The sequence below is a fragment of the Treponema bryantii genome (genome assembly GCF_036492245.1).
Classification (GTDB): Bacteria; Spirochaetota; Spirochaetia; order Treponematales; family Treponemataceae; genus Treponema_D; species Treponema_D bryantii_C.
The window spans coordinates 742,980-858,322 of record NZ_AP025286.1; the positions used below are offsets into that span (position 1 = coordinate 742,980).

Genomic DNA, 115,343 nt, shown 5'->3' on the forward strand with positions numbered 1-115,343 from the left:
TAGTAAAGCACCTAATGTTTTATATGTTACAGAAAAATTTTTACAGAGACGATACCCAAATAAGAATAATACGTTAGCATGTTCAGATGTTGTTCTTAAAAAAAATAGTGAAGAAGTATTGATTAATCGAAAAGAAATAATTGAGAAAAGTAAACCAATTATAAATTTGGGTACATTGGCTGCTATTGATGTTAAGTATAAAGGGCAAGATAGAGTTATAAAAGCAATGGGAGTGTTAGCCAAAAAGGGAATTTACAATTATAAATATTATCTTGCGGGAAATGGAGATAAAACTTATTTATTGAAACTTGCCCGAAAGTTACATATTGATAATAATATTATTTTTGATGGCGGTATTCCTCATGAACAAATTGATGATTGGTTTAAAAAAATAGATATATATATTCAGCCTAGTTTACAGGAAGGGTTACCTCGTTCTCTGGTAGAGGCAATGAGCAACGCCTTACCGTGTATTGGCTCAACTACAGGAGGAATCCCTGAATTATTAGATAATCAATTTATTTTTAGTAATCGAAATTCTGTAAAACAAATTAAAAAATTACTCTTAAAAATGACAAAAGGACAAATGTTAAGTCAAGCTGAACTTAATTTCCAGAATTCTAAAAAATATCAAATTGATATATTGGAACAAAAACGTAATAATTTTTATAATGAGTTCAAGAATCAATCTAAAGAATTGAGGTCTCACAAAAAATGAAAATAGCTTTTATATGCAATAAACTAACAGGTGGTGGAGCTGAAAGATTCACTGCGAACATTGCAAACAGATTTTCTCAGGATTCATCGAATTCCGTTTATGTAATTACAGGAACAAGAACGGAAGAAGACTATTCTTTGAATGACAATATCATAAGATTTGAGATTATTATTAAAAGACTGTATGAAGATTCAAAAAGCTTACTAAAACTCATACGAGAATATGGTATTAAAGTTGTAGTTGGAATTGATATATATCCTAATTTTGTTGTTTGTTTGATTAGCAAATTTACAAAGGCAAAATGTGTAATTAGTGAACGAAATGCCCCTAAACAAGTGAATATTTCAAAGAAAAGTAGATTTCTGAGATGGATCCTTTACAGATTTGCTGATGGTTATGTGTTCCAGACAAACGGAGCAAAAGAATTTTATTCAAAAAGCATTCAAAAAAGAAGTGTTGTTATTCACAATCCAATAAGAGAAAATCTTCCTTCAAAGACTAATGTAAATAATAAAGAAATTGTGGCGATTGGAAGATTAAATGTTCAAAAAAATTATCCAATGCTAATTAATGCATTTAATATAGTGCATAATAAGTATCCCAATTATAAACTTAGAATTTTTGGTGATGGAGAATTAAAAGAATCTCTTTTAAAACAAGTGAATAATTTACACTTAAATGAAAGTGTTGTCTTTGAAAATTTTACGTTAAATGTACATGAAGCAATCAAAGATTCTTCAATTTATGTTATGACAAGCGATTTTGAAGGAATGCCAAATTCTTTGATGGAAGCAATGGCAATGGGATTTCCTGTTGTTTCAACAGATTGTCCGAGCGGGGGACCTGGAGAACTTATTACTGATGGTGTTAATGGTATGCTTTGTAAGGTCGGAGATTATAAAGATTGTGCTGAAAAGATATGCTCAATTATAGAGAATTATGAAATTTCCGTAAATCTTGCGGAGAATGCTAAATCTATAATGCAAAGTCATAATACAAATATTATTATGACAGAATGGGAAAATTATTTGGAGTGATTTCTTGGAAATATTAATTCTTAATTCGATTGTTTTTTTTACTGGAATAAAACTCTTACAAAAATCAATAAAAAAGATTTTGAATGGTAACAGAAGTATATGTTTGATTACATTAATTCTTTTTGTAGTCGAGTATATCGTTCCACTTATTGTAGAAACTATATGGTATGTATTAAGAATTAAAGTAGATATGTTTCCACCATTAAGCTTAGCATTATGTGATAGAACAACAAGTTATATATATTTTTGTTTTGCAATGTGTATACAGCTCTATTTATATATATTTGGTACTAAAAGTAATATTAGTATTAATTTATTACAAACTCCTAAAATTTCTCGTGAATTGTTTTTTATTTTAAAATGCTTAAGATTTCTTCCTATCCTAGTTATTCTTTTGTCACCTTCGCCTTTGCTATATTTTAAATATTATGCACCTTTTACTCTCCATAAAGACATCGTAACAGAGAGTGCTGCTCAATTTCACAGCAGTTGGGTTTCTAGTTCTTGTACTATAGCTTTTTTATCAACAATGGCTATTCAATTTTTTAGACTAAAAAGTAATAAAAAACAGCTTATGGTACAATATTTTTCTGTTTTTCTATATTCTTTTATTAATGGAAAAAGAACAATATTAGCATTTTCTGTTCTAGGATTAATTGTTATTTCCGTATTACGAACAAAAAAAATCCAGTTGAAAAAGATTATTCTACCTCTAATTATGGTAATTGTTTTTTTTGCATTATATTCAATCTTAAGTGGTAAAGGTGAATATTATGGTAGCGCGGGAATGAATCTGTTAATGACATATATAATGTATTTTGATAGAGCTTTCGTTACTAAGATTGCAATTTTTGAGAAATTAAATCCAAATTTAGTACATATTTTAGATTATCCATTTCAAACAATTTTATTTAATCTTTTCTTCTGGATTCCTAGAAGTTTTTGGCCTGAAAAACCTTATCCATATGCTCTATATTTCACTTCAGGAGCTATTGGAAATAAAACTTTTTATATGGTACCCTGGAGATTTCAAACAGCTGTTTATGCGGAATGGATTTCCAATATAGGGATTGTTTTAGGTGTATTTCTTTATATTATTATTTATACTTGGTTTGTTAGAAAAACTGAGAAGAAAAAAAATTTATTAATATATTTTATAGGTTTGATATATTCCTGTTTCTTACAAATGTTTGAATATACAGGGACCCCGCAGTATTTTATAATATTGTGGTGTATTTTGATATTTTTAAGTTTATTTAAAAAGAAATATTTGGTTTATAACTCTATGGTAAAAATGAATGATTTATGAATTATTCAAATAAAATATATAATGCAACTAAATGGTCTGCAATAACAAACATTCTTAGTAAAATTACTCCACCAATAACAAATATGATACTTGCAAGACTTCTAACACCAGAAGCCTTTGGAGTCGTTGCAACAATTAATATGGTTATAACATTTGCAGATATTTTTGCAGATGCAGGGTTTCAGAAATATTTAGTACAACATAATTTTGATGATGAAGAATCGTTATATAAATCTGCAAATGTTGCATTCTGGACAAATTTTTCTATATCAATATTTTTGTGGTTAATTATATTTTTACTAAAAGATAATATTTCTGCTATGGTAGGTTCTGAAGGTTATGGCATTCATTTATCTGTTGCTGCTTTTTCAATTCCTCTAATTGCATTTTCAAGTATACAGCAAGCGATTTATAAGCGAAATTTTGATTTTAAAGGAATGTTTTTGCCAAAATTAATACGTTCTTTTGTACCTCTTGTAGTAACAGTTCCAATAGCATATTTTTATAGAAATTGTTGGGCTTTGATTATTGGTACATTGGCTGCAAACTTTTCTGATGCATTATTACTCACTATCCGTTCAAAATGGAAACCTAAGTTTTTTTATAAACTCAAATTGCTAAAAGAAATGTTCTCATTTAGTGCCTGGACTCTTCTTGAAACTCTTGCTATTTGGCTTACAACTAGTATTGATGTATTTATTATTGGAAGAGTTTTATCTCAATACTACCTTGGTTTATATAAAACATCTTTGACTACTGTTGAGCAAATAACCACATTAATAACAACTACAATCGTTCCAGTCCTTTTTGCAACATTATCAAGATTTCAAGATGATGATGAACAATTCAAAAAGATGTTTTATTCCTTTCAGCAAAAATGTGCGATTTTATTAGTGCCATTAAGTATTGGCATTTTTGTCTTTAAAGATCTGGTTACAGCGATTCTTCTAGGTCGTCAATGGGTGGAAGCCGCAACTTTTATAAGCCTTTTAGGAATTATCCAATTTGTAAGAATTCTGATTTGTTACTTTGCAAGTGAAGTTTATAGGTCAAAAGGACAGCCAAAAGTTTCTTTCTTAATTCAAGTTATTTATATTGTAATTTTAATTCCAGTTGTGTATTTCTCATCGCGAAAAGGATTTGAATGTCTATATCAAGTAAGAATTCTTACCTATATTTTGTTTGCAGGTATGCATTTACTTGTATTGAAATTTAGATTTAATTTTAAGATTTTTTCTATGGTGAAAACTATAATGTTCCCTTTGTTTGCAAGTTTAATTATGGGGGCTGTCGGCTATATCTTGTTATTGTGTAAAGATTCAATACTATTTCAGTTCTTATTTGTATTTATATGTATTCTTGTTTATTTTCTTTTGTGTTTATGTTTTAAGGATACAAGAGCCACATTAAAATCTTTTATTCCAAAACATAAATCCTTATTGAATGAGACTCAATCAATGGATAAAATGGATTAAACATAGGATTATGGTAATAAAAAATTATGAAAAACTATCATTACATTTCATTTTTAAGAATATTTTCAATGTTTGCAATTATTGCTGCTCATACAATAGCTACTCCTGTTATATATAATTCGGCTGATTATTCAGTTTTCTGGTTGAATATATCTGTTGTACTGGCAGAAATATGTAGGGGAGGGGTGTATATATTTATAGCTATTAGTGGTGCTTTATTTTTACAACCTGAAAAAGAACTTACGCTTTCTAAACTTTTTAAAAAGTATATATTACGTATTATTCTGGCTCTTTGTATTTTTGGAACACTTTTTGCACTTATGGAAATTGTGTTTACAGAGAAAAAAATTGCATTTCGTCAGATTCCAGAAGCCCTTTTGCGAATGATTCAAAATAAAAGCTGGGGACATTTGTGGTATCTGTATATGCTTGCAGGTCTTTATCTTATTACTCCTTTATTAAAGCGTTTTATTCAAACAGCAACAGATTTAGAAATAAGATATTCCATTGCTGTTATATTTGTATTCAACCTGATTTTTCCTTTGATTGAAAAGTACATAGGTTTAAAAATTGGATTTTATATTCCTTTTGTTGGTACTCCTATTTTATTTTATTTACTGGGATATGCACTACATTCAAAGATTATAAGAATTCCTAATTGGCTATCTATGGTCATGATTGGTTTTACAATTTTTATCTTCATTCTTGAATGTATACTCAATACTGAGATTAACATAACGGGAGTTTATTTTGAAGGTTTCTCAACTACAGCATTTTGCGGTTCATTGATACCAATCGCTTTTTATTCACTTGCTTTAAATTATTGTAAAGATGAAAGCAGACGTTTTGATAAATTTCTTTCTGAACTTTCTTTTGGCGTTTATATATTCCATGCTGTATTTATAAATTTCATATATAAAGTTTTGCATTTAACACCAACAACAATGTCTGTTCCTCTGATGTGGTTGATTGTATTTATTATAACAAGCGTATTATCGCTAATCACAACATATGTTTTGAGACTTATTCCTATTGTCAAAAAATATATATTATAAAAATATGCTTTGTAATGAGTAGTAAAAATGAAAAAACTTTTTTTAATAATTAATAACGATAAATTCTTCCTCTCTCATCGTAAACCAATTGCACTCGCTGCAAAAGAAGCTGGCTATGATGTCACCATAGTAGCCTCTTCAACTGGACTGGAATCACAAATTACAGAATTAGGCATAAAATATATCAATCTTCCGATGAATACAACAGGTATGAACCCAAAAGAAGAATTCAAAACCTATAAATTCTTGAAAAAGTTATATAAAAAAGAAAAGCCGGACATTATCCATCAGGTTGGCTTAAAACCAATTTTATGGGGAACAATTGCTGCTCGTCAATGTGGTATAAAAAATGTAGTAAATGCTGTAAGCGGAACCGGCTTTTTATTTTCCCCGGCCAAAAGAAACAGTATTGTTTCAAAAGGGATTTGTAAGGTTCTATCATTATATTCATCAAAAAAGAATTACAAGTATATTTTTCAGAATACTGATGATGAAAAAGAGTTTTTTAATACCGGAATTATTAAGCATGAACAGGTAACTTTTATCAAAGGTTCTGGTGTTGATTTAAATGATTTTAAATATGTCCCTGAATCAGAAAAAGATAATTTCAAAATAAAATGTGTGTTCACTGGGCGCATGGTAGAAGATAAAGGTGTTCTTGTAATCTTTGAAGCTGCAAAAATACTTAAAGAAAAGTATTCAGAAAAAATTGAATTTTGGCTTTGTGGTGATTTAGACACAAATCCAAAAGCTTTGAAAAAAGAACAGATTGAATCTGAATGTGATGGAACTTATGTAAAATGGCTCGGTTTCCAGAAGAATATTAAAGATATTTTAAGCCAGTGTCACATTATGATTTTCCCTTCTTTCTATATGGAAGGTTTGCCAAAGTCAGTAATTGATGCAGAAGCAGTTGGACTACCTTTAATTACAACTGATTGGGTTGGCTGTCGGGATACTGTCATTGACGGTGAAAATGGATTCTTGATTCCAATAAAAGATGCAAATTCTTTGGCTGAAAAGATAGGAGTTCTTGTTGATGATTCAGATCTTCGTCAGCGAATGGGAAAATCAGCTCGAGAATACGCTGAAAAGTATTTTAGCATAGAAAATGTTGTAAATAAACATCTTGAAATATATAACGAGTTGATTAATAGAGGTTAATTATGTCAAAGGTTTTATTAAATAACAAAACTGTACTTGTAACAGGTGCTGCTGGTTTTATAGGTAGTTACTTGTGTAAAAAACTTCTTGAATCTGTAAATGATGTAAAAATTATAGGTCTCGATTCTATTACAGATTACTATGATGTTTCTCTAAAAGAAGAACGCCTTAAGATGTTAAAAAGTCTTAATAAAGATTTTACTTTTATCAAAGGCGATATCTCAGACAGAAAAACTGTTGATTCAGTTTTTGCAGAATATAAACCTTCTGTTGTTGTAAACCTTGCAGCTCAGGCGGGTGTTCGCTATTCAATTACAAATCCAGAAGCTTACATTCAGTCTAACATGATTGGTTTCTTCAATATTCTTGAAGCTTGTCGTGCTAATCCTGTTGAGCATCTTGTTTATGCGTCTAGTTCAAGTGTTTATGGTTCAAACAAAAAAGTTCCATATTCTACAGAAGACAAAGTTGATAATCCTGTTTCTTTGTATGCTGCAACAAAAAAATCAAACGAACTTTTTGCACATGCATATTCAAAACTTTATAAGATTCCTTCAACTGGCCTTCGTTTCTTTACTGTTTACGGACCAATGGGCCGTCCTGATATGGCATATTTTAAGTTCACAAATAAACTTGTAAAAGGCGAGCCAATCCAGATTTACAACATGGGTGATATGTACCGTGACTTTACTTATGTTGATGATATTGTTACAGGTATTGTAAACGTAATGCAAAAAACTCCAGAAGAAACTGAAGATGGAGCTCCATACAAAGTTTATAATATTGGAAATAACAAACCATCAAGTTTGATGAACTTTGTAGAAATCCTCGAAAACTGCTTAACAAAGGAAGGAATCATTTCTGAGCCAGGTAAAAAAGAACTGTTGCCAATGCAGTCTGGCGATGTGTATCAGACATATGCCGACGTAACTGAACTCGAGCGGGATTTCGGTTTTAAGCCAAGTACTTCTTTGGAAGATGGTTTAAGTAAGTTTGCGGCTTGGTATAAAACTTATTACAAAAAATAATTAGTTATTTTGGATTTACCCGGTTGTAAATTTGATTTTTCTGACTTTTAATATAAAAAATATTGATCTGTAAAAAAGAGTATATGTAAATGATATTTAAAAAGGACAATGATGTATGGAAAATGTGAAGTTAATTCATAATGATGAATATTATCTTAAAGGTATAGCATATTCTTTTTTCTTTCATAGTAGTGATTTGGAAAAAGTAAATAATTATTTTGAAGAACTTTCGCATGACTATAATCAAGCATTTTTTGTAAGAAATGAATCTGCATATACATTAATTGATTACAGAATTCCATTGAATGCAGAAACAAGAATATTTAGATATGGATATGTTTGTGATGTAAGTGAAAATATTTATTCAATTGAAATGAATATTATACAGATAAGTGAAGAATACTTTATAGCTTTAATGATTTTTTATACAAGTGAACAATTTCAAAAAAAAATTAAAGCATTAACAAATTCAAATATATTTGAAGAGGTAAATAAAAAAAATTTAAAATACTTAAAATCTTATTTGCAGCATATAGAAATAAATTTTATAAAGGAAAAGGGAGCAATTTCTTTTAACAGGTTGAGAAAGTTTGAAAAAGATTTAAAGAATGAAGTATTAGGGATACTAAGCAGGTTTTCACTTTATTCTATTGAAAATAGCATATTTACAGATATTTATACTCTCAAAATGAAAAGTATAAAAGCTGAAAAAGAATTCTTAAAAGGTGTAGAGGCTTATTCTGATTATCAGTGTAAGAATAGAATTAATAAAGAAGATTGCTGTATTGTAACTTCGCTGTATGATTTAAGTCTTAATAAAATCTTAGTACCTCAAAGAATTGAGCAGTCCGAAAAGTATAAGTTTTGTAAATCATATTTTTCAATTATACAGAATAGTCTTTTATTTATATCATTTTTATCTTTTATTGTGAAATCAAGACAATACATAGATTCTGTTTCTATAAATCATAAAAAGGATATTGATTATAAAGATACAATTATACAACTTGATAAATACAAATCTTTATTCATGCATTTAAAAAATTTACGAATCATAAAGGAAAACGAATATTTTAAACTTAATAATACCAATATTTCATTTATAGAAGATTTGAACGACCTTCTGACAAAGATTTCAAATAAACAACAATCTCTTGAGTTATATTTTTCAAGAAGTAATTTAAAAACGGTTGAAAAAGTGAACAAACGGCTTTTGGTATTTTCAGCATTATCACTTTTAGTTGCTGTTGCAGGAGTTCTTGTTTCCTATTTTAATTTACATTACAAAAATGCAAATGAAGAAAAAGAAAGAATTATAATTATTAAAGAATAAAATAATAAAACTTATAAAATTCCCCGTTGAGGGGGTAGCGAAAGACACCGCAGGCGGAGCCGAGGAGGCTGGAGCGAGGGGGAGGCTTCCCCCGCTTTTCTGATATTTGATGACAATTCTGGTGAAGTGATTTATAATTAAGGAAAACTATAGAAGAAAGGAAGTGTTTATATGAAACGATGGTATCTTTTTTCTGGGATTCTGGCGGCGCTGCTGGGGCTTCTGGTGATTATTTTTCCTGCTTTCTGGATTAAGCTCGTTGTTGTGATTATTGGGCTTGCGGCGATTGGGTATGGAATTTACAGTCTGAAGTTTACCAAGGTTATTTCTGATGATGCGGGCTACCGTAAAACTATTCTGATTAAGAGTATTGTAAGTATTGTTGCTGGTGCGATGGCTGTGCTTTTTCCGCTTGCGATTGGCGGCGCGGCCTGGTCTGCTATGATCTGGGTGCTGATTTTTTACCTGCTGCTTTCTGGTGCTGCGGGCTTTTATGCTGCGGCTCTGCTGAAGGATTCCGGGGTTGAACGTAAGCGCTATATCATCGAAAATCTTCTGCTTCTGGCTGTTGCTGTTGTTCTGATTCTGATATCCCCACGTTCTCTGGGCAACGCTATTATCCGCCTGATTGGTATTATTGTTCTGGTTGGCGGCCTGTGTCTGATTCTTTTTGACGTTTTTTCAAACCGCAACGTTGTAGAAGGCGAAGTGGTTGAGGTGAAGGATGAGGAAGTAAAGCCTGCTGATGAAGAGAAGCCGGCTGACGGCGAGTAATTGAAAGTAACGTAATTTTCAGTTATTATATAAGAACTGTTCGCATTCCGGGCAGTTCTTAATTTTTTAACAAAGAGGGTAAATATGGCACATTGCGTAGTTCCTGCTGCTGAAGAAATTTTGGACAAGGAGTATCCTGTTCTCGACAAAGGTTTTGTTCGTCTTGTAGATTATTTTGGTGGAGACCAGCGTATTGTTCAGTCTGCCCGTGTTTCATATGGTGAAGGAACTAAATCTGTGAGCCAGGACGGCGCCCTCATTGATTATCTTTTGCGTCATCAGCATACTTCTCCGTTTGAGCAGGTTGTAATGACTTTCCATGTTAAGATGCCTATTTTTGTTGCCCGTCAGTGGGTTCGCCATCGTACTGGCCGCATGAATGAGGTGTCTGGCCGTTACTCTATTATGAAAGAAGAATTCTATGTTCCTGCTGAAGACAAGGTTGCTCCTCAGAGTAAGGACAATAAGCAGGGCCGCTGCAACGAAGCTTTTGATAAGGAAACTGCTGATAAGATTATTGCTCAGCTTGTGGCTGGTCAGAAGGAATCTTACGAAAACTACAGCGAGCTTTTAGACAGTGGTCTTGCCCGCGAAATTGCACGTATAAATCTTCCTCTTTCTTTATACACTGAATTTTACTGGGAGATGGATCTTCACAATCTGTTCCACTTCCTTAAGCTCCGTCTGGATTCTCATGCTCAGTATGAAATCCGCGTATATGCTGAAGTAATCCTTGAGATGTGCCGCAAGGTTGCACCTATGGCTACTGAAAGCTTCATCAACCATATGAATGAGGGTGTAAACTTCAGTGGTGAAGAAATGGATGCTTTGCGTAAGGTACTTGCCGGTGAGCCGAACCCTCTCGAAGGCAAGAAACTTGACCGCTTTAACGAAAAAATTAAGACTGGGGTTCAGTTGTAGAAAACTCCACGTCATTGCGAGTGCAGCGAAGCAATCTAAAAATGGATTGCTTCGCTGCGCTCGCAATGACGAAATATAAATACTATGAAGAAACTATTTTTACCTTTAATCATTCTTTTTACCCTCTTCTTTACTGCCTGCAGTGACAAGGTGATGGGCTACTCTGTTGTGCTCTGGACTATTCCTGACCAGCAGATTAAAAGTGGTGACACTGTTCCTGTTTACATCAAATCTAATATTTCGCATGTATATGTAATTGGAAATAAAAACGGCGAGAAGCTTGAGGTGGCTTTGTGGCAGCTTACTGAACCTGTGAGAAAAAGTAAGGTTAAGGCTGTTGCTGCTAAGTATGCTGAAAATGCGGCTACTTATGCTTCTGTAAAACTGGACGGGCTTCCTTGCCGTGCTGAACCTGTAAATACTGCTAAGCAGGTTTATCGTCTCCGAAAGGGTGAGGTTATTAAGATTCTCTACAAGGGTAATGGTCAGGCTCCTATGGCTGGCAAAACTGCTCTTGAGGGTGACTGGTACCGCATTCTCACTGGCGACGGTACTATGGGCTGGTGCTTTTCTTACAATCTGAATCTTTATGAAACGGATGCAACCGGTCAGCGTGTTGGCGGTGGTGAAATTGTTGAAGCTCAGGAAGAAGATGCTCACTGGGATACTATTGTGGCTAATACCTGGTATCCGGATTATTTCCGCACTATGATTGACAGCCATAATATTGACCTTGGTCTTATTCATCCGCTTTATAAATTTACTATTGATTTAGAAGGCAAGAAGGTTTCTCTGAATACTAATGAGATTCATGAGAGCTGGGATTATGATGGCTTTACTAAGACAGATGACAATGAATATTCGTTGAACGGCATCTCTATGAAGATTATATATCGCCGTGCAAACTACATTGTTCTTCGCTATACTGATGCAAGCGGTAAGCCTCAGGACCTCAACTTTGTTACTTTGTCTGAAAGTGTTGCTGATATTGTTAATGCAGAAAAGGAACGCCGTTCTCAGGCTTATATGCAAATCTGGTCTCACGGCCCGATTTTCTCAAGTTCTAGCTATGGTAAGATTTCATTCAATGAAGACGGTTCTTTCCGCTGGAATGGCTTTAAGCTGCTTGTTCCTTCTGTAATTGATGCAGGAACCAAGAGTACCGGTTCTGCTTTGGTTAAGTATTCGCTTTCTAAAGATCTGGCTGCTTCTTACGATGGTGTTCTCACTATGAAATTTGATGGAATGAGTCGCGAAGTAAACTTCCTTTACAAACTGGAAAATGGAGCTTTGCGTCTCGAAGATACTACGGGTGCAACTTTAAGCGGAAGTCAGTTGAAGAGCCGCGGTGTGAGCCCGGTTATTGTTTACATGAAGAAATAATATGGCATTTGTACAATTTTCCCAGGTCTCACTGGCATTCGGTGACCGGGATATCTTAAAAAATGTAACTATCAATTTACAGACTGGCTCTAAGGTTGCGCTCACTGGTGCAAACGGAGCCGGCAAATCTACTCTCATAAAGGTTCTGGCTGGTCTTGTTCCGCCGGATAGCGGAAGCCGCGCTGTTCAGAAGGATTGTCGCATTGCATATCTGCCTCAGAGCGGACTTACTCATCACGGCTGTACTTTGCGCGAAGAAGCTGATAAGGCTTTTGAGTTCGGCTATGAGATGCAGAGAAAAATCGATGAGATCGGTTCTCAGCTGGAAGCAGGGCAGGGTAATACTGATGCTCTTGTAATTCAGCAGTCGGAGTTGATTCAGGCTCTTGATGATTCGGGCTGGCACCGGCGAGATGCTATGGCGGAGAGCGTTCTGCTTGGTCTTGGTTTTAGCCGCTCTGATTTTGACCGCGACACTGCCGAGTTCTCCGGCGGATGGCAGATGCGTATTGCTCTGGCGAAGGCTCTTATGCAGGGGCCGGACATCCTGCTTCTCGACGAACCTACAAACTATCTTGATATTGAAGCAAGAAGCTGGCTTGAGCAGTTCCTGCAGAATTTCCGCGGCGGCTTTTTACTTGTCAGCCATGACCGTTATTTTCTTGATGTTACTATAAACGAAGTTTATGAACTTTTTAACGGCGACCTTAAGCGCTATCCCGGAAACTTTTCGCACTATGAAAAAGTGCGCGAGGTTGAACTTAAAACTCTGATTGCCGCTTACGAGCAGCAGCAGGAAGAAATCAATAAACTTGAAGATTTTATCCGCCGCTTCGGCTATAAGGCTACTAAGGCTGCCCAGGCTCAGGAATACATGAAAAAGCTTGAGAAGATGGAACGCATTGAGATTCCTGAATCTCTGAAAAAAATCCATTTCAGTTTTCCGCCGGCTCCGCATAGTGGCAGACTTGTAATGAGGCTTCATGATATTACGAAGTCTTACGACGGCAAAACGAATGTTCTCGATAAACTTGAACTGACTCTTGAAAACGGCGAGCGGCTTGTTGTTGCCGGACGCAACGGTGCGGGTAAGTCTACTTTGCTGCGAATTATTGCAGGTGAAGACAGTGCATTTACCGGTGAGGTTGTACCGGGTGCCGGCGTAAAGGTAGGCTACTTCTCGCAGGATAACGCCGAGACTATTAAAGGAAAAGAAACAATTTTAGACTACCTCGAAGCAAGGGCTCCTCTTGAGCTGATTCCAAAGCTCCGTGATATGCTTGGTGCTTTCCTGTTCCGCGGTGACGATGTATATAAATCTCTGGACGTTTTGAGCGGTGGAGAAAAGAGCCGTATTGCATTGCTGCAGCTGCTGCTTAGCCCTGTAAATCTTCTCGTTCTTGATGAACCTACAAACCACCTCGACATCCATTCTAAGGACGTTCTGCTTCAGGCTCTCCGCGGTTTCGGCGGCACTGTAATTTTCGTAAGCCATGACCGCGGATTTATCGAGCAGCTTGCCACAAAGGTTCTGCACCTCGAGCACGGCCAGTACAAATATTTTGTCGGCGGTTACGAGTTCTACATGGAGCAGATGGAAAAGCAGGAAAATACAGAAGGAGGGGAAGGTTTACCCCGCTCTAATGGGGAAGCCGTTAAAAAACAAGCTGCGGCAGCGGGTTGTTTTAGGCTTGACCTTCAAAATGCGCACAATCAGGCTATGCCTGATTGTCCTTCGTTGGAGAACTCGGCGAAGCCTGCTCAGCTTTCCTGGGAAGAACAGAAACGTCTCGAATCCGAGCGCCGCAAGATTGAAAAAGAAGTAGCCCGCCTCGAAGCCAAAATCTCCGAACTGGAAGCAAAAAAATCCGAGCTCGAAAACAAAATGGCCGACCCTGCGGTATATTCAAATGGAGAAAAAGCAAAAGCTGTTCAGCGCGAGATAGAAGCCGTGACCACCCAAATCGACGAGACCACCGCCGCCTGGGAAGCCGCTGCCGAAAAACTGGGATAAGGAGATAGTAAAATGGAAGCAGCACTTTATTTAATTCCCGTAACCTTGGGCGAGACTGAAATCTCTCAGGTTCTGCCACCTTATAATCATGACATCATTGTGGGCATTAAGCATTTTATCGTAGAAAATATCCGCTCGGCACGGCGCTTTTTGAAGAAGACTGAAAAGGCGATTGATATAGATGAGCTTACTTTTTACGAGCTCAACCGTCATACAGACCGCAAGTTTATCGGCGAGTTTCTGGAGCCGCTCAAAAAAGGCCTTCCTGTTGGAATCATCTCTGAGGCGGGCTGCCCTGCCATTGCCGACCCGGGAGCCGATGTGGTTGCCATAGCTCAGAGCCGCGGCTACAAAGTTGTTCCTCTTGTTGGTCCTTCTTCTATTATTATGTCTGTTATGGGAAGTGGCTTTAATGGCCAGAGTTTTGCCTTCAACGGCTACCTTCCAGTGGAAGTTCCTCTGCGAATTAAAGCTCTCAAAAAACTGGAGCAGAAAGTTCAGAACGAAAATCAGACTCAGCTTTTTATTGAAACACCATATCGCAATGCCAAGATGATTGAAACAATTCTTGGCGCCCTGAATCCAAAAACAAAACTGTGTATTGCGGCAGGCATCACCTGCGCCGAAGAATACATTAAGACCCGTACCGTTGCCGAATGGAAAAAAGAAAAACTTCCAGACCTCGGTAAAATCCCCGCCATCTTCGTAATTGGCAAATAGAAAATTAATCGTCATGCAGAACAACTACCCGTCATGCTGAACTTGTTTCAGCATCTATAAAAATAGACCCCGAAACAAGTTCGGGGTGACGGTATATGCCGGGATGCCGGTGAGTCTTTACGTCAATCTTGTATTCCATTATATTGTAACAATGGATTTTGCCTTTATTCAAAAAGTCTTGCCGATGTACAGGGAAGCGGCGGTTCTTACGCTGCGGCTTGCACTCATTGGAATTCTTTTATCCCTGGTGCTTGGACTTGTCTGCGCTCTTGTAAAATATTTTAAGGTGCCGGTGCTGCGCCGAATTGTTGGCGCCTACATTGAGCTCTCTCGCAACACACCTCTTTTGATTCAACTCTTTTTTCTTTACTTTGCTTTTCCGAGAATGGGAATCAAACTGAGTTCTGTTCAGTGTGCAATCATCGGACTTACATTTCTGGGCGGTTCTTACATGGAAGAGACCTTCCGTTCCGCCCTCGAATCAGTTTCCAAAATTCAGATAGAAAGTGCCCAGTGTATCGGCCTTACACCTCGTCAGGTTACCCAGTACGTAATTTTACCCCAGGCTGTTTCTGTTTCAATCCCAGGCTTCTGTGCAAACGTTATGTTTATGATTAAGGAGACTTCGGTATTTTCTGCCGTTGCCCTTGCTGACCTAATGTACGTTGCAAAAGATTTAATTGGACTTTATTACAAAACAGAAGAGTCTCTGCTTCTGCTCTGTCTTGCATATTTTATCCTGCTCTTGCCGATTTCCCTGATTGCGGCATTTGCCGAAAGGAGGCTGCGTTATGCCCAGTTCGGACGTTAATATGATTGAAGCAATCAGACAGGCCTTTGGCGTTCTCACAATGGGAACAAACTTTATACGTCTTATGGGCGGCCTCTGGGTAACCGTCTGGATTGCTCTTGTTTCAGTTGCTTTTTCTATTGTTCTTGGTTTTTTGTTCGGCATGCTGATGACTATGAAGAACCGTGGTGTACGTGCCCTTTGCCGCATCTATCTTGAGTTTATGAGAATCATGCCTCAGATGGTTCTTCTCTTCCTTGCTTATTACGGACTTACCCGCATGTTCAATATTTCTTTGAGCGGCGAGGCTGCAAGTATTCTGGTTTTTACCCTCTGGGGAACTGCTGAAATGGGCGACCTGGTCCGTGGTGCCCTCGAAAGCGTGCCGAAACATCAGTACGAAAGCGGGCGAGCAATCGGGCTCACAGAACGCCAGATTTTCTTCTACATAATAATTCCACAGACCCTGCGCCCGCTCCTGCCATTGAGTATGAACCTCATCACCCGTATGATAAAAACCACCTCGCTGGTAGTTTTTGTCGGTGTAATAGAAGTTGTAAAAATCGGTCAGCAGATTATTGAGGCCAACCGCCTTACTGTGCCAACCGCCAGCATCGCAGTCTACTTCGTAATTTTCATGATGTATTTTTTCGTCTGCTGGATTTTAAGCCTGGCAGCCCGTGCAGTGGAGAAGAGACAGAAGAAATAGGAGATCTAAAATGGCATTACTTGAACTTAAAAATATAAGGAAATCTTTCGACCAGAACGTAATTCTTAAAGACCTTTCACTCACCGTAGAGAAGGGCGAGGTCATTGTAATTCTCGGACCGTCGGGCTGCGGTAAATCGACACTGCTTCGTTGCATCAACGGCCTGGAAACAATTCAGGGTGGCGAAATCCTCCTGGACGGCGAAGTAATTTCTAACCGCAAAAAAGACATGCACCTTATCCGCCAGAAAATCGGTATGGTTTTCCAGAGCTACGATTTGTTTCCCCACCTCACTGTAATGAAAAATCTTTTGCTTGGTCCAAAGCACGCCCACGAAATGAATTTCAACATGGACGAGGTCCAGAAAGAAGCCGAGGCCTGGCTTGAACGCGTAGGCCTTGCCGACAAGAAAAACTCATATCCACGGCAGCTGTCGGGCGGCCAAAAGCAGCGAGTTGCAATCGTCCGCATGCTCTGTATGCACCCCGAAGTTATGCTCTTCGACGAAGTTACCGCCGCCCTCGACCCCGAAATGGTCCGCGAAGTCCTCGATGTTATGATGGATCTTGCCAACGACAAAAAGACCATGCTCATAGTTACCCACCAGATGCAGTTTGCCCGTGCCGTTGCCGACAAAATCGTCTTCATGGACGCAGGCGAAATTGTCGAAGTCTCCACCCCAGAAGAGTTCTGGACAAATCCAAAGACAGAGCGTGCAAAGAAATTCCTGAGCAACTTCGAGTTTGAGAGTCGCAGAAAATAATTTATTCTAGTAAATCATTTTTCATTTTTTGCAAAAGAGAGTATTTGTTATCGTTATGAAATATGTCGTTTTCGATTTGCTCTTCTGTAGCTGGAATTATTGAATTTGAAGTTGTAGTTTTCTGATTATTTAATAATTTACATATTTTTTCTATATGTGAACGGGGATATCGTTTTCTTAAGTCAATAAGATAGAGTCCGTTCATTTTTATTGCCTGGGAGTTATACCGTTCTTCAAGTTGAAATAGATTAATGATTTGCTTGTTATGTGAGTTATTATCAGTATCAAAACTGAGTTTATATATTTCGGCAGTTTTCTGAGATAAGGGGGAATAATGCCAGATTTCATATTTATTTTCAGATTTTGAAATCTTAGGAAGAAAACGTATTGTTACCATTTCCTTGAAATTGTATTTTTGACTTACGGGAGAACATTTTAATAAATTGCTTTTGTTATTCTTATTGATTTGTATTACTTCTGCCTTTTTTACTCTTTCATTACAATATTGACATGAAGGGACAAAGTTATACAACGAAAGTGCAAAAAAAGGATACAAAGATTTTGGAAAGAAATGATCTAAATCATAAATACTCTTCTTTTTTTCATTATATTCATAAAAACCTGTGAAAGCGGAATCACAGTATGGACATCGCCAAAGTTCTAGGTCATTTGTATATTTATTAAAAAAATCTTGGATTTTATGATATTTCCCTTCATAGTTAAATATTTTTTTATTTTCAATTTCTTTTATAAGAGAATTATTAATCGCAAAATTACAGTCTGCAAGAATTTCAACTAATTCTTCGTAAGGAGCAATAAATAAGTCTTTTAATTCATATTGCTTTAGTTTAGAAAATCCAGAATATTTTGAAATCAGATTTTCCCAAGAAGTTTTTAGTTTTTTATATTTTTTTGAATCTTTTATGTCTTTTTTTATCGAAAAAAGAGTTTTAATGTATTCTTCTTCAAACGATTTTTTATCTATTTTTTCAAATAGTTCTAAATATTTAATTCGATTCATTTTTTATTTTGTTCCTCAAGAATTTCTAATTTTTCAATTTTTACCTGAAGTTCCTTTTTTCTTCTTGCAAAGTAACTTTCTCCTTGCATTGATGCAATAATATTTTGGAATGTTGTTCTTAAGTAATCATCTGCAAGATTATTGACGAAAGTTAATAAATTTTTTACTTCATTGTTGTTATCTTCCGATAATCCTTTTTCAATCACATTTTTTGGGGGTAGGTATTTACTTTTGATAGAGTTTTTTTCTTCTTTAGTTTTTTTGACGTCGTTCAAATTATTATAGTCTTTTAATATTTCATTGATCTTTTTTTCTGCAACAGCACCTATCGAAGATTCCATAAAAAATTGATTGTGCAATAAATCGTAGAAATTTGCTCCAAGCGTTTTGGTAGTAAAATCCTTTTTGGTTCCTTCTGTCAGGCTGAGGAGATTAGTTTGTGGTATATCACTTAGAATAAAAGGTGAGTGAGTTACGATGGTTATATTGATTGATTTTACGTTTGAAAAATTGCTGCGTTCAATAACGCCTAATAGTTTTTGAATAAAAGTTCTTTGAAATTCTGGATGATAGTACAATTCAGCTTCATCGAATACAAGATTGATATATTGATAGCCAATTTTATTGGAACTGGATGCATTTTTTATATGGTATACAGCATAGCTAAGAGAGTTCATTAATTGACTTTCACCGGAACTTAAAGATGCAAGTGTTTTATCATTTTCAAAGTACAGCTCTTTATTAAAATATGGGGGAAGAAGATTTATAAATATATTGTCATAACTATAAGCAAGATTCTTCTTATTTATGAAATTTATAAATGTATCAGAATCTTTTTTTGAGTCGTCTATTACAATAATATTTTTATTATTGAAAATTCCTTTTATCGTTTTATTTCCGATGTAAAAATCAAGATTGTTTAGAAATTTAATACACTGTTTGATCTTCAGATTCATAAAGTTTGTTGCTGTTTTTGGATCCAACAATTCTTGAATTAGTTCTTCTATTATATTCATAAAAGAAGCTGGATCAGATTCATATTTGTTTAATACTTTGTATTTTAATTTAGGTTCTGTTGAAGTGTGATTCGATTTATCTAAAAATCTATTGGCATATTCATCATAAAACATGCACATTTTCAGAATCTTGTAAGCTAAATAGTTTAATGTGTTTTCTTGAATCTGGTCCCAAATAACATCCTTATCAAGATTATTTATTAACGGATCTTTGTATTCAGTTATTTTTTCTGGAGTGAATAAAATAGCCTTCCATTTCTCTTTTATTTGCTTGTGAATTAAGTTTATAAATGCAGAATCATATAAGTCTTGATAGGATACATCGTCTTCTTCATTTTCTGTATTTCGTATTGTATTTATGAGCTTATTCGTTATCACTTTTTCATATGATTTTTTTTCTTTTAATTGATAGCAATATTTTATTGGTTGTTGATTTTCTACAAAGTTCTTTTTTGTTTCTGCATATACTAATAAGGATAGAGTTGTAATTCTTTCTTTTGCAAGGTTTAATTCTTTTCTTGTATCTACGGTTGCACAGTTGTCTTGTTTATAAGGAACTAAAACGATAGGTGTAAAGTAACCATCATTTTTATGGAATAACGTATTCATCCATAATTCTTCTTTTGTACCAAAATCTGAAGAGACTGTAGAATTTGAATATAAGCTATAATTTGTTCCCACAGTATAAAAAAGATTCATTTTTAATATTTCTAATAATTCTTTTTCGTAGTCTAAATAATTTGTACTTGTAACATCAGTCTCTTGATCCATCAAATTAAATTTATTTTCAAGCACGTTTTCTTTTTCATGTTTTTTATTGATTTTAATTAATGAAATTTTTCCAATAAAATTTTGTTCTTTTTTTAGAATTTTCCATTTTTTGTTTTCTTCAACCTTTATTTGGTATAGTTCTTCATCTAAGATATAATATAGTTCTGCATTAAAGCCAGTCGACCAAATTGGGGTAAAATCCTGGTTGTATGATTTTAGATAATGCTGTACTTTGCAAGCCAGGTTATTTATTATTCTGTATTCAAGAGAGAGTAAACTTGATTTTCCTGAACCATTTTTGCCTACAATGCAGTTTATGTTGACTGCTGGTCTGTTGTCTATCTTATATAGGAAATGGTTGAAGTTTTGATTTTCGTTGATATTCTTTAAGAAGCTGGTATATGTGTTTTTATCAAATTTTTCCGTAAAAAAATTATGACAATCTGGTATTTCACCAAATGGATACCAGCAGTACTTGTCTGAACCGTATTGTTCTTCCGTTTTTAAATTTTTTATAACTTTTGGGTCACCGCTATTTAAATAGATACCTAAGATTTGCATTTTTTAATCCTAATTTTTCTTTTTATTATTAACCATAAAGTCAAATAAGTCCAGTAATAAAATTTATTAAAAAAACGCATTAAACCTATTGATTTAGTAGGTAATAACGTGCTATAAGTAATCATCTTGAAACTTTAGAGAGGTGAACTTATGAAAAAATCGATTAAGACTATTATAGCGCTGGGCCTTCTTGCTCTGACTTCTGTTTCTGCTTTTGCTAAGAGCAAGGCTAAGTACCGCACTGTTGAGCAGATTAAGAAAAGTGGAACTATTAAGATTGCTGTTTTCAGTGATAAGAAACCATTCGGCTATGTTGATGAATATGGCCAGTATCAGGGCTACGATGTTTACTTTGGAAACCGCATAGCTAAGGATCTTGGCGTAAAGGTTAAGTATGTTCCTGTTGAAGCTGCTGCCCGTGTTGAGGTTCTAGAGACTGGTAAGGTTGACCTTGTTCTTGCTAACTTTACTGTTACTCCAGCCCGCGCAGAAAAGGTTGATTTCGCTCTTCCATATATGAAGTGTGCTCTTGGTGTTGTTTCTAATGACAAGGATTTGATTACTAAACCTGAAGATTTGAACGGCAAGACTTTGATTGTTTCTAAGGGAACAACTGCTGAAACTTATTTTACAGAAAATTATCCAAAGGTAAATCTTTTGAAGTTCGATCAGTATTCAGAAGCTTACAATGCTTTGCTTGATGGTCGTGGAGTTGGTCTTTCAACTGATAACACTGAGGTTCTTGCATGGGCTATTGAAAATCCTGGTTTTTCTGTAGGAATTGAATCTCTTGGTTCTCTTGATACAATCGCTCCTGCTGTAACTAAGGGAAACACTTCTCTCTTGAACTGGATTAATGATGAGATTAAGGCTCTTGCCGGCGAAAAGTTCTTCCATGCTGATTATGAGGCAACTCTTCGCGCTGTTTATGGTCCTAAATCTGATGCAGATTCTCTCGTTGTTGAGGGCGGAAAGCTTTAATTTTCCGGTGGTTGAGCCTGTCGAAAACACCTTACAAAGAAGTTAATTCTTCTGCATTTGCCCGGATGGCTTTCTGTCTGTCCGGGCTTTTTTTTCATATTCCCATTTACATAGAGATACAAATTTTTCTATAATTGCAAAAACGTAATATCAAAAGCGAGGAATTTATGAAAAGATTTTATCCTAAGTCAATTATAGCTGCATTTATTTTTTGCCTTGTACTGACTTCGTGTGCATCAACTCCTTCGGCTTCGAAGAAGGCTCCTGCAATTCTTACCAAAACTGACAGCCGCGCTTTCTGGCGCATCGACGGAACCGACAAAAAGGGTAACCCAAGTACTGTTTATATTCAGGGAACTTTCCATCTTGGTGATGAAAGAATTTTCCCTCTTTCTGAAGAAGTTCAGCAGGCTTTTATAAATGCAGACCGCCACGCCGGTGAGATTTCAACTCAGGGCTATATCGATCTTGCAGCAGCTGGACCTCAGCTTAATGCTCCAAACAAGGACGGAAAGCTTGTAACTGATTATCTTACAGAAGAAGAAAAAGCTTTCGTTCAGATGGCTTTCGGCGAGAATCTTGCAATTGTAGATCCTCTTGAGCCATGGCAGATTAAAACAGCCCTTGCTCTTTTAATTTATACAAACACGGGCCTCAGTGCAGAGTACGGCCTTGATAATAGTTTTGTCGCAACTCTTTCTCAGAATAATTGCGAGTGGGATGGTCTTGATGAACTTCAGGTTCAGCTTGATATCATCACTTTTGGTGACTACGACACTCAGATTAAAATGCTCAAGGATATTCTTAAAGTTTTCCTTGATGAAAAAGAATCTGAGGAGCTTACAAAGTCAACTGTTGAACTTTATGAAAGCTACGTAACTGATGACATGAAGAAGATGGAAAAGCTTCTTACAAAATCAAACAAAAAAGATGAAGACTCAGACCAGCTTTATATTGATTACAATCACATGGTATTCCGTGACCGAAATCAGGAGTGGGCTCAGGACATCACAAACTATCTTGATGAAGGCGGAACAACCTTTATCTTCGCAGGCTGTGGTCACTGGCTCGGTCCAGATTCAACCTTCAAATTCTTAAAGAAGATGAAGACTATCAAATAAGAAAAAATACCATATTAAAAAAAGCTTTCCTTGACTTGGAAGGCTTTTTTATGTTACATTCATTGCATTGGACCAGATGCCCTTCAAGTGTCTATCGCAAAACCCCGTCAGAGGAGGAATCCAGCAGCGGTATGCGTTTAGAGCTGTGCTTGGGATTATCTGGTCCTTTTTTATTTTAAAAACTCAGTAATTAGTACTTCCACCTGGCGGGTGCGCAGGTTGAGGCAGAGAAAGTCCGGGTGGTATATGTCGCCATTTTTGAGTTCCAGGGGGAACTCGTAGCGGTATGGGATCTTGTGCCGGTAGAGCGAGTCTGCAATTATGACCTCAGACTTGGAACGCACGCGTTCTCCGCGGGCTGTAAAGAACTCCGGCGCGTCTGGTGCAAAAGGTCGGGGGTGACACTTTACGTTGCGCCAGAGTTCTGCGTATTGTTCGTCTGGCAGGGTTGCAGGTGTAATAAGGAGACGGCGGGCGCGGCACTGAGTTTCGTAGAGGGCGGGGATTTGGGGACCAGCGGCCGCAAGAAGACCTTCGATTGCAGTTATCTGGCGGCGCAGAATCTTTATCAGATTCTGGTCGTATTGTTTTTGAACAAGTTGTCTGGCAAACTGGAGCTGCGAGTGGGGGATGTAGGTGCCTCTGGTGTCTCCCCGGTCGGTGATATTGTAATACTGCAGCTTGCGGCCTCCGTGGGCTTGCGCAATGCGCAGGTGGCCTTCTGGAGCTTTTTTCAATAATCGAAGTTTCTTGTTGAGCAGTTAAGTTAATTCCTGCTGTCGATTTTTCAGTTTTTCAGTGAAATCTTCGGGTGGAAGTTCTTCATAATTCAATTTTTTTCTCCTTTTTCGGCCATGTGGGCCTATAAAAAGTGTTTGTGGAATTGTTTTATAGGCCCAAAGTCCCTGTGCAGGCCAAGGGGGCGGAGGTCCGGCGCTTTTGGGGGAACTCGGAAAACTCATGGATTCTCAGGACAGCCTGCCCCCGCAGAGGGGGTAGCGGACAAGACCGGAAGGAGTGAGCGAGCCGGAGGCGAGCGAGGGACTGAGGACTTGGGAACGAGGGGGATTCTTCCCCCCCTTTTTTTATTATAGGAAAAAACACTTATTCTATTGAACGAAACATAAAAAATCATTAAATTATACATTGGTATACGAGGGTCTCTTGGAGAGGCTGTTGTATATACAGAAATTGGTCCGGTGCCTGTGTGGGTGCAGGGCCTGATAGGAGTTTTTAATGACTGTATCTGACATTAAACATGCTGGTATTAAGGCATGGATCGAAGAATGTGTTAAGATGTGTGAACCTGACGAAGTTGTTGTTGTTGACGGTTCTACAGCTGAATATGACCGCCTTATGAAAAAGTGTGTAGACGCTGGTTTGGCTACACCTTTGAAGGCAAAAGAGAACTGTTTCTTGTTCCGTTCTCTTCCAAGCGACGTTGCTCGTGTTGAATCAAGAACTTTCATCTCTTCTAAGAAGGAAGAAGATGCTGGTCCTACAAACCACTGGATTGACCCAGTTGAACTCAAGGCTACAATGAAGGGATTGTATACAGGTTGTATGCACGGTCGTACAATGTATGTAATTCCATTCTGCATGGGTCCACTCGGATCTCCAATCGCTAAATACGGTATTGAGCTTACAGACTCTGAATACGTTGTATTGAACATGGACATCATGACACGTGCCGGTGAAAAGGTATGGCAGTACGTTGGTACTGACGGTGACTGGGTTCCATGTCTCCACTCTGTTGGTAAGCCACTTAACAATGGTGAAAAAGACAACGGCATCTGGCCTTGTGCTGATGTTGAACACAAATACATTTCACAGTTCCCAGAAGAGCACCTCATCTGGTCTTACGGTTCTGGATACGGTGGAAACGCTCTTCTTGGTAAGAAGTGTTTCGCTCTTCGTATTGCAACTGTTATCGCTCGTGAAGAGGGATGGCTTGCAGAACACATGCTTATTCTTAAGCTCACAAACCCTAAGGGTGAAGTAAAATATGTAACAGGTGCTTTCCCAAGTGCTTGTGGTAAAACAAACCTCGCTATGTTGATTCCTACTATCCCAGGATGGAAGGTTGAAACTGTAGGTGATGATATTGCATGGATGAAGTTCGGAAAAGACGGACGTCTCTACGCTATCAACCCAGAAGCTGGTTTCTTCGGAGTTGCTCCAGGAACTTCTGCTGAATCTAACAAGAACGCTCTTATTTCTGCTGAAAAGAATACTATCTATACTAACTGTGCTCTTACTGAAGACGGTGATGTATGGTGGGAAGGAATCGGATATCCTGCAAAGGGTAAGCTTGTTGACTGGAAGGGAAATACTCGTGATGCTCTTCCTAAGGACAAGTCTCCTAAGGGTGAAGAATTTGCTCATCCAAACGCACGCTTTACAGCTCCTGCTAAGCAGTGTCCATGTATCGCATCTGACTGGGAATCTCCAGAAGGTGTACCTATTTCTGCTATCCTCTTTGGTGGTCGCCGCCCTTCAACTGTACCTCTCGTACACCAGGCTCGCTCTTGGAACCACGGTGTATTCCTTGGATCTATCGTAGGTTCAGAAATTACTGCTGCTTCTACAATCAACGCTGCTGAAGTTGGTAAGATCCGCCGCGACCCATTTGCTATTCTCCCATTCTGTGGATACAACATGGGTGACTACTTCCAGCACTGGATTGATGTTGGTGCTAAGGCTGATCAGGACAAGCTTCCTAAGATCTTCTACGTTAACTGGTTCCGCAAGGACGAAAACAATCCAGACCTTCCAGGTGGATTCATGTGGCCAGGATACGGTGACAACAGCCGCGTTCTCCAGTGGATTTTCGACCGCTGTGACGGCGTTGACAATGCAGTTGATACACCAATCGGACTTATGCCAAAAGATGGTGCTATCAATACTGACGGTCTTGCTGACTGCTACAAGAAGACTCTTCCAGAAATCCTCAAGGTTGATGTTGAAGGATGGAAGAAAGAGGTTAAAGATATTCGTGAGAACCACTATCCAAAATTCGGTGCTCACCTTCCAAAAGAGCTCAACACTATTTTGGATGACCTCGAAAGCCGCTTGAACAAAGCATAGTGTTATATAATAAATAACAGATCCCGCTCATGATTTACCGTGGGCGGGATTTTTTTTGATGTAATATGATTCGAAAATATTTACCGACCATTGCTGCCTTTTTACTTCTTGTTTTTACCTCTTGTGTGAGCCGTCCGCAGTTTTCTGTTGAAGACGAGGCTCTTTTATATCCTGTTTCATCTTATGTTCCGGATTCTTTTGAATGGCAGGAGGTTTGCCCCGGCATCTCCCGTTTTGATTACAAAAACTCCGGGTTCCCCATAATTTACCACGTTGTAAAAATTGATCTGACTCTCGCCGGGCTTTCTCTCTCTTGTTTCCCGGACAAAGGTGGTGCTCAGCCGTTTATTTTCCGCGGCCTTAAAACTAAAAACTTTGCGAAAAAATATGATTGCACTGTGGCTGTAAACCTTTCTCCATTTGCAGGAAAGAACGGTGCCTGGGATTTAGCTGCAAAACTTGGTACTTCCCGACAGATTGTCGGAGTTCATGTTGCAGACGGCCTGTTGCTTTCTGCTCCTGTGGAGCGTTATGCGGCTATTTATTTCAAGAGTGAGGTTGATGATGTTGGTCAGAATTACTGGCTGGCCTCAATAGAAAAAAATCAGTCTGAAAAAGCTGCGTCAGAAAGTGATTATGCTTTCGGTGGTTTTTATGTAGTTCTCGAAAACGGTGAGGTAATTGATTCCTTCCGCCGAAATCATGATACAAGAACAGGCTTTGGAATTTCTGACGCCGGTAAAACTTTATTTATTATGGTTGCAGAAGGCGAAAACACCTCAAAAAGTGAAGGGCTTTCGTATCCCCAGTGTGCAGTAATTTTTAAGGCACTGGGCTGTACTGATGCTCTGGAAATGGATGGCGGTGGGTCTTCTGAACTCTGTATAAACGGAAAAAGTATTCTTTCTTATAAAAATCTCCGGACTCAGGCAAATAGTCTTGGTTTTTCTGTAAAAACTCCAGGGGACTTAAACTAATCTGTAATATAGTATATAATACCTATGTTTATATTATATACTAATAGTGAATGGAGTTTTTGTATGGACGAGAATCCTACTATCCAGAATGCAAAAGAAGATGAAATTAGTCTTATAGATTTATTTGCTGTTTTATTAAAGCATAAATTTCTGATTATTGGACTTACTGGTGCGGCTATGATTTTTGCCGTAGTTATTTCCATTATTTCATTAAAGCTTTCTCCTGAAAAATCTTTCCTTCCAAATAAATATACACCAAAAGCTCAGATGCTTATCAATGATGATTCTTCTGCTACGGGTGGCCTTTCATCTATGCTCAGCTCAAGCGGACTTGGCAGTCTTGCAGGGCTTGCTGGTGTTAGTGTTTCCGGTGGTTCTTCTAACAGTGCTCTTGCAGGTTATCTTGTAAACAGTAATACAATTCAGGATGCTGTTGTTGATAAGTTTAATCTTATTGAACGTTATAAAATCAAAAAATCACCGAGAGCTGCAAGCCGTGAGGCTCTTAAAAAGGTTTTGACTTCCAATTTTGATACTGACACTGGAGTTTTCAGCATCAGCTTTACAGATACTGATCCAGAGTTTGCACGTGAAGTTGTTAATTATGTTGTAGATCTTATTGAAGCTCGTTTTAATGAACTTGGAATAGACCAGAATAAGCTTCAGGAAGCAAATCTTAAAGAAAATATTCAGCATTCTTATGATGAAATTCTTTCTCTCCAGAAGCGCATTCAGACTCTGGAGCAGTCGGTTTCAAATATTTATAATCCAAGTTCAGCTCCTTCAATTATGCTTGATTCTTCTTTATTAAAGCTTGAACTTTCTGCTCAGCAGCAGATTTATTCTCAGCTTAAAGTTCAGTATGAGTCTCTTAAGGTTACTATGGCGAGTGAACAGCCTGTATTCCAGATTCTCGAATATGCTGAAGTTCCAGACAGAAAATCAGAGCCAAGCCGTGGCAAGCTTTGCATTATTATCACTTTTGCGGCATTCTTTCTTTCTGTATTTCTTGCCTTTGCACTTAATGCGGTAGAGAATATTAAAAAAGATCCGGAAGCTATGTCAAAGCTCAGTTCATCAAAAAAATAAATAAAGCTAAGGTGTAGAATGAAAAAGAAAATACTATTTTCAATTGTAATACTTTTCAGTGCCATTTCTATTTGTGCCGCTGGAGAATTATCTGTAGAAACTGTAAATCAGGAAGTTGATTCACGTGTACAGATTGCAATGTCGAATGCAGATTATATGGTAACTGCTGGTGATATTTATACACTTGGATTTATTGCAGGCTCCAGTACTATGGAATATCATATTATGGTTGATTCAACTTATAAGGTAAGGGTAGCAAACCTTGCGGTTATTGATGCTGCTGGAAAATCTTATATGACATTGAAGAGACAGGTTGAAGATATTGTTTCAAAGAACTATCCGATGAGTGGCGTTCAGTTCTCACTTGTAAGCCCTGCTTCTTTTAATGTAATTATAAAAGGTGAAGTAACTTCTACTTCTGAACGTTCTGCATGGGCACTTTCCCGTCTTTCTTCTGTAGTGAATCCGGTTAAAACAGGCTATGCTTCAATCAGAGATATTACAGTTACTTCTACTAATGGTGTTACAAAGCATTATGATTTGTTTAAGGCCAGCCGTGAAGGTGATTTGTCTCAGGATCCGTATCTGCGTCCGGGTGATGTAATTACCTTGAAGAAATTTCATAAACAGGTAGGCATTTCTGGTGCTGTGCGCCGTCCTGGAACTTATGAGCTTCTTGAAGATGAAAATCTTAAAGATCTTATTGATGTTTATGCTGATGGCTTTAGTGAACGTGCTGATGTAAAAAGAATTACTGTAACACGAATTATTGACGGTTCAGAAAAACCGGGTTCTGTTATCTATCTGGATTATCCAAAACAGGTTTCTAATTTTGTGCTTAATTCATTTGATAGTGTTTTTATTGATTCTCTTGTTGCAAGCCGTCCTGTTATGTATATGGAAGGTGCTATCTTAAAGCAGAATAGTGATATTGAAGAAAATGCAACTGAAGTTGAAAGTGCAACCCGTATTACTGTTCCTTTTGATTATGATGAGAATTATGTTTTCTTCCTTAGAGCAAAAAGAAGTTATTTTGAATCTGCAATTGCTGATATTCAGAATGCATTTATTGTTCGTGGTGAAGAGCTGATTCCAATTGATATTTCAAGAGTTCTTTATGATTCTAATTTTACTAGTGAATTAGTTGTTCAGCCTGGTGATTTATTGCGTGTACCTATGAAGCAGTTCTTCGTATCTGTTTCTGGTGCTGTTCAGAAGCCTGGCCGCTATCCTTATATTCCAAATAAAACTTATGATTACTATATTGGTCTTGCCGGTGGTTTTAATAAAACTATGAATGCCGGAAAGTCTGTAGATATTATTGATTCTGATGGAAGAAAGCTCAATAAAAAGAGCGAAATTACTCCTGAAACAACAATTACTGCAGATACCAACTCATTCCTGTTTTATTTTAATCAGTATGCTCCTGTAATTACTACAATTGTTTCTGTAATTGCAACTTCTCTTTCTATCATGGCTGCAACTGGTGTTCTGAAATAAAAAAAACGGATGCTGTTTATTCAGGCATCCGTTCTAATTACACGATTTTTTACTGAGCTGGAAGCTAAGCAGTCTGACAATTGTAGAGATAGAAAAGTGTTAATTGAAAAATCTCTTCAGGAGTAGCACAGTTAGAAATCAACTTCTTGATGTATTTCTTCATGTTCTGTGGATAGTCTGTGTTGTCTACAGCCAGATAATAAGCTTCCTTCTTTGCACTTAAAGTTGGCATGATTTTACTCTCCTTCAATAACTAATATATTATCGGAAAAAATTCGAAAAGACAATAGTTAAAGTTAATTAACTTTATTTTTGTGAAATTTTCATAGGAATTTGTGCGTAAAAGGGCTTTTTATCGGGTATGAATCCAGGTAAGTTCGTGTTTATTGTAGTTTAAATGTACAATACGGCTTCCAGGGATATCTGCAAACTGCTGAATCAGCGGCCAGTTAATTTCACCCTGCATTTTGATTGTACAGATCATATTCAAGTCTGGTTTATATTCCAGCCACTTATTGATCCATTCAAAAAGGCGTTCCGGATAGCAGATTACATCAGAAAACACCCAGTCTACTTGCCCGAGTTCTTCCGGTTTAAGTGTAAAAGCATCGTGTGCCTGGAATGTTACCAGCGGATTATTCATAAGTGAATCTGCGAGTGGGGCGCGGTCTACAGCATAAACTTCAGCTCCAAGTCCTACGAGTACCCAAGTCCAGCCTCCAGGACATGCTCCTGCTTCAAAACAGCGCTGTCCTTCATGTGGAAGATCTGTGCCGTTCAGAAGGTTTGCCATTGTAAGAGATTCCTGAATTTTCAGATATGCACGGCTCGGCGGATTTTCGTGGTCTTCAATAAAATGAAGGGTACCTGCCGGAAGTGTGCTGCTGGTGGCCGCACTTGCTATCATTGTGTGCTCATCAATTAGTGTATAAAGTCCCATTGGTGAGTCTGGAATTTTTACCGGGAAGTTTCTGTCTTTTAAGTTGATGTATGGAAGTTTTTCCTGAATCAGCTGAGCACGGCGAAAGCAGATGTACTGATACGGTGCCCAGTTTCTCTGAATTTTTTTTAGCTCTCCTGCGGCTTCTCCAATTGAATCAAACTTCAAAAAGAAAGGTTCGAGCATAACGGTACGAGCCCAGTAGGGAAGGGCTGTTGTACCATCATTTAACTCTGGCAAATCGAGTTTTTCATAGTAGAGAAGGTCGCCGTAGCGTGCATCCGGCTTTTGTGTAATTCCAAATCGGCCTGCAAGTTCAGAAATTAAGAGTTCTGACATCTCGGGAAAGGCCAGGAATGCAAGATTTCTTTCCATAATTAAACTATATCTGGTAAATCGTCTTTAGTGATTTTTTCAAGATGCTTTATAAAGCTTTCGAGCTTATGTGCGTCTGGAGAATAGTGAATCTTAAAGCCTATAAAAGTACTTCCACCGAGTTCATTTACCCACTGCGGGCTGCAGATAAGATTCAAAGGAGAACTGTTTGAGCCGTGCAGAGGTGATATCTTTACATCATATTCATTTTCCAGGTCAACAACGACAGGAAATGAATAATGCACCTTGCAGCCGTTCAAGCTGATATCGTCAAGTATTCCAGGGAGTGCACAAATTTCGGGTGCGGTGATGCGGCCGATTTCTTCATACCTTGTATGCAGTCGGTTTTCTTGTTCCATTCGGTAAGTATAGAGGATTTTTCGTATGTCGGCAAGCGTAGGCAGAAAATCCGGGCGACATGGATTTTCTACTTAACGACCATTACCTTACGGGTCTCGTCTATGCCGCTTCCAATGACACGTACAAAGTACATTCCACGGGCAACCGGCTTTCCATTTCTGTTTTTTCCGTCCCAGGTAAAGTAATGTTCTCCGGCCTTTGTATTTCCGCGGTTCAGATAGGTTATGATGTTTCCGTCCAGGGTCATCACAATTACGTTAAGACGACCTTCGTCCGGTAAACTGATTTTTACAACAGTCTTTTCTCCCTTGCCGGCATCAATAACATTGTTGAGGATTGTTACGCCGCCGCGCTGGGCAGTTTCACTCTTAAGCCTGAATGACCACAAATCAAGAGTTCCGATATCTGTTATATCATGCATTCGCAAACTATACAGAGGTACTTTTGAACTCAATGCATAGTTATATCGTCTCTGTTCATTATCATAATATGGGCTGTTGAAAATAGAAACAGGTGAGCCATCGGATTCTGTAATTCCGAAAATAAAACTGATCTGATCTCCGTTCTTCCATCTGTTTATCATTTCAACTGGAATATCGAAAATCAGTCCTTCTGCTGGTTCTTCTTCATTCAGAAGTGAGCTGTCTACATAAGTAAAGTTGCTGTTATTTTTTGCTGAAAGCGCACGGAAAATTCCATCTGTCAAATCAGGAAGCCATACTCTTAGTGATGTTTTAAAGTCTTTATTAAACTGAGTTGAGACTGATCCGGAATCTGGAGAATCAGAAAGATATAGTCGTACATTTTCAGGAATTTGTGAGTTGTCTTCTGTACCATCTTCTTCACTTGCAATTATTGTCACTGCATGTGTGGTTGGAAGAGTTCCGTAATTTTTCTGATCTGCATCCCAATCATGAACTGCCCAGCTTCCTTGTTCATAAAGTCCGTTCATAACAGGTTCGTCATTTTCATTTATATCAGATGAATAAGCATAAAGTGGATTTACAAGACCGATTGCAAAATCTGACAGTGCATGTGCAGAATACATCTGCATGTAATTTCCTAATTCATCCTGAATGAATGTGACCTTTGCGTTGTTATTGTTTGTGTAGATATCTGGTGAAGTCTCAGGAAAATCCGGATGGTTCTTAAGCTGAATATGCAGATTTTTGATATCTTCAAAGCAGATTTCTTTTGTGAGTGTCATAGAAATACATGTAAAGTGACTATCAGAATACTGCTCAACAATTTTTGCAGGTATAGAGGTATCAATTTCAATATCTGTACTTGGGGAATAACTTCCATCTGAATTGATTGTAATAATCTGGAAACATGATGGCAGTATATTCATGAAATTTCCTGTAATATCGTAGTTACTTCCATCAGGATATCTGAAAGAAATTTTAGAAGAATCTGTAAGAATCTTTTTTACGAATACGATATAGATCTGCTTTTGATTTACAGGACTCAAAATTATATCGAATGAAGGTGGTGTACGGTCAATTGTTTTTGATATGGTTTTATTACGTAGTCTGTTTCCAGCCAGGTCTGTCAAAAAGGCATTTGAATAATTGTATGAGAAAGCAAAACTGGTTTCTACAGGAAGATCTGTATCGGTAATTCCAATTCCAAGATAAAGTCCGTCCGGATCATTTGCAGAATGCTGTGGTTCTGAAGCACCTGTGAAAAGCTGCGAAATTACTGTTGTATGAATATTTGAAAGTCCTGTGGCAAAAGCGGTTGAAGGATTTATCTCATCTATATCAGTGGAATATTTAAAACCAGCGGCAGCATTTAGCTTTGTTGAAAGTCTTATACCGCCTGAAGTTCTTCTTGCCTGTACAGGATCAAATTGACGGGCACCACCAATGATATCTGCAGCGTATGTATAAGTATTGTCATAAAGATTTTCTTTACCACCTGCAGTTGACGGAGTACACCATCCGCTTTCTGTAAACCATTCAGCTGTATCAGAAGACGAATAAGCTGGTGTATTATCAAAGAAATGGAAGTCAATTCGGTCAAGTGTAGAACCGGAACCATTTGTATTTCCAATCGCTTCTGAGGTATCTGCATTTTTTGTTTCTGTCCAGGTTGTTTCTGAGTTAAGACGTAATGGTGCAAATACCGGTTCTGAAATATCCCAGGCGCTGTATACGTCAGGCGAAACTGGTAACAGATGTGAAGGATTTTCATCTATCGAGTTAGATATAATAAGCGGCTCTACTTTATTTGCTTCATATTCAATCTGAAGATTGCCCTGAAGGTCTGTTACAAGATTGTTAGTAGTATCAATAGGGAAAACTTGTGCTCCTGTAAAAGGTTTTGCTTCATCAATATATCCCTTCCAGTTTTTATATTCATTTCCGCTATAGTCAGAAACTGTTCCATCTGTCCAGCCCGCTATAGAAAGGCGGAGAGAATATTCGTCTGTGCGGTAGAGAGCATTTATATATTTGTTTGCAGATCCCTGCGAGCCTGTATTAAGCAAAAGCTGATTTGTTGAAGGGGCGGTGAGGCGGGCAATTCCTGCAAAGGTAAGTGTGTTTGTGGCAGTGGTAAAGCCTGCGTTTCCTGAGATAGCACCAAAGGTATCAGTTACCTGGTTATTTTCTGAATCAGTTGGAATAGAGTTTGAATTAAATTCAACAGGTTCAGAATAACGGAACTCGAGGAAGTTGTGTGAATCATAAGAGTGCTGGCATGATTCTCCGATTGCGCTGTTATAGGCTGTGTGAAGTTCCTGGCCGGTACGAACACTCCAGAGTACAGGACCTGTTTTATCGAGGACGTAGGTTTCACTGCCAGCTGTTTCATTTGTTCCGTAGGACTTGCCTGGGGTAGGTGTGCGTGTACTGTAGTTGTTCAGTCGCTTTCCCCATTTATTTGTTATGATGTAGTTTACACCAGTAAGTGAACGAGGGATATCAAGATATGGAACAGAAGTTTTGTAATTTCCGTTACGGTCTGAGCTGAGGGCTGACGAGCCTGCAGAAGTTCCTGTTGCATCAGTGTTCCATGAATCTGGTGCTTTGAGGAAGAAAGAATAACGACCATTAGTTAGTTCAATATCTATGTTTTCAATTAAGTCTGCATTCTGACAATCTGGTTTTGTATAGATTCCTGCAAAGGCAGTTCGTGTATTTGTTGTTCCCTGATAGGTGAGGTAAGGGAGTGAGTTTGTAATTTCATTATAAAGATTTCTGACTGGAGAATTAAACTCAACAAAAATGGCGTCATCGCGTTCTGTCCATGCATTGAGGATTTCAAAATCTTCAAAGTTCCAGTTTGTGTTATTTGAATTATCTGTACATTCATAGGCAGCGATTTTTGCTGGAGCAATGTCGTCTGTAGCTGTGTTAGAAGGAAGTTCCCAGCAGCGGACATTGCAGTTGTTTACAGCGGCCTTTACTGCTTCTGCAAAGCCTTTGTGTGAATCAGAGATTTTAGGGAGTTGGATTTCAAAGTATCCGGATACAGGTCCTGTAAGTATAATTCCATTTGAGTAGAAGTTTTTGCCTGCCTTTATAACTGCGTTTTCGAGAGCTGTGACATCACCGTTATATGGGGCGGCTATGAAAGCAGTCGTATAATTTACTGGCGAAGGTCTTGTCTGATTATAAAGATAGATTCCATCGATTCCTGTTTGAGGATCAAGAGTTGTATAATCAGGGCCAAGAAGAATGATATCTCCTGTGGATTCCAGAGTTCCGTTGAGTTTCAGTTTTCCAGAATATAGAACAAAGTTCTTGGCTATTACTTTTGAGGTTGGAGTAGAGTTCATCTGAATTGTGTTCACTGTATTAGTGTTTACAATCAGATTATTTGCAGTTGTAATACTATGTCCTGCACCGGCAGAGAAAAATCTGTCTGCATCATCAGTAAGGTTTATATCTCCAGCGAATTCGGCATTTCCAGTTCCAGTAAAACTTGATTTGAAGGTAGTAAGGACTGGACTTTCGTTTATAAAAGATGTGCCGTAGGTTGCACTGCCATCAAAAGTTACCAGGCCTGTGCCGTTATTTGTAAAGCTGGTATTAAAATATGAATCATCTGTAAAAGTAACCGCATTTTCACCGGCATTAATTGTTATATTTTGGCAGTACAATTCTGGTGCAAAAGTAATTGCTGATGCACTGCTGATAATTACATTATTCGGAATATTTGCACTTTCACCGATTGTAACTTCATGAGAGAAAATATTTTCTTCTTCAAATGTAATATTCTGATCTGTAGTTTTACAGGCTACATCATAGAAAATGTTTTTACCGCTTACGGTTGTAAGAGGTGCACTGGCTGGTACGGTTGCATTATCAAAAGTGATAGTTCCTGCTGTAGCTGTAAATCCATTTTCTTCAGAGGTATTGTCCCAGCTTGTTCCACTTACGATGAATGAAGAAGCTGTAGTTACTTTTGCTGGTGATGAAATGAGTATGTTGTAGAAGTTTGTTGATCCGTCGTCTTTTGTAGTGAGTGTTTGAGTTGTGCCTGCAAATTTTATAGTTCCATTATTATGTGCAAAATCACCGGAAATAGTCAGGTTTCCTGCAAAGGTTGTAATTCCTGTCCATGCTGTAAGTTTTGAACCATCATAGGTTTGAATATCAGTATTTATGATACAAGCCTGTTTGAATTCAAAATTACTTACTGAAGTATCAATAATCAATATTTTTCCAGAATTATTTATTTCAGAGACATACACATAAAGTACAGATGTATTTGAAGTTTTTAGAATTGTATCCTGGTTGATAATAAGTTTTGCCAGTTTGATATCGGATGAAGAAATTGCTGTGCTGATTAAGGTTGGTGTAAGCAATGTAAGAACTGTGTCAGTTTCCGAACCGGTAATATTACCTGAGAAATCAAATTCGGATGTTTTTATTGTTACAGAGGATGCATCTATTTTTGTATTTGCATTTACTGTAAGAGTTACTGTAGATGCTTCGTCTGAATTTGAAACATTGTCTTTGAAAATTACAGTACTACCTGATGAAAGAATGACAGAGTGCTTGAGCGTTACTATGTCGTTAAAGACTTGAGTGTCTGATGTTGTTATATCACTACAATTGATTATTGCAGGTCCTTTTATTTCAATTGAAGTCAAAGGAGTTGTGTTACCAATACTTGCATTGAAAGTAGAGGATGTTGTGCCTTCAAGAACTAAAGATGCATTACCGTTAATAGTTGCACCTGTGCCGAAAGTAATTGTTGAAGAAGTTATTGCATGAGAGGAAAGTGTAGTTCCTAATGTAACAGCTCCATTATACTCTTGTGATATCGAACTTTTTATTGATGCACAGTTTATTAAAACTGGAGTATTTGGAGTTGTTGTGAGAGCTTTTAACAAAGGTGTTACAGAACCAATGTTTCCATTAAAAGTAATCAGACCAGTTGATTTGAGAGTTAATGTATCAGAATCTGCTGTAGAAGCATTTATTGTTCCATTGTAAGTTTGAGTACCTGAGGTTTCAATTGTTACATCCCCGGAAATTTTAAGTATATTGCAGTTTAAGGATGCTGCATTTATTTCAGCACTTGATATTGTTGTCAGTTTGTCTGCTGCACCAAGAGATACTGTCCCGGCAGAAGTGATAGTACCTGTAATTGAAGTAGTTCCGGTAGTGTGAGAAAAATCTCCATTGAAGTTCATTTCAGTTGTAGAACCATCAATAGATACATTACCTGTAGTGTTCAAACTAACATCATTTGAAATGATTCCGCCTTTAGAGAATGTGATGGCTCCGCTGTTTCCAGTATCAGAATCTGTGAATGTTGAAATGTATACAGGCTCATCAAAAGTAGTGGTTGTTGCAGCTCCAATAGAAAGCTGATCAAGTGATGTCGTTGTAGTACCAACAACTCCAGAGAATTGTATTGTATTACCTGATACTGTAAGTTTTGTTCCGGTTACAGTATTTGCAAAAAGAAGATTTCCAGTAGTAGAGTTTATTGATACTCCAGAACCCGCTGTTGAGATTGTAACTGAATCGTTATATGTCTGGTTTCCAGCGGTTTTTATTGATTCACAATCAATTTGAACCGCACTACCTGTAGTTGTCGTAAGAGATTTTAGTAGAGGTGTTACAGAACCAATGTTTCCATTGAAAGTAATCAGACCAGTTGATTTGAGAGTTAATGTATCAGAATCTGCTGTAGAAGCATTTATTGTTCCATTGTAAGTTTGAGTACCTGAGGTTTTAATTGTAACATCCCCGGAAATTTTAAGTATATTGCAGTTTAAGGATGCTGCATTTATTTCAGCACTTGATATTGTTGTCAGTTTGTCTGCTGCACCAAGAGATACTGTTCCGGCAGAAGTGATAGTACCTGTAATTGAAGTAGTTCCGGTAGTGTGAGAAAAATCTCCATTGAAGCTCATTTCAGTTGTAGAACCATCAATATATACGTTACCTGTAGTGTTCAAACTAACATCATTTGAAATGATTCCGCCTTTAGAGAATGTGATGGCTCCGCTGTTTCCAGTATCAGAATCTGTGAATGTTGAAATGTATACAGGCTCATCAAAAGTAGTGGTTGTTGCAGTGCCGATAGAAAGTTGACCAAGTGGAGTTGTTGTAGTGCCAACAACTCCAGAGAATTTTATTGTATTACCTGATACTGTAAGTTTTGTTCCGGTTACAGTATCAGAAAAAAGAAGATTTCCAGTAGTAGAATTTATTGATACTCCAGAACCCGCTGTTGAGATTGTAACTGAATCGTTATATGTCTGGTTTCCAGATGTATTTACAGTCGTACAGTCTGTTTGAATTGTTGTTTCTCCGCTAACAGAAATGGAACCAGTTAGAAGCGAAATATTTTTATTTATTGTAAGATTTCTGGAAATATTTAAATCTGCAGTGGCATTTACGATATTAGATATCTGGAGATTTTTATAATCTTTTTTACTTGTTGAGTTATCTCCATCCCATATGAAGTTTACTGTAGGAGAGGTTCCAGAATAGATAACGGTTGAATCATCTCCACTATTTTCCATTGTCGTATAATTAATTGACTGACTATTAACACCTGTGATAATTACAGTTCCTTTGTTTGTAATCGTTCCTGGTGTTATAGTTACTCCATCGGATAGACCTAATGTCAGGGTGTTATCTGCAATATCAAATATCGCATTTTCTTCAACTGTTATTACTGCAGTAGAATTATTACCGGCAAGTATAAGTTCAAAATCAAGTATTGGATAATTATCAGCTGGTTGGATAATAATTTTTGAACCGATGCCAGGAATTGATGCAGGATACCAGTTTGATGCAGTTCTCCAGTCTGAAGAAGTTGTGCCTGTCCATTTATATTCCATATCCGGGAAGTTCCAGTAAACATTGCTTCCGCCATCGATACTATCGAATGCGACAAATTTGGTTCCTGGCGCAGGTGTACCTGGAGTACTGTTTGTAGAATTGTCTACAATTAAAAACTTTAATTCAGGTTCATTCGTACAACTGATATTCCAGTGTCCTGTGGATGTCAGAGTTAATTTATGATCTTTGTTGGTTCCAGTAAGAGACAGGGTTGTAATTGTTTGAGTTGTATTGTCATAAAAAGAAAGGGTTTTGTCTCCCAGATTATTTGCAGTTAAAGTATCGATTGTGTTGCTGGTAGCAAAAGTTACATTTCCATTTATGGTGAGCTTATTAAATGCTGTAGTTCCATCATTTTTTGTAGTGAGAAGTTGTGATGCAGGTGCGGTTGCTCCACTTAGTATTACAGTTCCCCCCGATGCATTAAATGTTGTATCAGATAAATCTACATCGGCCTGGAAGATGGTAATACCGTTTGTAGTATTTGTTGCTTTCGCTGCAATAAGAGTGGCACCTGTGCCGGAATATTTCTTCTTGAAAGTAAGTGTTTTGCCAGTTGTCTGGTCACCGGTAAGAGAGCCGCTTGTATTTGTAAAAGTACCATTAAAGGTTGCCGCTCCATTACAGATTACATTTCGTTTATTTATGATGTTAGGATTTATTTCAATACCATCTTTCAAGTTGATTTGAGTTGCATTTTCATCAAATGTAAGTGTTGAAGTTCCAGATATCTTTGAAATATTTAGCGACAGAGTAGAGGCGTTTTCTGTCCCTATAGTTGTTGCCTGACTTAATGTGAGTTGATTTAATGTGATTGCTGACGTTCCGTCTGCAGCAATTGTACTCTTGAGCTTTGCAGTTGTAATAGTAAGATTCTTATCAGATCCCGAAATATCTCCCGCGAAATCAATTTCTTTTGCCGAAATCTGTTTGCCTGTTGTTCCAATTGTAAGAGGTGCATTTATTGTAAGTATATCAAGTCTTCTTGTGGTTCCGACATTATCGTTTATGGTGACTGCCGAAGCTGTGAGTGTTAAATCTTGTGCTTCTGCTGTGGTGCCGTTAATTGTTCCGTATGTCTGTGCTCCTGTTGTGTTTATGGCAGCATCTGCACCTGCTACAAGATTTTTTGCAGAGAAGCTGGCTGCAGATATATTTCTTTTTACAGTTGTTTTGCCCGTTGTTTCCAGAGAAACTGCATTTGTAATATTTGCACCATTGTTGAAAGTTATATTGCCGGCTGTTGTGTCATCAGATAGATATGTGATTGCAGGTGTACCATCGAAGGTTGTGGAAGTTGCTTTTGTGATTGTACAGTTTGTGATTGTATAACCATTGTTGTTTACAGTAAGTGAACAACCTGTGTCGTTGATGGTTATATTCTGATAAGTTTTGTCAGTAGTCGGGTTAAATTCAATTTCACTAGACCCCTGGAAAATGAGTGCGCTTGTACCGCTTGTGTCTCCTGCTGTAATGCTTTCTGCGGCTGTAACTGAATTCTGAACTTTTATATCCTGCTTTAATATAACAGGACTATGGAAATTGAGTTTGTATTCAAAAACATTGAATGTATCAGAATCAGAAAAAACAAGTTTTCCTGTAGATTCATTTTCTAAATGAAGAGTTCCTGTTGATTCAAAAGAAAAACTTGAATCAATACCTGAAGGAATGTTTACATCTGCATTTGCTGTTGCAGGAATGAAAATCATGTTTATATTTGCAGACGAAGTAAGATTTTTGTTTGTACCGCTACCATAGAATGCAAAAGTCTTTGCTTTTAGATTTGTTTCTGCACTTACAGAACATGAACCGCCATCAGCAATTGTTATACTTTCTGCTGTTATTGAAGTGGCGGTGCTTATTTTACATGTTCCTCCGTCCGCAATAGAGAAACTATTCTGTACTGTACAATCTCCATCAATCTGCCAGTTTGTTCTGGAAATTATTAAGTTATTGTAATCGGTTGTGCCAAAATCATTTACACTTCCGCCTGTGCCTGCATATTCAACAGTTCCGTGTGATACATCATTTATTGCATCTGTGCCATCTGTAATACGGCCGTTGCCTGTGAAAACTATAGTTCCTGCGTTGGAAAGTGTAGTAGAAGCTGTTGCTTCATTTTCTTTACCAGAAAGCGAGAGGTCTGCAGTGCCTAATGTAATTTTTGAAGTTGTGTCTGAAAGAGTAAGTGTACCGCCGCTATAAGTGTCGCTGCCTAATACCGGGTAATTATCGCAGCCTGCTGGAATTATGATTTTACAATCTTCTTCCGGAATAAGCCCTGTATCCCAGTTTGAATCTTTGTTCCAGATAGAATCTGTATCTCCAGTCCAGGTGAAAGTAAAAGTTTTTAAGGCTTTAATTGCCCATCCATTTTGAATAACTTTAAGCCAGTTTGTAGTAGTGTCTCCGGCAGAAGGTTCACAGTGTGCAATTGCTGTTGAATAATTTAAGAGAATTATATTTTCATCAATTGAGAGATACTCTGCAGTGAGCGACGAGGTCGTAAAAGAATGTGCCGAACCACTTCCGTCGAGAGTGAGGAGGGATCCTGCTGAGCCTGAAAGTGAAATAGAATTAGCAGTTATCGCAGCATTCTCAAGAGTAATGGATTTGCCAGACATATTTGTTGCTGTAGTCGCGGTAAAATTAGTAAGAAAATAATTTCCTTTTATTGTCGCTTCTGTATTTGTGAGTTTTATTTCTTTTTGACTTGAGATAACAGTGGTACTTGTTGCAGTTAATGTTGTTTCTGCTGATTTAAGATTTATTGTTCCGTCTGTACCCGAAAACGACAGTGCTGTAATTGTTGCAGGAGTTGCATTAGTGTTAATAATTCCATTATTAACAACGTTATAAGGAATGTTGAATGTCTTTGTGTTGATTGTTCCATTATTTGTAAATGGGATTGTTGATGCTGTGGTATTTCGATATGTAGTAGTTGTCGGTTGTATATTTGGAGATGTGAGTACGCCATCAGTTCCAATTGTAACTTCAGTGGAACCTGCATTTGCAGAGATTGATATAGCCGTATCAAAAGATGTATTTGCTATAAAGGTTCCATTTATAATTGTTTTTGCAATTACATCTGCATTACCCGCGTTATGTGCATATTTCTCTGTTTCCAGTGTTGCGCCTTCATTTATCTGCAGTATAACACCGGAATGAGTTTCAATTGAGTCGCTTATTTCAAATTTTGTATTTGATGAGTCTTTTCCAATTTCGAAGGTTCCTGTTTTTCCTGCCGTTTTACTTGCTCTTGTAAGATTTACATTAGTTGCTTTCAGGGTTCCTGTTCCGCTGAGAATAACTTTAAAATCATCTGTTGCAAAATATGAAGATGTGTCGCTGTCAATCTCCATGTTGAAGTTTGTGGCTCTACAGTTATTTCCATCAATAATTATTTCTAGCTTTCCAAGAAAATAAAAATTACCTAAATTACAATTTTCTGGAGTTTTGAAGGTATATAGGTTATCAGAATTGTTATAGAAATATACTGTTCCGCTGTTTGTAAAATCGGCAGATGCGACTGAAGATAAATCTACGGAACAAAGAAAATATGTTTTGCTGTTTGTGTCATTACTAAGACTGTTTGTAATTGTTAATGACTTGGGGGTATCTGTAGTTGAAAAAGATACAGTTGCGCCTGTAATTTCTATATCGGCTACAGTAATATCGTCATCAATAGTTATGGCTGCATCTGATGAGATGATTGCTTTGTCAGCAGCTTGTGGATATGCAGTGTCAGGACTCCAGTTACCGGGTGTAGTCCAGTTATAGTCTGTTCCACTGCTGCCTGTCCATGTATATTCCACTGCCTGCGCACTTACACCCACACAAATCATCATAAAAATGGTGAGCACAACAAGAAGTTTTTGTGAGAAATGGGCTTTTATTTTTTGCAGACAGTTATACATATCTTCTATATTATTATCGGCTATTTATTGTAACATGGATAGAGGATTTTTCTACTAATAATTTGAGTGTAGAGGAGGCTACAGTTTCCCATAGGATTGCAGAAAACAGTGAGTTTATGGGATATATTTTGTGGTGAGGATGTAAAAATACAAAAACTTTCCCATAAGAGTCCAAAATGGGGAAATCCTATGGGAAAAAAATTGGAAAATCTGTGACAATGGAGATAATAAGTTTTGATTTTTCCCATAGGAATGTAAGAAAGAAAACGTTATATGGGAAATCCAGAGGGAAGATGAGTGCTTGTCTTCTGATTTTTCCCATAAATCTAAAGAAAAATCGAATCTTATGGGAAAAACACATCAATTTTGACTTCAGCTTTTATACATTACAGAATTATTCAACGAATAAGGGAGTTTCCTTCTATAAAAATCAGGAAGAAGGTGGTATGCTAGTATTATGGCAACACGTATAATAAATCCAATTTTACCGGGATTTTATCCGGATCCTTCAATGTGTGAAGCAGACGGATATTTTTATCTGGTTTGTTCTTCTTTTTCATATGTACCAGGGCTTCCTGTGTTTAAGAGTAAAAATCTTGTAGCCTGGGAGCAGATAGGTAATGTAATAGATCATCCTGAACAGCTTGATTTTACTGGAGCTGGTGTATCGCGCGGACTATTTGCGCCTACAATCCGCTTTCATGAAGGAAAATTTTACTGTATTTGTACTCAGGTAGATAAGCTAGGAAACTTTTTTGTTATAGCAGATAAGCCTGAAGGCCCGTGGTCTAATCCAATTCCTATTGAAGGGGCTGAAGGAATTGATCCGTCGCTGTTTTTTGATGATGACGGCACCACCTGGTATATCGGAACTCGTCCGGCTCCAGAAGGTCCAAAGTATAACGGAAACTGGGAAATCTGGATTCAGAAAATTGATCTTGAGACTGGTAAACTGCTTGGAGAATCAAAAGGAATCTGGCGCGGTGCATTGCGTGACTGTGTATGGCCGGAAGGCCCGCATATCTACAAAATTAACGGAATGTACTATCTGATTCATGCAGAAGGCGGAACAGGTCCGGACCATGCAGTTTGTGTTGCCCGCTGTGAGACAATCGACGGCGAGTGGAAGGGAAAGCCTTCTAACCCGATTTTGACACACCGTCATCTTGGAAGCAGAGCCGGCATCCGCAACGTAGGTCATGCTGATCTTGTCTGCTGCGACGGCCGCTGGTGGATGTGCTGTCTTGCAAGCCGCCCTTATGGTGAGAATGGAAAACGTGTATGTAATATGGGCCGCGAAACCTTCCTTGTGCCCGTTATCTGGGAAGAGGGGTGGCCTGTTGTAAGCTGGGAGACTGGTAAAATTGAAGAAGCTTACAGTCTGAGTGGACATGCGGTTAAGCGTGATATTGAAGATTCGAATGCAACAGCGTTTCCAGCTGTAGATGATTTTAATACAGATGACTTAGCTTCTTACTGGCTGAGCCTGAGAAAACGGGATCCAGCTTACATAAATTGTAAGGAAAATTCCGGCGTTCTCAGACTGTATGGCGCTGAACCTGTTAGTAGTGATGGAAATGTTTCAATGGTAGTTCGTCGTCAGACTGGTTTTAGTTTTGAAGCGAGCTGTAAGGCAGATTTTCATTTTGATGAAAATGAAGATACTGCAGGAATTATCTGTTTTCAGAATGAAAAATATAATTACCGGCTGCAGCTTACTCTTAAGGGAAAGATAATTATTCTTCAGCTGGTTCGAGCTGCCGGTGGTGATGACGAGATTCTTGCAGAAGAGGTAATGACCGGCGGTCGTAAAAATGTTCAGATAGTTCTCCGCGTTGTTGCGGAACATCAGAAGCTGAGCTTTGAATATGGACCTGATGAACGGAATATGATGATTCTTGCAGAAAATATCGATGCAAGTATTTTAAGTACTGATGTAGCCGGTGGCTTTGTTGGCACTGTTGTTGGTATGTTCGCTGTTGCGGGTGGTGACTGGACTCAGAAAAAGTTTTTTACAGATTTTGACTGGTTCCGCTACGAAAATAGTGGCAGAGAATGGATTTGTTGAGTAAAATAAGTGTAAGGGGTAGTTATGAAAGGCATTTTTAAAATAAAAGGAATCGTCGGCTCAGGAATGGTTCTTCAGCGAAATAAGATTAACTGTATTTATGGAACCGCTGAAGTTTATTCAGATGTTATCATGGAATTCCGTGGAACAACTTCAATTACACAGTCAGATGAGGACGGAAACTGGAAAATTGAATTCAGTCCTGGTGAGGCTGGTGGACCATTCACAATGAACATTAAATGTGATGAGCATCGTGTTGAGTTTACTGACATTTATGTTGGTGAAGTTTGGGTAAGCTCTGGTCAGTCTAATGCACAGCTCCCTATGGAACGAATGCGCTTTTCATACCCTGAAGATTTTGCACTTCCTAAAAATGATCGTATCCGCATGATTACTATTCCTATCAACTGGTCTCTTGATGACGAGAAGGATGAAATAGTTGATGTCGGCTGGCAGTCTAATGCTGATGAAGGAACTAAAGCTGAAAATATTTCCGGTGGTGTACACTGGGTATGTGCTTCTCCAGAAACTCTCGGCGACATGTCTGGTACCGGTTACTTTTTTGCAAAGAGACTTTCAAAAGAACTCGATGTTCCTGTTGGAATTATCAATGCGAGTCAGGGCGGTTCACCTATTGCTTCATGGCTTAGTATGCAGGCCCTTGAAGAGATGGGTGATAAGAAAGATTATCTGAAGCAGGTTGTTGAATATCTTGCCGATGGCCGTGCTGCAGCAAAACAAAAGGAACTGGCAGAAAATCAGGAAGAGTGGGGTAAGGAACTTTATGGTTCTGCTGCTAAACCTGATTTTAGTGATGGAAGCTGGATTTCTTCAGATGAAGGCTGGACTGAGGTTAAACTTCCTGGAAACTTTACTGTAGAAAAAGCCGGCTTCTACTGGTTTAAGAAGATTGTAGAACTCACTGCAGAGCAGGTAGAGCATTTTAATACATATAAAACCTGGCTCTGGATGGGAACAATTGTTGATGCTGATACTGCCTGGGTGAACGGAGTTGAGGTTGGATCTACTCCTTATCGTTATCCACCGAGACGTTATGCAGTTCCAGCTGGAACTTTACATGAAGGTAAAAATCTGATTGCAATTCGTGTTCAGAAAAACAGTGCAAATGGTCCATTAAGATTCTTTGAAGAAAAGCCTTATTATCTTTTTACAGAGAATACTTTTGTAGCTCCTTGTGTATGCCGTAATTTTGAAGCACGCTATGAATCGCTTTATCCTCTTGATGGAGAGCGTATTGATTTGACAGGCGACTGGAAGATGAAAACTGATGTCCAGGTTCGCGATATGCCTGGTCAGATGTTCTTTGAATGGCTTCCGACAGCTCTTTATAATTCTATGCTTGCTCCATGTTTTAAGCATGCAATTGCAGGTGCATTGTGGTATCAGGGTGAATCTGATGCTACGCATCCGGCAGAGTACAAGAACATGCTTATCAAGCTGATTGACTTGTGGCGTCATAAATTTGTATATGGCTCTAAAGATTTGCCGTTTGTTATTGTCCAGCTTCCAAACTGGAGTGACGGCTGGAATGAGGACATTGCAAGTAAAGATGGCGGCTGGGCAAATATCCGTCAGGTACAGTCTGATGTAGCAGAAATTGCAGGACATACAGGTCTTGCTGTAACAATAGATGCAGGTGAATGGAACGATCTTCATCCGGAAAAGAAAAAGACTACCGGTTACCGTGCAGCAAAGGAAGCTTTGCGTGTTGCTTACGGAAAGAACTTTATTTCACCTTCTCCAAAGGCAGAGTTCTGTGAGTTTAAGAAGGGCCGTTATGTAGTCCGTTTCGACTGTGGAAACTCTTCTCTGGTTGCCTGTAAGACAGATGGAAAAGCTGCTGATTTGAACAGTGAAAATAAAGATAAGAAGGTTTATGGTTTCAGTCTTTTGTGCAGTAAAAAAGGTGTTGAATCTGTGATTGAAACTGATGCTGAACTTATTGATGATAAAACTGTTGCAGTTGAGGTTCCACGCGGTGTAGGTGATGTTCTTGAACTTCGTTACCTCTGGGCAGACAGCCCGGCACCTGTGAATCTGTATTCACGAAATCAGCTGCCTGCAGCGCCGTTTAAGATTAAGCAGAATTAATAAAAAGCCGGCTCATACAAATGAGTCGGCTCGCATAGTCTCGCCTCTGAGGCGTTCTTTCGATGAACCTAAAACGACCCGCTGTCGCAGCTCGTTTTTTAACGGTTCTTCGATTTTAGCCTTATTCTCTTCCATTCCAGCAGTAAGTACACAACTTCTCATGAGGAAGGCCGGTGCTATCCAGCATGTCGTCCAGACGGTGGAATCTCAAAGTAGTAAAGTGTAACTGCTTTCTGATTTCTTCTACCATCTTTGCGTATTCTGGAGTATCAGGATCGCAGTACTTCTGCAAAGTTTCTTCGCTTACGTTGTCGCCTTCGAACTGTTTGATAACACGGCGTGTAATCAAATCCATCTCGCTCTTTGAACGGCTGAAGTTCAAATATTTACAGCCGTAAACAAGTGGTGGACATGCAGGGCGGATATGTACTTCTTTTGCACCGCTCTTGTAAAGGTAGTCTGTTGTTTCGCGAAGCTGAGTTCCACGTACAATCGAATCATCAATCAAAAGAATCTTTTTACCTTCAATCAGCTGCTGAATAGGAATAAGCTTCATATGAGCAACCTGATTTCTGATTTCCTGATTTGTAGGCATGAAAGAACGTGACCAGGTTGGAGTGTACTTGATAAACGGACGGGTGAATGGAATGCCGCTTTCGTTAGCATAACCAACAGCGTGTGCAGTTCCACTGTCAGGAACTCCGGCAACTGCGTCCGGATGAACATTGTCCTTGTCACGGCGTGCAAGGTAGCGTCCACAGTTGTAACGCATTGCTTCTACGTTTACGCCTTCATAGCAGGCAGTAGGGTAGCCGTAGTAAATCCAAAGGAATGTACAGATTTTCATTTCCTTACCAGGCTGCTGGAGAATCTCCATTTTATCTGCTGTAAAGAATACGATTTCTGCAGGACCGAGCTCATGATAATCCTTGTAACCAAGGTTCATGTAAGCGTAGTTTTCAAAACTTGCACAGTAAGCGCCGTCTTTGTGTCCAATTTCAATTGGAGTGCGGCCAAGCTTGTCGCGTGCAGCATAGATTCCATCCTGTGTCAAAATCAGCATAGAGATAGAACCCTTTATCTTTTCCTGAACGAATTTAATTCCTTCAACAATTGTATCTTTGTGATTTAAGAGAGCAACGATGAGCTCGGTCTGATTGATTTCACCACCGCTCATTTCGAGGAAGTGTGTGTAACCTGAGTTGAGTACTTCTGCAACAAGTTCGTCTTTGTTTGTTACGATCCCAACTGTTGTGATTGCAAAGTTTCCAAGGTGTGAGTGAACAAGAAGTGGCTGAGGTTCAAAGTCCGAAATACAGCCGATTCCAATTTTTCCGTGAAGGTCATCAATGTCGTTTTCAAACTTAGTACGGAACGGCGAATTCTGAATATTATGAATTGAGCGCGAAAAGTGGCCGTCGGGATTTACAACCGCAATACCTCCGCGTCGTGTGCCAAGGTGGGAGTGATAGTCTACTCCGAAAAACAAATCCAACGAACAGTCTTCTTTTGAAGCAACGCCAAAAAATCCGCCCATTTCAAACTTCCTATAAATAAATATGCGGACATTATATTGATTTTGATAGATTTTTGCAAACGCCTGGTATTAAGCGTCTATCTGGAAAAGAGCACCGGCCATAGGTTTAGCACCTGCGAGAGCAAAAGACTGCTGTGCAACTGTCTGTTGAAGCTGCTTCTGGTACTGTTCAATAAGCACCTGAGCCTGGTCGTCACTGATGTCTGTAATAGATTCCTTAGGCTGATTTTTGATTGCTGAAATGCGGTCTATAAGTGAGTTTAAGATTCTGATTTTGCTGATTGAAACACCCTGCTGTCCGTTACCTGCTGCAACACCAGAAACATGATCGAAGTGAGAGTAGAGAAGTGCCGAACGGCTTACTGGAACATAAAGCTTACCGGCTGCACCACCAATGGCACCGCTGTAAGAGTACGCGTTACTGAAATTTCCGATTGCACTTGTCATTTTTTTTACTCCTGCCCCTCTCTATACAATTGTCGGAACTGGAGTAAAAAAGATTAGATTTTTTTATGCCCAGATAGCCCAGAGCAGTGCCGCAGCTGCAGCTGTTGTGAGCACTGTAAATGGAGCACTGATTTTTAAGAAGCCAGGGAATGTAATTGGATGTCCTTCTTTTTTGAGGATTCCCATTGCAACAACGTTTGCCGATGCTCCGAATGGTGTGAGGTTTCCTCCGAGACATGAACCAATCAAAAGTGCGAACATAAAGAGTTCTTTCTGAATTCCCATTGCCTGTGCAAGGTTTCCAGCAACCGGAAGCATAACAATGATATAAGGAACGTTATCAACGAAGCCGGAAATCAAGATACTGAACAAAAGAATCAAAAGGAAGCCGAGGAACTTACTGCCACCTGTAACGTGTGCGAGCCAAAGTGCAAAGTCTCCGAGAAGTCCTGTTTCGCTGATGGCACCGACAACTACGAAAATGCCGATAAGGAACGCAATAGTTTCCCAGTCCAGTTCTTTTACAAGCTGCCATACTTCGCTGTAAGTTTTCTTCTGATTCAGGTGATACCATACAAGACCAATCATTCCAAGACCAAGTACGAGACAGCCTGAACTGTAACCGAGCTCGCTGCTCAGGAATGAAATTACTGCAAGTCCTGCAATCATAATCAAAAGAAGCCAGAGTGGTACATAAGAAATTACATCTTCTTTATCAACTGTGGCCTTTTCCTTTGCCTTGCTGAAAAAGCAGTAAAAGAAAATACAGCCGACAAGAAGTCCTGCCTGAATAAAGAAGAAAATAGAAATCTTTCCCTGAGATACAAAGAAGTCGTTGAAAGTGTAGTGTGCATAACTTGCAAAAATCATGCTTGGAGGATCACCAACGAGTGTGGCTGTTCCTTCGAGGTTTGACATAAGTGCCAGTCCAATCATAAATGGAACCGGATTCAACTTGAGTTTTCTTGAAAGTGCAAGGGCAATTGGTGCCATTACGAGAACAGTCGCTACATTTTCAACGAAGATTGAAATTATACCGGTCATTGCGAGAATTAAAACTACGGCAATTCCGGTGCTTGGAGAGATGGTAACCAGCGCGTCCGCGATACGTGCCGGGACACGCGAGTAGATAAAAAGCGCGGCAATAATCATACTGCCTACATAAATCATAAGAATATTCCAGTTAATCAGTTCAAGAAAGATATGCTGAAACAGTTCTGCAGGACCAGCCAGCTGACTGAATACGTTTCCGCCGATTGCGCCACCCTGACACAAAAAGCCGAGAACAACTACAGCAAGGGCTGCAACCGAAGTCATCCACACTTTCTTTTCCTGAAAGATGATTACAAGTAAGTACATTACTAGGGCAAGCGACAGAATTATCCATTTGATTTCCATAAACACTCCAGATAAAAAACGGTGGTTTCGATACACCGCTATTGCGGCACTTAACCACCGTTTTTAATTTCATTGTATTATTTTATTACACGTTAAACTTGAAGAACAGAACATCTCCGTCCTGAACAACGTATTCCTTACCTTCCTGTCGGTACTTGCCGGCTGCCTTGATTGCAGCTTCGTCTTTGTACTGGCGAAGGTCGTCGATTGTGTATGCTTCGGCCTTAATAAAGCCTTTTTCAAAGTCTGTGTGGATTACACCGGCAGCACGTGGAGCTTTGTCACCTGCGTGAATTGTCCAGGCACGGCATTCATCTGGTCCGCCTGTAAAGAAGGTACGGAGTCCCATCAAGTGATATGTCTTGCGTGCAAGAACTGCGAGACCACTTTCTGTAAGACCAACACTTTCCATAAAGTCTTTGCGGTCTGCTTCATCTGTAATTTCTGCCAAATCAGCTTCGAACTTACCGCAGATTACAACAACTTCAGAGTTTTCTTCTGCAGCATATTTCTTTACGATTTCAACATATTTGTTTGTTTGAGCTTCAATAGAAGCTTCATCAACGTTAGCTACATAAATTGTAGGCTTCATTGTAAGAAGGAACATATCGTAAAGTGCATTCTTTTCGTCGTCTGTAAGATTTGCTGTGCGGGCACATTTTCCGTCCTGAAGAAGCGGCTTAATTTTTGCAACAGCAGAAATCCATGGTGCGTATTTCTTTTCTTCTTCTTTTCCGAGAGAGCGGATAGCGCGTGTTACCTTGTCCTGGCGTGCTTCAATTGTATTCAAGTCTGCCTGGCAGAGCTCCCAGTTGATTGTAAGAATATCAGTTTCAGGATCAATTGGAGCTGCTTCGTTTGCATTGTCGCGAACGTGCATAATATCAGGGTTATCAAAACAGCGAACAACGTGAGCAATTACAGAACACTCGCGGATGTTTGCAAGGAACTTGTTTCCAAGACCTTCACCGTTACTTGCACCCTTAATCAAGCCTGCAATATCAACAAACTTTACGCTTGCAGGTGTCTTCTTTTTAGGATTATGAATGCTAGCAAGGAAGTCGAGACGCTCATCAGGCAAATCAACAATACCAATGTTAGGATCAATTGTACAGAAAGGGAAATTCTCTGCCGCAGCAGGAGCCGCAGTCAAAGCCGAAAAAATAGTAGACTTTCCAACGTTTGGAAGTCCAACGATACCACATTCAAGTGCCATATATTTTACCTCAAAATTATTATCAGATTATGCCTGTTCAACAGCTTTTGCCAGCTGATCAGCGCAGCTTGTGCTCTTAAAACCGCAGGTGTTGCCCTTAAGTTTTGCAACAATTTCTTCGGCTGTCATGCCGTCGCAGAGCTTGGAAATTGCCTTAAGGTTGCCGTTACAGCCGCCTTCGAAACTGATGTTTGTGATTGTGCCGTCATCGTTCTTTGTAAAAGTAATAGAGCGTGCACAAACGCCCTGAGTCTTATAAGTTGTTTCCATATAATAGATAATATAATGAAAAGGGGAGGATTTAACAAGAACGGTCTCTGAACGTATCTTTTCGATTTTTGAGCGGAATTGAAGGTTTATATTTCTTCCAGTTCGTCGAGTTCTGCCATATTGTCTAAATCGTCTGAATCTTTGTCTTGAGCCGCTTCATCTATAAGTGAATCTGCCATAAATTCCGTGTTATCAAAAATATAATCACTATGACGCGCAAGTACATGACTGAAGTCTACACAGAGGACCTTATAAAGATATTGCTGCTCGCTTACAATGGTATCAAAATCTTCCAGAACAAATTTTGAAATAGCAGGATCCAGCTCACCAGCTTCTGTCATTTTTGTGATTATCGATTTTGTTTTATCTGTGGAGAACTCGGCTTTATAACTTCGGCTGTCATTAAGTGCACTTGTAATGTCTGCAACTGTAAGGATTCTTTGGATAAGATTCAGTTTATCACCGGTAAGATGCTGCGGGTATCCTGTTCCGTTCAGCTTTTCGTGATGGCGGTAAACGTTTTCAATAATCTGTTCTGGCGCATGACCGGAAAGAATCCTTTTTGAATGATTTACATGATGCTTCATAATGTCCATATCTTCCGGGGAAAGCTTTCCTGGAAATTCAAGAATACGCTGAGGTGTTGCAATTTTTCCAATGTCATGAAGAATCGCACTGCAGTAAAGTTCCGAAAGTTCTTCCGGATTAAGTTTCATTCTCTTTCCCAGAGAGAGGGCATAACACGAAGTGTTTATTGCATGACTTACTGTATATGTGCTTTTAAAATCCAGAAAATAAATCAAAAGTTTTTCGAGCATTTCTGAATCTTTTTTTTCAAATGTAATTGTGTTCAGATAATCTGATAATTCATCAACAAAGTTATCATCTTTTACTGCTTCAACAAGAACATTATCTCTATTTGCAATATTAAAGGCTCTCACATATTCAGTATCAAAATAGCCTGGGGCAATCTCGTTAATATTTTCCGGTAAGTATTCATCTCCATGATGATAAAGATAGGCACTTATTCTTGCGCACAGATAAATGATAGCTTTATATTTTTCCTGATAAAGGAAATGCTTCATGTCCTCGTTAAATGGCTGTGTAAAATTTTCAAGGGCAAGCGCATCATCTCCCAGAGGTGTCATGTATTTTAGATAGTAACATGAAAAGACGTATTTACTTGTGATTTGTTTTTCTTCTGAGAAAAAATCAATATTAGTGTCGTGAGGATTGTAGCCGAAAATAGTGTCTTCCCTGAAATATCCGAGAGTGTGATATAAGGCAAGTACAACTATATTTCTGGTATTAAGACGATTATCGTTAATAGTTTCAGTGAGTTTCCAGGCCAGATAAGCTGTTCTGAGACTGTGGAAAGTAATATTCTTGTTTATACTTCCCAACATCTTTAGAGATATATGAATTATCTGAGCTGGTGTTAGAATCTGTGTTAAAGAATCTAAACTCTCTTGAATATGACTCATCCTACTCCATTATCGGCAAATGGCTACATAAAAGTGAATTACGGAATCAAGCGGTTAAGTGTGTAGTCTCGTTGCCTCCAGTTTTTATCTACTTTGACCTGTAAATCAAGGTCAATTTTCTGAATATAAATTTCGCTGAGTTTTCGCACAGCAGCAGTTCTGATTTCTTTGATTTTTGAAGCGCCTTTTCCGATTACGATTCCCTTCTGGCTTTCGCGTTCAACACAGAGGAAGGCGCGGATCCATAATTTCTTTCCTTCGTTGCGGTGCTCAATATCTGCAACTTCAACATAAACTGCATGAGGAATTTCATCCTGAAGACGGTTGATTGCCTCTCCACGGATTATTTCACAGACACGGAAAGTAAGATCCTGGTCGGTGTAAAGCTCTTCATCATAAACTGGCTCTCCTTCCGGAGAAATATCATAAAGTGCTTTCAGGACTTCATTTATTCCAGTATCTTTTTCGGCCGACATTTCGAAAATGCGGCTGCCTGGAATATTTGGCAGCTGTTCACTTACAAACTGACGTACTGGAAGTGGGCGGCTGGCTGGTAAATCACACTTGTTGATTGCAACAACAACCTTCGACTGCAAGGCTTTGAGAAGGGCAGCAGTTTTCGCCTCTTCTTCACCAGGGGCTCGGGTAGAGTCAATTACATAAAGAACACAGTCGATTCCTTCGAGCTGGCTTTCTGTAACGTTTCTAAGACGAAGGTTGAGTTTCTTTTCTGAATCATGATAGCCAGGTGTATCAATAAAAATCAGCTGGCCGAAAGAAGTATTTACAATACCTTTAATTGCGTTTCGGGTTGTCTGCGGAATAGGAGAAACAATACTTACAGGTTCCTGGCAGGCAGTGTTGAGAAAGGTAGATTTTCCGGCACTAGGGCGTCCTATGATTGCAACAACGGCTGTGCGCAGAGGTTCATTATTTTCGTTAGATTTAATTTCATCACTCATATTTTTACTATTATATCAGTAGATTTCTCTCCCCGCAACAATAGAAAATAACCTAGCATTTTGAAAATAACTGTGTTAAAATATTCTATTATGACTGATTTTAAGGTTCATAACGGAAAGCCTATGGGCTTTGGCGCGGTGCTTACTGAAAGCGGCGTGAATTTTTCCATTTATAGCCGTGATGCAACAAAAGTGAGCCTTGTGCTTTTTGAAAGTGAATATGACCAGAAGCCTGGCCGTGTGGTTGAGTTTGATCCTCATGCAAACCGCACTGGCGATGTATGGCACATTTTTATAGAAGGACTTAGAGAGGGAGCACTTTATCTTTATAAGGTTGATGGACCATACATTCCTCCAAAAGGACTTCGTTTTAATTCCAATAAATATCTTTTTGATCCATATGCTAAAGCATTTACCTCTGGATCTGTTTTCCGTTCATATAACAAACAGTGGAAGCAGGGCTTTGAAGGAAATATCGGCGGAGAACTTCAGGATCTTTCTGATTTCCCGAAATGTGTTGTAGTAAAAGATGATGCTTTTGACTGGGAAGGTGACCGCCCGTTAAACAGACCTCTTGAGCATACTGTAATTTATGAAACCCACGTAAAGGGCTTTACTGCTTCAGAAACTTCCGGAGTTCCTCGGGAAATTGCGGGTACATACCGCGGATTTGAGGAAAAAGTTGAGTATCTGAAGTCTCTTGGAATTACCGCCGTAGAGTTTCTTCCTGTTTTTGAATTTGATGAAAATGAAAACGCTAATACAAATCCACGAACAGGGGAGTTGCTTGTAAATTACTGGGGCTACAGTACAATCGGATTCTTTGCCCCAAAAACAAGCTATTCTGCAGACCGAAGTCCGGGTGGACCTGTACGTGAGTTCAAGCAGATGGTAAAAACTCTGCATAAGGCCGGAATTGAAGTAATTCTTGATGTAGTTTACAACCATACAGCAGAGGGAAACGAGCGCGGTTATACCTTTGAGTTCCGCGGACTTCAAAACGATGTTTATTATTCTCTTCCTGCAACCGATCAGAATTATTACATGAATTTCAGTGGCTGTGGAAACAGTATGAACTGTAATAATCCTGTTACAGCACAGTTTATTTTAGACAGTCTGCGTTACTGGGTTCTGGAAATGCATGTAGACGGTTTCCGTTTTGATCTTGCGTCTATATTAACCCGTGCACAGAACGGAGCTCCTATTTCCAATGATCTGCCACTGCTTACAGCTGCTATAAATGATGATCCTGTTCTGGCTAAAACTAAAATAATTGCTGAACCTTGGGATTGTGCAGGCTTGTATCAGCTTGGCGGATTCCCCGGTGGACGGAATAACCGCTGGAGTGAATGGAATGGCCGGTTCCGTGATGATATGAGACGGTTCCTTCGTGGTGATGAGCATCTTTCTACTGCCGCAGCTACCCGTATAAGCGGAAGTTCAGACTGTTATAATCATGATGGCCGTTCACCGCTTTCTTCCATCAATTTTATTACTGCACATGATGGTTTTACGCTCAATGACCTTGTAAGTTATAACGGAAAACATAATGAAGAAAACGGTGAATGCAATCGTGACGGTTCTGATGAAAATTTAAGCTATAACAATGGTTTTGAAGGGGATTGTACCAATCCAAAAATTGAACAGTCCCGCCTTAGAACCATTAAAAACTTTTTGATTTACCTGATGGTTTCGCAGGGAGTTCCGATGCTGCTCGGTGGTGATGAAATCCGCCGTACCCAGCAGGGAAATAATAATGCATACTGTCAGGATAATGAACTCAGCTGGTTTAACTGGAATCTTGCAGATAAAAATAAAGGTCTTTTGCGTTTTACTTCCAGACTTATAGAAATGCGCCGTGCTCATAATATTTTCAGCCGTGTAAAATTCTTCAGAGATACTTATGAGACGGGTGCAATTCCAGAAATATCATGGTATGATATAAATGCAAAGGTACCAGACTGGGCAAAAATGAATCGGTTCCTTGCGTTTAAGCTGGATGGTCTTGAAGTTGACAATGATTTTTACGTTGCAACAAATCTTGATCAGTATGACCTTACAATTACATTACCGACATTACCAGGAAACAAAAAATGGCACCGCGTTGCGGACACTGCGTTTGAGAGTCCTGATGATATATTAGAAAGAGGAAACGAGGAGCTTTTGACTGAGCAGAGAAGGTATGTTCTGATATCAGGAGCTACTGTAGTTTTAATGAGTAAATAGATTTCCGGAGGTTTATTTATTATGGAATTCAACAAAGAAGAGTTTAAGGCGAATCTTTCAGCAAGACTTCGCCGTCAGTACGGAAAGGATATTTCACAGGCAAATAAGCACGACCTTTTTGATGCGGTTTCTGCTTCTGCGCTCGAATTGATTATGCCTAACTGGATGGCAACCCGCAACGAGTATGATAAAAAGCCTACAAAACAGCTTTATTATCTTTCAGCTGAGTTTTTAATGGGACGTGCTCTCAGTAATAACCTCATTAACTGCGGTATCAAAGAATCTGTAAATGAAGTTCTTAAAGAAATGAATATAGACTTCAACATGATTGAAGATGAAGAGCCTGATGCAGGTCTTGGAAACGGTGGTCTTGGCCGCCTTGCAGCCTGCTTCCTTGATTCTCTTGCAACCCTGGACTACCCTGGACACGGATACGGAATCCGCTATGAATACGGTATGTTCGAGCAGCGCATTGAAGACGGCTATCAGGTTGAATATCCAGATAACTGGCTGCAGCACCGCGACCCTTGGGAAATCAAACGTTCTGACCTTGCAGTAACTGTAAAGTTCGGCGGAAACATTGCTTACGGAAAAACTCCGGACGGACAGCCTCGCTTCTTCATCGAAAATGCAGAAGAAGTAACAGCTACTCCTTATGATATGCCAATCATCGGTTTTGATACAAAGACTGTAAATACTTTGCGTTTGTGGCAGGCATCGAGCCCTAACGGATTCGACCTTCAGCTCTTCAACAACATGGATTATAACCGTGCCGTAGAACGCCAGAACAGCGCAGAAAATATCAGCCGCGTTTTGTATCCAAACGATAACGGTCCAAGCGGAAAGGCTCTCCGCCTCAAGCAGCAGTATTTCTTCTCTTCTGCTTCGCTCCAGGACCTCGTTCGCCATTATGTAGCAGACTACGGAACAGATTTCTCTAAGTTTGCTGAGCTCCACGTAATTCAGCTCAACGATACACACCCTGTAGTTGCAATTCCTGAACTTATGCGTATTTTGATTGATGAATACAATGTAAGCTGGGATGAATCATGGGATGTAGTAACTCATACATTCGCTTATACAAACCACACAATTCTTGCAGAAGCTCTTGAGAAGTGGCCAATTGAAATCTTCCAGGGACTTCTTCCACGTGTATATCAGATTGTTGAGGAAATCAACCGCCGTCTCGTAATTGAGCTGCGCCAGAAGTTCCCTAACGATTACTACAAGCACGAGCACATGGCAATCATCCATAACAACATGGTTTATATGGCATGGATGGCAATTCACGCCTGCTTCAGCGTAAACGGTGTTGCAGAACTCCATACAGAGCTTTTGAAGACTGCAGAACTTAAAGACTGGTACACACTTTATCCAGAGAAGTTCAACAACAAGACAAACGGTATTACACAGCGCCGCTGGCTCTTGAATGCTAACCCTAAGCTTGCTGCTTTCATTACAGAAAGAATCGGTCACGGCTGGGAAAAAGAATTGTCTAAGCTTAAGGATCTTGAAAAATATATTGATGATGATGCTTCAATCAACGAACTCATCAAAATCAAGACAGAAAACAAGCAGGCTCTTGCAGATTACCTCAAGCACGCTCAGAATGAGTTCCTTGACCCTGAAAGTATTTTTGATGTTCAGGTTAAACGTCTCCATGAATACAAGCGCCAGCTTTTGAACATTCTTCATGTAATGTACATCTACAACCGCCTTGTTGAAGATCCAGATTATAACCCTCCTGCACGTACATTTATCTTTGGTGCAAAGGCTGCTTCCGGTTACCGCCGTGCAAAGTCTATCATCAAACTGATTAACACAGTTGCAGAGCGAATCAACAACGACCGCCGTGTCCGCGGAAAGATTCGCGTTGTATTCGTAGAAAACTACCGCGTTTCTGTTGCAGAAAAAATCTTCCCTGCTGCCGATGTTTCAGAGCAGATTTCTACTGCTGGTCTCGAAGCTTCAGGTACATCAAACATGAAGTTCATGCTCAACGGTGCTCTCACTCTTGGAACTATGGACGGTGCTAACATTGAGATTTTTGAAGAAGCTGGAAAAGAAAACGGCTTTGTATTCGGTCTTTTGACAGAAGAAATCAAGAAGATGGAAGCAGAGCACTCATACAATCCACAGGAATATCTCGACTGCAATCCTGCTCTTGCTAAAGTTGTTGAACAGCTTGTTGACGGAACTTATGATCCGACACACCAGCTTTTCAAGGAACTTCACGACTCTCTCGTATACGGTGTAGAAGGTCAGCGCCCAGACGTTTACTACGTTCTTGCAGACTTCGATTCATACTGCAAGGCAAAGGAAAAAATTGCTGCAGCATATGGCGATAAGAAGCAGTGGGCTAAGATGGCATTGAAGAACATAGCCAACGCCGGTAAGTTCTCAAGCGACCGTACAATTGAAGATTACGTTCGCGATATCTGGCACTTGAAGAAGGTTGAAGTAAAGTAAGCTTTTTTCAGAAATTCTAAGTCTTAAAAACACACAGACTGTGGGACCCGCAGTCTGTGTGTTTTTTTATGAACCGAAATTTTATATAGTTGTCTTGACTCCAACCTTCTTTAATTAGTACATTTCACACATGAATAAAAAACTTGTATCTCTGCTTGCCAGTGCCGGCCTTCTGCTTACCGCCGCTATCTGGGGATTTGCGTTTGTCGTTGTAAAGGATAGTCTTGATTATATTGGTTCGTTTTATATGGTGGCAATTCGATTTTCGATTGCGGCTGTGGGAATGGGACTCATTTTCTTTAAGAAACTTAAACTGATAGATAAAAAACATCTTTTGAAAGGAGCTGTCACAGGATTTTTTCTTTTTATGGGCTATCTTGCGCAGACTATCGGCTGCTTTTATACAACTGCCGGTAAGAATGCATTTCTGACAACTGTTTATGTAATTTTGATTCCAATTATCAGCTGGCCGCTTTATAAGAAACGTCCGGCAATTTTTGTTTTTATTGCGGCTGCCATGTCTATGACGGGAATTGGACTTCTTGCTCTTGGTGGAAATGATTTTGCAGGAGGAGGCGCGGGGAGTGGTTTTAACCGCGGTGATGTGCTTACTCTTATCTGCGGGCTTTTTTATGCGCTGCATATTCTGTGGACAGAAAAATGTAACAGGGAAGGTTGTGATGTAATCATCATAACAATGCTGCAGTTTTTCTTTGCTGCTGTTTTCGGGTGGATTTCTGCACCGATAGCAGACGGACATTTCCCTCTGGAAGTATTGAATAATTCTAAAGTTATAGTTTCAATGCTGTACCTCGGTCTTTTAAGTTCAATGCTTTGTTTCAGCCTGCAGAATATAGGATTAAAATATGTTCAGTCATCACTGGCATCTTTATTTTTAGGTTTTGAATCAGTATTTGGAATCTTTTTCAGTACATTGTTCCTTCACGAAGCATTTACACCCAGAATGTTTGCAGGGTGTTTCTTGATTTTTATTGCAGTAATTCTTGCGGAGAACGGAAATAAACTTTTTAACCGATAATTAAAGAAAAAATATTAGGAGGAATGCTCTTATGTTAGTTGCTTTAACGTCGGTTAACGAAAGAAAGGTTTCTTTTGAAACTTCTAAAAACGAAGGTCCGTTTTTCTGTCCTTGCTGTAAAAAAGAAGTTGGCTTAAGAAAGGGGTACAAAAAGGTTCATCATTTTTACCACATCAGCGACAATCCAGACTGTCCGATTCCTAAAGAATCAGAAATTCATTTAAGAATTAAAAAAGAAATGTATGAGCATTTTAACAAACTTAGAAATTGCAGAAAGTGTGAGCTGGAACGAAATCTGGGTGATGTACGCCCTGATATTTCCTTGTATATTGATGATACTCCGGTTGCTATTGAAATTCAAAAGTCAGACATTAGTTGTGATTTAATACGCCAGAGAATGCAAAGGTATAGTCATCTTGGAATTTATGTATTATGGGTTTTGCCTGAATTATTAATACATGAGAAAGCGAATTCCTGGGGAGAAATCAAAAAGTATCATAATCTGAAAGATTGGGAAAAATTTCTTCATGTAATGTATAATGAGCGGCTTTATTACTGGAATGGTGGAACTAACGTTGATGCTGTTCATTTTGAGCCTGCACGTCTGTTTCATGATGGTGATGAATACGGTGATTCATACTGGTATGATGCAAAGAAAAGAATGGTACCTGATTATCTGGAGAAACAGCTGTGTGTTGAAGATAATTTTACTTATTCACAATGCAGAGCGGGTAGTGTAAAGGTTTCTACCGGATATGAGCAAATTCCACAGTGCCGTATCTTTATTGATACTACACCGGAATGGTGGCTGGATGATAATGATGCATAAATATTGAATATATATGCATAAAATTGTATATTTATAAATCGAGGTGTTTATATGAAGAAAATTACTATTGTATGTGCAGCTCTCGCTGCAGCTCTTGCATTTGCAGGATGCTCTAAATCAAAGGTAGAAATAAATTCTGTTGCAGATCTTGCAGGAAGAAAAATTGGTGTTCAGGCTGGTACAACAGGTGAAGCCTGGGTACAGGATAATGTTGCTGGTGCAAACATTGCATCTTTCAAAACAGGAATGGATGCAGCTCTTGATCTTAAGAATCGTGCAATTGATGCAGTAGTTCTTGATGAACTTCCAGCAAAGGCAATTGTTGACCGCAATCCAGATCTTAAGATTATTCGTGATAAGGTATTTGCTGATAATAAGGAAGCTTATGCTATTGCTGTAAAAAAGGACAATGTAGATCTTCTTACTGTCATCAATAAGACAATTTCTGATATGAAGGCAAATGGTGAGTACGAGAAACTCGTAAATGCATTTATGCCTGTTGATGGAAATATTGTTATTCCTGCAAATGAAGGTTCTTCTGGAAATTCTATTGTAAAACTCGGAACAAATGCAGCTTTCCCTCCATTTGAATATGTTGAAGGAAAGAATATTGTTGGTTTTGATATCACAATGGGACAGAAAATTGCAAAGAATGCCGGAATGAAGCTTGAAGTTGTAGATATGGCATTCGACAGCCTTATTCCAGCTCTTCAGTCTGGAACAATTGACTTCATTGCTGCTGGTATGTCTGTAAATGAAGAGCGCAAAAAGAACGTTGATTTCTCTGAGACTTATTTTGAGTCTGAGCAGGTTATCATCGTTCGCAAATAAAGCCTAAAATGATACGTAGGCTACGATGATGTCAAGGCACGCTTTGCTTAAAGCCTTGACATCATCGTTTTCCAGGTTGAAATAAATTTTCAACCTGAAATCAGAGGCAGGCTGTGCCTGCCGACTTTTACATTCCCGCAGTAAATTGCGGGAATATTTATTTTTTAAAGGAATTATATGATTCAATCTTTTATTGACACAATGATTTCGGGGCAGAGGTACATGCTGATTGTGGAAGGTTTGGGAATTACACTTCTCATAGCCTTCTGTGCAATCATAATTGGAACTGTAATTGGCTTCCTCCTTGCTCTGATGAAGGTTTCTGGAAATAAGATTCTTAAGGCTGTTGCAGAGGTATATACTACTGTGCTTCGTGGAATTCCTCTTGCTACACAGCTTATGATCTTTTATTTTGTAATTTTTGCTCCATTGGGATTAAACAGACTTCTTGTTGCAATTCTTGCTTATGGTTTTAACTCTGGTGCGTATTGTACAGAAATCTTCCGTGCAGGAATTCAGGGAATTGACCCGGGCCAGACTGAAGCCGGCCGTTCACTTGGTTTGAGTAAGTGGCAGACTGTTTTTAAGATTGTTCTTCCTCAGGCTGTAAAGGCTGTGCTTCCAACTTATACGAGTGAGTTTATTGTTTTAATAAAAGAGACTTCTGTTGCAAGCTTTATTGCTGTAATGGATATGACAAAAGCCGGAGATATGATTCGTAATGCTACTTACAATGCCTGGATTCCGCTTTTAACCTGTGCGGCAATTTATCTTGTCCTTACTGTAGGACTTACAAAGCTTTTCGGCATGCTCGAAAAAAGGATGGCAAAAAGTGATAGAAGTTAAAAACCTTAAAATCAGCTTTGGAAAGCTGAATGTATTAAAAGATGTATCAATTAAAATTGAAAAAGGCGAAAAAATAGTAATTATCGGACCTTCTGGTTCTGGAAAGAGTACATTTCTCCGCTGCTTAAACAGACTTGAGACTCCTGATGGAGGCCAGATTCTGTTTGAGGGCAATGATTTAACAGATCCAAAGACAAATCTTGATCTTTGCCGCCAGAAAATGGGGATGGTTTTCCAGCATTTTAATCTTTTTCCTCATCTTACTGTTTTGCAGAATATCACTCTTGCACCAGTAACTCTTAAGCTTAAAACTCCAGAAGAAGCTGAAAAAGAGGCTATGGAACTACTTGAAAGAATCGGTTTGCCAGATAAAGCTAATGTATATCCTTCTACTTTGAGTGGTGGGCAGAAGCAGCGAATTGCTATTGTTCGTTCCCTTGCAATGCATCCTGATGTAATGCTCTTTGATGAGCCAACTTCAGCTCTCGATCCTGAAATGGTAGGTGAAGTACTTGAAGTTATGAAGGATCTTGCACGAGATGGAATGACAATGGTTGTTGTAACTCATGAAATGGGCTTTGCACGAGAGGTTGCAGACCGCGTTCTGTTTATGAACGAAGGTTATATTGAAGAAGAAGGCAGTCCGGATGAGCTTTTTCAACACCCGAAAAGTGAACGTTTACAGCAGTTTTTTAAATCTATCCTGTAAAAAATAATCTTTTTTTATACAAAAAATCAGCACACAAACAGCACAAATTGAATGACCACAGTAATATTACAGGTAACTGTGGTTATTTTTTGTATAACCATGGTTAAATATCAAAAAAAGTTATTGACGACAGGTTATTTTCGCTGTATGTTATAAACATAAATTAAAGTTACATTAAAGTTAAAAAGTATGAGATTAAGAAAGTTACAAATGAAAAGACAATTAGCATTATCCTTATACAGAAGCGTTGCTAAGAAGAGAGTTTATTCGGAGAACCGGTTTATCATCGGTGAGAGAGTTCTTGGACTGTAAGTTTGGAGAGTCTACAGTCTAAGAACTTTTTTTTTGTCTAAAAATACTTTATAATTCCCAATAATGGTTAAAGAAATCTCAATTACAGTTGAAGCCAAGGATGAAAAGAATCTTTCGCTTCATGACAGTCTTATCCGCAGGGAACTCAAGAAAAATAATATAAAAGAAGCTCAGTTTGAAAAGGTTTTTGTAAAGAAATCTATTGATGCACGACATGGGCAGTTGAAGCTGCATTTGCGTTATAAGATTTATATTGGTGAAAAGCCGGAAGCTGCAGGTGAATGGAATCCAGCCTGGAAATCTTGCAGCGGAGCAGATGAAAAGCATACGGTAATTATAGTAGGTGCGGGCCCGGCAGGACTTTTTGGTGCACTTAAGCTTCTGGAAAGCGGCATAAAACCAGTTATAATTGAGCGCGGCTGTGAGACCCGCCAGCGAAAAAAGGATATTGCTTTAATAAGTACTCGAGATGTTGTAAATGCGGACTCGAATTACTGCTTTGGCGAGGGCGGGGCGGGTACTTTCTCGGACGGAAAATTATATACGCGCAGTAATAAGCGCGGAGACATCAGTTCTATATTGAAAATCTTTCATTATTTTGGCGCGGACGAAAAGATTCTGACCGACGCTCACCCGCATATAGGAACTGACCGGCTCCCACAGGTAATAAATGCTATGCGCGATAAAATTATTGAGCTGGGCGGTGAGTTTCACTTTAATAAGCGTGTAACAGATCTGATTACTGAAAATGATAAAGAAGCCCGCGGTGAGGCAGAAATAAAACTGCGCGTATGCGGCGTTGAAACCCGGAATGTAATTACTGGAGAAAAGAGTGATTTTCATGGGACTGCGGTACTACTTGCAACGGGACATTCCGCTTCTGATATTTATGAAATGCTTGCCCGCGTAGCCCCTGCTGCTCTGGAAGCAAAGACTTTTGCGGCTGGTGTTCGTGTAGAGCATCCTAGAACTCTGATTGATTCAATTCAGTATCACGGGCGGGGGGCGGATGCAGGCCTTGGTGCTGCTGAATACAGAGTTACTACTCAGGTTGATGGACGCGGAGTATATTCCTTCTGTATGTGTCCGGGCGGATTTGTTGTTCCTTCAAGTTCTGGCCCTGATGAAATTGTTGTAAACGGTATGTCGGCTGCAGCACGTAATTCCAAATGGTCAAATGCAGCTATTGTTGTTGAGATTCGTCCGGAGGATATTCCTGCAGAATTTATGCAGGCTGCAGAAAAAGTCGGCTGTCCTCAACTGGCCGGATTGTTCTTCCGCCGTGAAATTGAACAGCTTGCGTTTAAAAATGGAAACGGCCAGGCTGCTCCAGCTCAGCGCCTCACTGATTTTCTTGCCGGCCGAAAATCTTCAGATTTACCTGTTTCAAGCTATACTCCGGGTATTGTTTCTTCTGAACTTGGACTCTGGCTGCCTGCTCACATAAGCGAACGCTTAAAAAAGGGCTTTGTACAGATAGATCAGAATATGCATGGCTTTATATGTAAGGATGCTTTGATGATTGCTGCTGAAACCCGTACAAGTACGCCTGTGAGAATCCTCAGGGACAAAGAAAGCTATGAATGTACTGAACTTTCCGGCCTGTATCCTGCAGGTGAGGGCTCCGGCTACTCGGGTGGTATTGTTTCCAGCGCTATGGATGGCGAAAATGCCTGTAGTCATATTACGTCTAGGATAAAATAACCAAGGTTATTTTTAATAACATTTAGTTATTGGTAAATTTATTTTTTTATGTTATAATTAAAAACATGAATAGTAACAGAATCAGCTCGGAGAGGGTTGTTGCTGTTGTCGGTTTATTTTTCCTACTTATTGCAGCTATTACAAGTCTTTTTTTTAACGGTGACCCAAAATCAATTATTGAGAAGGTCGCTGATACAAATATTGTGATTCCAGTTGTACATTTTCTTTGTGTAGGTCTCACAATCATACATATTATCCGTCCTAATTCGTATCTCATGCTTGCTATTCTCCTGATTGAAAGCGAGCTCACAATTTTAACTCATTATGAAGAGTTGGGAATTTTCTTTTTCTATGCAGCTGTTATCTTTATGTTATGTACAGATTTTCTGGCTGAGAAATCAAAGAAACCTATCTGGATACTTTTTGTAATTCATTTTATTACTCTGTGTCTTACTTATACTCATGGTATTAAAGCTATGCTTATAGATATTGGATATTCAGTTTTCTGTTATTCTTTTTATCTATGGATTTATTCTATTCTGAAAGCAAAGTTTTCTTGTCTGATTCCAAAGAATGTCCGTGAGAATAATACTATCATTGGTAAGCCAGCTGGTTCGGTAATAAAGCTTTCTGATTATAATCTTAATGAACGTCAGCGAACTTATCTGATGGAACATATTCATAACAAGCTAAGCTATAAAGAAATAGGCGAAAAATATTTTGTAAGTCTTTCAACTGTAAAAAAGATTTTTGCAGATATTTTCAAAATCTTTAATGTGTCGAACATTGAAGAATTGCGCCTGCTTCTCCTTCAGTACCAGGTCGAAGAATAGTTCGTCGTGCTTGTGACGAATCTCTTTTTATGATATAACTCTGATATGAAAGTTGCGATTTTTTTCGGTTCTAAGTCCGACAAGGACACCATGAAAAAGGCTGCCGACATTCTCTCAGAGTTCGGCGTGGAATACAAGGCATTTATCATTTCTGCCCATCGTGCCGGGGCTTTACTTAAGCAGACAGTTGAACAGGTTGAAAAAGAAGGCTTTGAGGTAATCATTGCCGGTGCAGGTCTTGCTGCAGCTCTTCCTGGTGTTATTGCAGGCGAAACTACTTTGCCTGTTATCGGTGTTCCGCTTGAGTGTGTTTCTGACAAATCAAATGGTCTTGGCGGTATGGATGCACTCTTGTCTATCGTACAGATGCCTCCTCAGATTCCGGTTGCAACAGTTGGTATTAACAACGCAAAGAATGCGGGATATCTTGCTGTTCAGATTTTGTCTATCAAGTATCCTGAACTTAAAGAAAAGTTAGTTTCATTCAGAAAGAAACTGGCTGATGACGCTGCAGCTACAGGTTTAGACGTTAAGTTCTAGCAGAAATAACTGAGGGAGACAGCCGGGCATAGCTCGTCTGTGTGCATTTTGGGGGTCAATCCTAAAACGACCCGCTGGCGCAGCTCGTTTTTTAACGGATTTTCTATAAGAGCGGGGGAAGGCCTTCCCCTTATACAAATAAAAGGAGCAAACAAATGGCAAACTACAAAGAGTCTGGTGTTGACGTAGAAGAAGGTTACCGAGCGGTAGATAAGTACAAGGAACAGGTAAAGAGAACTGTTGTTCCAGGGCTTTTGACAGGGCTTGGAAGTTTTAACGGTATGTTCGAAGTACCTAAGGGAATTAAGAATCCTGTTATGGTAAGCGGAACTGATGGTGTTGGAACTAAACTTGATGTTGCTTTCCAGATGAAGAAGTATGACACTGTTGGTATTGACTGTGTTGCCATGAGCGTAAACGATATTTTGTGTTCTGGTGTTCAGACTCTTTTCTTCCTTGATTATGTTGCCTGCGGAAAGCTTGATGCTGATGTTGCTGCTGAACTTGTAAAGGGTGTTGCAGACGGTTGTGTTGATACTGGTTGTGCTCTTCTTGGTGGTGAGACTGCTGAAATGCCTGGCTTCTATGATGTTGGTAAATATGACCTTGCCGGCTTTGGTGTTGGTGTTGGTGAGAAAAAAGATATGATTACTGGTGAGGATATCCGCGAAGGTGATGTTCTTATTGGTCTTTCTTCTACAGGTGTTCACTCTAACGGTTTCAGCCTTGTTCGCAAACTTGTTCCAAATGTAAATGATCCATTTGTAGTAAACGGAACTGATACTGGTAAGACTATTGGTGAAGTTCTTCTTACACCTACACGTATTTATGTTAAGCCTGTTATGGAAGTTCTCGGAAAATACCGCAAGGCTATCCACGGTATGGTTCACGTAACTGGCGGCGGATTCTTTGAAAATATTCCACGTATGTATCCAAAGGCTAAGGAAGGAAAGAAGCAGTTGATTTCTGTTATTAAGCGTGCTTCATGGGATATTCCTCCTGTATTTGGTGAATTGATTCGCCGTGGTGCTGATTTTGATAACGTTTATAATACTTTCAATATGGGTATTGGTTTTGTTCTTGCTGTTTCTGCAAAAGAGGCTGATGCTGTTCTTGAAATGTTCAATGCTAATGCTCACAAATATCACAAGGATTACTGTCCTGATATGAAGGCTTACAAGATTGGCCGCGTTGAATATGCTAAGGGCGAAGTAAACAGCCAGAAAGACGCTGTTTTGTTCGAAGATTAATCTTGAGGTCTAATTGATTATGGCAAAACTTAAGACAGCTGTTTTAGTTAGTGGTGGCGGTACAAATCTTCAGGCTTTGATTGATTATCAGATTGCGCAGGGCGATGCTTGTCCTTATGAGATTGTCTGTGTAATTTCTGATTCTAAAAAGGCTTTTGCTCTGGAGCGTGCTGCCAAGGCTGGAATTCCTTCTGCAATCTGTTCTCCTTATGCTGTAATGGGTGAAGAGGTTGCTAAGGCTAGTGACCGCGATACTAAGCGTCTTGCTGTTTCAAACGCTATGCTGGAGGCTTGTGAAAAATACAGAGCTGAGGCTATTGTTGAAGCAGGCTGTCTTACTGTTCTTGCCGGTGACATTCTTAAAAAATACGAAAACAGAATTATAAATCTTCATCCGGCTCTGCTGCCAAAATTTGGTGGAGTCGGAATGTTTGGTCATCACGTTCATGAGGCTGTTATTGCTGCCGGTGAAAAAGAAAGCGGCTGTACTATTCATATTGCTGATGGTGGATGTGATACCGGAAAAATCCTTATTCAGAAAAAAGTTCCAGTTATGCCTGACGATACTCCTGATACACTTTATGCTCGTATTGCTCCTAAAGAGCACGAGGCAATTGTTGAAGGACTTTGTATGCTTGCCGAAATGACTTTGCAGAAATAGGCCTGGAATCAGTTGCCCGTAAGAAAAACCTATGTTAAAATCTACTATTATCTATATATTCATTTTATAGGAGACGATGAGATGAAAAAAATCATTGCTTTATTTACAGCTGTTCTTCTTTTGGGAACTATGTGTTTTGCAGCAGATCCTGCTGAAGGGTTCTGGGTTAGTTATGATGAAAAGACTAATCAGGCAACTGCAGGCTGGCAGATCTGGGAGCAGGGGGGAAAACTCAATGGAAAGATTCTTTCTGTTGCTGATTTGCCACAAGATGTAATTGCCGATGGTGGAAAGGGTAAACATTACGACAACTTTATGAATAATGTTGATGTTGGAACTTTGCGTACTGTTGGAACTACCTGGATCTGGGATTTGTCAAAGGATGCTGCCGGTAAGTGGTCTGGCGGATATATTATTGATCCGGGTGATGGAAAACGATACAAGTGTCGAATTACTTATCACGGTGCAGATGGAAAGAAATACAAGGTAGATACTTTGGAAATGCGCGGTGAGGTTGGACCTTTTGGGCGTAGTCAGTTCTGGAAAAAAGCCAGTGAAGCTGAAGCTGGTGGGCTTAGATAGGAATTAGTATGCCTGAAAATCCAGTAAAAAAAGTAGAGACAATAATTATTTCATCACTTATTTTGATTGTAATTGTATGCGGTATCTTTTGCTTTGCTTTGGGATATCGCCGTTTATACTTCCTGTTCGTTACATTCCTGATGGTGCTTTATCACATTCTCATGCGGGCTTCTGTTCCAAGAGTTTTGAGTATTGTGCATAGAGGACCATTTAATCCTGATAATCTCTGGTTCCGTACAAAATCCTTTGAAAAAGCAATTTATAAGTTTTTCCAGGTAAAAAAATGGAAGGACAGTTTAATTACTTATGAGCCGGAATCTTTTTCGTTAAGAACAAGTTCTCCAGAGAGAATCCTTCAATCAATGTGTATTGCTGAAACAATTCATTTTTCTTTGATTTGTGGTTCGCTAATATATATTCTTTTTGGATTTATTTTCGGTAAACTATGGATTTTTGTTCTTACGGGAACTATTTCTATTATTTTTGAGTGCAGATTTATTATGGCTCAAAGATATAATCGGCCAAGAGTTAAAGAACTTATTCGAAAAAGATCAATAAGAAAATGACAGGTTTAATTGTTGCGCGCTCTATCAATAATGTAATCGGAAAAAACGGTATGATTCCCTGGCAGATAGAAGGGGAGAAAAAACAGTTTAAAGAACTTACCACTGGTAATGTTGTTGTAATGGGGCGCAAAACCTACGAAGAAATCGGACATCCTCTACCAAATCGAAAAACAATTGTCATCTCAAAAACAAAAATATTTGAAAGTGATAGCCTGACTACCGTTAGTTCGTTAAAAGAAGCACTTGAACTTGCTGCAGGTCAGAAAGTTTTTATTGCCGGTGGTTATGGTGTGTATAAAGAAGCTTTGCCCTTTGTTGATGTTATGTACATAACTGAAGTTCAGCTGATGGTTGAAGATGGAGATGTTTTCTTTCCTGATTTTAATGCTGATGATTTTGAAAAAACAGTTGGTGAAACTTCTGGTGATAAAATAAAATACACCAGAGTTATATATACCAGAAAAAAAACAGGCAAAGGCTTAGCCGTTTAGTTATCGGCCGTTGCCTTTGCCATTTTAATTACAAAATTGCGATAAATCTTTCAAAGGCTTTTAGGCCTTCTTCGTTACATTTGTAAACACCGGCGTGTTCCAGTACCTTACTGAAAACAATCCCGGTTTCTTTTTTCAGAATATCGATTGTTTCTTCTTCTGATTTTTCTGTGAACGAACCGTATTTTTCTTTAAGTTCATTTGTCCAGTCGGCATGCTTACCGAGGTTTTCATCAGAACTTATGTCTTTGTTCTGTATCAGGGCCTTTGCAAGTTCTGCGAATTCTGTCTTAAGGCGGCCCGGAAGAATTGCGAGTCCCATTACTTCAATCAGACCAATGTTTTCCTTTTTGATGTGATGAAGTTCAGCATGAGGATGATATACACCAAGCGGATGTTCTTCTGTTGTGATGTTGTTGCGGAGAACTAAGTCCATTTCGTACAGGTCACCGTGGCGGCGTACAATAGGATTGAGTGTATTGTGCTTTTCGCCGTTTGTTTCTGCGAAAATAAAAGCTGCTTCGTCTGTGTAATTTCGCCATGTCTTGAGTACATGGTCTGCAAGTTCAACAAGGCGGTTTTTATCTGCGCTCTTAATGCGGAGAACAGACATCGGCCATTTTACTATTCCAGCTTCTACATCTTCAAAACCTTTAATTGTAATCTGCTTGAGAATTGGAGCTTTTGCCATCGGGAAGTTATAAGCACCTCCCTGGAAATGATCGTGTGTAAGAATTGAACCGCCTACAATCGGAAGGTCTGCGTTGCTTCCGAGAGTGTAGTGAGGGAATTGTGTTGTAAAATCAAGAAGGCGTTCAAAAGTCTTTCTTGAAATACACATTGGAGAGTGTTCTTGATTAAAAACAATACAGTGCTCGTTATAATAAACGTATGGAGAATACTGGAAGCCCCATGCTTCTCCAGCAAGTTCGAGAGGAATGATTCTGTGATTGTTGCGCGCCGGATGATTTAAACGGCCTGCATAGCCTTCATTTTCCTTACAGAGAAGACAGCTTGGATAGCCGACTGTTTTTGCATTCTTTGCAGCTGCAATTGCCTTTGGATCTTTTTCTGGTTTTGAAAGGTTGATGGTGATATCCATGTCGCCGTATTCAGTTTTGCTGATCCATTTTACATCGCGGCAGATTCTGTAGCGGCGGATGTAATCTGTGTCCTGGCTGAATTTATAGAACCAGTCTGTTGCTTCCTTTGGAGATTTTTTATAAAGTTCGTTGAATTTTGCTCTGATGTTTGATGGTCTGTCTGTCATTATAGACATGAGCTTTGTGTCAAAAAGGTCGCGGGCTGCAATACCATCACCCTGAGTGAGGTTATGTTCAACTGCATAATCAAGAAGATTTTTTAGGATATCTTCCAGGTTTGAAATCTCTACTTCAGGGATTTCGGCTGCCTGTTCGGGAGTTTCAAAACCGTCGATGTTGAGGGCAGCAAGGAGCTGGTTTTTTACAAAAATCACATCTTCTTTTTCTATAAGACCGCTTTTAAGTCCGTATGCGGCAAGTCTGTTGATATTATTTATAACACTCATAGTGATAGTAATACTATCATAAGATATGACTAAATGCAAATTTTATTATTGTAAATTCAAACTGCTAGGAGTTTTTATAAAATTATTATAATATGTTTCAAATGAAAATTCTTGTAATCAATAATATGCTTGAACAAAAGCATCTGGACCTTATAAAAAATACAGCTGTGACCCTTGGACACGAAGTTTTCTTTTATACTGCTGAAGCAGAAATTCCTCAAAGTAATTTTGATGCTGATATTATCTATGGTTTTGCACCTTCAATTGTAAAGACAAGCAAAAATCTGAAATGGCTTTGTGTGCCATGGGCTGGTGTAGATTCCCTTATGACACCCGGCTATTTTGCAAATGAGGACTGTCTTCTTACAAATGCGGCGGGTGCATATGGTGTTTCGATTGCAGAACACATGATTGCCGTTTCTCTTGTTATGATGAGACGGCTGAATGAATTTATGGAAGAAACACGGGCAGGGGAATGGAAGTCTCCGCGTGAGCAGAGGTCTCTGAAAGACTGCAGAATTACAGTTCTTGGAACAGGTGATATCGGAACAACATTTGCAAAACGAGTGCGAGCTTTTGAGCCTGCTTCAATTATTGGTGTATGTCGCAGCGGAAGAAGCAGAGAAACTGTTTACGATAAAGTACTTCCTGTTAGTGAACTTGATTCAGTTTTGTCAGAGACAGATCTTCTTGCAATGAGTCTTCCGGCAACTGCAGAAACCCGTGGTATTCTTTCACGAGAGAGAATCGCCATGCTTCCAGAGGGAGCTTATGTTGTAAATGTTGGACGAGGTTCAGCAATAGATGAAGATGCTCTTGCAGATGCATTGGAATCTGGTCATCTTGCCGGAGCTGCCCTTGACGTATTCCAGACAGAGCCGCTTCCAAAAGACAACCATTTGTGGAAAATCAAAAATCTTTTGATCACTCCACATGTGGCTGGAAATATGACACTTCCATATACGAGAGATAAGAATGTTCAGATGTTCTGTGAAGATCTAAAGAACTTTACAAATGGAGCACCTTTGCATTATCTCGTAGACCGAAAACTTGGATACTAATTAAATGAAAAAAAATATAATAATATTTGCGATGTTGTTTTTAACCTCACTAGCAGCATCTCAAAATAAGGGAGTAAAAAAAATGAGTGAAGAAAAAAACTTTCACAAAAATCCGATTATCAAAGATATTTATACAGCGGATCCAGCCCCTATGGTTTATGGAGATACACTTTATCTTTATACAACACATGATGAAGATAAACTTGTAAACGATTTTTACACAATGTGTGACTGGCGCTGTTTTTCAACAAAAGATATGGTGAACTGGACTGACCACGGAAAGATTTTTTCTCTTGACGATATTGAATGGGCAGATGACAGAGCCTGGGCACCACAGGCAATTGAGAGAAACGGAAAGTTCTATCTTTACTGTCCGGTTCATAAGAGGAACGGCGGTATGGCAATTGCAGTAGGAGTTTCAGACAGTCCTGTTGGTCCTTTCAAAGATATTGGACAGCCTCTTGTAGATGAGGGAGACTGGAACGATATTGATCCGACTGTATTCATTGATGATGACGGTCAGGCATATCTGTATTTTGGAAATCCTGAGCTTCGTTATGTTCTTTTGAATGAAGATATGATTTCTTATAATAAAAAAATTGGTGTAATGAAAATTCCGATGACAGAAAAATCTTTTGCAAAGGGAAGCCATAATACAGGTACAACTTATGGCGAAGGTCCATGGTTCTATAAACGAAATGGCCTTTACTATATGGTTTATGCTGCTTTTGCAGAAGGCGAAAAACGTAATGAGCATCTGGCTTATTCAACTGCTAAGACTGCCCGTGGTCCTTGGGAGTACGGCGGAGTTCTGATGGAAGAAGGTCCTTGTTTTACAAATCATCCTGGTATTGCAGATTTTAAGGGACACTCTTATCTGTTCTATCATACAGATGAACTACCGGGCGGTAGTTTGTTCCATCGCAGTGTCTGTGTTGCGGAATTTAAATACAACAATGATGGTTCAATCACAACAATCAATATGTGTGATGGAGTAAGCGCGATAAAATAAACTGGAGTAATTAATGCTTTTTAAAGCTGAGTATAAAAATAAACTTATAAAGATTTTCGTTCCAATCATGTTGAGCAATCTGATCGCACAGGTTCAGATGTTCATAGACAGAATCTTTTTGGGACGAATGGATATTCTGTATATGAGTGCAGTTGGTAATGCAACTGCTCCTATGTGGACTACAATGTCTTTCGTTTTCTCTATGGCTATGGGTGCCTCAATTCTTATAAGCCAGTCTGTTGGTGAAAAAGATATTGAAAAAGCAAAAGACTATGCGGCTTCAATGATCAAGCTTCATAATGTAATTCCAGTGCTGCTGTTTTTGTTCTGGACATTCTGCAGTCCTCTTGTTTTTAGGTTGATGGGTGTTTCAGAAAATGTAATGAAACCCTGCGTTACTTATACAAGAATTTATGCGCCTGTATATCTGATTATCGGGCTCTGGGCTTCTTATAGTGTTGTGTTCCAGACTTCAAATTATACAAAGCCGCTGGTCGCTTATGGTATAATACGCTCTGTTCTGAATATTATTCTGGATTATCTTTTGATTTTCGGAAAGTTCGGCTTCCCTAGAATGGAAATTGCCGGTGCGGCTCTTGGAACTACAATTGCGGAATATGTTGGTGCAATTTATCTTTTGTACATAACAATTTCTAAAAAGGATAAATTCTTTACGAGTCCCGGGCTTAAAAGAATTCTTGGTGCAAAAATAAGACCTTATTTTGAATCCATTAAACTTGGTATTCCTACTGCCTGTGAAGATCTGCTCTGGAATGTCGGAAATCTTTGTATAATCCGCATTCTTAATACAATTAACGAAAAGGCTGCGGGAATTTATTCTATGGTATTTACTGTAGAGATTCTTTTTGTTGTGGTAATTGGAGCTATTGGAAGCGGAACTTTAACATTGTCAGGTGAAGCTACTGGAGCAAAGGACCTTAAACTTTACAAGGCTGTTGTTAAGACCTCGGTAAAATGGGCATTCCTCGTTGCTGCATTTGCGTTGATTTTTGTTTCAATTTTCCCACGGCTCACACTGAGCTTGTTTACTACGGACAAAGACGTAATTGAGATGTCGGTTATCTACATCATAATGGTTGCAGCAAACCTCTTTGGAAAATCAGGCAACATAATTGTCGGAAACGGAATCCGCGGTTATGGAGACACAAAGTGGATGCTTTTCACTCAGATAATGGGAACTATCGGAGTTGTAAGCCTTGCTGCACTTTGTGTATTTGTATTCAAGCTGGGAATGCTCGGTGTCTTTGTTGCAGTTTTGTGCGATGAAGGATTACGTGCCGTAATTAACTACATAAGATACCGAAGAATAAAGTTTTAGTTGAAATAACACTTCGTGTTCATTTTTTGACATTTCGTGACTCATGATGGATTCTTCAGCGAAATTCTGTGTTATAATAATTCACAGATGGAGGAACTGTTATGTTATCAATTACTTTATCAGATACTGGTAATTGATAAGGAAATTAAAAAATGATAAAAGCTGTAGTTTTTGATATGTTTGAAACGCTGGTAACTTTGTTTACCGGCCGTACTTATTTTAGTGAAGATATTGCAAAAGATGTCGGTTTAGCTGATATAGAAAGTTTCAGAAAAGAATGGCATCTGATTGAGCATGACAGAAGTACTGGAAAATACACGATAGAAGAAGGCCTTTCTCTGGTATTCAAAAAAATCGGTATTTATTCAGACGAAAAGGTTCGCACAATTGTGAATAACAGACTTACTGCACTTAAAGATACTTTTGATGATATTCCTGAAGAATCAATTCAACTGCTGAAGGCTCTGAAAGATTGTGGAATTAAAACAGGCCTAATTACAAATACATTTTCTGATGAAAGGGATTTGATAAAGTCGAGTGCTTTGTTTCCATATTTTGATGTGGCATTAATTTCCTATGAGCAGGGAATCTGTAAGCCTGCTCCCGAGATGTATCAGCGGATGATAGAACGTCTTGGAGTAAAACCTGAAGAATGTCTGTATGTTGGAGACGGCGGTTCGCGAGAACTATATGGTGCCCGGGATGCAGGAATGAAGGCTGTTCAGTGCACCTGGTTCGCAGACCGTGCTTATGAACCTCATATTCCTTGTTCTCCTTTAGATGAATTTGAGCATGTAGCACATCAAATGGATGTTCTTGATTTTTTGAAATAAAAAAGCTAAAAAAGTAGAATGATTAAAAAAGAATTACTTCCAGATTACAACAATTGTCTTGTAAATCTTGCTAACTCAGTCTTAAAAAAGTTTGGTGCAGAAACTACTGCAGCTACCTTGCCTCTGGCAGATACAGTTCTTGCCGGAAATTATAAAAATGTTGTTGTTGTTCTTCTTGATGCACTTGGAATTTCTATTCTGGAAAAGCATCTTAAACCTGAAGGATTTTTCCGCTCTCACTTAGCAGGGGCTTTTGATTCTGTTTATCCTCCGACAACTGTTGCCGCTACAACTTCCATAATGAGCGGTTTATATCCTAATGAACATGGCTGGCTTGGCTGGGATGTTTATTATCCTCAGTTGGACAAAAACGTTACTGTTTTCAGAAATACAGAACAGAAATCAGAAAAGGCTGGGGCTCAGCCGGAATCTTATGATGCTTCAGGAAAACCAATCTGGACTGAGGATTCATGGAATGAAATTGTTCCAGCAGCTGATTTTCATGTAGGAAACACTTTTACACCGTATAAATCTGTAGTGGATAAAATCAATGAGGCAGGAGGAAAAGCTTATTCCTCTATGCCGTTTTTACCACCTTATCCACAGGATTTAGAAGCAATCTTAAACCGTATTAAAAATCTTTGTGATGAAGATGGCCAGAAATATATTTATGCTTATTGGAATGAACCAGATGCTACAATGCATGCAACCGGAACTGTAAGTAATGAAACTCATGAAATGGTTACTGCTCTTGAGAAACGGATTGAACAGTTTGCATCGGAGCTTTCAGATACATTGCTTATTGTTACTGCAGACCACGGGCATATCGACAGCCGCAATCTTTGTATCCTTGATTATCCTGAGATTATGAACTGTCTTGTAAGAAGTTTCTCTCTTGAACCTCGTACAATGAATCTTTTTGTAAAAGATGAATTTAAGGAAAGTTTCCATGAATTGTTCAGGAAAACTTTTGGTGATAAATTTTTGCTTTTAACCAGAAAAGAAGTTCTTGACTGTCAGCTTTTTGGAATTGGTCAAAACAGACCTGAACTGGATCAGATGATTGGTGATTTTGTTGCGCTTGCGGTTTCTGATACATCTGTTACAAATACTCATTTTGAAGCTCAGAAAATGCCTGGTATGCATGCCGGTCTTACACAGGAAGAAATAAAAATTCCGCTGATTGTAGTAAAAAAATGATTTTTTTTCCAACCTTTTTCCATTGTTACACACTATATAAGCATACAACGCTGTAACAATCAAATAATTATTTGGTACGATGTAATAAGATGGAAAAACAAAAGGCTGACAAGTTAATCTTAAAGTTCTCATCAAAGGTGTATGGATTTGCCGTAAAGAAATCATACTCGTATGATGAGGCAGAAGAACTTTCTGCAGAGATGCTTAAGGAAGTTTATCTTTCGATGCTTCAGACAGACGACATTGTAAATGTTGAAGGTTATGTCTGGAGAATCTGTGAACATGTTTATGCAAAATATGTGAATCAGGTAAAACATCAAAAAGGTATTTCTGTGGATGGTCTTAATCTGCCTTACTTTGATGAGTACGACTTAGGAGAAACAGAAGAGGAAATCAGAAAACTTCGAAAGGAGATTTGCTTTTTATCTTCAAGCCGTCGCGAAATAGTTTATTCCTTTTATTACGAGGGAAAGTCTATTGCTCAAATTGCCATAGAGCATGGACTTCCCGCTGGTACAGTGAAGTGGCACTTGAACAAAGCTCGTAATGACTTAAAGGAAGGTTTTACTATGGAAAGAAAAATTGGAAAATTAGGATTATCACCTGTAAAGGCATTGGAATTCAGTCATAGCGGTTGCCCTGGAAGCAAGGGAGGACCTGAAGTTTATCTTGACGATAAAATCAATCTGAACATAGTTTATAGTGTTTATGAAACACCAAAGACTGTGGAAGAGATTGCGGAAGATCTGGGAATGACACCTGTTTTTCTTGAAGATAAGATTGAACTTCTTGTGACAAATGGTTTCCTGGTTGAAACAAAAGGAAAGCACTATACAACTTATGTACAGTTTAGTCCAAAACAGTATTCACTTGAAGCTGAAGCAAATCTCGTAAGAATGCAGCAGAAGGTTGCAAAAATCCTGACAGAAAAATATGTTCCTCAGGTGCGTGCTGCTGTAGCAAATCTTGTAAATAGGGATGTTTATATTCCAGGTGGAAATCGCGAACTTTTTGAAGCTGCTGCAATTTTCTATGCAATTGTTACAAAGTGTAGACTCTCTATCGAAAAGGATTTGTCTAAACACAGAATCAAGACACTGGATGGAGCAGATTATTTAGTTTCTGTAGAAACAAAATCTGAAGTTATGGATCCTGATTACAAGTGTGAATTTAATTTTTCTGAGCTCGAAAAGAAATTCTGGAGCTGTGGAGAAATGACAAGAGATTCGCAGAAATATCCTTGTGTATATTCGTGGTCGGTGGATTCAAGATTTGACTGCAGAAAGGGTGCCTGGAAGAATAATCTCAATTCAGATTATGAGAGCCTTTATGAAATTATCACTGGAGAAATTACAGAATCAAAAGCAACTTCAGAAAAGTTTAAGAGACTTCGTGAACGTGGTTTCCTTTCAAAGGATGGAACAATTAACACTATGGTTGTAAGAAGCAGTTTCAACGATTTTGCCGGTTTGATTCCTAAGCCAGATGAAGACCTTTTGAAGGAGTTTGCAAAATTTGCACTGGAACAGGCAATGGTGCAGTCAAAAATGTATCCACCACAGATTCAGGACAGAGTAATTGTTAATGTTATGAATTTTGCTGTGGGTTCAAGAGTTGCTATGATGGTTCTGGATGAACTTTACGATAATAAGGTTTTCCGTCCGCTTACTGCTCAGGAAAGAATTACTGCAAATCTTTTAATGTTCTGTGACCAGCTTCCAGAATAGTATGATATAATATCAGGTAAGAGGTTTTAGAATGGTAAAAATAACAGCTGCTATGTTATGGAGACTGTTCTTCCTCTTGCCTGTTAAGATAAAAGGAATTTTGTCTGTGTGATTATCAGGCTGTGACAATCGGAAAGGGGAATCCGTAATCTGTTATTTTTTATATGTCGTAGACTTAGTTTTGGTATTGAAATGGGAAAAAGATTTATGGCAATTATGATACCTGCTTTTTTGATGTTTTCTTCCTGCAGAAGCACTAAGGTTATGAAACCTGCGCCTGTTGTTAGTGGTCTTGAATTGCAGGGAAGAAATGAAAAGACTACAGCAGTGTTTAGTTTTATCCGCGACAATTTTGGAACTAAGATTATTTCGGCTCAGCAGGAATCTACCTGGATGGGATCTGTGGATTATGAGATGGACTACCTTCTGAAAGTGACGGGAAAACTTCCTGCGATGCGTGGTCTTGATTTTATGAACAATGATTTTGATGGAGTTGCTGAACGCGCAATTGAATGGGACAGAAAGGGCGGGCTTGTTACTATATGCTGGCATACTGGTGTTGATATCAGCGGATACAGAGAATCGAAAAAGGATCATCCGGACTTTAAAAAGCTTTTGACTCCAGGAACTGATGAATACAACACTTTGATAAACAGCTGGGATAAGGCTGCCAAAACACTTCAATATCTGCGAGATGAAAATGTTCCGGTACTCTGGAGACCTTTCCATGAGTTTGATGGCCGCTGGTTCTGGTGGGGAAAGGGTGGTGCTGAAAACTTTAAGAAGCTCTGGTGCCTGATGTATGAAAAGTTTACGAATGAATATAAACTTGATAATTTAATCTGGGTTCTTGGATACACTGAGTGGGTGAGTAAGGGATGGTATCCTGGTGATGAGTATGTTGATATCATTGGCTCGGATAATTACGATAAATCAACAAATAAAGGTGCATGGAATAAACTGACGGAAATTACATCAAAGCCAATGGCTTTTCATGAATGTGGAATGGTGCCGTCTGTAGAACGTTTTGAAAAAGACGGAACATTCTGGTCATGGTTTATGATCTGGCATACTACCTGGCTCACTGATAATAAGACTGAAAATCTGAAGAATGTATTTAATAGTGAGAGGGTGATAACTCTAGATGAAGTTCCTAAGTTTTAGGAACGGGATTTCATACATGCTGAAGTGTAACAGTATTGTATGAATTCTTTTCCACGGTTTATTGTTCGAGTTTCTCCAGAAAAAATCATTCCCATTTTTTCGTAAAAGTTTCTTGCTGCGCTGTTGTTTTCAAGTACCCATAAAATGACAGTTTTATCTGCTGTTAGTTTCTTTATAAAATCAAAGGCTTTTGTGCCGAATCCTTTTCCTCTGTATTCTTCCAGAATATAAAAACTGGATATTTCAATTATCTGTTGTTTGAAAATCAGTTTTACAATTCCGGCTGCTTCAGAATTATCTTCCAGAATGAGATAAGAGATGGACTTGTTATTTAGAGCTTCCATAAATTCTTTTTCGCGTTTTTCCGGGGAATCTTCTTCTAGATACGCTTTTGGAAAAAAGTTTTGATATGTCTGTTTCCAGGCGATAGAGTGAACGCGACCGATTATTTTTGAGTCTACTGAAACAGCCTTTCTGATTATCATTCTTTTACTTCTACTATTCTTACGTTTCCAAACTTAATTTTTGAGAAATCTGAACCTGTATCCGGGAAGTCGATTCCTTCAAGCCTCTTAATATAGTTCGGGAGAACTCCGAGAATTCCAGCCTGTGGATCAACAGGAATCCAGCCAAGTTTTTCATCGTAAAATTCTGCCCATGCATGAAGTGTGGAATAAGATGGATCTAAACAGCAGCCACAGATATATTTACAAGGAATATTGTTCAGCCTCATCAAAGCTGTAAAAACATTTGCAAATTCTCCGCAAGTCCCCATTGAAGTTTTTAAGGTCTCACTAGCTGACCGTCCAAACGTATAACCCAGGGAAATATCAGCAGCAAGCGCATTGTCATATTTTATAAAGCCTGTATTTTGATTTATAGATTTAAGAATTGTTTTTGCACAGTCAATTGGCTCAAGTTCTGAAAGATTCAGGTTTTCAGACAGCTGGATGACTTCTTCATTATCAAAATCTATAAAATCGGTTTTCTGGAGATATTTATCTAAATTGTTCTTGTTCTTTGAAAACTTTGTTTTAGAAAAATTACGAAAAGAATCTTTGCCTCGTACTGTGATTTCTGACTGTGCTCCAATTTTCTTTAAGGAAATAAGTTTTTGCGGAGCACTTGAAAGGACTTTTTTATCATACTGATTTGTTACAAAACTGAACTCAATATAGGATTCTGTATTTTTCTTGTATGCTGCGAGACATAGGAGCGTACATAAAAGAATTGACGCTGTACAGATAATTGCCATTATAACTTTTTTCATATTATTCATCATAGCAGAAGAAAAAGCATACGTCTACGAAGCGTAGGTTGATGGGTGGGGCAACAGGTGATAATCTAAGATTCAGGAAACGACGCGGAGTTTTTAGAATCTGACCGATACGGTCTTACTCAGGAGATTATCATGGACAATTATATAACCGGCACTGCAATTAAGCGCCTTCGTGAAAATAAAGGTATGACACAGGATGGGCTTGCACAGAAAATTTTTGTGAGCAATAAAACTGTCAGTAAATGGGAAAATGGTCACGGACTGCCAGATATTTCATTGATGGAACCTCTGGCTAAAGCGCTTGGGATTTCTGTGATTGAATTATTTTCAGGAAATGAAGTTCAGAATAAAAACAGAAACTTCAATATGAAAAAGGTTCAGTTTTACATCTGTCCTGTCTGTGGAAATGTGATTCAGGCGACTGGTGAAGCTGTTATCAGTTGTTGTGGAATTACATTACCGCCACTGGAAGTAGAAGAGCCTGACTCTGCTCATACTCTGAAAATTGAAACTGTTGAAGATGAATATTATGTTCATATTGAACATCCGATGACAAAGGAACACTATATTTCATTTATTGCGGCAGTGTACGACAACGGAGTTCAGATGGTAAAACTTTACCCTGAGAGTTCAGCAGAAGCCCGCTTCAAAATCAGCAGGGCAAAGTTTTTTCTAACTTTTTGTAATCACCACGGACTTTTTAGGACCGACGCAGTCCGCTTATAACTTTTTTAATTATGCTTTTTCCTCTGCTCTGATCATCAACTTTGGAAATATCTCTGAATACCTGAGAGCATCGTTTTCAAGTTTGATGATCTTTGCATAAAGACTCATAGGAATTTCTTCCTCATCGTAAGGTATAATGGCTCCGTTCATTGCAAGAATTTTATCTTTAAGTTCTTCTGCATACGCCTCTTCAGAAGAATTTGTGAGCAATGCGAATTCATCACCGCCAATTCTGAAAACTATATCTTCAGGACCACATACACTTTCCATTCTGCGAAGTGCTTCGGAAATTGCAATGTCACCAGCCTTACGTGAAATATTGTTGATAGGAATAAGGCTCACTATATCACCGCATACAAACCAGCAATCTCTGCGCGTCTTAAAGAAATCATACAGTTCAGAAATATCAACTGTTCTTCTCATAAGTTTTTCTCCTTCTACTTGCATAAAGCCTGTAATTCGAGGAAACAGTTCCACAGTGTGTGGGCGATTTTCATATCGTTTTCTAAACTCCGAAGGATTGCAATTCCATACCTGCGAAAATGATCTCGTAAAAGCTTCATGACTTGAATAGCCGAATTGTACGGCAATATCAAGAATACTTAAGTTTTGCTTGTCTATCATCATTCGGGCAGCACGTGTCATCTTACGACGAACAATATAATCGTGTATCGAAAATTGAGTCATATATTTGAATACTTTCTCCAATGCCGACTTGGAAGCATAGCATGCATCTGCGATATCTTCCGTTTGAACAGAAACGGTGTCTTCAAGGTGATCTTCTATGAAAACAAGTGATCGCATCAATAAATCAAGATTTGCCAAACTTACTCCTGTGACTCGTAGGACTGTTACAGAAAGTATGCGTGCTTAACTCCCTGTAATTTTGAGAATACAATATAAGTCTATCATTGATTTGATTTTTTGAGTAAAAAAATATTACAAGATTTTTATGGGACTTTTTTATGTTCTGTGCTATTCTTAAACAATTAGACAAATGGAGGAAATATGTTCGATTTCAAATATTATACACCAACAAAGGTGATGTTCGGTAAGAACGCAGAAGACAAGGTTGCCCAGCTCATTCAGGAGTTCGGCGGTAAAAAGGTTATGATTCATTATGGCGGAGGAAGCGTTATCCGTTCAGGCCTTATGCAGAAGGTTACTGACCAGCTCGACAAGGCCGGCATTCCTTATGTAAAACTAGGAGGTGCTGTTCCAAATCCGCGTTTGAGCCTTGTTTATGAAGGAATCGAACTTTGTAAAAAAGAGGGAATTGATTTTCTTCTTGCTGTAGGCGGGGGTAGTGCAATTGACTCTGCAAAAGCTATCGGCTACGGCGTTATGAACGATGGAGATGTCTGGGATTTATATGATTATAAAAAGCAGGCTAAGGCAAGCATGCCACTTGGTGTAATTCTGACACTTGCGGCTACTGGTAGTGAGATGAGTGATTCATCAGTAATCACAAAGGAAGAGGGACTTGTAAAGCGCGGTTATTCAAGTGACTATGGACGTCCAAAGTTTGCCATTCTTAATCCTGAACTTACTATGACACTTCCAGATTATCAGACAGCCTGTGGTTGTACAGATATCATGATGCATACAATGGAACGCTATTTTACAAACGGCGGAAATATGGAGCTTACAGATTCTATGGCAGAAGCTCTTTTGCGTACAGTAAAAGAGCAGGCAAAGATTCTTGTAAAAGACCCGAATAATTATGAAGCACGTGCTGAAGTAATGTGGGCCGGAAGCCTTTCTCACAATGGTCTTACAGGCTGTGGAAACGACGGTGGCGACTGGATGACTCACAAGCTTGAGCACGAGCTTGGCGGACTTTATGATGTTGCGCACGGAGCAGGTCTTGCAGCAATCTGGGGAAGCTGGGCACGCTATGTTTATAAGGACTGTCTTCCACGTTTTAAGCGCTATGCAATCAATGTTATGGGTATTCCTGCAACAGGTACAGATGAAGAAATCGCTCTTAAGGGAATTGAAGCAATGGAAGATTTCTATCGCGAAATCAACATGCCGACAAACCTTAAGGAACTTGGTGTAAATGCAACTGATGAAGACCTTGCTCTTATGGCTCATAAATGTGCTGTCGGTGTAAACGGAGCAAAAGGTTCAGCAAAACTTTTACACGAAGAAGATATGCTGGCAATTTACAAAATGAGCAGAAAAGATTAAAGTCTTTCATTATGAATAAAAACAGTCAGAAGGCGTGGGGAATTATCCTCGCCGCCGTATCTATCTTTTTCTGGGGAATTACTTTTGTCTGTACAAAGTATCTCCTCAGAGATTTTTCTTCACTTGAAATTCTTTTTTACAGATTTATTTTTGCTTATCTCGGACTCTGGGTGATTCATCCAAAGTTCGAGAAAATTGAAATGCGCGATAATATTCTGTTTGCGCTTGCGGCTCTGACCGGAGTTGTGCTTTATCAGCTTACAGAAAATATCGCAATCAATTATACAAACGCATCTAACGTAAGCGTCATCGTAAGCATCTGTCCGCTTTTTACCGCAATCATCAGTCAGATTTTTCTGAAGGAAAAACATCTTTCATTCTGGTTCATTATTGGTTTTGTGATTTCCATTAGCGGAGTTGCTCTTGTCTGCTTTAATGGAAATACAGCACTTGAGTTTAATCCTAAGGGAGATGTGCTTGCCCTGATGTCTGGAATCTGCTGGGGCTTTTATTCAATGATAGTTTCAATTTTGAATAGAAGAAATTATTCAGCAGTTGGCGTTACTCGCCGCATTTTCTTTTTCTCTGTTTTGATTATGATTCCGCTTTCGCTTGGAAGCTGGGGGTATACCAATTCTCATCCGGAAACAACTTCATTCTTTTTCTCTTTTGATAAAGCTTTGAACGCTGCTCGTTTTTCAAATCCTATGAACTGGGTAAACCTTTTGTTTCTTGGTGTAGTTGCAAGTGGTATCTGTTTTACAATCTGGAATAAAGCCTGTCAGATTCTTGGCACTGTTAAAGTAAACTGTGCGATTTATCTTATTCCTGTAGTAACAATTATTTTTGCCTTCTTTGTGCTGGGTGAAAAAATCACATTGCTTGGTGGAATAGGAGCACTGGTTACAATTACCGGACTTTTCATCAGCGAGAAAAAATAGACCTTTTTTTCAGATAAAAAAAAACTTGACAGTCTCCTGTAAGTGTTATATTGTGTATATACAATATACACAATAAACGTTGTGTTATAAACGGGAGATGTATCAAATGAATCTTATTGAAATCAATGGACTGTGTAAGAACTTTGAATCCTTCCAGCTTAAGAATGTAAGCTTTTCTCTGGAAGAAGGTTATATCATGGGCTTTATTGGCCGTAACGGCGCTGGTAAATCTACCACACTCAAGACCATGCTCAATTTGATGAAAAATGACGGTGGTGAAGTAAAACTCTGCGGCCTTTCAATTCCAAAGGATGAACTGGAAATTAAAAATCAGGTAGGCTATGTTTTTGGCGGAGTTGATTTTTATCCTGAAGCAAAAATCTCACGAATCACAAATGTAACAAAATCTTTTTATCATGAATGGGATGATGCCCGCTACAAGGAGCTATGCGAACGTTTTGAAATTGATCAGAATAAAAAGTTCAAACAGCTTTCAGCAGGAATGAAGGTAAAGTATTCTGTTGCAGTTGCAATGAGTCATAACCCAAAACTTTTAATTCTTGATGAGCCAACCAGCGGTCTTGATCCTGCAGCCCGTGATGACCTTGTACTTCTTTTCCAGGAATTTGTTGAAGACGGTGCACACTCAATTCTTTTCTCAACTCATATCACAAGCGACCTTGAAAAATGTGCCGACTATATCACTTATATCAAGCAAGGCCAGATTCTTGCAAGTACAGACCGCGACTCGTTCCGCGAAAGTTATATCAGTGTAGCAGGAAAGAAAGACCAGCTGACACCGGATGTTGAGCCTAAGATTATCGGACTTCATACACATCAGCTTGGTTTTGAAGGCCTTATGAAAACTGAAGATAAGGCGCTGGCAGAGAAGGGCGGTTTTGAAATGGCATCGCCAACTCTGGAAGACATTATGATTCACATTGAGCGCAGATAGGAGAGAAACATGAAATCAAATACATTAAAACTTTTGAAGAAAGAGCTTTGCCTTGGTAACGCATCGCAGACTGTAATCTGGACAATCTGTTGTTTTGGAATGTATTTTATTCCAAGCTACCCGATGTACGTTGGACCTTTTTATATGACACTGTGCATTATGATGACCTTTGCCTTAAATCAGTCATCACATGATATTCTGTATACAGCGCTGCTTCCGGTAAAGAAAATTGATGTGGTAAAGGCACGCTTTATGTACTGCGGAATGATGGAAGTATTTGCTTTTATCTGTGCATTGCTTGGATGGTGTATCCGTACTGCAGCAGGCTTTCCTGCAAACACTGCCGGCATTGAATTGACCCTTGCTTATTTTGGATTTCAGATGATTATATTTGCAATCTTCAATCTGATTTTTCTGGGCAATGTTTATAAGGATCCGCTTAAGCCAGGACTTCGCTATATTGCAGCAGCTGTTGCATATTTTATCTGTTACGCAGCCTGCGAGCTTCCGGTATGGGCATATTATGCAAAAGCAGAAAATTCTCTTGCAAAACTTGGACAGCTCTATACAAGCCGCGATACACAGTTTATTATTCCACAACTGATTATTCTGGCAGCTGGCATTGTGATTTATGCGGTAAGCTGGTGTCTTACTTTCCGCCGTGCAGCCCGCCAGTTTGAAAAGTACGATTTGTAATATGGATATAGTGTTATCTCAGAAAAGTGACAAACCAATTTATACTCAGATTTATGAGCAGATAGCAAATCAGATAATGAACGGCGAAGTTGCTGCCGGTGAAAAGCTTCCGCCAATCCGCACCGTTGCCGTAAATCTGCGTGTAAGTGTAATTCCCGTAAAACAGGCCTGGGAGCAGCTCGAAAGAGAAGGTTTTATTTCCACAGCTGTAGGCCGCGGTACTTTTGTATGCGAACTTGAACATCATGAAATATCAGATAAACGAAACTCTGCCGCCGAAGAATTACTCAGCCGCGACGTAAAAGCCTGCCGCGAAATGGGCCTCGACCTGGATGAGATTATTGAAATAGTCCGTAAAAACTATTGATTCATTAGCGAACGGAAAAAGTTGCATTCGTCGTCGTTACATTGAACGGCAATCGGCAGTTTCGGATCACAATGGAAAACATGCCAGAGCGGCTGTTCTGGAGTGCCATAACAGTGCAGTTCATTTCGAACTCCGACTGCATCCAGTTTCGCTTTCATCAAAGGTGCCTGTGCTTTTAAGAAATCACCTTCACAGGTCATTACAAAAGATGGTGGGAAATCCTTTGTAACATGATTAGCAGAATTTACAAGTTCTACTTCGTCCGGGGTTCCGCCCTTAGGCAAAAAACCGCTTCTTAAAAGCCGGAACTTTGAATCAGTATCATCAAGAGTATATTTTCCACAGTTCAATCCCAATCCGCGGAGAGTCAGTTTTTTATCCTTTATAAATTCAAAATTCTTTCTTAAGTCAGCATTTGTAAGGGCTGCAGCATAAAGGGAAAGAAGGTGACCGCCTGCAGAATCGCCAACTGCAAAAACATTATTTGTGTCAAAACCATATTGAGCGGCATTATCAGCTACAAACTGGAAAACCTTTTCAGTATCATGCATTGAAGCCGGAAATTTTGCTTCAGGAGCCAGTCGATAAGAGAAATTTACAACAGCAAAACCACGCTGAGAAAGCCGCATACAGTACCACTGGTAAGCTTCCTTATCGCCATAAACCCAGCCGCCACCGTGAACACTAATAATAACAGGAAGAGTCTTTAAAGAGCCGTCAGCTTCAACAGCAGCCTTCGGTCTGTAAACGTCCAGATACTGCCATTTTTTGAGCTTTACGTCATCGCCGTAAAGAATATCATCATAACGGATAATATCAGCAGGAGTTGTCTGCCCCTTATCACGTTTACGATCAGAACTACCAAAAAGATGCCTTATTTGTCGAGATGCAATAAACTGTTTCAGCGTAGTCATATATTCCCTCTCAATTATTATATATTATATCACAGAATTGTAGGAACTCAAAAAAAAAGATAAAATCAAAAAAATGAAAACACTTGTAAACACAACACTTTGCTATATAGAAAAAGACGGCTGCTATTTAATGCTTCACCGCACAAAAAAGCAGAACGACTATAATCACGATAAATGGATAGGAATCGGCGGTAAGTTCGAAAACGGCGAAAGCCCCGAAGACTGCGTCCGCCGCGAAATCCACGAAGAAACCGGTCTTATTGTAAATCCCGAAGACCTCGAATACTGTGGAATTGTTACGTTTGTCGATAAGAGTGAAGAGGATAAAGTGGGGGAAGCCACCCCCTCGCTCCAGCCTGCTCCGCAGTCTTCCACTACCCCCCCTGCAGGGGACACCCCCGCATCGCCCCCGTACTACACCGAGTTCATGCACGTTTTTCGTGTCCGAAAGTTTTCCGGCACTCTTTTAACCGACTGTAATGAAGGCGAACTTGAATGGGTCCCGATAGAAAAAATAAACGACCTGCCGCACTGGCAGGCCGATGAAATCTACCTTGATTTTATTGCTCAGAACCGACCGTTCTTCTCTTTGAAAGCGGTATATAAAAACAGCCGTCTCATAGAAACATACCTCGGCGGCAAGCCTTACAACCACTGGGCTAAAGACTAAAACTCTCCGGCAGTAACTCTGCAAGAGTAAACACTTTCTGTTCACCTTTGCCGTTTGCAAGAATGATTTTGAAATCTCGTTTGCAGAACTCACTGAGTACCTGACGGCAAACTCCACAAGGTGGACAGAAATCTTCAATCACAGCTTTTCCGTCAGCATTTTCAGGGCCGCCCACAATAGCAATCGCTTCAAACTCGCGTGCGCCTTCACTTACAGCCTTAAAAACAGCAGTGCGTTCAGCACAGTTGCTAGGTCCATAAGCTGCATTTTCAATATTACAGCCGGTCCATACTTTTCCGTTTTTATCAAGCAGAGCTGCACCTACGTGAAAATGAGAGTAGGGGGCATAAGACATATTTGTCATTTCTATTGCAGTTTTTACAAGTTCATCATAATTCATATTTTTATTTTATCATATTTTTGTTTTATTTCATAAGAAAAAGTGTTATCTTTAAAAATATGAATAACGAACTTCAAATCAATCAGGCAATTACACTCACAGATCAGCTTATTGCAGAACTCGATCAGGCAGAGCGACAGCTTTCATCCGCCAGAAACTGGGGCTTCCTTGATGTCCTCGGCGGCGGTTTCATCGTTGACCTCATCAAGCACTCAAAACTCAGTAATGCCAAGGTCTCTATGGACAGAGTAAATTACCTTCTGCAGGAACTTAAGCGCGTACTCGGTGGAATCAGCATGCCAGGTGACTACAGCATGAACGTAGGCGGCATCGCCACCTTCGCCGACTTCTTTTTCGACAGCGGCATCGTTGATGTCTACATGACCGCCAAAATCATGAGCAGTCTCAATGAAGTCCGCAATCTCAAGAACAGATGCTATGAACTCCGAAACAGATTAAATGCTCAGAGATAATCATATATTAAGAGTTTCTTAATTCTTCTGCAGTTTTTTTATAAAACAGTCCTAACGGATGTTCTTGGTTTGGTTCTAATTCTTTAGGAACTACAATTGAGACAGAAGTTTGATTTAAGAAAATTCTTGGAAGTAAATTATCTATAGGTGTCTGAAAATATTGAAGAGATGGATCAATTATAATTGTCAGGTTCAGATCTTTATAAACTTGGCCGAGCATGGCAATTCTCTTTAAATCTTCATCAGAAATTACAGTTATACATTTTTTAAGTTCTTCTGAACCATTAACAAATTTTTCGCAACTTAATTCGCTTGTCATTAAAAATAAACAAGGGTAATCATTTATCTTTGAGCAATAAGGTTGTCCGATTTGATTTTCATGGTCAAAGGTAGACGGGCTAAGATAAATATATCTGTTCTCGGCTCGTAGTACTTCGTCTATAATAAAATTTGGCAGATTGAATTTAGGAAGTCCGCTCGATTTTGACCAGGCAATAATTGCGCTTTGAACATGATCATCACTTGCTGGATAGTTTAATAGTAGTTTTGAATCATTCATGTAGAATAAATCATAGTAGTTTAGAACATATAATAAAGCTTCAATAAAACAGGCTTTTTCATTTTTTGTAATTTCGTCTTTCATTTGCATTAACGCAAGGAAAGTATTAATTCCCTTTGTATGATAAATTCCACTTGCGGAAATGTAACCTATCTGATTACTCTCTTCTTGTGTTATTCCATAAGAATCATCATCTATAAGATTTATGTATTTTTCTTCAACTTTCGTATTTTCTTTTAATGAGTTTTTTAATTCTGTAATAGAATCGGGATTATTATTTTTTTTGATGGTTGTTAGTTCTTCTTTTAAAACTATTTGATTTTCGAATTCTGAAAAAGCCCATGCCGTCTGTTTATCACCATTCATTACAATATAGAAAGTGTCGTTTTCATAAGCTAAATAAATATCCTGCAAATTATTTTTTGCAATATAATCAATCCACTGTCTGAATTCTTCTATTGTTTCATTTGACTCTGTAATAAATTGCATAGATTCTTTTGGTAATTCTTCATAAAAGAACATGCCGGTTGTTAGCATTTGTTTTGTGCTTACAAAAATTCTTGAAATATTTTCCATTTGTTAATTCTCCTATTTTTTTAATGGTTATACATATTATAACACTTGCGATATCGTTTTTTGCTCAATAAAAAAATAAAAAAAAATTATTTTTTTTTGGGGATAAACAGATTTCTAATTAATTATAGTGAAAAAAATATAACTTCCCTTGACAAAAATTTTTATTCTCACTAGATTGAAAATATCAACAAGCGTTTATATCCTCGTACGCTTTTGAAATTCTTTTTTAAGGAGGTCACTCCCATGAATAACAGTGTTGTAAGTTTTGATTTTAAGTGTGGACTGATTCTCCCGCCAGCAAAGAAGAATTAGTTTCCACTTATAAATCAAATCCTCGCTAAATCGACCGCACGGTCCTCGACGTGTGTATTATTGTCTTCGGTACGTTGCCGAATCGTTTCTGCTAAAATTTTGTTACTTATGAACAAGTTGAATTTATTTCACTATTTTAAACGTTATAGTTTTTTATATCTGATTGCGCTCATTGCTATGTGTGCAAGTACGCTGCTGGATCAGGCTGCCCCTCTTATTGTCCAGCATATTGTTGATGATGTTCTGATTGCAAAGAAGATGGAAGTATTGAACTTCCTTCTTTTAGGGATTCTTGGAATTGGTGTAGGGCGCTGTATTTTTCAGTACACCAAGGAATTTTTGTGTGACTATGCCGGTAGTAAGATTGCCTGTGAAGTTCGTATAAATCTGTTTCGCAAAATCCAGAGCCTGTCGGCAAACTTTTTCGATGGCATAAACAGTGGTGAACTGATGAGCCGCGTAAAGGACGACGTTGACCGCATCTGGGATATTGCAGCCTTTATGGGAATTCTGATGGCAGAGGTTTTTATCCGCACGGTATTAACTCTGTTCTTTATGATTCGCATTAACTGGCAGCTCGCTTTGATTCCGATTATCGGAATGATTGGTTCTGCTGTGATTGCAATTCTGATGGAGAAGCAGCTGGATGAACTTTACGGCGCGGTTATGCAGGAAGGTTCAGAGATGAACAATACTGCGGCAGAAAATCTTGCCGGTGTGCGAACTGTAAAAGCTTTTGCGCGTGAGGGCTTTGAGATTGCAAAGTTCCACAAGCACAATCAGAAGTTTTATGAATTGAATATTGATTTGAGTCGGGTTTTCGTAAAGTACAATCCGATGATTCAGACTATTACCAGAGTGCTAACTGTTGTGTCACTCTTCCTTGGCGGACTTATCGTTATGAAGGGTAACCCGCTGCAGGGCGGCCAGAAGATGTCTGTTGGTGAGCTGATGGCATTCCTTCAGTATGTAGGCGGAATGATCTGGCCAATGGAAATGCTCGGCTGGCTCACAAACGGTTTTTCAAGTGCAAAGGCAAGTGTTAAGCGTCTGAACAAGATTTATGCAGAAATGCCGGACATTACGGAAAACAGCGAACTTGCAAAGAATACAGAAGGTGCCGATGCCGACCTTGCGAATGCAATGTTCTCGCAGTTTGATATCAGCGGTGATATCAGTTTTGATCATGTAACCTATGCGAGTGGGGAAAAGAAGATTCTCGACGACGTTTCATTCAGCATCAAAGCGGGTCAGACTCTCGGTATCATGGGTGCAACAGGTTCGGGTAAAACAACGCTCATCAACCTTTTGAAGCGTATGTATGACGTAACAGACGGAAACATTAAGCTTGATGGAATTGATATCCGGGAATTGCCGCTGCCAACTTTGCGCCGTGCAATCTCTTGTGTAATGCAGGACATCTTCCTGTTCTCTGACACAATTGATGGAAACATCCGCCTTGGTGCGCGCGAGACAATAACTGTGCCGGAAGTTCGTTCTGCTTTGGAGAAGTCGCATTCTGCAGAGTTTGTAGACCGCATGGAAGAAAAAGAAAACACAGTAATTGGTGAACGTGGTGTCGGCCTTAGTGGTGGACAGAAGCAGCGAATTACAATTGCTCGTGCCCTTGCCCGTAAGACACCGGTACTCGTACTGGACGATTCAACTTCGGCACTCGATACAGAAACCGAGCAGGAGATTCAGCAGGTTCTTGCCGAACTTTCCGGTATGACAAAAATCATTATCGCGCACAGAATCAGTGCGGTTCGTAAGGCTGATAAGATTATTGTGCTTGATAAGGGTAAGGTTGTGGAGTCTGGTACTCACGAAGAACTTTTAAAACTTGGTGGGTTATATAAGGAAACATATGACTCTCAATATTAGGTTATAGGTTTTAGGTTATAGGTTTTAGGGGAGTAGGGGGAAGTCTCCCCCTCGCTCCAGCCCGCGTTGCGGTCTTACGCTACCCCCTCTACGGGGCTCAAACGCCGCCCCGTAACGCCCGGCTTCCCTAGAACCTGACACCTAAAACCTAGCACCTCAAAGAAACGGAGATTTTTATGAACAGTTATAAAATAGATGAACAGCAGGTGCAGAAATCGAACTTCGAAACGATGCCACGACTTTTCCGTTACCTGCTTAAATATAAGAAACGAATTGCGGGCGTATTTGCGCTGATGGCGTTCGGTACTGCGGTAGACCTCGTGAATCCGCTTTTGAATGAACGTGCCATTGACCGCTATATTCTTCCGGGCGATGTTCCGGGACTTGTGCGCATCGTACTGTTGGGTGCTGCAATCAATATCCTTGCGGTTCTTGCAATCAAGCTTCGTATGCTTTTGATGGCAAAGACCAGTAACAAGGTTATTCAGGAATTGCGTCAGGAATTGTACGACCACATTCAGGGACTGGACCTTGCGTTTTTCGATTCGCGTCCGTCCGGAAAAATTCTTGCGAGAATTATCGGTGACTCGAACTCGCTCAAGGACATTATTGAAAATGCCGTTACCACTTTGATTCCGAACCTTGTTACGGTCATTGCGGTTATGGTGATTATGTTTGTGAAAAACTGGAAGCTTGCGCTTGCAGCCCTTTGCAGTCTGCCGTTCCTTATCGGTGGAGTTTTCCTGATTTCGATAATGGCAGAAAAGCACTGGAAGGCTAAGCGTCAGAAGTCTTCGAATATGAATGCGTTTATCAACGAAGACCTTTCTGGAATCAAAATTATTCAGAGCTTCCGTGCAGAGCAGGAGACCGATAAAACCTTCCAGTCGTTAGTTTGGGATGACCGCAAGGAGTTTTTACGAGCCGTTCGCTGGTGTGACGGTTTTGGTTCATGGATTGATTTGTGCTGGAGTGTCGGAACCATGGCACTTTATATGGTTGGTATTAAACTGCTCGGAATCGAAGGTGTTTCCATCGGAACTTACATTGCCTTTGGAAGTTATGTCGGAATGTTCTGGCAGCCGATTCTGAACCTCAGTAATTTTTACAACCAGTTTGTAAATGCGGCCAGTGGTGCCGAGCGTATCTTTGAAATTATTGACAAACAGCCGGTAGTTACCAGCAAGGCTGGGGCCGGAGCAATGCCTGCAATCAAGGGGAGCGTTGAGTTTAAGAACGTTACCTTCGGTTATACTGATGATGTAGATGTCCTTAAGAACGTAGACTTCTCTGTGACTCAGGGCGAAACAATTGCTCTTGTAGGACCTACAGGTGCCGGTAAATCTACGGTTGTTAATCTGGTGAGTCGTTTTTATGATATTAAAGACGGCGAAATCCTGATAGATGGAAATGATATTCGTGATGTAGAGCTTTCGAGTCTGCGTACTCAGATGGGAATTATGACGCAGGACAATTATATTTTCAGCGGTACAATCCGTGAAAACATAATGTATGGAAAGCTGGATGCAACGGAAGAAGAAATGCTCGAAGCAAGCCGTGCCGTTCACGCAGATGATTTTATCAAAAATCTGCCGGACGGCTACGATACAAAACTGACAGCCCGCGGCGGTGAACTCTCAAACGGCCAGCGTCAGCTTGTTGCGTTTGCCCGCACAATGCTCAGCAACCCGAGAATCCTGATTCTGGATGAGGCAACCTCTAGTATTGATACTAAGACAGAGCTTCTTGTTCAGAAAGGAATTGCGAGCATGCTTAAGGGACGAACAAGCTTCGTAATCGCACACCGTCTTTCAACAATTCAGAATGCCGACCGCATTTTTGTAATTGATAAAGGCGGCATTGTCGAGAGCGGCAGCCCGGCCGAGCTTATGGAAAAGCGTGGTGCTTATTACGCCCTCCGTCAGGCACAGTTTGCGTAGTTTTTTATAAAAAATGACGAATTGGCCTGCAAAAATCCAAAAATACGATTTTTGCAGGCTTACAAATCGAAAATCTTCAAAAATCAATTATTCAGTGTTATAATATCTATACTCGACTAATTATGTATACGATGTTTTAAGAATAATCATCGTGCACATTCGGGATCTGGAGTATAAAATTGAAAAAAGTATTACTATTCACACTTTTACTAAGCATTATAAGTTCTCTTTATTCTCAAAACTTTGAAAAGAATAAATATTCCACAGAAATCGATTGTGAATACTCTTTTACGTATCAGCAGTCAGAACGATTAAAATCTGCAGCAGAAGACATTGACCTGCTCAGATATAAAACAATCATAAGAAACGGAATAATAGAAGAAATTGAAAAACTATATCTCAATGATTTACAGCTGGGTGTGCTTACAAAAACAGAATTAAAACTTTTTAGAAATATGTTTTACGCTAAGAATGGATATATTTTTGCAGACGAAGATTTAACAAAATATTTTAATCAGTTCGAATGGTATAAGCCAAAATCAAAAGATATTACATTTACAGATTTAGAGAAGACTGCGATTAACAAAATAAGAATATTCGAAAACGAGGGAAATGTTAAATATAATTTCGAAGGGGCAGATATCGTCTGGGAAGTCTGGAATGGTGGTGCAGATCAGCGCGGCCCTTTATTCAAATTAAATAAAGATCGTACATTTGAATATACACCGTCTCAGACAATTAACCGCCTTAAGAAAATCCAGGGAAAATGGTCCATAGAAAATAACAGACTTATTCTTCTTGCAGAAACTGAAGAAGTGATTTTTGGCGGCTATGATAATTATGATAATATTGTAAAAGGAACACCTGTATGCATTCAGTACAAGGCACCTGTAAAAATCTCACTTCCATTGAATGAAAGTGAAGCTGATAAAAAATATAATCTTACCTGGAGTAAAAATTGGATAAAGATCGGATCTACAGATTGTTATGTTTCAAATAAAAAAGAGGAATAAAAAATGAAATTACGCAATTACAAACCTGAAGATTCTCAGATAATTTGCAGCTGGGTAAAAGACGAGAAAACATTGTTCCAATGGTCAGCAGACAGAATCGGGAAATTTCCTCTGAATGGAAATGAACTGAACGAAAATTATGCCACACGTAAAATTGGGTTAGAGTTTTTTCCTCTCACAGCTATTGAAGAAAATGGAAATACTATAGGCCATCTGTTTATCCGGATACCTGATATAAATAATAAATCCGTTGTTCGCTTTGGTTTCGTAATCGTTTCGCCTGAAATACGCGGAAAAGGCTATGGTAAAGCAATGCTCGAACTCGCAATTGGTTATGCTAAAAAAGAATTGAATGCAACAAAAATAACTCTAGGAGTTTTTGAAAACAATCCCAACGCCCGGCACTGTTATGAATCTATCGGTTTTATTCCAATAAGCAAAAAAACAATAAATATTCTAAACACCGATTGGCCATGTACCGAAATGGAAATGAGGTTATAATCATACAGAATAAGAAGGATTGAAAATGAGCAGTATAATTATAAGTGATGACAAAACAAAATTCCCTGTTGAAAAAGCCATTGAGCTTTTACATACAACTTATTGGGCAGAAAAACGAGACCCTGAAGTTATTCGAAAATCAATTGAGAATTCAATTGTCTTTGGAGTATATAGCGAAGATTCTCTGATTGGAATGGCACGAGTTATCACAGACTTTGCTACAACTTTTTATTTAGCAGATTTCATTATAGATGAAAAATACCGTGGCAATGGAATTGGAAAAAAACTGATTTCAACTATTGTTTCAGATAATCGTTTTTCATCATTGTTAGGAATCCTTGTTACGAGAGATGCCCATGGCTTATACGAACACTTCGGCTTCAAAAGAGACACTGAACGCGCTATGACAAGAAGAGTATAGAAAATAATATGTGAATAATCACGGCTTTCTACCGTCTTTGTAATCAATAATCCAGCCGCCATTATAAAAACCATTGTCGTTACGGGTAGGGGTGACAAAAATCACCTTGGTTGGATTTTCTGTGTCATATTCAAAAATATTGGATTCCCACTGGAATGGCTTTGTACCTGCTTCGGCGTAGGTAAAATTATTCTGCTGGTCAATTGGCGTGTAGAGGGAGATTTTGTAACGGCCCTTTTTTAGTTTGAGGTGCATTGCCATACCGCCACTGAGGAAGTAAGTTCTTTTGTAGTTTCTGATGATGTCGGGTGTGCTCATCCATTCGTAAGTGGCGGTGCATGCAATGTAGGTTACGTCGTTTCCCTCTTCATCCTGAAGTCTCAGAAAACAGCGGATGTCGTTTAGAACTCCAACATTGTCTGGACGGTAAATTATGAGAGAGGTTTTGTCATGGCCAGCCGGCATGTCTTTTGTGGCGTCGACAAAGTCGTAGTATGAGCCGGGCACGGGCTGTGGGAAAATCGAAGAGAAAATAAAAAATAAAACAAATACTGTCATCCCGAATTTATTTCGGGATCTGTTTGATAGATGCTGAAACAAGTTCAGCATGACGTGGTGTTTTGCTTTTCTCATACCGTCATTATCTGCTGAATTTTTGCGTGATTGTTGCCGCCTTCAGCTTTTATTTCTCCTGCCTGGAAAGGACAGAGCGGGAGTCCGTTCTTCCCATAAATTGTAACTGGCCCGTAATTAAACCAGCCGTAACGCGCAGCAACAGGTCGAGTTACTTTTTCGCTGCAAGTAATAATTGTATTTTGTTTACCATCAGTTCCGCCAAAGGCAAACTTTGCCGGATACCATACTCCATCACTTCCCGCAATTTCAAAGCCTGTAAATTCTTCTGTAACAGTCACACCCTGATTTGCTTCCATCTTTTTGTATTCTTCAAGGCGAACTGTATCTTCCCGAACTTCAAAACCAAACGGAGCATTTGCAAAAGTCAGAACAAGACATCCCTGGCCGGCGGCTCCATCATACATTGCATGACAGCTTTCTAACTGTGGTGCTCCAGCATCAAGTGATGGAATCAGATTATAAACATTTGCCAGAGCATTCTTTTCCATTCGTTCTGCAAGAACTTTTTTTGCGCGAGGGTGAATATCACTGAACTGGCCCAAATCAAAACAACCTGTCATCCAGGTATTTTTTATGCTTGCATGAACTTTAGCCTGCTGTTCGCGGATAATACACCAGTGCTTAAAATCTGGATCGGCCTGATAGCGGTGAACCGGCAGCTGTACAAAAACAAACGGTAAATCAGCATCCTTAAAATCACAACGCCAGTTTTCAATCATAGAGGTAAAAAGTTTTGCATATGAACGAGGTTTGTGGTCATCACTTTCACCCTGATACCAGATAACCCCTTTCAGTGTATAAGGCATAATACGTGCAAGCATGCAATCATAAAGCCCGGTAGGGCGGTAAGGATTTTTGCATGATGCAGGACCCGGCCATGGATTTTTGCCAAGAATTTTTTCTGCTGCTTCCCAGGTAATTTCATGGTCTTTTTCCCAGAGCTTTGAAAAGCCTTCCTGCCATTTTGCATTTTCTATTTCATAGTCATCATATTCTTTGCACTGCTGTTCTATGGATTTTCCACTTACTGCATTTTCATAGTCGGTGAGGTAAGTATTCAGGTCTCTGTCAGCTTCAAGATATTCTCGGCGCATCCATGCACTTGCCGAGGTTCCTCCCCAGTTACAGCCAATCACTCCGACAACACAACCTAAATCTTCAGCAAGTTTTTTTGCAAAAAAGTATCCGACTGCAGACCATGCACCTTTTGCAGGACTATCCCAGGTCTGCCATGCTGTATTGTGTTCAGCTTCGTAAAACTTCTCATCCATCCATGCAATCTTATTAGTATAATAGAAGCGAACATTCTTTCCTGCTGAAGCGCTTTCAAGTTCTGCTGGTCCTTCTGTACAGTTCTGAAGTTCAAACTCCATATTACTTTGACCGCCTGCCAGCCAGACTTCACCTATCGCAATATCTTTAAATTTGATTTTATTTTCGCCGGCTGTAATTATAAGGCTACAGCCAGTTTGTGCACACTGAGGTTCAAGTTGAAGCAGCCAGTGTCCGTTTTCTGCAACTGTACTGTTTATACAAAGTGCTTCATTTTTTTCATCAAAAAGAGCTGCTTTAATCAGAGTTCCGTTTTCAGCTTCTCCAAAAATTGATGTATATTTATTTCTCTGCAAAACCATGTGGTCTGAGAAAACTGCAGCAACTGAGAATATTGTTTTTAAATCGGTCATATTTTCCTCTTATTTCTTCTATTATAATATAAACAAATTGTATTCTAATGCAAATAGAGGAGCTTTCCTATATAACCTTTTATTAAAGAATTGTTATATAAATAAATAAGAATTTGCTTATTTTCCTAAGCAGTAATAAAATAATAATGAGTTAATAGATTTTGGGGAGTTTTATATGAACGCAAAGTTAAAGAAAGCTACTGTAATTGTTGCTATTGTGTGTTTTTTAGGATCAGTTGGTCTTTTTACTTTAATAAGGAATGTTGCCCGTAACCATGCTCGAACACAGGCGTTTGCAGATATGGAAATGGAAGCTCGTGTAAAAAGAGCAAAGTTTGAAACTTCGATGAATGAGCAGCTCACGCTTGTTCTTCAGTTGTTAAGAATGCCTGCCGTAAGAGAATATCTGAAAAATCCAAATGATGAAGCAATCAGGGAAGTTGCCTTTAAAGATCTGGAAGTATTTAAGGAATCATTTAAATCAAAATCAATTTTCTGGGTTTCAGATGTAGATAAGGTATTCTGGAGTGATATGAAGGAAAGTTATGTTGTAAATCCTAGTGATCCAAATGATTACTGGTATAACATGACTATGTATGAAACAGATGTTTATAACTTCAACATCAATTATAACCCACAGTTGAAACAGACTAACCTTTGGGTAAATGCTGTTGTAAAAGAAAATGGAAAATCAATCGGTATGCTTGGAACTGGTATTCCTCTTACAAGCATGATTAACGAAATGTATGATGGCCTGGATTCTTCTATCACAATGTATCTTTTTAATGATGGAGAAGAAATTACAGGTGCGCTAGATGATTCTATCCTTGAAAAGAAGATTCCGATTCTTGATAGAATGCCTGAACTTTCAGGTTTTGATTACATGCCTAAAGATATTTCTTTTGAAACAAGTGGTGTAAGAGATTTTGTTCTTGCTGCGATTCCTCTTGTAAGCTGGCATCTTGCAATGGAAAGAGTTTATACAATGCATGATTTTGTAAAAAACGGCCGTACAGCTCTGATTGCCGGAATTGTTACAGTTATCATCATTATTATTCTTGCTACTCAGATTCTTGCGATGGTTAATCATCTTAATATTCTTAATGATGCGGTCTATGATTTGAGTTCAGGAAATGCGGATCTTACAAAACGTGTTAACTTGCGTGGTAAATCAATGTTCAGGGTTTTTGGGGCCCTTGTTGAAAATGAAAACCGCTTTATTGAAAAACTGCAGGGAATTATCAATAACCTAAAGAGTTCTGAACAGAACCTGAGTAATGTTGGTGTAAATATGACTTCAAGTACTCAGAATACCGCAAGTGCTATCACACAGATTATTTCGCATATTGATTCTGTTCACGAGCATATCAATCAGCAGACAGAGAATATTCAGGAAACTGCAGGAGCAGTAAATGAGATTGCTGCAAATATTGATTCCCTTGAAAAGATGATTCGCCAGCAGGCTGATGGAGTATCAGAAGCTTCTTCTGCTGTTGAACAGATGATTGGAAATATTCAGTCTGTAAATACTTCTGTAGATAAGATGGCTGATTCTTTTGCTCAGCTTGAAAAACAGGCTCAGGCAGGACAGGCAAAGCAGGCTGCTGTAAATGAAAAGATTTTCCAGATTGAAGATAAATCTAAGATGCTTCAGGAAGCAAACCAGGCAATTGCAAATATTGCAGAACAGACAAACCTTCTTGCTATGAATGCGGCAATTGAGGCGGCTCATGCAGGTGAGGCCGGTAAGGGATTTGCTGTCGTTGCAGATGAAATCCGTAAGCTTTCTGAAACTTCAACAGAGCAGTCAAAGACAATTGGTGATCAGTTGAACAGTATTCAGGCTTCTATTATTGAAGTTGTTGAAGGTTCGCAGGAATCAAGCCGTGCCTTCTCTGGTGTATCAAATGAAATTGATAATACAAATCAGCTTGTTAATGAAATTAAAACCGCAATGGCTGAACAGAATGAAGGTTCAAAGCAGGTTATTGAAACTCTCCGCGTTATGAACATGAGTACTTCTGAAGTAAGTAATTCTGCTCAGGAAATGATTGAAGGTAATAAACTTATTTTCAGAAATATTGCAGCCCTGCAGGAATCATCTTCTGTAATGAAAAACAGTATGGATGAAATGTCTGCAGGTGCAAATAAGATAAATGAAAGTGGTTCGGAACTTTCTCAGATTGCAGATGAAATGAAAGATTCTATTGCTGACATTGGAGGTCAGATAGATCAGTTCACTGTTTAGAGTTCTTTTACGAGCTTACTTGAATCCCCATCTTGCGAAAAGCCCATTTTATGAAGGTATTTTTCGTGGGTGGGGATTTTTGTTTCTGCATATATTTTCTTAATTCCCAGACGTGTCAGATGTGTGTAAAGAAACTTTCCTGCTGAACAGTCTCGATAAGCCGGAGTTGTATAATCCAGCTTTGCAGTAAGAACGCCGTTACCTTCATCCTTTGCTATAAAGATTCCCGCAGGAACTTCTCCACAGGTAATGATAAAGATTTTATCTTCTGCCTGAGGTGCAGAAAAATTAGGAAAGAAGATTTTTATATCTGTTCCATTTGCAAAAAGAAAATGTGCCAGAAATCCATCGCCCGCAGTTGTTGAAATTGCAGAATATTCTTTTTTTGTATTATTCAGCTTATACAGATTTATCATGTTTATGATTATCAGACAAATCTGCATTGCTGCAGTAGGGTAAGAATGAATTGCAATTGCATATCCGCAGAAAATTACACTGCCAATTGTGTTGATAATTCTAAGCTTAACAACTGAAGTCATCAGCATAGAAACAATTACAAGCAGGGAGCCTGTATAGCCAATAAGTTCTAAAATAAATCTCATATCCATAACTTAAGATTTTATAGTATATTCACTAAAAACACAATTTTTACTATAATATCCTTTATGGCAACACAGCATAAAGAAATTGACGCGCAGACTCTTGAGAATCTGCTTTATTTAAGTCGTTTGTCTCCTGAAAGTACTAATATGGAGACTTTGAAAAAACAGGTAGACGACATTGTAGGTTATTTTGATATTCTCTCTAAATATGATGATAGCGAAAATCCATATGACGCATATCCAAGAACAGAAGCAGACAAGCTTCGTGGAGATACAGTTGTAGAAGGCCTTGAAATCAGCGACGTTAAGAAAGTTTCCGAAAACTTCATGGACGGCTATTTCCAGGTACCAAAGGTTCTCGGGGAGGGCGCTTAATTATGTACTATACAATTAAAGAAACACGCGCTGCTCTCAAGAGCGGCGAGACAACTAGCGAAAAGCTTGTTCGCAGTGCAGTAGAAACTTTTGAAAAAGATAAGTCTGCACCAATTCCATTGAACGCATTTATCGAACTCTACGAAGACGCTGTAGAAAAGGCACAGTCTGCCGATAAAGAAATTGAAGCTGCCCGCGCTGCCGGAAACATCGATAAGCTTTTTGAAGAAAAGCCATTGCTTGGAATTCCATTTGCAAATAAAGATAATATCAACTCAAAGGGCCATCGTCTTACTTGTGCTTCTAAGATTCTCGAAGGCTATGTAGCTCCATATAACGCAACTGTAATTGACCGCCTTGAAAAAGCCGGTGCAATTGCACTTGGCCGCTGTAATCAGGATGAGTTTGCTATGGGGTCTTCTACAGAATATTCAAGCTACGGTCCTACACGTAACCCTATCAACCGCGAGTTCGTATCTGGTGGTTCTTCGGGTGGTTCGGCTGCCGCTGTTGCTGCTAACCAGGCTCTCTTTGGTCTTGGTACAGAAACTGGTGGTTCTGTTCGTTTGCCAGCTTCATACTGTGGTATTTATGGTCTTAAGCCAACTTACGGTGTACTCAGCCGCTGGGGTGTTGTAGCATACGGTTCTTCTCTGGATCAGGTTGGTATTCTCGGTCATACACCAGCTGATATTGCTGAACCTCTCAGTCTTATGTGCGGTGTAGATATGTATGATGATACATCAGCTGATTTGCCGGAAGGAAAATCTTTGAACAGCCTTGAGGCTCTTTCTGATGCAGAGTTCAAGTCTCTTAAGATTGCAATTCCAAAGCAGTTCCTTAAGACAGAAGGTGCTGATCCTGATGTTGTAAAAAGCTTTGAAGAAACCCGCAAGTGGTTTACAGATAAGGGAGCAGCTGTAGAAGAAGTTGACCTTCCTATTCTTGATGCTTCAATTGCTGCTTATTATGTAATTGCTCTTTCAGAAGCTGCTTCTAACCTCAGCCGTTTTGATGGTATCCGCTATGGCCGCCGTGTTGATGATGGTCAGGGCTATGATGAGCTTTATGTAAAGACTCGTTCAGAAGGTTTTGGCCCAGAAGTTAAGCGCCGTATTGTAATTGGTAACTACGTTCTTTCAGAGCAGTTCTCTGGAGATACATATAAAAAGGGTATGACAGTTCGTGCACGTATTCAGCGTGAAGTTGCTGCTGTATTCGAAAAGTACGACATCATCTTGTGCCCAACTTGTCCAACTGCTGCATTCAAACTTGGTGCAAAGGTAGACAGCCCGCTTGAGATGTACCTTTCAGACCTTTACACAACTTTCGTAAACCTTGCACGTATTCCTTCAATCAACGTTCCTGCCGGACGTACAAGCACAGACGGAATGCCAATTGGTATGCAGTTTGCCGGAGCTATGTTCAGCGAGAAAAAGATTCTGAGACTTGCTCAGAATTGGGAAAACGACCACGCAGGCTGTGGAATCGCTGTAAAAGAATAACGTCATTGCGAGCGTAGCGAAGCAATCCATTAAATAGATTGTTTCGTCGTTTCACTCCTCGCAATGACTGTGAATCATTTGACTTTCAGCTCAAAAACACCATCCCACTTCTTCGGAGGTGGGTTTGTTTTAAAGTGGGCAATTCGGTCGATGAATACTACAGACGGCATATCCTGGTATTTTTCGTTACACAACTGGAACTTTTCTTCCGCATTATCCCATGCCTGTTTGCGGTATGCAGCGAGTCCTTTCTCAAACAAATCTTTTATTTCAAAAAGCTTGTCGGTTGCAGCTGCTTTAGTCTGAAGAATCTCATAAATACGTACAGGTTCATTTTTGCCCTTTACTTTGATAAAGTCCAGTTCACGGCAGACAAAGGTATCTTTCAACTTGTCAAAAACAGCTTCCGTAATAATTGCTTTAGAGCCGTAAGCTTTATTTGCTCCTTCAAGACGGGCTGCAAGATTTACAGTATCACCAATCGAAGTAAAGTCCATACGGCTTCGTGCACCGACAGAACCAAAAATTACACGGCCGGTGTTGATACCAATTCCCATTGAAATATAATCAGAACCATCAGCAAGAGCCTGCTGCTGTTGAGCTCTCATTGCTGCACGGATTTCCATAGCAGCCTTGCAGGCATTGTATTCCTTTTTAGGGCCGGAGAAGAAAGCCATCATCTCATCACCAACAAACTTATCTACATCTCCGCCATTATTCAAAATGATTTCAGTTTCAATATCCAGATAGTGATTCAAAATTTCTACAACATCCTGAGGTTTTTTACCTTCGCATAAAGTTGTAAAGCCACGGATATCTGTAAACAGGAAGCAAAGTTCACGGGAAGAACTTGCTTTTTTAGTATCCTTGTCGGCAGCCTGCAGCGTAGAGAACGAAATGTAAGGAATAATTCCGCGGATAATTCCAACCATGTTTTTGATTTCCTTGGAAAGATCCTTTGTCTCATCATGAGTCTTAATGGAATCAATAAAGGTAAGCTGTTCTGCTGTTATTTTAGAATTACCGTCCAGAATTTCTTCAAGCGTATTTGCAGTTTTACGGACATTTGTTTTAAGAAAGAGCAATGGATTTGTGATGAAATCTGCAATAAAAAGTGCAAGAATAATCGAAATGTATAGGAACATCACAACCATGGTGAAAACATAAATCTGTACGTGGAAATAAGAACGCATGAGGATTTCAGATTTGTAAGTAACAATTGAAAATCCTACAAGCTTAAAACCGTTTTTTCTTGTAAATGAAACCGGATAAATATATTTACAGTAGTCGCCGTCAAGCACAGGCTGTTTTTTATAGTTTCCGCTCTGAAAGTTTATAAAGTATTCTCGAGCCTTTTCCGGAGAGATACGTTTTTCTTCTTCTGGAATATCCTTTACATGGCCGGTCGCTGTAGTATAAGAAAATACATCATATTCAGGCCATTCAATATCTTCCAGTTTAAATTCTGTTCCATCTTCTGCCGGAACAAAAGTAATGTGTTCGCCTGTTTTCTGGAAAATAATATTTCCCGGTGTACTTGCTGTGATGATATCAATTCGTTCAAAAGGACAATCGGCATAGCTGTTTGATTCTTTCTGCTGAGTAAAATATGGAGCGATTTTTTCGTATTTTCCATCTGCAGAATCATAAACTGTAGAAGTCTGTTCTGCCTGAGAACGTCCAACATCACTTACAGCTTCTGTAAACATTTTTTTATAACTGTGCAGAATCAGAAGGGTAAAGATTACCATGACAACTGCAATTGCAGTGATAATTGTTACAGTGAACTTTGTTTTAATTGAGATTTTTGTTTTCTGTTTTGATTCTGCCTGAAACTTCTTATACTCTGCAAATTCAGGATTCATTTCACGAAGGAAAAAAATCCCAAAAATAGACATCAGGGCATGAGAAATAAAACTTAATCCTAATGCAACATAGGCTGAAACTGGTAATGTAAGAAACCATCGCCAGCAGTTTGCAAAAATTATAATGCATGTTATAGAACAGAAAAGATAGAAGGTAAGGCTGATATAAGTGAGAATATAAAGAATTGTATTAACCTTTCCTTTTATGAAAATTGAAATCAAAAGAAAAAGAGCAGTGAAGGGGAGAAAGTAAATCATAAAGTAAACAATATGAAGAATACTTTCCTGAATAGTTGAAGAATGGATAAATGGCAGCATGTATGGATAAATCAGGTTTGCAGTATTTTCTGCTTCACCAAGATTCATGCCCTGCATTCCCATTGGCAATAGAAAAAGAATAGTAAGAAAGATTGCCGGAATAATTCTGCATACAAAGAAAAATATTTTTTTAGTATTGATTTTGATTTTATTTTTTGACGAATTATGCTTTTTCGTCTTTGGAGATTTGTTTTTCATTTTTTACTTTCCTGGAGGTGTTTTTACGTATAATGATATTATATGGTAGAAACAGGGATTTTTCCATAGTTATTTTTAAGTGACAGGATGAAATAGTAAACACAATTGGCTATAACAATGCAAAGGAAATAACTGTACTTGTTCAGCCCTGTTTATTTATTTTTAAGTGACATATAAAAATTTGTAGGATATAATTAACTATTATAATATAGGGGTTGAGTTCCAATGAAAAAACTACTGTCTTTGGCATTACTGGCAGCAATAAATATCTGCTCACTTACCGCACTTGATTTTGTATTCAAACTTGAACCTGTCGTTATTTTTCCAAAAGAAGAGTATATGTCTTTTGCTCCAGGAGCTGTTGTTTCTGGTGGAATAGATTTGTTTAATCTTTTGACAATTGGTGGAGAAGGCGGTTACCTTTATGAAAAGCCTTCTGGAGATAACCAGGCAATAAATGTTGCTTTTGGTGGTGCAAATCTCGGACTTTACTACTATCCTATTTCACGTCTTTACATCGGTGCTGGTGGTGCATTTGGTGCAACTACTTATATTTCTCAGCTGAAGAAAGATGGTGATTCTAATTCGAAAACTTCTTTCTCTGATATTTACTGGCGTGCCTTTGGTGAACTTGGTTTTCGTGTGAATTCTAAATTTACCGTAAGTGCCTTTGGTGGTTATGCAAGTTTTTGTGCAGATGCCGGAGAAGAAAGTTTTCTTTCTGGACCGTATGGCGGACTCTCGCTTAGATTCAGCGGAAGTGTAGGTAATAATACACGCAGTTCTGCTTTGTCTGTTCGGGTTGTTCAGGATAGTGTCGTTTATCCTGTTTATTCTGCTGTTTATGGAACAGAGCCTTTTGGTACTATATATCTACGCAATGATGATGGTGCAGAACTCAGAAATGTAAATGTTTATTTTCGTATAAACAGATATACAGCTGGAACTAAACTTTGTGGTTCTGCTTCCAGAATCAACCGCCATTCAACTATGACTTTCCCGCTTTGTGCAGATTTTTCTGATGAAATCCTGAAATACACAGAAAACGGAAAAATCAGTGGTGAAGTTGTAATAGAATATGAGTTCCTCGGAAAAAGAATGACTGCCGTTGAGTCAGTTGTTATTTCGGTAAATAACAGAAATGCCTTTAACTGGAGTGATTATGCAGGACTTGCTGCCTTTATTTCTCCAGATTCCCAGGAAATTGCAACCTTTGCAAAAGATGTTGCAGGAATTACCCGTAACAATCTTTACACTGGTATGAATGCAACTCTTCAGTATGCAGTAGGAATGGTAGAAGGGCTTCGTCTTATCGGAATGAATTATTCTGCAGATACAACATCTCCATATAACGAATATCATCTTTCGGATAAACTTGATTCAATTCAGTATCCTCTGCAGACAATGCAGTATCTTTCTGGTGATTATGATGAGCTTGGAATTCTTCTTTGTTCCTGCCTGCAGACTGTAAATGTTCCGACTGGCTTTATGCCTTTAGATGATGATTTCCTTGTTCTCGTTCGACTTGGAATTTCTCCGGCTCAGGTTTTAAGTAATTTCGCCACAACAGATGGACTTTTGATAGATGAAGAATCTGAATCCGTTTATCTTGCTCTTTCAATGGCTGCTTTGAGCAAAGGTTTTACTGCAAGTTTCAAGGCTGGTTCAGAAGCTGTTGCAAAATGTCTTACAAGCGAAGATGTTTACTATGAGTTTATTGATACAACTGATGCCTGGACACTTTATAAGCCGGTTGCTTACAGCAATAACTCAAATGTTACACTTCCAAAACAGGATGCACTGGTAAAGAATATAAAGGCTGCAATTCAGAGTTATATTGATTCTGATATTGAAGCAGTAATCAAACGTGAACGTGCAGCTGGTAATACAAACAAACTTGGCATTGCACTTGTTCGTGCCGGCCGATATTCAGAGGCAAAACGTGAATTCCAGAAGCTTTCAACAGTTTCTGCAATGAACAATACTGCAAACATCCTCATGATAGAAAAGAATTATGCCGCTGCTGCAGCTCAATATAGACGAGTTCTTGAAAAAGACCCTTCAAATAAAGTTGCCCAGAAAGGTCTTGAAAATGCAAATTCAAAAGTTGAGTAAGTAATAGGAAAGGAAGAGAAGAGTTGAAACAGTTAAGAATAAAAAAGACAGCAATTATACTTTCCTTTATTACCTTACTTACAGCTGGGGCTTCGGCATTAGACCTGTCTTTGCATTTATATCCGGTCTATGAAGCTCCTCTGAATAATTTTATGAATAAGGCAGGTGGCTTTGGAGGAAATGTCGGAATTGATATTGCTCCGGTCAGTTTGAGAGGCCGCGATAAAATCTTTATATCTGGTGAGTTTACTTATTCAGTATATCCTATAGAAGGTTTAGGAATTCAGTCGCTTTTTGATGGGGCTCTTGGTCTTGGATATAACTTCCGTATAAATGATAGATTTGCCGTTTTTCCGGAATTTTATGCCGGACTTTGGAGTTTTAATACATCTGATTCTGCAAACATACAATCTGCCAGCGGACTGGTTTTCGGCGGTAGAGTAGGCGGTGAGTTTTATCTTGGACCTGCTTTTTCACTTTCTGCCTTTGGTGGCTTTAAGACTTACTATACCAGACCAAGTCCTTTTATGAATAATTTCGAGCTTGGTATTGGAATGAGATATAGTCTTTCACGTGGACTTTTCAGTTCTAATAAGATTTCAATGGAAGAAAATGAGGTTGAGCCGCTGTTCCCTGTATTCTTCTCGCATTATTCTGATAATCCTTTTGGTCATTTTACTTTTGTTAATAATGAAGAAAATGATATTTATGATGTAGAAGTTTCAATTCTCGTTGATTCCTTTATGACTACTCCATATACAATTTATCAGGCTCCACAGGTAGGGCGCGGAGACTCTTTTGAAGTTTCTGCCTGTGCGCTTTTTAATGAAAATATTCTCGAACTTATACAGCCAAAGTCTTCTGATCTGGAAGTTACTGTAACTTATTATTCAATCGGAAAAAAACAGACATCTACCTATAACATTCCAGTTACTGCTTTAAGCCGTAATTCAATGACCTGGGAAGATGATCGCCGTGCAGCAGCCTTTGTTTCTGGACGAGACGCTACTGCGCAGAGATTTGCACGTCTTGTAAAAACTGCTGTAAGAAATAATCTCCGTAAGGATATTCCGGAGAATGTTCAGTACGCTGCTGCAATTTTTGGTGCTCTTAAGGCCTTTGGTATTAACTATGTAGTAGATCCTTCGAGTGCGTTTACAGATAATGTTGGTACTGCGGCTGTAGATTTCCTTCAGTTCCCGTATCAGACACTTTTATACCATGGTGGTGACTGTGATGACCTTACAATTTTGAACTGTTCGTTACTCGAAGCTCTTGGTATTGAAACTGCATTTATAACAGTTCCGGGCCATATCTATATGGCATTTGATTCGGGACTTTCTGCAGATAAAATTGGTTCTGTTCGAAAAGGATATTATATAGCCGCGGAAGGAAAACTCTGGGTTCCTGTAGAAATTACACTTTCACAGGATACTTTCAGTCTTGCCTGGTCATATGGGGCCCGTGAATGGAGAAAAGCCGGTGAAAATGCTGCTCTCATTCCGTTAAAGAATGCCTGGTCGCTTTATCTGCCAATCAGTGTTCCTGATTCTGATGTTAATATTGATATGCCGTCCCAGGATATTCTGATAAAACACTTTACTGAAGCCAGATATTATTAGTTCCTCTATTTCATAAAATCCTCTTTTAATGTAATATTAAAACCGCATCTTTTGGAGGTTTTAATATGATGAATAGATTTAATATTGGTGACAGCTTTGAAACTACAGTTGTAGCTGTTACTGATTCCACAGTTTTTGTTGATTTGAGTGCAAAGTCTGAAGGCGTTATTGATGTTGCTGAGTTTAAGGATGAGGAAGGCAACGTAAGCGTAAAAGAAGGCGATAAAATAAAGGTTTTCTTTACCGGCGAAGTTCACGGTGAAATGCGTTTTACAACTAAAATCGGAGGAAGTTCTGCTGACGATACAATGATTGAAAATGCATTCAAGGGCGGTATTCCAGTAGAAGGTCATGTTGATGCAGAAATTAAAGGCGGTTTTGATGTAAAAATCGGTGGAAAACGTGCTTTCTGTCCATATTCTCAGATGGGCTTTAAAGATAAAAAAGAGCCTGCTTTCTATGTTGGAAAAACTCTGAGCTTTATTATTACTGAATATAAAAATGATGGAAAAGATATTCTGGTTTCTAACCGCAAAATCGGTGAAAGCGAATATGCAAATAAGCTTGGTAAGCTTGCAACTCAGATTACAGAAGGCGCTGTGGTAGAAGCAACTGTAGAAAGTATTGAAAAGTTTGGAGCATTTGTAAATATTCAGGGCTTCCGTGCACTTCTTCCAATCAGTGAGCTTTCTTTTGACCGTGTATCTGATGCTGGTGAAGTTGTTGAAGTAGGTCAGGAACTTAAAGTAAAGGTTATTAAAACAGACTGGAAAAATGAGCGTGTAAGCGTAAGTCTTAAGGCTTTGATGTCTGATCCTTGGGAGGAGGCTGCAAGCAAGTTCCCTGTTGGAACAAAGGTAGACGGAAAAATCAGCAAGATTATGGATTTCGGTCTCTTTGTAAATCTTGATAAGGGAATAGACGGTCTTGTTCATGTAAGCGAACTTGAAGGACTTAGTGCAAATACAAATCTGAAAAAGGTTTATAAGCCTGGTCAGGAAATGAGTGTTGTTGTAACAAAGGTAGATGCTGCTAATAAGCGTATTTCTTTGACTACAGCTACTTCAAAAGAACAGGATGATACTGCTGCACAGTATATGAGCTCACAGGATGATGACGGCGAAACATATAATCCGTTTGCAGCTTTGTTAAAGAAATAAGTGTTATGCCACTCGTGGATATAACTCCCGAAATATCCTATCTTCCCTCTGTTGAAAATCCTATCTCGAGCGATGTAGTTTTTATAAAACCTGCAGGCTCTGAGATTACCTGGATTTTCGACACGGGAACGACCTCTGAAGCAGCAGGTCTTATAAACTCTGTAGAAGGCAAAAAGAATATCGTTATTTCGCACTTTCATCCGGACCACATTCTGAATCTTCTGAAAGTCAAATGTGATAATCTTTATGTTACAAAATACACAAAAAAATATACGAGGGCAGGAACTGTCGTTGATTCAGACCTTACTTTTCCGGACGGTATCAAAATCTATCAGTTTCCATCCAGTCACTCAAAGGGCTGTCTTGCAATGGAATACAAGGATTATGCTTTTCTAGGTGATGCAACTTACTGTAAGTTCCGCCTTAAAGCCCGCGAATATAACGTACAGCTGCTTGAACAGATGATTAAGCGCATGGAGCTTATTGAAGCGCCAAATTTCTGTCTGAGCCACGATAAATCTTTCATTCAGCCAAAAGAAAATGTTCTGAATATTTACAAAAAGATTCTTGCTCGCCGTACCAGCGGAAATCCTGTAATCAATGTAAACGACTTTTTCAATGACGATGGTGGTGTCAAAGAAAGCGAAGATTCTCTTGGAAATAACGCAAAAGTAAAAATCTAACCACGAAAAAAGACAGGAGGGGAAGGCTTTCCTCCTGTCTTTTTTATCTAAATATCCATTTTTTTATACCGATAAATAACTATGGCAAAAAATTCATACGAAAAACCAGATTACTGGTCTCAGAAAGCTTTCTCAGAAGGATATCCTGCTCGTTCAGTTTATAAACTTAAGGAAATTGACGAGAAATTCGGAATGATTAAGAAAAATTATACTGTTCTTGATTTGGGATCTGCACCGGGAAGCTGGACTACTTTCTTACTTCGTCAGCTGGATGGTTCTGGTAAGGTTGTATCATGTGATTTGAATCCTCTGGCAAAAACTGTAAAAGGCGATAATCTTGTTTTTATTCAGGGCGATCTTAATGCTCCGGAAATCCGTAATCAGATAAAGAGTGAAGGTCCTTATGACCTCGTTGTTTGTGATGCAGCTCCAAAAACTACCGGGAATAGAACTGTAGATACTGCCCGTAGCGAACAGCTCGTTGAAATGGCTATCTGGTATGCTCAGACTATGCTTAAACCTGGAGCTAATTTTTGTGTAAAGATTTTTCAGAATGGAGATCAGCAGAGGCTTTTAAAGCTTATGCGAGAAACTTTTACTTCTGCCAAAGGTTTTAAACCTGAAGCCTGTCGTGCAGAATCGTTTGAAACTTATCTGGTGGGGATTTGCAAGAAATGAGTGAAAAGATTGGAGAAAAGTCGTTCCTTAAAAAGTGTGAAGCGACAATTGAGGCCGAACGAATATCTGAAAAAAAATGCTTTATTTCTGAAAAAAGGCATTGTATAATTAAGAAATTGGTAAAAAGTATAGTTATGAGTTTTAAATCTAATTCTATACAAGTCGTTTGTCTCTCTGTTCTCGGTTTTTGTGCTGGGGTGTTTTTAACTTGTGTTTTGATTACAGCACGCCGTCCTGATTCACGCCATGGTGTCGGTGGTCTTGAAACTACTGCCGAACCGGAATATGAGGAAAATCTTTCTTCACTTCTTGCATCTGTAGAAAAAGATGTAAAATCAGCAGATATTATTGATGCTGATTCAAATATTGCTGCTGAAGAGCTTCTTGCAGAGGAAGGTCTGGCAGAAAAATCCTTTGATTCTGATTCTTCTATTATTACATATCAGACTTATCGCGTAAAATCAGGTGATATGATTGGTTTTATTGCTGATGCTTTTGATGTAACTCAGGATACAATTATCAGTGTAAATAATATCAAGCAGAGTCGTCTTATTCAGCCTGGTCAGTATCTTAAGATTCCTTCAATGCCTGGAATCATTTATACGGTAAAGAAAAACGGTGAGACTCCACAGACTATTGCAGATAAATACAAGGTTAATGCAGAAAAATGTGCAAATGCAAATTATGTAAGTCTGGATACTGAGCTGAAGGCAGGAACATCACTTTTTATTCCAGATGCTGAGCTGGACTGGGCAACACGTCAGGAAATCAATGGAGATCTCTTCAAAAAGCCTCTTCATGCGCGTTACTGGCTTTCTTCTAATTATGGCTGGCGTAATTCTCCATTTAATGCAGGTGCTCGTACCTTCCACGGTGGTATTGATATGGCTGTAAGTAGTGGAACTCCAATTTATGCAGCTTTGGACGGAACTGTTTCTGCAGTCGGCTATAATGCAACTTATGGTAACTATGTAATTATTACTCACCATTCAGGATATAAAACCCTTTACGGCCATATGAAGTCTACTGCGTGCCGTAAAGGTAATTTCGTTTATACAAACACTGTAATCGGTTATGTAGGATCAACTGGTATGAGTACCGGTCCACACCTCCACTTTACAGTTTATAAGAACGGTAAGACAATAAATCCGATGACGGTGCTTAATTAGTTTCTTACCAGTTTCTTCTGCATCATATATTCATCGAGCAGAGTTCCGTCTTTCAGGCAGATTGCTGAAGGACGGCGACCGATGATTTTGAATCCCATCTTTTCGTAAAGAGCTCTGGCTCTTGTATTGCCTTCAACAAAATCAAGCTCAAGAATTTGAACATATGGCTTATTCAACGCAAGTTTTTCCATTTCTTCGAACATGCGGGTGCCAATTCCGAGGTTCCAGTATTCCTTGCACAGTGCAATTGCAACGCCTGCGCGGTGTCTGAGTTTTAATTGAGAGCTGAACTGAATGCCACAGTTTCCTGCAACTTTTCCGTCAACAATGCAGATCAGCATAGCTTCATCTTCAGATGCATTCTTACGCTCAAAAAGGGCTTTTTCTGCTTCATAAGTATACTTATCGCATTCTTCAGGATAACGCAAAATAAACTCGGTTTCGCCGGCAGAAATTTTAAGATATTCAATTACTCCATTGATATCTTCTTCACGTGGGGAAAGAATGGTAGCAGTGCGGCCGTCTTTCAGTTTAAAGTCAAAAGGTTTAATAGTCATAGTTGTACCTCACATAATTAAAATTTCTGCCAGATCATACGACCGGCGTTATTATATTTTGACATCTTAAATATATTTAAAGATTTGTGCAACTTCCACATATCTGTAAAATTCGCTATAATCTCGCTATGGAAACACGAAACATTTTTGAAAACCTTTCTTGTATCGATCACAGATACTCTTTGTCGGAAGCCGATGCATTTGCCGGCCTTTCTAAGTATATTTCCGAAGAAGCTTCTATCCGCTCTTGTGCAAAATGTGAAGCTGCTCTCGTAAAAGCTCACCTCAAACTTCGCGGAAAATTGACTGATGAAATTGCAAAAACTCTTGATGATGTTGCTGCAAACATTGATCCTCAGGAAGTTTACACAGAAGAAGAAAAAACAAAGCACAATATCCGTGCTCTTGTAAACGTAATGAAAACTAAGGTTGATTCAGAAATCGGACCACTTATCCATCTTGGTGCTACTTCAGTTGATATTCTTGATACAGCCCTCAGCTGCCGTATGCGTGATGTAACACAGAACGTCGTACTTCCAGAACTTAAGAAACTTGAAAATTATCTCTGCGACATTGCAGAACGCGAATGCGCAACTCCACAGGTTGGCCGTACACACGGACAGCATGCTGTACCTATCACTTTCGGATGGAGCATTGCTGAGTTCGTAAGCCGCCTTGGAAAATCAATCCTCCGCATCGAAGAACTTTCTAACCAGCTTGTTGGTAAATTGGCTGGTCCTGTTGGTTCTTACAACGGACCTTCAATGATCGTAAAAGATCCTGAAGAACTCGAACGCACTTATACAGAATTCCTTGGTCTTACACCATCTGAATATTCAAATCAGCTTGTTGAACCTGAATACGTTCTCCGCCTCTTGCTTGAGATGAACGTTGCATTCGGAATTATAGCTAACCTTGCAGATGACCTCCGTAACCTTCAGAGAAGCGAAATCGGTGAAGTATTCGAATACTTTGCTGCAACTCAGGTTGGTTCTTCAACAATGCCACAGAAGAGAAACCCATGGAACAGCGAGCACGTTAAGTCTTTGTGGAAGGCTATGTGTCCACGCGTAATCACTTTCTATATGGATCAGATTTCTGAACATCAGCGTGACCTTACAAACTCTGCTTCACAGCGCTTTATTGCAGATTATGTAAGCGGATTTACAATGGCAGTTGCACGTATGAACAGCGTTGTTAAGGGACTTCAGGCTGATAAGGAAGGCATGGCTCGTAACCTCGAAAATGCCGGTGGTAAGGTAAAGGGCGGCGTTCTTGCAGAACCAGCTTATATCTTGCTTGGAGAAGCTGGATACAACGACGGCCACGAAGTTATCCGTAAGATTACTTTGGAAGCTGAACAGAGCGGAAAGACTTTCTTCGAAGTTCTCAAAACTCACGAAAAAGAATATGCAGACATCACAGCTCAGCTTGAAAAGCTTGGGGTTGAGAATCCTGCAAACTTCTTTGAACATCCAAGCAATTACTGCGGACTTGCTGCAGTGAAGTCTAAGAGACTTGCTCTGAAGTATAAAGAATTGATGAAATAAAATAGAAAAGGCAATCAGTTATTCTGATTGCCCATTTTTTTATGGTAGTTTACAGTTTATTTACC

96 protein-coding genes and 1 other RNA gene (2 of these 97 cut by a window edge) are annotated in these 115,343 nt (G+C 39.0%); 70 read left to right on the forward strand and 27 right to left on the reverse strand.

Going from position 1 to position 115,343, the window contains the following annotated elements:
- From AABJ44_RS03630 to AABJ44_RS03705, 16 genes are all read left to right on the forward strand, one after another.
- Positions 1–718, forward strand: partial view of a glycosyltransferase gene (locus AABJ44_RS03630; protein ID WP_338370507.1) — the 3' portion only. 428 nt of this gene lie to the left of the window's left edge; the window shows 718 of its 1,146 coding nt (coding positions 429–1,146); the start codon falls outside the window, past its left edge; its stop codon occupies positions 716–718.
- On the forward strand, positions 715–1,755 hold the full coding sequence (locus AABJ44_RS03635; protein ID WP_338370508.1) for a glycosyltransferase: 1,041 nt from the start codon (positions 715–717) through the stop codon (positions 1,753–1,755). Before AABJ44_RS03630 ends, AABJ44_RS03635 begins: the two co-directional genes overlap by 4 nt.
- A gap of 4 nt (positions 1,756–1,759) precedes the next feature.
- Positions 1,760–3,064 carry an O-antigen polymerase gene (locus tag AABJ44_RS03640; protein WP_338370509.1) on the forward strand — a complete coding sequence of 435 codons (1,305 nt, stop codon included), beginning with the start codon at positions 1,760–1,762 and terminating at the stop codon, positions 3,062–3,064.
- On the forward strand, positions 3,061–4,539 hold the full coding sequence (locus tag AABJ44_RS03645) for a lipopolysaccharide biosynthesis protein (protein ID WP_338370511.1): 1,479 nt from the start codon (positions 3,061–3,063) through the stop codon (positions 4,537–4,539). Before AABJ44_RS03640 ends, AABJ44_RS03645 begins: the two co-directional genes overlap by 4 nt.
- 26 nt (positions 4,540–4,565) lie before the next feature.
- Positions 4,566–5,594 carry an acyltransferase gene (locus AABJ44_RS03650; protein WP_338370512.1) on the forward strand — a complete coding sequence of 343 codons (1,029 nt, stop codon included), beginning with the start codon at positions 4,566–4,568 and terminating at the stop codon, positions 5,592–5,594.
- A gap of 27 nt (positions 5,595–5,621) precedes the next feature.
- A complete protein-coding gene (locus AABJ44_RS03655; protein ID WP_338370513.1) occupies positions 5,622–6,758 on the forward strand; it encodes a glycosyltransferase family 4 protein in 1,137 nt (378 codons plus the stop codon).
- Between the two features lie 2 nt (positions 6,759–6,760).
- A complete protein-coding gene (locus AABJ44_RS03660; protein ID WP_338370515.1) occupies positions 6,761–7,786 on the forward strand; it encodes a GDP-mannose 4,6-dehydratase in 1,026 nt (341 codons plus the stop codon).
- A 115-nt stretch (positions 7,787–7,901) separates the two neighbouring features.
- On the forward strand, positions 7,902–9,119 hold the full coding sequence (locus tag AABJ44_RS03665) for a hypothetical protein (RefSeq protein ID WP_338370517.1): 1,218 nt from the start codon (positions 7,902–7,904) through the stop codon (positions 9,117–9,119).
- Between the two features lie 171 nt (positions 9,120–9,290).
- On the forward strand, positions 9,291–9,893 hold the full coding sequence (locus AABJ44_RS03670; protein WP_338370519.1) for a DUF308 domain-containing protein: 603 nt from the start codon (positions 9,291–9,293) through the stop codon (positions 9,891–9,893).
- A gap of 84 nt (positions 9,894–9,977) precedes the next feature.
- Positions 9,978–10,814 carry an FAD-dependent thymidylate synthase gene (gene thyX / locus AABJ44_RS03675; RefSeq protein ID WP_338370520.1) on the forward strand — a complete coding sequence of 279 codons (837 nt, stop codon included), beginning with the start codon at positions 9,978–9,980 and terminating at the stop codon, positions 10,812–10,814.
- 84 nt (positions 10,815–10,898) lie between these two features.
- Positions 10,899–12,197, forward strand: a complete 1,299-nt coding sequence (locus AABJ44_RS03680; protein WP_338370522.1) for an SH3 domain-containing protein — start codon at positions 10,899–10,901, stop codon at positions 12,195–12,197.
- A gap of 1 nt (position 12,198) precedes the next feature.
- The gene (locus AABJ44_RS03685) at positions 12,199–14,211 is read left to right on the forward strand and encodes an ABC-F family ATP-binding cassette domain-containing protein (protein ID WP_338370524.1); all 2,013 of its coding nucleotides are present in this window, start codon (positions 12,199–12,201) and stop codon (positions 14,209–14,211) included.
- A 12-nt stretch (positions 14,212–14,223) separates the two neighbouring features.
- Positions 14,224–14,931: an SAM-dependent methyltransferase gene (locus AABJ44_RS03690; RefSeq protein ID WP_338370525.1), complete on the forward strand. Its 708-nt coding sequence runs from the start codon at positions 14,224–14,226 to the stop codon at positions 14,929–14,931.
- A 151-nt stretch (positions 14,932–15,082) separates the two neighbouring features.
- Entirely contained in the window at positions 15,083–15,742 is a 660-nt protein-coding gene (locus AABJ44_RS03695) for an amino acid ABC transporter permease (RefSeq protein WP_338370526.1), read from the forward strand.
- Positions 15,723–16,430 (forward strand): amino acid ABC transporter permease, encoded by a 708-nt coding sequence (locus tag AABJ44_RS03700; RefSeq protein WP_338370528.1) that lies wholly within the window; start codon positions 15,723–15,725, stop codon positions 16,428–16,430. Before AABJ44_RS03695 ends, AABJ44_RS03700 begins: the two co-directional genes overlap by 20 nt.
- 10 nt (positions 16,431–16,440) lie before the next feature.
- Positions 16,441–17,193, forward strand: a complete 753-nt coding sequence (locus AABJ44_RS03705) for an amino acid ABC transporter ATP-binding protein (RefSeq protein ID WP_338370530.1) — start codon at positions 16,441–16,443, stop codon at positions 17,191–17,193.
- A gap of 1 nt (position 17,194) precedes the next feature.
- On the opposite strand, the gene AABJ44_RS03710 is transcribed toward AABJ44_RS03705, so the two are convergent.
- Together AABJ44_RS03710 and AABJ44_RS03715 are read right to left on the reverse strand one after the other, a co-directional pair.
- Positions 17,195–18,214: a hypothetical protein gene (locus AABJ44_RS03710; protein WP_338370532.1), complete on the reverse strand. Its 1,020-nt coding sequence runs from the start codon at positions 18,212–18,214 to the stop codon at positions 17,195–17,197.
- The gene (locus AABJ44_RS03715; protein ID WP_338370534.1) at positions 18,211–20,562 is read right to left on the reverse strand and encodes a hypothetical protein; all 2,352 of its coding nucleotides are present in this window, start codon (positions 20,560–20,562) and stop codon (positions 18,211–18,213) included. The genes AABJ44_RS03710 and AABJ44_RS03715 overlap by 4 nt, the downstream gene beginning before the upstream one ends.
- Before the next feature lie 150 nt (positions 20,563–20,712).
- On the opposite strand from AABJ44_RS03715, the gene AABJ44_RS03720 reads away from it, so the two are divergent.
- From AABJ44_RS03720 to ffs, 3 genes are all read left to right on the forward strand, one after another.
- A complete protein-coding gene (locus AABJ44_RS03720) occupies positions 20,713–21,543 on the forward strand; it encodes a cysteine ABC transporter substrate-binding protein (RefSeq protein WP_338370536.1) in 831 nt (276 codons plus the stop codon).
- Positions 21,544–21,710: 167 nt separating this feature from the next.
- Positions 21,711–22,664: a TraB/GumN family protein gene (locus tag AABJ44_RS03725; RefSeq protein ID WP_338370537.1), complete on the forward strand. Its 954-nt coding sequence runs from the start codon at positions 21,711–21,713 to the stop codon at positions 22,662–22,664.
- A gap of 70 nt (positions 22,665–22,734) precedes the next feature.
- Positions 22,735–22,832, forward strand: an RNA gene (gene ffs / locus AABJ44_RS03730) — signal recognition particle sRNA small type.
- 2 nt (positions 22,833–22,834) lie between these two features.
- On the opposite strand, the gene AABJ44_RS03735 is transcribed toward ffs, so the two are convergent.
- The gene (locus tag AABJ44_RS03735) at positions 22,835–23,401 is read right to left on the reverse strand and encodes a PDDEXK family nuclease (protein ID WP_338370539.1); all 567 of its coding nucleotides are present in this window, start codon (positions 23,399–23,401) and stop codon (positions 22,835–22,837) included.
- A gap of 499 nt (positions 23,402–23,900) precedes the next feature.
- On the opposite strand from AABJ44_RS03735, the gene AABJ44_RS03740 reads away from it, so the two are divergent.
- The 4 genes from AABJ44_RS03740 to AABJ44_RS03755 all read left to right on the forward strand — a co-directional run bounded on the left by AABJ44_RS03740 (position 23,901) and on the right by AABJ44_RS03755 (position 29,317).
- Positions 23,901–25,751 (forward strand): phosphoenolpyruvate carboxykinase (GTP), encoded by a 1,851-nt coding sequence (locus AABJ44_RS03740; protein ID WP_074643312.1) that lies wholly within the window; start codon positions 23,901–23,903, stop codon positions 25,749–25,751.
- 65 nt (positions 25,752–25,816) lie between these two features.
- On the forward strand, positions 25,817–26,728 hold the full coding sequence (locus AABJ44_RS03745; protein WP_338370541.1) for a phosphodiester glycosidase family protein: 912 nt from the start codon (positions 25,817–25,819) through the stop codon (positions 26,726–26,728).
- A gap of 63 nt (positions 26,729–26,791) precedes the next feature.
- Entirely contained in the window at positions 26,792–27,817 is a 1,026-nt protein-coding gene (locus AABJ44_RS03750; RefSeq protein WP_338370542.1) for a GumC domain-containing protein, read from the forward strand.
- Positions 27,818–27,835: 18 nt separating this feature from the next.
- The gene (locus tag AABJ44_RS03755; RefSeq protein ID WP_338370544.1) at positions 27,836–29,317 is read left to right on the forward strand and encodes an SLBB domain-containing protein; all 1,482 of its coding nucleotides are present in this window, start codon (positions 27,836–27,838) and stop codon (positions 29,315–29,317) included.
- A gap of 64 nt (positions 29,318–29,381) precedes the next feature.
- Here the strand turns inward: AABJ44_RS03755 and AABJ44_RS03760 are convergent, their stop codons facing one another.
- From AABJ44_RS03760 to AABJ44_RS03775, 4 genes are all read right to left on the reverse strand, one after another.
- Positions 29,382–29,549 carry a hypothetical protein gene (locus tag AABJ44_RS03760; protein ID WP_177177736.1) on the reverse strand — a complete coding sequence of 56 codons (168 nt, stop codon included), beginning with the start codon at positions 29,547–29,549 and terminating at the stop codon, positions 29,382–29,384.
- A gap of 120 nt (positions 29,550–29,669) precedes the next feature.
- Positions 29,670–30,632, reverse strand: coding sequence for an SAM-dependent methyltransferase (locus AABJ44_RS03765; protein WP_338370545.1), 963 nt, complete (start codon positions 30,630–30,632; stop codon positions 29,670–29,672).
- 2 nt (positions 30,633–30,634) lie between these two features.
- On the reverse strand, positions 30,635–30,991 hold the full coding sequence (locus tag AABJ44_RS03770; protein WP_074643299.1) for a hypothetical protein: 357 nt from the start codon (positions 30,989–30,991) through the stop codon (positions 30,635–30,637).
- 68 nt (positions 30,992–31,059) lie between these two features.
- Complete coding sequence (locus tag AABJ44_RS03775) at positions 31,060–42,225, reverse strand: FlgD immunoglobulin-like domain containing protein (protein ID WP_338370547.1); 11,166 nt, start codon at positions 42,223–42,225, stop codon at positions 31,060–31,062.
- Between the two features lie 457 nt (positions 42,226–42,682).
- On the opposite strand from AABJ44_RS03775, the gene AABJ44_RS03780 reads away from it, so the two are divergent.
- Complete coding sequence (locus tag AABJ44_RS03780) at positions 42,683–44,293, forward strand: glycoside hydrolase family 43 protein (protein WP_338370548.1); 1,611 nt, start codon at positions 42,683–42,685, stop codon at positions 44,291–44,293.
- Between the two features lie 24 nt (positions 44,294–44,317).
- The gene (locus AABJ44_RS03785; protein ID WP_338370551.1) at positions 44,318–46,405 is read left to right on the forward strand and encodes a sialate O-acetylesterase; all 2,088 of its coding nucleotides are present in this window, start codon (positions 44,318–44,320) and stop codon (positions 46,403–46,405) included.
- Positions 46,406–46,526: 121 nt separating this feature from the next.
- Here AABJ44_RS03785 and AABJ44_RS03790 read toward each other — a convergent pair whose 3' ends face one another.
- From AABJ44_RS03790 to era, 7 genes are all read right to left on the reverse strand, one after another.
- Entirely contained in the window at positions 46,527–47,942 is a 1,416-nt protein-coding gene (locus tag AABJ44_RS03790; RefSeq protein ID WP_074643288.1) for an amidophosphoribosyltransferase, read from the reverse strand.
- 69 nt (positions 47,943–48,011) lie between these two features.
- Positions 48,012–48,389 (reverse strand): hypothetical protein, encoded by a 378-nt coding sequence (locus AABJ44_RS03795; protein ID WP_074643285.1) that lies wholly within the window; start codon positions 48,387–48,389, stop codon positions 48,012–48,014.
- 63 nt (positions 48,390–48,452) lie between these two features.
- Positions 48,453–49,787, reverse strand: coding sequence for an ArsB/NhaD family transporter (locus AABJ44_RS03800; RefSeq protein WP_338370553.1), 1,335 nt, complete (start codon positions 49,785–49,787; stop codon positions 48,453–48,455).
- A gap of 85 nt (positions 49,788–49,872) precedes the next feature.
- Positions 49,873–51,003 carry a redox-regulated ATPase YchF gene (ychF, locus tag AABJ44_RS03805; RefSeq protein ID WP_074643280.1) on the reverse strand — a complete coding sequence of 377 codons (1,131 nt, stop codon included), beginning with the start codon at positions 51,001–51,003 and terminating at the stop codon, positions 49,873–49,875.
- Between the two features lie 27 nt (positions 51,004–51,030).
- Complete coding sequence (locus tag AABJ44_RS03810) at positions 51,031–51,273, reverse strand: TIGR03905 family TSCPD domain-containing protein (RefSeq protein WP_074643277.1); 243 nt, start codon at positions 51,271–51,273, stop codon at positions 51,031–51,033.
- Between the two features lie 86 nt (positions 51,274–51,359).
- The gene (locus AABJ44_RS03815) at positions 51,360–52,757 is read right to left on the reverse strand and encodes an HD-GYP domain-containing protein (protein WP_074643274.1); all 1,398 of its coding nucleotides are present in this window, start codon (positions 52,755–52,757) and stop codon (positions 51,360–51,362) included.
- 38 nt (positions 52,758–52,795) lie between these two features.
- The gene (gene era, locus AABJ44_RS03820) at positions 52,796–53,680 is read right to left on the reverse strand and encodes a GTPase Era (RefSeq protein WP_338371288.1); all 885 of its coding nucleotides are present in this window, start codon (positions 53,678–53,680) and stop codon (positions 52,796–52,798) included.
- 129 nt (positions 53,681–53,809) lie between these two features.
- Between era and glgX the strand changes: the two genes are divergently transcribed.
- From glgX to AABJ44_RS03895, 15 genes are all read left to right on the forward strand, one after another.
- Positions 53,810–55,945: a glycogen debranching protein GlgX gene (gene glgX, locus AABJ44_RS03825; RefSeq protein ID WP_338370557.1), complete on the forward strand. Its 2,136-nt coding sequence runs from the start codon at positions 53,810–53,812 to the stop codon at positions 55,943–55,945.
- Between the two features lie 21 nt (positions 55,946–55,966).
- Positions 55,967–58,414, forward strand: coding sequence for a glycogen/starch/alpha-glucan phosphorylase (locus tag AABJ44_RS03830; protein ID WP_338370559.1), 2,448 nt, complete (start codon positions 55,967–55,969; stop codon positions 58,412–58,414).
- 130 nt (positions 58,415–58,544) lie between these two features.
- Positions 58,545–59,453 carry a DMT family transporter gene (locus tag AABJ44_RS03835; RefSeq protein WP_338370560.1) on the forward strand — a complete coding sequence of 303 codons (909 nt, stop codon included), beginning with the start codon at positions 58,545–58,547 and terminating at the stop codon, positions 59,451–59,453.
- A gap of 31 nt (positions 59,454–59,484) precedes the next feature.
- Positions 59,485–60,282: a competence protein CoiA gene (locus AABJ44_RS03840; RefSeq protein WP_338370562.1), complete on the forward strand. Its 798-nt coding sequence runs from the start codon at positions 59,485–59,487 to the stop codon at positions 60,280–60,282.
- A 51-nt stretch (positions 60,283–60,333) separates the two neighbouring features.
- Positions 60,334–61,113 carry a transporter substrate-binding domain-containing protein gene (locus tag AABJ44_RS03845; RefSeq protein ID WP_074643259.1) on the forward strand — a complete coding sequence of 260 codons (780 nt, stop codon included), beginning with the start codon at positions 60,334–60,336 and terminating at the stop codon, positions 61,111–61,113.
- A 222-nt stretch (positions 61,114–61,335) separates the two neighbouring features.
- The gene (locus tag AABJ44_RS03850; protein ID WP_256210357.1) at positions 61,336–61,959 is read left to right on the forward strand and encodes an amino acid ABC transporter permease; all 624 of its coding nucleotides are present in this window, start codon (positions 61,336–61,338) and stop codon (positions 61,957–61,959) included.
- A complete protein-coding gene (locus AABJ44_RS03855; RefSeq protein WP_338370566.1) occupies positions 61,946–62,668 on the forward strand; it encodes an amino acid ABC transporter ATP-binding protein in 723 nt (240 codons plus the stop codon). Before AABJ44_RS03850 ends, AABJ44_RS03855 begins: the two co-directional genes overlap by 14 nt.
- A 375-nt stretch (positions 62,669–63,043) precedes the next feature.
- On the forward strand, positions 63,044–64,684 hold the full coding sequence (locus AABJ44_RS03860) for an NAD(P)/FAD-dependent oxidoreductase (RefSeq protein ID WP_338370569.1): 1,641 nt from the start codon (positions 63,044–63,046) through the stop codon (positions 64,682–64,684).
- Positions 64,685–64,749: 65 nt separating this feature from the next.
- Positions 64,750–65,517, forward strand: coding sequence for a helix-turn-helix transcriptional regulator (locus tag AABJ44_RS03865; RefSeq protein ID WP_338370571.1), 768 nt, complete (start codon positions 64,750–64,752; stop codon positions 65,515–65,517).
- Positions 65,518–65,562: 45 nt separating this feature from the next.
- Positions 65,563–66,057, forward strand: a complete 495-nt coding sequence (purE, locus tag AABJ44_RS03870) for a 5-(carboxyamino)imidazole ribonucleotide mutase (RefSeq protein WP_338370575.1) — start codon at positions 65,563–65,565, stop codon at positions 66,055–66,057.
- Between the two features lie 155 nt (positions 66,058–66,212).
- A complete protein-coding gene (purM, locus tag AABJ44_RS03875) occupies positions 66,213–67,307 on the forward strand; it encodes a phosphoribosylformylglycinamidine cyclo-ligase (protein WP_074643247.1) in 1,095 nt (364 codons plus the stop codon).
- Between the two features lie 19 nt (positions 67,308–67,326).
- Entirely contained in the window at positions 67,327–67,968 is a 642-nt protein-coding gene (gene purN / locus AABJ44_RS03880; RefSeq protein ID WP_338370578.1) for a phosphoribosylglycinamide formyltransferase, read from the forward strand.
- Positions 67,969–68,049: 81 nt separating this feature from the next.
- Entirely contained in the window at positions 68,050–68,550 is a 501-nt protein-coding gene (locus AABJ44_RS03885; RefSeq protein ID WP_074643240.1) for a DUF2147 domain-containing protein, read from the forward strand.
- A gap of 8 nt (positions 68,551–68,558) precedes the next feature.
- Entirely contained in the window at positions 68,559–69,116 is a 558-nt protein-coding gene (locus AABJ44_RS03890) for a glycosyl-4,4'-diaponeurosporenoate acyltransferase CrtO family protein (protein ID WP_338370580.1), read from the forward strand.
- Positions 69,113–69,607, forward strand: coding sequence for a dihydrofolate reductase (locus AABJ44_RS03895; protein ID WP_338370583.1), 495 nt, complete (start codon positions 69,113–69,115; stop codon positions 69,605–69,607). The genes AABJ44_RS03890 and AABJ44_RS03895 overlap by 4 nt, the downstream gene beginning before the upstream one ends.
- 28 nt (positions 69,608–69,635) lie before the next feature.
- On the opposite strand, the gene galT is transcribed toward AABJ44_RS03895, so the two are convergent.
- The gene (galT, locus tag AABJ44_RS03900; RefSeq protein WP_338370585.1) at positions 69,636–71,156 is read right to left on the reverse strand and encodes a UDP-glucose--hexose-1-phosphate uridylyltransferase; all 1,521 of its coding nucleotides are present in this window, start codon (positions 71,154–71,156) and stop codon (positions 69,636–69,638) included.
- A 101-nt stretch (positions 71,157–71,257) separates the two neighbouring features.
- Here galT and AABJ44_RS03905 point away from each other — a divergent pair, with 101 nt between their 5' ends.
- The 7 genes from AABJ44_RS03905 (at position 71,258) to AABJ44_RS03935 (ending at position 79,492) form a co-directional block, all read left to right on the forward strand.
- Positions 71,258–72,217, forward strand: a complete 960-nt coding sequence (locus AABJ44_RS03905) for a D-2-hydroxyacid dehydrogenase (protein WP_338370586.1) — start codon at positions 71,258–71,260, stop codon at positions 72,215–72,217.
- An 82-nt stretch (positions 72,218–72,299) separates the two neighbouring features.
- The gene (locus AABJ44_RS03910) at positions 72,300–73,229 is read left to right on the forward strand and encodes a glycoside hydrolase family 43 protein (RefSeq protein ID WP_338370587.1); all 930 of its coding nucleotides are present in this window, start codon (positions 72,300–72,302) and stop codon (positions 73,227–73,229) included.
- Positions 73,230–73,242: 13 nt separating this feature from the next.
- On the forward strand, positions 73,243–74,568 hold the full coding sequence (locus tag AABJ44_RS03915; RefSeq protein WP_338370589.1) for an MATE family efflux transporter: 1,326 nt from the start codon (positions 73,243–73,245) through the stop codon (positions 74,566–74,568).
- A 152-nt stretch (positions 74,569–74,720) separates the two neighbouring features.
- Positions 74,721–75,401 (forward strand): HAD family hydrolase, encoded by a 681-nt coding sequence (locus AABJ44_RS03920; RefSeq protein ID WP_338370591.1) that lies wholly within the window; start codon positions 74,721–74,723, stop codon positions 75,399–75,401.
- 18 nt (positions 75,402–75,419) lie between these two features.
- Positions 75,420–76,601 (forward strand): alkaline phosphatase family protein, encoded by a 1,182-nt coding sequence (locus AABJ44_RS03925; RefSeq protein WP_338370593.1) that lies wholly within the window; start codon positions 75,420–75,422, stop codon positions 76,599–76,601.
- A gap of 89 nt (positions 76,602–76,690) precedes the next feature.
- Positions 76,691–78,328, forward strand: a complete 1,638-nt coding sequence (locus AABJ44_RS03930) for a sigma factor-like helix-turn-helix DNA-binding protein (RefSeq protein WP_338370595.1) — start codon at positions 76,691–76,693, stop codon at positions 78,326–78,328.
- A 207-nt stretch (positions 78,329–78,535) separates the two neighbouring features.
- The gene (locus AABJ44_RS03935) at positions 78,536–79,492 is read left to right on the forward strand and encodes a glycosyl hydrolase (RefSeq protein WP_338370596.1); all 957 of its coding nucleotides are present in this window, start codon (positions 78,536–78,538) and stop codon (positions 79,490–79,492) included.
- Here AABJ44_RS03935 and AABJ44_RS03940 read toward each other — a convergent pair.
- Together AABJ44_RS03940 and AABJ44_RS03945 are read right to left on the reverse strand one after the other, a co-directional pair.
- Positions 79,489–79,977 carry a GNAT family N-acetyltransferase gene (locus tag AABJ44_RS03940; RefSeq protein WP_338370597.1) on the reverse strand — a complete coding sequence of 163 codons (489 nt, stop codon included), beginning with the start codon at positions 79,975–79,977 and terminating at the stop codon, positions 79,489–79,491. The genes AABJ44_RS03935 and AABJ44_RS03940 overlap by 4 nt on opposite strands.
- Positions 79,974–80,762 (reverse strand): transglutaminase-like domain-containing protein, encoded by a 789-nt coding sequence (locus AABJ44_RS03945; protein WP_338370599.1) that lies wholly within the window; start codon positions 80,760–80,762, stop codon positions 79,974–79,976. The genes AABJ44_RS03940 and AABJ44_RS03945 overlap by 4 nt, the downstream gene beginning before the upstream one ends.
- Positions 80,763–80,903: 141 nt before the next feature.
- Between AABJ44_RS03945 and AABJ44_RS03950 the strand changes: the two genes are divergently transcribed.
- Positions 80,904–81,497 (forward strand): helix-turn-helix domain-containing protein, encoded by a 594-nt coding sequence (locus tag AABJ44_RS03950; protein ID WP_338370600.1) that lies wholly within the window; start codon positions 80,904–80,906, stop codon positions 81,495–81,497.
- Between the two features lie 9 nt (positions 81,498–81,506).
- Here AABJ44_RS03950 and AABJ44_RS03955 read toward each other — a convergent pair whose 3' ends face one another.
- Positions 81,507–82,322, reverse strand: coding sequence for a helix-turn-helix domain-containing protein (locus tag AABJ44_RS03955; protein ID WP_338370601.1), 816 nt, complete (start codon positions 82,320–82,322; stop codon positions 81,507–81,509).
- A gap of 183 nt (positions 82,323–82,505) precedes the next feature.
- On the opposite strand from AABJ44_RS03955, the gene AABJ44_RS03960 reads away from it, so the two are divergent.
- The 5 genes from AABJ44_RS03960 (at position 82,506) to AABJ44_RS03980 (ending at position 86,649) form a co-directional block, all read left to right on the forward strand.
- Positions 82,506–83,690, forward strand: coding sequence for an iron-containing alcohol dehydrogenase (locus AABJ44_RS03960; RefSeq protein ID WP_338370603.1), 1,185 nt, complete (start codon positions 82,506–82,508; stop codon positions 83,688–83,690).
- An 11-nt stretch (positions 83,691–83,701) separates the two neighbouring features.
- Positions 83,702–84,631 carry a DMT family transporter gene (locus AABJ44_RS03965; protein ID WP_338370604.1) on the forward strand — a complete coding sequence of 310 codons (930 nt, stop codon included), beginning with the start codon at positions 83,702–83,704 and terminating at the stop codon, positions 84,629–84,631.
- A 106-nt stretch (positions 84,632–84,737) separates the two neighbouring features.
- Complete coding sequence (locus AABJ44_RS03970) at positions 84,738–85,586, forward strand: ABC transporter ATP-binding protein (RefSeq protein ID WP_338370605.1); 849 nt, start codon at positions 84,738–84,740, stop codon at positions 85,584–85,586.
- 9 nt (positions 85,587–85,595) lie between these two features.
- Complete coding sequence (locus AABJ44_RS03975) at positions 85,596–86,282, forward strand: ABC-2 transporter permease (RefSeq protein ID WP_338370607.1); 687 nt, start codon at positions 85,596–85,598, stop codon at positions 86,280–86,282.
- Position 86,283: 1 nt separating this feature from the next.
- On the forward strand, positions 86,284–86,649 hold the full coding sequence (locus AABJ44_RS03980) for a GntR family transcriptional regulator (protein WP_074643179.1): 366 nt from the start codon (positions 86,284–86,286) through the stop codon (positions 86,647–86,649).
- On the opposite strand, the gene AABJ44_RS03985 is transcribed toward AABJ44_RS03980, so the two are convergent.
- Complete coding sequence (locus AABJ44_RS03985) at positions 86,643–87,563, reverse strand: alpha/beta hydrolase (RefSeq protein ID WP_338370609.1); 921 nt, start codon at positions 87,561–87,563, stop codon at positions 86,643–86,645. The two genes, AABJ44_RS03980 and AABJ44_RS03985, sit on opposite strands and share 7 nt — an antisense overlap.
- Positions 87,564–87,636: 73 nt before the next feature.
- On the opposite strand from AABJ44_RS03985, the gene AABJ44_RS03990 reads away from it, so the two are divergent.
- On the forward strand, positions 87,637–88,233 hold the full coding sequence (locus tag AABJ44_RS03990) for an NUDIX hydrolase (RefSeq protein ID WP_338370610.1): 597 nt from the start codon (positions 87,637–87,639) through the stop codon (positions 88,231–88,233).
- On the opposite strand, the gene cdd is transcribed toward AABJ44_RS03990, so the two are convergent.
- On the reverse strand, positions 88,223–88,633 hold the full coding sequence (gene cdd / locus AABJ44_RS03995) for a cytidine deaminase (protein WP_074643170.1): 411 nt from the start codon (positions 88,631–88,633) through the stop codon (positions 88,223–88,225). The genes AABJ44_RS03990 and cdd overlap by 11 nt on opposite strands.
- Positions 88,634–88,653: 20 nt before the next feature.
- On the opposite strand from cdd, the gene AABJ44_RS04000 reads away from it, so the two are divergent.
- Complete coding sequence (locus tag AABJ44_RS04000; RefSeq protein WP_338370612.1) at positions 88,654–89,106, forward strand: hypothetical protein; 453 nt, start codon at positions 88,654–88,656, stop codon at positions 89,104–89,106.
- 7 nt (positions 89,107–89,113) lie between these two features.
- Here the strand turns inward: AABJ44_RS04000 and AABJ44_RS04005 are convergent, their stop codons facing one another.
- A complete protein-coding gene (locus tag AABJ44_RS04005; protein WP_338370614.1) occupies positions 89,114–90,241 on the reverse strand; it encodes a hypothetical protein in 1,128 nt (375 codons plus the stop codon).
- A 420-nt stretch (positions 90,242–90,661) separates the two neighbouring features.
- Between AABJ44_RS04005 and AABJ44_RS04010 the strand changes: the two genes are divergently transcribed.
- The 5 genes from AABJ44_RS04010 (at position 90,662) to AABJ44_RS04030 (ending at position 96,312) form a co-directional block, all read left to right on the forward strand.
- Positions 90,662–92,437, forward strand: coding sequence for an ABC transporter ATP-binding protein (locus AABJ44_RS04010; protein ID WP_338370615.1), 1,776 nt, complete (start codon positions 90,662–90,664; stop codon positions 92,435–92,437).
- A 176-nt stretch (positions 92,438–92,613) separates the two neighbouring features.
- Positions 92,614–94,377 carry an ABC transporter ATP-binding protein gene (locus AABJ44_RS04015; protein ID WP_338370616.1) on the forward strand — a complete coding sequence of 588 codons (1,764 nt, stop codon included), beginning with the start codon at positions 92,614–92,616 and terminating at the stop codon, positions 94,375–94,377.
- Positions 94,378–94,556: 179 nt separating this feature from the next.
- The gene (locus tag AABJ44_RS04020; RefSeq protein ID WP_338370617.1) at positions 94,557–95,390 is read left to right on the forward strand and encodes a YARHG domain-containing protein; all 834 of its coding nucleotides are present in this window, start codon (positions 94,557–94,559) and stop codon (positions 95,388–95,390) included.
- Between the two features lie 3 nt (positions 95,391–95,393).
- Positions 95,394–95,891 carry a GNAT family N-acetyltransferase gene (locus AABJ44_RS04025; protein WP_338370618.1) on the forward strand — a complete coding sequence of 166 codons (498 nt, stop codon included), beginning with the start codon at positions 95,394–95,396 and terminating at the stop codon, positions 95,889–95,891.
- 25 nt (positions 95,892–95,916) lie between these two features.
- On the forward strand, positions 95,917–96,312 hold the full coding sequence (locus tag AABJ44_RS04030) for a GNAT family N-acetyltransferase (RefSeq protein WP_338370620.1): 396 nt from the start codon (positions 95,917–95,919) through the stop codon (positions 96,310–96,312).
- A gap of 18 nt (positions 96,313–96,330) precedes the next feature.
- Here AABJ44_RS04030 and AABJ44_RS04035 read toward each other — a convergent pair whose 3' ends face one another.
- Positions 96,331–96,945, reverse strand: a complete 615-nt coding sequence (locus AABJ44_RS04035) for a hypothetical protein (RefSeq protein ID WP_338370622.1) — start codon at positions 96,943–96,945, stop codon at positions 96,331–96,333.
- Positions 96,942–98,633 (reverse strand): sialate O-acetylesterase, encoded by a 1,692-nt coding sequence (locus AABJ44_RS04040; protein WP_338370623.1) that lies wholly within the window; start codon positions 98,631–98,633, stop codon positions 96,942–96,944. Before AABJ44_RS04040 ends, AABJ44_RS04035 begins: the two co-directional genes overlap by 4 nt.
- Before the next feature lie 175 nt (positions 98,634–98,808).
- Between AABJ44_RS04040 and AABJ44_RS04045 the strand changes: the two genes are divergently transcribed.
- A complete protein-coding gene (locus tag AABJ44_RS04045; protein ID WP_338370625.1) occupies positions 98,809–100,881 on the forward strand; it encodes a methyl-accepting chemotaxis protein in 2,073 nt (690 codons plus the stop codon).
- Here the strand turns inward: AABJ44_RS04045 and AABJ44_RS04050 are convergent.
- Complete coding sequence (locus AABJ44_RS04050; protein WP_338370626.1) at positions 100,878–101,489, reverse strand: YgjV family protein; 612 nt, start codon at positions 101,487–101,489, stop codon at positions 100,878–100,880. The genes AABJ44_RS04045 and AABJ44_RS04050 overlap by 4 nt on opposite strands.
- Positions 101,490–101,546: 57 nt before the next feature.
- Between AABJ44_RS04050 and gatC the strand changes: the two genes are divergently transcribed.
- The gene (gene gatC, locus AABJ44_RS04055) at positions 101,547–101,858 is read left to right on the forward strand and encodes an Asp-tRNA(Asn)/Glu-tRNA(Gln) amidotransferase subunit GatC (protein WP_074643146.1); all 312 of its coding nucleotides are present in this window, start codon (positions 101,547–101,549) and stop codon (positions 101,856–101,858) included.
- Positions 101,859–101,860: 2 nt separating this feature from the next.
- Positions 101,861–103,363: an Asp-tRNA(Asn)/Glu-tRNA(Gln) amidotransferase subunit GatA gene (gene gatA, locus AABJ44_RS04060; protein WP_338370627.1), complete on the forward strand. Its 1,503-nt coding sequence runs from the start codon at positions 101,861–101,863 to the stop codon at positions 103,361–103,363.
- Positions 103,364–103,437: 74 nt separating this feature from the next.
- On the opposite strand, the gene AABJ44_RS04065 is transcribed toward gatA, so the two are convergent.
- On the reverse strand, positions 103,438–105,744 hold the full coding sequence (locus AABJ44_RS04065; RefSeq protein ID WP_338370628.1) for an adenylate/guanylate cyclase domain-containing protein: 2,307 nt from the start codon (positions 105,742–105,744) through the stop codon (positions 103,438–103,440).
- A gap of 225 nt (positions 105,745–105,969) precedes the next feature.
- Between AABJ44_RS04065 and AABJ44_RS04070 the strand changes: the two genes are divergently transcribed.
- From AABJ44_RS04070 to AABJ44_RS04095, 6 genes are all read left to right on the forward strand, one after another.
- Entirely contained in the window at positions 105,970–107,859 is a 1,890-nt protein-coding gene (locus tag AABJ44_RS04070) for a tetratricopeptide repeat protein (RefSeq protein ID WP_338370629.1), read from the forward strand.
- Between the two features lie 23 nt (positions 107,860–107,882).
- Positions 107,883–109,481: a hypothetical protein gene (locus AABJ44_RS04075; RefSeq protein WP_338370630.1), complete on the forward strand. Its 1,599-nt coding sequence runs from the start codon at positions 107,883–107,885 to the stop codon at positions 109,479–109,481.
- Between the two features lie 65 nt (positions 109,482–109,546).
- Positions 109,547–110,641 (forward strand): 30S ribosomal protein S1, encoded by a 1,095-nt coding sequence (locus tag AABJ44_RS04080; RefSeq protein ID WP_338370631.1) that lies wholly within the window; start codon positions 109,547–109,549, stop codon positions 110,639–110,641.
- A 5-nt stretch (positions 110,642–110,646) separates the two neighbouring features.
- Positions 110,647–111,324: an MBL fold metallo-hydrolase gene (locus tag AABJ44_RS04085; protein WP_338370632.1), complete on the forward strand. Its 678-nt coding sequence runs from the start codon at positions 110,647–110,649 to the stop codon at positions 111,322–111,324.
- 81 nt (positions 111,325–111,405) lie between these two features.
- The gene (locus AABJ44_RS04090; RefSeq protein WP_074643132.1) at positions 111,406–112,002 is read left to right on the forward strand and encodes an SAM-dependent methyltransferase; all 597 of its coding nucleotides are present in this window, start codon (positions 111,406–111,408) and stop codon (positions 112,000–112,002) included.
- Entirely contained in the window at positions 111,999–113,171 is a 1,173-nt protein-coding gene (locus tag AABJ44_RS04095) for a peptidoglycan DD-metalloendopeptidase family protein (protein WP_256210350.1), read from the forward strand. Before AABJ44_RS04090 ends, AABJ44_RS04095 begins: the two co-directional genes overlap by 4 nt.
- On the opposite strand, the gene AABJ44_RS04100 is transcribed toward AABJ44_RS04095, so the two are convergent.
- Complete coding sequence (locus tag AABJ44_RS04100) at positions 113,168–113,728, reverse strand: GNAT family N-acetyltransferase (RefSeq protein ID WP_338370633.1); 561 nt, start codon at positions 113,726–113,728, stop codon at positions 113,168–113,170. The genes AABJ44_RS04095 and AABJ44_RS04100 overlap by 4 nt on opposite strands.
- 128 nt (positions 113,729–113,856) lie before the next feature.
- Here AABJ44_RS04100 and AABJ44_RS04105 point away from each other — a divergent pair, with 128 nt between their 5' ends.
- Positions 113,857–115,278, forward strand: a complete 1,422-nt coding sequence (locus tag AABJ44_RS04105; RefSeq protein WP_338370635.1) for a lyase family protein — start codon at positions 113,857–113,859, stop codon at positions 115,276–115,278.
- A gap of 56 nt (positions 115,279–115,334) precedes the next feature.
- Here AABJ44_RS04105 and AABJ44_RS04110 read toward each other — a convergent pair whose 3' ends face one another.
- On the reverse strand, positions 115,335–115,343 hold the final stretch of the coding sequence (locus tag AABJ44_RS04110; protein WP_338370636.1) for a hypothetical protein. The gene runs 1,029 nt beyond the window's last position; only the last 9 of its 1,038 coding nucleotides appear in the window; its start codon lies beyond the right edge, outside the window — the gene reads right to left on this strand; its stop codon occupies positions 115,335–115,337.

Bases quoted from the DNA above. Each gene is read 5' to 3' on its own strand.
- AABJ44_RS03635 (WP_338370508.1), top strand. From the start codon at position 715: ATGAAAATAGCTTTTATATGCAATAAACTAACAGGTGGTGGAGCTGAA.
- AABJ44_RS03645 (WP_338370511.1), top strand. From the start codon at position 3,061: ATGAATTATTCAAATAAAATATATAATGCAACTAAATGGTCTGCAATA.
- AABJ44_RS03650 (WP_338370512.1), top strand. From the start codon at position 4,566: ATGAAAAACTATCATTACATTTCATTTTTAAGAATATTTTCAATGTTT.
- AABJ44_RS03655 (WP_338370513.1), top strand. From the start codon at position 5,622: ATGAAAAAACTTTTTTTAATAATTAATAACGATAAATTCTTCCTCTCT.
- AABJ44_RS03660 (WP_338370515.1), top strand. From the start codon at position 6,761: ATGTCAAAGGTTTTATTAAATAACAAAACTGTACTTGTAACAGGTGCT.
- AABJ44_RS03665 (WP_338370517.1), top strand. From the start codon at position 7,902: ATGGAAAATGTGAAGTTAATTCATAATGATGAATATTATCTTAAAGGT.
- AABJ44_RS03670 (WP_338370519.1), top strand. From the start codon at position 9,291: ATGAAACGATGGTATCTTTTTTCTGGGATTCTGGCGGCGCTGCTGGGG.
- thyX (WP_338370520.1), top strand. From the start codon at position 9,978: ATGGCACATTGCGTAGTTCCTGCTGCTGAAGAAATTTTGGACAAGGAG.
- AABJ44_RS03680 (WP_338370522.1), top strand. From the start codon at position 10,899: ATGAAGAAACTATTTTTACCTTTAATCATTCTTTTTACCCTCTTCTTT.
- AABJ44_RS03685 (WP_338370524.1), top strand. From the start codon at position 12,199: ATGGCATTTGTACAATTTTCCCAGGTCTCACTGGCATTCGGTGACCGG.
- AABJ44_RS03690 (WP_338370525.1), top strand. From the start codon at position 14,224: ATGGAAGCAGCACTTTATTTAATTCCCGTAACCTTGGGCGAGACTGAA.
- AABJ44_RS03695 (WP_338370526.1), top strand. From the start codon at position 15,083: ATGGATTTTGCCTTTATTCAAAAAGTCTTGCCGATGTACAGGGAAGCG.
- AABJ44_RS03700 (WP_338370528.1), top strand. From the start codon at position 15,723: ATGCCCAGTTCGGACGTTAATATGATTGAAGCAATCAGACAGGCCTTT.
- AABJ44_RS03705 (WP_338370530.1), top strand. From the start codon at position 16,441: ATGGCATTACTTGAACTTAAAAATATAAGGAAATCTTTCGACCAGAAC.
- AABJ44_RS03710 (WP_338370532.1), bottom strand. From the start codon at position 18,214: ATGAATCGAATTAAATATTTAGAACTATTTGAAAAAATAGATAAAAAA.
- AABJ44_RS03715 (WP_338370534.1), bottom strand. From the start codon at position 20,562: ATGCAAATCTTAGGTATCTATTTAAATAGCGGTGACCCAAAAGTTATA.
- AABJ44_RS03720 (WP_338370536.1), top strand. From the start codon at position 20,713: ATGAAAAAATCGATTAAGACTATTATAGCGCTGGGCCTTCTTGCTCTG.
- AABJ44_RS03725 (WP_338370537.1), top strand. From the start codon at position 21,711: ATGAAAAGATTTTATCCTAAGTCAATTATAGCTGCATTTATTTTTTGC.
- AABJ44_RS03740 (WP_074643312.1), top strand. From the start codon at position 23,901: ATGACTGTATCTGACATTAAACATGCTGGTATTAAGGCATGGATCGAA.
- AABJ44_RS03745 (WP_338370541.1), top strand. From the start codon at position 25,817: ATGATTCGAAAATATTTACCGACCATTGCTGCCTTTTTACTTCTTGTT.
- AABJ44_RS03750 (WP_338370542.1), top strand. From the start codon at position 26,792: ATGGACGAGAATCCTACTATCCAGAATGCAAAAGAAGATGAAATTAGT.
- AABJ44_RS03755 (WP_338370544.1), top strand. From the start codon at position 27,836: ATGAAAAAGAAAATACTATTTTCAATTGTAATACTTTTCAGTGCCATT.
- AABJ44_RS03760 (WP_177177736.1), bottom strand. From the start codon at position 29,549: ATGCCAACTTTAAGTGCAAAGAAGGAAGCTTATTATCTGGCTGTAGAC.
- AABJ44_RS03765 (WP_338370545.1), bottom strand. From the start codon at position 30,632: ATGGAAAGAAATCTTGCATTCCTGGCCTTTCCCGAGATGTCAGAACTC.
- AABJ44_RS03770 (WP_074643299.1), bottom strand. From the start codon at position 30,991: ATGGAACAAGAAAACCGACTGCATACAAGGTATGAAGAAATCGGCCGC.
- AABJ44_RS03775 (WP_338370547.1), bottom strand. From the start codon at position 42,225: ATGTATAACTGTCTGCAAAAAATAAAAGCCCATTTCTCACAAAAACTT.
- AABJ44_RS03780 (WP_338370548.1), top strand. From the start codon at position 42,683: ATGGCAACACGTATAATAAATCCAATTTTACCGGGATTTTATCCGGAT.
- AABJ44_RS03785 (WP_338370551.1), top strand. From the start codon at position 44,318: ATGAAAGGCATTTTTAAAATAAAAGGAATCGTCGGCTCAGGAATGGTT.
- AABJ44_RS03790 (WP_074643288.1), bottom strand. From the start codon at position 47,942: ATGGGCGGATTTTTTGGCGTTGCTTCAAAAGAAGACTGTTCGTTGGAT.
- AABJ44_RS03795 (WP_074643285.1), bottom strand. From the start codon at position 48,389: ATGACAAGTGCAATCGGAAATTTCAGTAACGCGTACTCTTACAGCGGT.
- AABJ44_RS03800 (WP_338370553.1), bottom strand. From the start codon at position 49,787: ATGGAAATCAAATGGATAATTCTGTCGCTTGCCCTAGTAATGTACTTA.
- ychF (WP_074643280.1), bottom strand. From the start codon at position 51,003: ATGGCACTTGAATGTGGTATCGTTGGACTTCCAAACGTTGGAAAGTCT.
- AABJ44_RS03810 (WP_074643277.1), bottom strand. From the start codon at position 51,273: ATGGAAACAACTTATAAGACTCAGGGCGTTTGTGCACGCTCTATTACT.
- AABJ44_RS03815 (WP_074643274.1), bottom strand. From the start codon at position 52,757: ATGAGTCATATTCAAGAGAGTTTAGATTCTTTAACACAGATTCTAACA.
- glgX (WP_338370557.1), top strand. From the start codon at position 53,810: ATGACTGATTTTAAGGTTCATAACGGAAAGCCTATGGGCTTTGGCGCG.
- AABJ44_RS03830 (WP_338370559.1), top strand. From the start codon at position 55,967: ATGGAATTCAACAAAGAAGAGTTTAAGGCGAATCTTTCAGCAAGACTT.
- AABJ44_RS03835 (WP_338370560.1), top strand. From the start codon at position 58,545: ATGAATAAAAAACTTGTATCTCTGCTTGCCAGTGCCGGCCTTCTGCTT.
- AABJ44_RS03840 (WP_338370562.1), top strand. From the start codon at position 59,485: ATGTTAGTTGCTTTAACGTCGGTTAACGAAAGAAAGGTTTCTTTTGAA.
- AABJ44_RS03845 (WP_074643259.1), top strand. From the start codon at position 60,334: ATGAAGAAAATTACTATTGTATGTGCAGCTCTCGCTGCAGCTCTTGCA.
- AABJ44_RS03850 (WP_256210357.1), top strand. From the start codon at position 61,336: ATGCTGATTGTGGAAGGTTTGGGAATTACACTTCTCATAGCCTTCTGT.
- AABJ44_RS03860 (WP_338370569.1), top strand. From the start codon at position 63,044: ATGGTTAAAGAAATCTCAATTACAGTTGAAGCCAAGGATGAAAAGAAT.
- AABJ44_RS03865 (WP_338370571.1), top strand. From the start codon at position 64,750: ATGAATAGTAACAGAATCAGCTCGGAGAGGGTTGTTGCTGTTGTCGGT.
- purE (WP_338370575.1), top strand. From the start codon at position 65,563: ATGAAAGTTGCGATTTTTTTCGGTTCTAAGTCCGACAAGGACACCATG.
- purM (WP_074643247.1), top strand. From the start codon at position 66,213: ATGGCAAACTACAAAGAGTCTGGTGTTGACGTAGAAGAAGGTTACCGA.
- purN (WP_338370578.1), top strand. From the start codon at position 67,327: ATGGCAAAACTTAAGACAGCTGTTTTAGTTAGTGGTGGCGGTACAAAT.
- AABJ44_RS03885 (WP_074643240.1), top strand. From the start codon at position 68,050: ATGAAAAAAATCATTGCTTTATTTACAGCTGTTCTTCTTTTGGGAACT.
- AABJ44_RS03890 (WP_338370580.1), top strand. From the start codon at position 68,559: ATGCCTGAAAATCCAGTAAAAAAAGTAGAGACAATAATTATTTCATCA.
- AABJ44_RS03895 (WP_338370583.1), top strand. From the start codon at position 69,113: ATGACAGGTTTAATTGTTGCGCGCTCTATCAATAATGTAATCGGAAAA.
- galT (WP_338370585.1), bottom strand. From the start codon at position 71,156: ATGAGTGTTATAAATAATATCAACAGACTTGCCGCATACGGACTTAAA.
- AABJ44_RS03905 (WP_338370586.1), top strand. From the start codon at position 71,258: ATGAAAATTCTTGTAATCAATAATATGCTTGAACAAAAGCATCTGGAC.
- AABJ44_RS03910 (WP_338370587.1), top strand. From the start codon at position 72,300: ATGAGTGAAGAAAAAAACTTTCACAAAAATCCGATTATCAAAGATATT.
- AABJ44_RS03915 (WP_338370589.1), top strand. From the start codon at position 73,243: ATGCTTTTTAAAGCTGAGTATAAAAATAAACTTATAAAGATTTTCGTT.
- AABJ44_RS03920 (WP_338370591.1), top strand. From the start codon at position 74,721: ATGATAAAAGCTGTAGTTTTTGATATGTTTGAAACGCTGGTAACTTTG.
- AABJ44_RS03925 (WP_338370593.1), top strand. From the start codon at position 75,420: ATGATTAAAAAAGAATTACTTCCAGATTACAACAATTGTCTTGTAAAT.
- AABJ44_RS03930 (WP_338370595.1), top strand. From the start codon at position 76,691: ATGGAAAAACAAAAGGCTGACAAGTTAATCTTAAAGTTCTCATCAAAG.
- AABJ44_RS03935 (WP_338370596.1), top strand. From the start codon at position 78,536: ATGGCAATTATGATACCTGCTTTTTTGATGTTTTCTTCCTGCAGAAGC.
- AABJ44_RS03940 (WP_338370597.1), bottom strand. From the start codon at position 79,977: ATGATAATCAGAAAGGCTGTTTCAGTAGACTCAAAAATAATCGGTCGC.
- AABJ44_RS03945 (WP_338370599.1), bottom strand. From the start codon at position 80,762: ATGAAAAAAGTTATAATGGCAATTATCTGTACAGCGTCAATTCTTTTA.
- AABJ44_RS03950 (WP_338370600.1), top strand. From the start codon at position 80,904: ATGGACAATTATATAACCGGCACTGCAATTAAGCGCCTTCGTGAAAAT.
- AABJ44_RS03960 (WP_338370603.1), top strand. From the start codon at position 82,506: ATGTTCGATTTCAAATATTATACACCAACAAAGGTGATGTTCGGTAAG.
- AABJ44_RS03965 (WP_338370604.1), top strand. From the start codon at position 83,702: ATGAATAAAAACAGTCAGAAGGCGTGGGGAATTATCCTCGCCGCCGTA.
- AABJ44_RS03970 (WP_338370605.1), top strand. From the start codon at position 84,738: ATGAATCTTATTGAAATCAATGGACTGTGTAAGAACTTTGAATCCTTC.
- AABJ44_RS03975 (WP_338370607.1), top strand. From the start codon at position 85,596: ATGAAATCAAATACATTAAAACTTTTGAAGAAAGAGCTTTGCCTTGGT.
- AABJ44_RS03980 (WP_074643179.1), top strand. From the start codon at position 86,284: ATGGATATAGTGTTATCTCAGAAAAGTGACAAACCAATTTATACTCAG.
- AABJ44_RS03985 (WP_338370609.1), bottom strand. From the start codon at position 87,563: ATGACTACGCTGAAACAGTTTATTGCATCTCGACAAATAAGGCATCTT.
- AABJ44_RS03990 (WP_338370610.1), top strand. From the start codon at position 87,637: ATGAAAACACTTGTAAACACAACACTTTGCTATATAGAAAAAGACGGC.
- cdd (WP_074643170.1), bottom strand. From the start codon at position 88,633: ATGAATTATGATGAACTTGTAAAAACTGCAATAGAAATGACAAATATG.
- AABJ44_RS04005 (WP_338370614.1), bottom strand. From the start codon at position 90,241: ATGGAAAATATTTCAAGAATTTTTGTAAGCACAAAACAAATGCTAACA.
- AABJ44_RS04010 (WP_338370615.1), top strand. From the start codon at position 90,662: ATGAACAAGTTGAATTTATTTCACTATTTTAAACGTTATAGTTTTTTA.
- AABJ44_RS04015 (WP_338370616.1), top strand. From the start codon at position 92,614: ATGAACAGTTATAAAATAGATGAACAGCAGGTGCAGAAATCGAACTTC.
- AABJ44_RS04025 (WP_338370618.1), top strand. From the start codon at position 95,394: ATGAAATTACGCAATTACAAACCTGAAGATTCTCAGATAATTTGCAGC.
- AABJ44_RS04030 (WP_338370620.1), top strand. From the start codon at position 95,917: ATGAGCAGTATAATTATAAGTGATGACAAAACAAAATTCCCTGTTGAA.
- AABJ44_RS04035 (WP_338370622.1), bottom strand. From the start codon at position 96,945: ATGAGAAAAGCAAAACACCACGTCATGCTGAACTTGTTTCAGCATCTA.
- AABJ44_RS04040 (WP_338370623.1), bottom strand. From the start codon at position 98,633: ATGACCGATTTAAAAACAATATTCTCAGTTGCTGCAGTTTTCTCAGAC.
- AABJ44_RS04045 (WP_338370625.1), top strand. From the start codon at position 98,809: ATGAACGCAAAGTTAAAGAAAGCTACTGTAATTGTTGCTATTGTGTGT.
- AABJ44_RS04050 (WP_338370626.1), bottom strand. From the start codon at position 101,489: ATGGATATGAGATTTATTTTAGAACTTATTGGCTATACAGGCTCCCTG.
- gatC (WP_074643146.1), top strand. From the start codon at position 101,547: ATGGCAACACAGCATAAAGAAATTGACGCGCAGACTCTTGAGAATCTG.
- gatA (WP_338370627.1), top strand. From the start codon at position 101,861: ATGTACTATACAATTAAAGAAACACGCGCTGCTCTCAAGAGCGGCGAG.
- AABJ44_RS04065 (WP_338370628.1), bottom strand. From the start codon at position 105,744: ATGAAAAACAAATCTCCAAAGACGAAAAAGCATAATTCGTCAAAAAAT.
- AABJ44_RS04070 (WP_338370629.1), top strand. From the start codon at position 105,970: ATGAAAAAACTACTGTCTTTGGCATTACTGGCAGCAATAAATATCTGC.
- AABJ44_RS04080 (WP_338370631.1), top strand. From the start codon at position 109,547: ATGATGAATAGATTTAATATTGGTGACAGCTTTGAAACTACAGTTGTA.
- AABJ44_RS04085 (WP_338370632.1), top strand. From the start codon at position 110,647: ATGCCACTCGTGGATATAACTCCCGAAATATCCTATCTTCCCTCTGTT.
- AABJ44_RS04090 (WP_074643132.1), top strand. From the start codon at position 111,406: ATGGCAAAAAATTCATACGAAAAACCAGATTACTGGTCTCAGAAAGCT.
- AABJ44_RS04095 (WP_256210350.1), top strand. From the start codon at position 111,999: ATGAGTGAAAAGATTGGAGAAAAGTCGTTCCTTAAAAAGTGTGAAGCG.
- AABJ44_RS04100 (WP_338370633.1), bottom strand. From the start codon at position 113,728: ATGACTATTAAACCTTTTGACTTTAAACTGAAAGACGGCCGCACTGCT.
- AABJ44_RS04105 (WP_338370635.1), top strand. From the start codon at position 113,857: ATGGAAACACGAAACATTTTTGAAAACCTTTCTTGTATCGATCACAGA.